The organism is Arthrobacter sp. 10N410, assembly GCF_056394945.1.
This window is the reverse complement of the sequence record NZ_JBFTIP010000009.1, coordinates 1-111,156: the sequence shown is the minus strand read 5'-3', so window position 1 is coordinate 111,156 and position 111,156 is coordinate 1. Positions and strand designations below refer to the sequence as shown.

Here is a 111,156-nt window from a genome sequence, read left to right as displayed (position 1 = left end):
GTCTGCTTACTATTCGGCGCCGCCGGGGCACGGCAAGTAGCCCCACGTCGGGGGCTCCATCGGTTGGGCGGAAAGCCGGGTCAGGCCTGCTTGGGCGCCGGGCGGCGGCGGTAAAGCCAGATGAGGCCAAGGATCGGCAGCAGCAGCGGGATGAAGCCGTAGCCGCGGCCAAACAAGGACCAAACCGTCTCGTGCGGGAAGTTGACCGCATCGAAAAGACTGAGCGCTCCGACCACCAGAACCCCGATCAGCTCGACCAGGACGGCGGTCACGGACACCTTGAACCAGGTCCGGCCGGCCTTCGCGAGGGACACGGTCGCCACGATGTAGACGACGGCGGCGAAGGCGGACAGCAGGTAGGCAAGCGGCGCCTCGGAGAACTTGGTGAGGATCTGGTACCCGGCCCGGGCGGTTGCCGAGAGCGCGAACACCGCATAGACAGCAATCAGCAGCCGGCCCGGTCCGGTGTTGCGGGTATCCTTCGACGCCGGGCGGGCGGTCCCGGCGGCGGTTTCGCTCGGCTGCCCGGCGGTGGTCCCGGCGTCGCCGCCAGTGTGCTGTGAAGCCGTCATGTTCTTCTTTGCCTCTTCCACGTCAGTACCAGATCTGGTTCATTCGGGCCGCCATCACCAGCGCGGTGACGCCGACAGCCGCCAGCACGAAATTGCTCCACCGGGTGCGTTCCAGGATGGCCCAGTACACCGCGCCGACCGGGAGCATCAGCGCTGTGACCAAGTAGCCCCAAAACTCCCAGGGCTCCCCCGCGATGTGCTCCCCCGACGCGACCCGGATAATCGAACCCACCAGATAGACCAGCAGGGACAGTTCGACGGCGGCCACCGAGAGGATTGTCGCATCGTTCGGGGCCTTCTTCAGGATGCCGGCACCGACGCAAAGGAGGGTGGAGAGCAGCCCTACCACCAGGATGATGTAGAAATACGCGTCCAAGGCTAGCCCGCCGGCTCTGCGGAGGAAGGCGCGGAGGAAGGCGTCACGGAGGCAGTCTTCCCGGCGGCCGGTTTTTCATTGTCCGGCGCGAAGACCAGCACGGGCTTGGCATAGCTTCCGGCGTCGGCCAGCAGCGCCACGAGTGAGCCGTCCGGCGCGAACGCGGCCGCGGGCTTCTCCGGCGTTGCGGCGTCCGGCGTGCCGGCAGCGGCACCCGCCGCGATCCTGCGGCCGAAGGACAGTTCCGTGGTTTCTTCCGCCGTGAGCTCCCGGTTGGGCATGAGCGCCCGGGCTGCCTGAGACATCTCCAGGACGTCCAATTCCTCGGCCAGCTGCTCCAGGGTGCGCGCCTGCTCCAGGCTGTAGGGGCCAACCTGGGTCCGGCGCAGGGCGGTGAGGTGGCCTCCAACACCGAGGGCCTCGCCGAGATCCCGGGCGAGGGCACGAATGTACGTGCCGGAGGAACACTCCACGGTCACGTCCAAGTCCAGGGCTTCGCCGTCCTGCGTGCGGCGGAGTTCGTGGATGTCGAAGCGGTAGATCGTCACAGGCCGTGCGGCGAGCTTCACATCTTCCCCGGAACGGACGCGGGCGTAGGCACGCTCACCGTTGACCTTGATGGCACTGACACTGCTGGGAACCTGCTGGATCTCGCCGGTCAGGGCGGCGACGCCGGCCCGGATGCCTTCCTCGGTGACCGCGGCGGCACTGCGGGTTGCGGTGACCTCGCCTTCGGCGTCGTCCGTGACGGTCGACTCGCCAAGGCGGATGGTGGCGGTGTAGGTCTTGGAGGTGCCCACGATGTAGGTCAGCAGGCGGGTCGCCTTGTTGATGCCGAGCACCAGCACCCCGGTTGCCATGGGGTCCAGCGTTCCGGCGTGGCCCACCTTTCGGGTACCGGCGATCCGCCGCATCCGTCCAACCACATCGTGGCTGGTCCAGCCTTGCGGCTTATCCACTATTACCAGTCCAGAAAGCACGCCTCCCAGTATATCCGCGCCGGGACGGCCCCCGGCGCGGACGCCCGGGCCTGGCAGCCGGCCACGGCTAGGATGGCAGACATGCCCGAGCTTGCAGCCCACGTCCGCGACGTTCCCGTCAACCAGATCCGCGAAATCACCGAGGCCGCCTGGCACACGCCCGGCGCGATCGTGCTGAGCATCGGCGAGCCGGGCTTTGCCCTCCCCCGGCACATCCTCGAGGCCGGGATGGCCTGCCTGGACCGTGACGAGACCAACTACACCCCCAATGCCGGCATTCCGGCGCTGCGGGAAGCCTTCGCAGCCAGATTCCGCGAGCACAATGCGACGCCGGTCGGCGCCGAACGGGTGTACGTCGTCGACGGCGCGCAGCAGGGCCTGCACTTTGCCATGACCTTGTTGCTCTCCCCCGGCGACGAAATCCTGATCCCCAATCCGGGTTACCCGACCTTTGCGATGACGGCCAGCCTGCTGCATGCCGTCCCGGTCGGATACCCGCTCTACCCGGACCACGACTTCCAGCCGCGGATCGAAGACATCGAAGCGCTGATCACGCCGCGGACCAAGGTCCTGATCCTCAATTCCCCGTCCAACCCGCTCGGGGCCGTGCTGGGCGAGGAACTCACCCGCAGCCTCCTGGAGCTGGCCCGGCGGCACGATCTCTGGATCATCTCGGACGAGTGCTACGAGGCCTTCACCTATGACGTACCGCACATCAGCCCGGCCCGCTTCGACAGCGACGTTCCCGGCGAGGCCAGGGTGTTCACCTCCCTGACCCTGTCCAAGACCTACGGGCTTACGGGGCTGCGCATCGGTGCGCTGATCTGCCCGCCGGGGATCGAGCAGCAGATGAACAACGTGATGGAGGCGATCGTTTCCTGCGTCGCGTCGCCCTCGCAGTATGCCGCGCTGGCAGCCCTGACCGGCCCGCAGGACTACGTCAGCCACGCCCACGCGCATTACCGGGCCAATCGGGACGCCGCCTCCGCCGTGCTGGAGTCCAAGGGCATCCCGTTCCTCACCGCGCAGGGCGCCTTCTACCTCTGGGCCGACGTCTCGCACGTCAGCGGCGGAGACGTTCGGGCCTGGGTGCGGCGCTTCCTCGGGGACTCCGGAGTGTCCTTCGCCCCGGGCACCGCGTTCGGCTCCATCGGCGAAGGCTGGATCCGGATTGCCCTGTGCGGCAGCCAGGCGGAGCTTGTGGAAGGCCTGGGCCGGCTCCCTGCCCGCGACCCGGCCGTCTAGTCCTACCGCCCGGGCGCGCCAGGCAGTAGCCTGACCAAACGCGGGTGCGGGCGGATTCACGGCGGGTGCGCGGCTGGCCCGGGAGGAGGACCTCATGTGGTGGCAGGACTTGTTGTGGGGCATCTGGAACGGGCTCACGGCCTGGATTGTGCTGATCGCCCACGTCTTCGGGGCCTGGCGGGAGTTCCCCTTCTACAACATGGGGCGGGCCGGCAACTGGTATGACTTCGGCTTCCTGCTGGGGATGGGCTCCCCGCTGCTGGGCGGCCTGGGCGCCCGACGGCGGCGCTGAGGCAGCGACGCCGGCCGATCCGGATCAGGGTTACCGGCTCAAAGCCGGATTTCGTCTTCCGGCAACGGCAGCGGCGCCTGCGCCGCGCTGAAGGACATCTTGACGATGAAGTGTCCCTCGGAGCAGTTCCTCGCGATGATGGCCCCCGCTTCGCCGGCCAGCTTCACCCCGAATTGAAGTTCGAGATGTTCGGGAGCGAGCTCCCTCATCACGTCGGCAGCGGCCCTGGCTGCCGGCCTCACCGCGGCAAGGGCGTCTTCAAGCCGCCGGCCGGCGTCGAGGATGCCGAGTTCGTTTCGCGCCGGCCGTTCGACGCCGAAGCTGCCTTCCTCGACCTCCACCAGCACCGTTCCCGACCCGACCTCGTAGCGCAGGATTTCAGTCATTGCTTGCTCCCTTCGGGCCGGGCTGCCAGCGCACCGTCCAGCCAACTGCGCAGGGCAGCAGCCGGCGGGGCTCCCGCCTGCCGTGCCACGACCTTGCCGTTGGCGATCACCAGCATGGTGGGAATCGCCTGCACATCGAAGCGCCGGGAAAGCTCCGGAGACTTGTCCACATCCACCTTGACGAGTTTGACCCGGCCGGCCCGTTCCTGCGCCAGTTTGTCCAGTACCGGGCTGACCATCCGGCATGGGCCGCACCACGCCGCCCAGAAGTCCACCAGGGCGGGCACCGGGGACCGCTCCGCGACGGCGGCAAAGTCTGCGTCGCCGGCCTCGACAATCCACGGCAGGTCCCGGCGGCACTTGCCGCAGCGCGGGTGCCCGGCCGCAGCGGCCGGTATGCGGTTGGTCGTGCCGCAGAGGGGGCACTTGAGCAGCGTCGTCGTCACGGCCGGTCGCCGCCGTTCCACTTGCCCGCAGTCATGCCTCCATGGGACGCTCGGGCCGGCACCGGGCATAGAGTCCAAAGTCCTCCGGAGCCCCGGCGGACACAGAACTGGCCGGGCCCGTTTCCGGGTCCGGCCAGTTCTGGCGGTGCTGGGGTTACTTGTTGCTGTCCTCGTCGACGTCGCCGTCGGCGGTGAGGTCAGTGTCCTCTTCGTCGAAGTCGTCTTCGTCGAGCTCGACGTCCTCCGGGATGTCGCTCTTGTACGGATCGGCGTCGCCGGCGTGCTTGGCGCTGGCGGCCAGGGCCGCAACCTCGGCGTCGCGCTTCTTGGCCTCACGCAGCAGTTCCTCAAGGTTCGAGGCCACCACGGGGATCTGGTCGGCCACGAATTCCAGCGTCGGCGTCAATCGGACGGTGATGTTGCGGCCGACTTCCTGGCGCAGCACACCCTTGGCCTTCTCCAGGCCCTTGGCCGCGTCGGCCTGGGCCACCTCGTCGCCGAAGACGGTGTAGTAGACGGTCGCGTGCTGCAGATCGTTGGTCACACGCGCGTCGGTTACGGTCACGCCTTCCAACCGGGGATCCTTCACCCTCCGGCCCAAAGCCTCAGCGACGACAACCTTAATCCGCTGCGCCAACTTGGCAGCCCGTGCGGGATCAGCCATTTCCACTCCTAAAAAATTTGGATGTACGACGACGCCGAAACGAATGCCGCACATTGGTGAGTTTGGTGCCACGCGCCTAAGTCAAGCCTACGACGGACTCCCGTTGGATTCTTTCCGGCGGCCTGGGAGTGGCATCGGGCCTGCCGGAGCTGGGCGGCCGACGTCGTCAGACGTTGGCCGCCCAGCGCAGGGGCGGGGCCGCCGGAAAGAATCCAACGGCCCCGCACCTGTTACTGCTGACTCGCCATCAGGCGGACCGACTTAGACGCGCGGCTTTTCGCGCATCTCGAAGGTCTCGATGATGTCACCTTCGTTGATGTCGTTGTACGAGCCAAGGCCGATACCGCACTCGAAGTCCGTGCGGACCTCGGTTGCGTCGTCCTTGAAGCGCTTGAGCGTCTCAACGGTGAGGTTGTCGCCGATGATCTTGCCGTCGCGGGTGATGCGGGCCTTCGCGTTGCGCCGGATGACACCGGAGCGGACGATCGAGCCTGCAATATTGCCGAACTTGGAAGAACGGAACACTTCGCGGACCTCGGCGGTACCAAGCTGGACCTCTTCGTACTCCGGCTTGAGCATGCCCTTGAGGGCTGCTTCGATGTCATCGATTGCTGCGTAGATGACGGAGTAGAAGCGCATGTCCACGCCTTCGCGGTCTGCCAGTTCGGCAACACGCTCGGCGGGCTTGACGTTGAAGCCGATGATGACGGCGGAGTCGACCGTTGCCAGGTTGACGTCGTTCTGCGTGATCGCACCGACACCGCGGTGGATAACGCGGAGCTGGACACCTTCGCCGACATCAATCTTGAGCAGCGCGTCTTCGAGGGCTTCAACCGCACCGGACACGTCACCCTTGAGGATGAGGTTGAGGGTGTCGATCTTGCCTTCGGCGACGGCCTGGTCGAAGTCTTCCAGGCTGATGCGCTTGCGGCGCTTGGCCAGGGCGGCGTTGCGGTCTGCGGCTTCACGCTTCTCGGCGATCTGGCGGGCGGTGCGCTCGTCAGCGGTCACGAAGAAGGTGTCACCGGCGCGCGGGACGTTGGACAGACCCAGCACCTGAACGGGGCGGGACGGGCCGGCCTCGGTCAGCGCGCTGCCGTCGTCGTCGAACATGGCGCGGACGCGGCCGTGGGCCGTGCCTGCCACGATCGTGTCGCCGACGTGCAGCGTGCCGGACTGGACCAGGACGGTAGCGACCGCACCGCGGCCCTTGTCCAGGTTGGCTTCGATCGCGATACCGCGGGCGTCCTTGTTCGGGTTGGCGCGCATGTCGAGGGCGGCGTCCGCGGTGAGCAGGACTGCCTCGAGCAGCTCGTCGATGTTGAGGTTCTGGCGGGCAGAGACCTCAACGAACATGGTGTCACCACCGTACTCTTCCGGAACCAGGCCGTACTCGGTCAGCTGGCCGCGGACCTTTTCCGGGTTGGCGCCTTCCTTGTCGATCTTGTTCACGGCCACGACGATCGGCACGTTGGCCGCCTGGGCGTGGTTGAGCGCTTCGATGGTCTGCGGCATAACGCCGTCGTCCGCTGCCACCACGAGGATGGCAATATCGGTGACCTTCGCACCACGGGCACGCATGGCGGTGAACGCCTCGTGGCCCGGAGTATCGATGAAGGTGATCTTGCGATCGGTGCCCTCGTGGTTGTGCGTGACCTGGTACGCACCGATGTGCTGCGTGATGCCGCCGTGCTCGCCCGCCATAACGTCGGACTTGCGGATGGCATCGAGCAGCCGGGTCTTACCGTGGTCAACGTGGCCCATGACGGTAACTACCGGCGGACGAGCCTCAAGCTCCTCGTCGCCTTCGGCTTCCAGCTCCGCTTCGAAGTCAATGTCGAAGCCGGAGAGCAGCTCGCGCTCCTCGTCCTCCGGCGAGACGACCTGGAGCTTGTAGCCAAGCTCCTCGCCCAGCAGGGCGAAGGTTTCCTCGTCCAGCGACTGCGTGGCCGTGGCCATTTCGCCGAGGTGGAACAGGACCGTCACCAGTGCGGCGGGGTTTGCCTCGATCTTGTCGGCGAAGTCCGTGATGGACGAGCCGCGGCGGAGCCGGACAATGGTGTTGCCGTCGCCGCGGGGTACGCTCACGCCACCCAGCGACGGGGCACTCATCTGCTCGAGTTCCTGGCGCTTGGCACGCTTCGACTTGCGCTGCTTGCCGCGGCCTGCACCGCCCTTGCCGAAGGCACCCTGGGTGCCACCGCGACCGCGGCCACCCTTGCCGAAGCCACCGCCGGCCGGAGCGCCGCCGCCGGCACCGGGAGCACCGGTTCCGGGAGCGCCACCCGGGCGGCCCGGACCACGGCCGCCGCCGCCGGGACGGCCGGCACCAGCGGGTGCGGGACGTTCGGTGCGGTTAGGCATCATGCCCGGAGTCGGACGGTTTCCGCCGGCTCCGGGACGGGCGCCGGGAGCGCCGGCCGGACGCGGAGCGCCCGGACGTGCACCGGCAGCGCCGGCCGGACGCGGTGCGCCCGGACGGGGACCACCAGCGCCGGCTGCGGGACGGGGGCCGCCGGGGCGTTCGCCCTCGGTGCGGCTTCCGCCCGGACGCGGCATGCCCTGGGAAGGAGCGAACGGGTTGTTGCCCGGACGGGAGGTGCGTTCGTTGTCGCCGCCGCGGCCGCGGGGCATGCCCTGGGACGTAGCGAACGGGTTGTTGCCGGGACGGGGTCCGCCCGGACGCGGCGCCGAGCCGCCCTGGCGTGCCGGAGCAGCCGGGGTTTCGGCCTTCGGTGCCGGACGTGCACCGGGCTTGGCGCCGGAGGACGGAGCCGCCGGGGCCTCGGCAGCCGGAGCGGCGGCGGGTGCCGCTGCTGCGGGCGCCTCGGCCGGAGCAGAGGGAGCCGACGGAGCCGGGGCTTCAGTCTTGGTTTCGGCGGCCTTCGGCGCGGCCGGAGCCGGCGCGGGCGCCGGTCGTGTCGCTGCGGGGCTGGCCTTGGGGGCGGACGCGGGCGCTTCGGACTTCGGAGCCGCAGGCGCGTCGGGGTAGGCGTTGCGGAGTTTTCGCACAACGGGGGCCTCAATGGTGGAAGAGGCGGAGCGAACGAATTCGCCCAGTTCCTGCAGTTTGGTTACTGCATCTTTGGAAGTAATACCGAGCTCTTTTGCAAGCTCATGTACGCGGACCTTGGCCACATTTCTCCTGTCTCGGTCCGCACCGAGCCAGGCACGAACCGTCTACTTCTTACTGCGGGCCTCCGCCGCGATTGCAGCTGAAAGGCCCATTGCAGAGCGCAACAAAGTTGTCATCGTTGCGCACTCATCGCTGGGAACTCATCGGGTTTCCATCAGTTTTCTGACCCGCTTTCAGGTTGGACGGTTGTTGCTGCGGCCACCGGGGTGTCCACTGCTTGCGTGCCTGCCATGATCCGGCGTTCGACGTCGGCGGTTCCGGCAGCGCCATTGAGGGCGCGTCCGAACGCTCGACGTTTGACCGCCAGTGCCAGGCACTTTTCGCTGGGGTGCAGCCATGCACCCCGGCCAGCCATCCGGCGTCGTTCATCCACCACGACAGCGGATGAACCGCTGGCGTCGGCGACGAGCCGGACTAACTCCGACCGCAGACCCTTCTTCCGGCATCCGATGCAGGTGCGCTGCGGCTGATTCCCGAGGTGTTGCACTTCTGCCACTACGAGTATCTTCCTGCCAGTACGCATCTGCCGGCCCCGGCTCCCGGTCGGAAAACCGGTCGCGTCGAAGGCACGCGGACACCGGCCGTTAGGCGCGGTCATGTCTATTCTAGCCCCTCCGGCCCCCGTCGCCCGAAATGGGGGCTACGCGGGAACCCCGGAGGGGCCACGGGTGCGGTGCCGCGGGACGGCCCCGGTCCGGTGCTATTTGTCGCGGTTCTCCGCGGCGTCGGAGACGATGTCGATCCGCCATCCGGTGAGCTTGGCGGCCAGGCGTGCATTCTGGCCTTCCTTGCCGATGGCCAGGGAGAGCTGGTAGTCCGGGACGACCACGCGGGCGGACCGGGTGGCCTCATCCGTGATGGTGACCGAATTCACCCGTGACGGCGAGAGCGCGCTGGCGATGAACGAGGCGGGATCGTCGCTGTAGTCGACGATGTCGATCTTTTCGTCGTTCAGTTCAGTCATCACGGCCCGGACACGCGAACCCATTTCGCCGATGCAGGCACCCTTGGCGTTGATGCCGGGGGTGTTGGCCTTCACCGCGATCTTGGTGCGGTGGCCGGCCTCGCGGGCCAGCGCGACGATCTCGACCGAGCGGTCCGCGATCTCCGGGACCTCCAGCTCGAACAACTTCCGGACCAGCCCGGGGTGGGACCGGGACAGCGTGATCGAGGGGCCCTTGGTACCGCGGTGCACGTCGATCACGAAAGCGCGGAGCCGGTTGCCGTGGGTGTACTTCTCGCCTGGAACCTGCTCGGGCGGCGGCAGCAGCGCCTCCACCGTTCCGAGGTTGACCTGGATCATGTGCGGGTTGTTGCCCTGCTGGATGGTGCCCGCGACGAGTTCGCCCTCGCGGCCCTTGAACTGGCCCAGCACGTTGTCGTCCTCGGCGTCGCGAAGGCGCTGCAGGATGATCTGCCGCGCTGTGCTTGCCGCGATGCGGCCGAAGCCGGCCGGGGTGTCCTCGAACTCGCCGATCGGCGCGCCGTCGTCGTCGATTTCGGTGGCCCAGATCGTCACGTGGCCGCTCTTGCGGTCCAGCTCTGCACGGGCCTTCTCGAAGGCCCCCGGGGTCTTGTGGTAGGCCACCAGCAGGGCCTGCTCGATGGTCGGAATCAGGAGATCCAGCGGGATTTCGCGCTCACGCTCCAGGAGTCTCAGTGCGCTCATGTCAATATCCATTAGGCCTCCTCGGAAGGTCCATTGTCGTTCTCCAGACCGGCCTCTTCGAGGTGGCTGAACTCTATCTCGACTTTTCCACTACGGATCCTGTCGAAAGGAAGTTTGACGGGTTCGCCCTGCTTGGGCTTCATCCCCTTTTTGACGGCCAGCTCCGGAACCAAGGTCACGCCGCCGTCGTCGACGGACTGGATGCGGCCGGTGACGTTGTCGCCCTGGATCACGTTGACCGTGACGAGCCGTCCGCGGGCGCGGTACCAGTGCCGTTCCTCGGTGAGCGGCCGCCCGACGCCGGGCGAGGAGACCTCAAGGTCGTAGGGGCGCGAGTCGGTGCTCGGATCGTTGTCCAGGATGTCCGAGAGAGTCTTCGAAATCTCGGCGATGACGTCAAGACTGACGCCGCCGGTCTCCTCCTGCGGCAGGTCCACCACCACGTGGACCACCCGGTTGGCGCCGGCAATGTGGATGGAAACGTCCTCCAGGTACAGCCGGTTTGCCAGGACTGCAGGCTCGAGGAGCGCGTACAGGCGCTCGGCCTCCAGATTGTGAGCGGGTGCGGCTTCAGCCTTCCCCGTCCCGGTCCGGTCTGTCGAAGTCGTGGCTTCTGCGTTGGTCATGATGCCGCCCGCCTCCCGCTAGATGATGTTGTGTCTACTAGCGTAGCGATATTCCCGGCGACGTGGTGCACCCACTTCCCGGCCGGCATGACAACATGGTCTGTTGTGAAAGACGACAGCAGGGAAGAACGACGGCGGCTCCGGGTTCCCCGGCACCTTCCCCGGCTGGCCCTCCTCGTCTGCCTCGCCCTCGTGGTGGTGAGCCTGGGTATCGCGTTTAGGCCCGGAAATCCGCCGAAACCACCGGAACCGCCCTTCTCGGAGCAGGCGCGGGCCGCCGCCCTGGCCGATACCCTGCAGTTGCGGACCGCCGGCGAGCAGCTCGGCGCCGCCCCCACCGGCACCGGCCGCCCCGCCGCGCCGGCTGCCGCCCGGGCCGCCCTCACGCGGACTGTGAGTTTGCTGACAACCCAGGCCCGGGCACTGCTGCGCCCAGGCCAGGCGCCGGCTGCCGCGCCGGCAACGGCGGCTACTTCTGCGGCGGCTTCTTCACCCCCCGCCGACGCCGCCAGGCTCGCCGCGGACCTCGCAAAGAGCGGACGGCAGCGGCTCAGCGATGCAGCCGCGGCCGACGGCGGGATGGCCCGGCTGCTGGCTGCTGTCGGGACCGCTCAGCTGCTTCAGTCCTCCGCCCTCGCCGCCGCGGCCGGCGCCCCCGACCCTGCTGGCTCGGTGCCCGCCCCGGGGGCGGCCGCACTGGAAGCGGCCCCCGCCGGATCCTGCTCCGCTGCGACGGCGTCGCCCTCGGCCGCGCCCGCCAGCAGCCCCGGAGCCGCAGCCGGGAACGCCGGGCTGCCGGGCGCCCTGGCAGCCCTGGTCAGCACCGAGCTGGAGACCGTTTACGGCTACCAGGTGGCCCTGACCCGCTTGAACGGTGCAGCGGCCAGGTCGGCCGCCGATCAGCTCGCGCGGCACGAAGCGCTGGTCTCCGGGGCGGAATCCCTGAGCCGGTCGCAGTGTGCCCCAATCCCTCCACGGCAACCCGGCTACGCCCTGGACCCGTCGTTCCTGGCTTCCCCGGGGCCCGGCCTGGCCGCGCTGGAGGCCGCCACGTTGCCCGCCTACGGGGACCTCGTGGCCCTCAGCGACGGCGAGACCCGGAAGTGGGCCGTCGCGGGGCTGCTGGGCGCTGCGCGCCGCGCCGCCCTCTGGGGCGCGGACCCGGGAGCGGTGCCGGGGCTGGGCGCGGATCCGGCGTCGTTCCCCTCCCTGCCCGCGGGCTGAGGCTGGCCGCGGACGTGTCCGCGTCAAGGCGTCCCGGGCCGGTTCTCCCCCGGACGACCAAGGTCCTGCTTACCTTGCTTAGCCTTCCAATACTGGCCCGCGGCGCCAGCTGATGATTTGCTGTAGGCATGGAAACCAGCGGAGCAGCAGCACTTCATGACAACGAGCCCCACCACAACGACATCGCGCACCGGCTCAACTGGCTCCGGGCCGGGGTTCTAGGCGCCAACGACGGCATCGTCTCGGTCGCTGCGGTCGTCGTCGGCGTCGCCGGTGTGACCACGGATTCGGGGCCGATCCTCATCGCCGGCTCCGCGGCGCTCGTGGGCGGCGCCATCTCCATGGCCCTGGGCGAGTACGTCTCGGTCAGTAGCCAGAAGGACAGCCAGCAGGCGCTGGTCGAGAAGGAACGCCGCGAGCTGGCCGAACAGCCCGAGGAGGAACTGGCGGAGCTGGCCGCCATCTACCAGGGCAAGGGACTCAGCCCGGAAACCGCCCGAACGGTGGCCACCGAGCTGACCGCGCACGATGCCCTGGCCGCGCACCTGTCGGCCGAGCTGCACATTGACGAGACGGACATCGTCAGTCCTTGGCACGCGGCCTTCGCCTCCGCCGTCGCCTTCCTGGTCGGCGCCATCCTGCCGATGCTGGCCATCCTGCTGCCGCCGGAAAACATCCGTGTCCCGCTGACCTTCGCGGCCGTGCTCGTGGCCCTCGCGGCGACCGGAGCCATGGGTGCCTGGATTGGCGGCGGCTCGAAGATGAAGGCAGCCGTCCGGGTGGTAATCGGCGGTGCCGCGGCACTGGCGGCGACCTTCCTGATCGGCAGCTGGCTGGGCGCCAGCGGCATCACTGCCTAGGCCAGCCACTACGCTGGAGGCGATGAGAACGCCAGCAGCCGTCCCGATCCCGCCCGGCCTCACCGGCCGCTACGGCAACAGTGCCGAGGGCCGGTCCTGGCTGGCGTCACTCCCCCGGCTGATCGGACGCTGCCTGGAACAATGGCAGCTCGAGCCTGACCTCGCCTCCGGCGTGCTGCCCTGGCACGGCCACGGCGCCGTCGTGGTCCCGGTGCGCCGCCGCCCTGATAACGGCGGGACTGGGCCCCAGCGGGCCGGCTCAGCGGCGGTCCTGAAACTTGCCTATCCGCACGAGGAAGCACTGGTCGAACGCCACGCCTTGGCGCTGTGGGGCGGCCGGGGCGCCGTCCTGGCCCTTGCATCCGACCCCGAAGCCGGCGCGCTGCTACTTGAGCGGCTCGACGCCGGGCGCTCGCTGCAGGACGTTCCCCTGGATGCCGCCGCGGACGTCTGGGGCGGCATCGTCCACCAGCTGAGCCTGCCGCCGGACGGCCGGCCGGAGTGGCGCGAGTTCGATCATGTGGCGGCCCGCGCCGAGCAATGGAGCGACGAACTCCCGGAGAGCTGGGAACGGCTGGGCCGGCCCTTCCCTCGCTGGCTGTTGGAGGCCGCCCTGGAGGTCTGCCAGACCCGCGGCGCCGTCGGCCGGCGGTCCGGCACGGACGTGCTGGTGCACACGGATCTGCACTTCCTGAACATCCTCGCCGTGCCGGGTGCCCCGGCGGCGCCCGGGGACTTCAAACCCGGGGACTTCAAGGCGATCGACCCGCAGCCCATGATCGGCGAAGCGGAGTTCGGGGTGGCCCCGCTGCTCTGGAACCGTCTGGCCGAGCTGCCGCGGTCCGGCGCCGGCGAAGCCTTGCTGCAGCGTTGCCTGGACTTCAGCTCCGCCGCCGGCCTCGACGGCGAGACCGCCCGGCAATGGGCCCTGGCCCGCGAGGTGGACAACGCCTTGTGGTACGCGGCCAAACGGAACCACGACGGCGACCTGGCCCGCTCGCTGTGGGTCGCCAGCACCCTGGCCGGGAACACCCTCGAGGGCCTGCCCGGGCCGCAGGAGCTGCCGGCGCCCGGGGATGCCATCCACCAGCCGGGCCAGCCCTAGCGGTGCCCCCGGACCGCTGCCACAGCGTCCCGCACGGCGTCGACGACGGCTGCCACGTCGTCGTCGTCCGTGCTCCAGTTGCTTACCGAAATCCGCAGGATGTCCCGGTCCTGCCAGCGTGAGCCGGACATCCAGACCCGGCCCTCGGCAATGATCCGGGCCGTCACGGCGCGCGTGCTCGCGTCGTCGCCGAAGGCCAGCGAGACCTGGGTGTAGCCGACGTCGTTGAGCACCTCGACTCCGTCCAGCCCGGCGAGTCGTTCGGCGAGCTGCGCGGCGCGCTGGGCCAGCCTGCGGACCTGCTCTGCCACCCCGGTGCGCCCGAGCGATTTCAGCGCCGCCCACACTGGGACGCCGCGGGCCCGTCGGGAGAGCTCCGGGACGGTTTCCAGCGGATCCCCCGCCCCGTCCCCGGCTTGGATCAGGTAGCTCGTGTGCACTCCCAGCGACGAGCGGAGAGCCGTGCGGTCCCGGACCACGACGATGCCGCAGTCGTAGGGGACGTTGAGGGTCTTGTGCGCGTCGGTAGCCCAGGAATCGGCCAGCCCCATGCCCGCCGTCAGGCCGGCGAGTTCGGGCACGGCGGCGGCCCAGAGCCCGAAGGCGCCATCCACGTGGACCCAGGCGCCGTGCTCCTTCGCCACCCTGACTGCCTCGGCAAACGGGTCGAAGGCTCCGGAGTGAAGGTTCCCGGCCTGCAGGCAGACGAGGGCCGGACCGGAGCCCTCGGCGAGTTGGCGTTCCAGTTCGGCCGGGATGATCCGTCCCTGCCGGTCCGACGGAACCGGGGTGGGCGTCCCGAGCCCGAGGTAGCGCAGCGCCAGGTCCACGGAGTCGTGCCGTTCCCTGCCCACCAGGCAGCGGATCCTGGGGGCGCCGAAGAGCCCGTCCCGTTCAAGGTCCCAGCCCGCGTCGGTCATCAGCCGCCAGCGGGCCGCGGCGAGCCCGGCGAAATTCGCCATGGTCGCTCCGGTGGTGAAGCCGACGTCGGACTCCGCTGGAAGTCCGAGCAGTCCGACGAGCCAGTTCCCGGCGGCTTCCTCGATCGCGGACACCGCTGGCGCGGCATAGCGCAGTACGGCGTTCTGGTCCCAGGCGCTGACCAGCCAGTCGGCCGCCAGCGCGGCCGGAAGCGTGCCGCCGATGACCCAGCCGAAGAAGCGGCCGGAGGGCATGGCCATCAGGCCGGGTTCCGCCCTGGCCGCAAGGTGCTCCACCACTTCGGCGGCGGGGGTTCCTGTCTCCGGCAGCGGGCCGCCGAACTCGGCCGCCAGTTCCGCTGCGGTGGCGCTGGGCGCCACCTTGCGGCTGGACTGGCTGTCCAGCCATTCGTGGGCGTGGCGCACGGCGGCTTCCAGGGCAGCGCGGTAAGGGTCCGGACCGTCAGGCATAGCTGCATGCTACGCCTGGCCGCGCCGGTCCGGGAGTGCTTGGAGGTGCCGGCGCCGGGGGGCCGTGGTCCTTCAGGCGAAGGCGTCCTGCCAGACGTCGGAGCCGAGCTTGAGGATCAGCGCGCCCACCACTACGAGGAAGACGATCCGGATGAACTTGCTGCCCCGGCTGACGGCGGTCCGGGCGCCGAGGTAGCCGCCGGCCATGTTCGCTGCGCCCAGGACCAGCCCGAGCCCCCACAGCAGCGAACCGTGCGGCAGGAAGAACATCAGCGCGCCGGCGTTGGTGGCCATGTTGACGATCTTGGCCTTGGCGCTGGCCTCCAGGAAGGCGTAGCCCATCGCGGAGACCAGCGCGATGATCAGGAAGGAACCGGTGCCCGGGCCGATCATGCCGTCGTAGAAGCCTATGACGGCGCCGATCAGGCAGGCCACGACATAGTGCCGGTGGCCGTCGTGCCGCAGCCTGGTCAGCTCGCCCACGTTGGGACGGAAGGCGGTGAACAGGGCGACGGCGACCAGCGCCGCCACGATGATCGGCTTGAACACGCTGGCCGGCAGGGTCGCCGCCAGCACCGCCCCGCCGAAGCTGCCGGCCAGGGCGATCACCGCCATCGGCACCGCGGTGCGCAGGTCCGGCCGCACGCGCCGGTAGAAGGTGACGGCGCTCGTGGTGGTGCCGAAGATGGAACCCATCTTGTTCGTCGCCAGTGCCTGCACCGGGCTGATCCCGGGGATCAGCAGCATGACCGGGAGCTGGATCAGCCCGCCGCCGCCCACCACCGCGTCGACCCAGCCGGCGGCGAAACCGGCCACCACCACCAGGATGAGCGTGCCGAGCTGGATCGACTCAAGTCCGGAAACCATTCCCTGCAACGCCGGGGCGGGTCAGTTGTTTCGGACGGCGTTGACCACGTAATCAACGGCCTTGTCAACGGTCACGTTCTCGGCGTTGCCACTGCGGCGGTCCTTGATCTCCACGACGCCGTCCACCAGCCCGCGCCCGACGGCGAGGATGGTGGGGACGCCCACGAGTTCGGCGTCGCCGAACTTGACGCCCGGGGACACCTTGGGGCGGTCGTCGTAGATGACCTCGAGGCCGGCGGCCTCCAGGTCGAGGGCCAGCTGCTCGGCGGCCGCGAAGATCTCCTCGCCGCGGCCCACCGCGACGACGTGGACATCGGCCGGAGCGACGGCGCGCGGCCAGACCAGTCCCTTGTCATCGTGGTTGGATTCGGCCAGGGCGGCCACCGCGCGGGTGACGCCGACGCCGTAAGAGCCCATGGTCACGACGACCTGCTTGCCGTTCTGGTCCAGGACCTTCAGGTCCAGGGCCTCGGCGTACTTGCGGCCTAGCTGGAAGATGTGTCCCATCTCGATGCCGCGGGCGGTTTCCAGCGGGCCGGAACCGTCGGGGGCTTCGTCGCCGGCGCGCACCTCGGTGCACTCGATTACGCCGTCCCAGCCGAAGTCGCGGCCGGCGACCAGGCCGAAGACATGCTTGCCGGCCTCGTTGGCGCCGGTGACCCAGGCGGTCCCGCGGACCACGCGGGGATCAACGAGGTAGAGCAGCTTCGAGGCGGCTTCGGCACCGAGCAGCGGCGAGTCCAGGGACAGGCCGGGGCCGATGTAGCCCTTGACCAGGAGGGCCTGCTTCTTGAGGTCTTCCTCGTTGGCTGCCTCGAGCGTGATCTCGCCGCCGATGGGCAGGAAGGCGCCGATGTTCGCTTCGACGCGCTTGAGGTCCACGCCGCGGTCGCCCGGCACGCCGATCACGACGAGCTGGCGTTCACCGGTGGGCAGGGTCACGGCGAGGACCACGTTCTTGAGCGTGTCCGCGGCGGTCCAGGCGCCGCCGTCGGCCTCGCTGCGGGGAGCCAGGGCGTTGGCGGCGTCGACGAGCGTTTCGATCGTCGGCGTGTCCGGGGTGTCGCGGACCTCCGCGGCCGGGGCGTTGGAAAAGTCGATGTCCGCGGGGACAACGGTGGTGACGGCTTCGACGTTGGCTGCGTAGCCGCCGGCGGAGCGCACGAAGGTGTCCTCGCCGATCTCGGTCGGGTGCAGGAATTCCTCGCTCTTGGACCCGCCCATGGCGCCGGCCGTGGCCGTGACCGGGATGACCTCCAGGCCGAGGCGTTCGAAGATCTTCAGGTAGGCGCCGCGGTGTGCGGCGTAGCTGGCGTCCAGGCCGGCGTCGTCGACGTCGAAGGAGTAGGAGTCCTTCATGATGAATTCGCGGCCGCGCAGCAGGCCGGCCCGGGGACGGGCCTCGTCGCGGTACTTGTTCTGGATCTGGTAGATGCTCAGCGGCAGGTCCTTGTACGAGGAGTACAGGTCCTTGACCAGCAGGGTGAACATTTCCTCGTGCGTGGGAGCCAGCAGGTAGTCATTGCCCTTGCGGTCCTTGAGCCGGAAGATGCCGTCGCCGTACTCGGTCCAGCGGTTCGTCGCCTCGTAGGGCTCCTTGGGCAGCAGCGCGGGGAAATGCACTTCCTGCGCGCCGATGGCGGTCATTTCCTCACGGATGATCTGCTCCACCCGGCGCAGCACACTCAGCCCCAGCGGCAGCCAGGTGTAGATGCCCGGGGCCGCGCGGCGGATGTAGCCGGCCCGGACCAGCAGCCGGTGGCTGGCCACTTCGGCGTCGGCGGGGTCTTCACGCAGGGTGCGCAGGAACAGCTTTGAGAGTCGAAGGACCACTGGGAGGTATCCGTTTCTGAGGAAGTGCGGGTGGACTGGGTAGGTACGAAAATGTCCAGAGACTAATCTACCGCCAAGCCGGGGCCCGGGTTCCCTTCCGGAAATGGAAGAGCCACGCCATGACACGGAAGCCCCTGGCCGTTTCCGGCTGGTCATCCTGTGATGGCGTGGCCCCTGCGACCCCAGTGCCGCTAAGTCCAAGGCTGCCGGGTTGACTGATGCTGCCCTGCCGGGTGGCACCCGCAGCCCATGGTTGGTTTCCCCCTGAGACCGCACGCGCCTGCACGGCGCGGCTAGCTAGAACCTATGTGATCCAAGTCGCTAAAACAAGAGTCTGCAACCAGATTTCTGTCATAAATGGCTGTCACGAACGTGTCTAGAAGAGCACGGTCGCAAAAGTTCCCACCTGGTGGAAACCCACCCGCTCATAGCTGGCGCGGGCACGGGTGTTGAAGTCGTTGACGTACAGGCTCGTGACAGGCGCCAGGGTCTGGGCGAGGACCACGACGGCGGCCATGTAGCCGGCGCTCAGGCCCAGCCCGCGGGAGGCCGGGTTCATCCAGACGCCCTGCACCTGCGTGACCTCCGGTGTCACCGCACCGAGTTCGGCCTTGAACACCACGTCGCCGTCCGGACCCAGATGGACCAGCGAGTGGCCGGCCCGGATCAGGCCCTTGACCCGGCGGCTGTAGTACTCGCGGCCGCCCAGGTAAGGCGAATAGCCCACTTCCTCCTCGAACATGGCCGCGCAGGCGGGCAGGATCCGGTCGAAGTCGGCGAGGTGGCCGAAGCCAAGCGCAGGGTTGGGCTCGACGGCCGGCGGCCCGGCGATGGTCAGGAGTGGCTGCTCGCTGCGGATTTCCTGGGCGGAATGGCCCAACTGCTCCAGCGCGGCATGGAGCGCCAGGACCGCCTCGGCGGGGCCGAAGATGGAGGCGTAGCGGCGGCCTGCGCGGTGCGCCGCGGCTGCCACCGGGCCGGCCAGCTCCGGATCCAGCTGCACCGGCACCAGGTTGGCGCCGGCCCAGCAGGCGCCGACCAGGGCGCCGCCGTCGAACACGCCGAAGATGCTGGCGCCGCCGGCGGTGGGCGACGCCGTCCCGGCGGTCTCGAGGTGGGACAGAATGAAGACGTTGGCGACGGCGTCCTGCCGGGCCAGGTCCAGCAGGGCACGGGTGTCCGCGCCCGCCAGGACCCTGACGGTGAGGCCGGCGGTGAGGCCAGTGGCGGCGCCGGTTGCGGCGCCGTCCCTACGAGACGCTAACCACGGGGCTACCCTGGACAGCATCTTCGCCATCGGACTCCCCCATCTCTTCAGCGAGACGCATGGCCTCTTCGATCAGTGTTTCAACAATCTGGTCTTCGGGAACAGTCTTGATGACTTCGCCCTTCACGAAGATCTGGCCCTTGCCGTTGCCGGAGGCGACGCCGAGGTCCGCTTCCCGGGCCTCGCCGGGACCGTTCACGACGCAGCCCATGACGGCGACGCGCAGCGGGACTTCCATGCCTTCCAGTCCGGCCGTGACCTGCTCGGCCAGCGTGTAGACGTCCACCTGGGCACGTCCGCAAGAGGGGCAGGAAACAATCTCGAGCTTGCGCGGGCGCAGGTTCAGGGACTGCAGGATCTGGTTGCCCACCTTGATTTCCTCCACCGGCGGTGCGGAAAGGGAAACCCGGATGGTGTCGCCGATCCCGCGGGAGAGCAGGGCGCCGAAGGCGGTGGCGGACTTGATGGTGCCCTGGAAGGCCGGGCCCGCCTCGGTCACGCCGAGGTGCAGCGGCCAGTCGCCCTTTTCCGCCAGCATTTCGTAGGCGGCCACCATGATCACGGGGTCGTTGTGCTTGACCGAGATCTTGAAGTCGTGGAAGCCGTGCTCTTCGAAGAGCGAGGCTTCCCAGACGGCGGATTCGACGAGGGCTTCGGGGGTGGCCTTGCCGTATTTCTTCAGGATGCCCGGCTCCAGCGACCCGGCGTTGACGCCGATCCGGATAGAGGTGCCGTGGTCCTTGGCCGCACGGGCGATTTCCTTGACCTGGTCATCGAACTTGCGGATGTTGCCCGGGTTCACGCGGACGGCCGCGCAGCCGGCCTCAATCGCGGCGAACACGTACTTCGGCTGGAAGTGGATGTCCGCGATCACCGGAATCTGCGACTTCCTGGCAATGATCGGCAGGGCCTCGGCGTCGTCCGCGGACGGGCAGGCCACCCGGACAATGTCACAGCCTGAGGCCGTGAGTTCGGCGATCTGCTGCAGGGTGGCGTTGATGTCCGTGGTCGGAGTCGTCGTCATCGACTGCACGCTGATCGGCGAGTCGGAACCGACGCCGACCGAGCCCACCTTGATCTGGCGGGTCTTCCGGCGCGGGGCAAGAACGGGGGGCGGTGCCGACGGCATTCCCAGGCTGACCGAGGTCACGTGGACTCCTCTGTGAATCGAATTCTAGGTCGATGGATCGATGGCGGGATTGGCGGTGCGGGCTAGGCCGCAGGGCCGGCCAACAGGCCGGTCAGCGGAGCCCAAGCCATCGTACGGGTGCCGGAGATAGCGCTGGCACCGGCGAAGGGGTCCTGCTTGAGCAGCTCATTCAGGGCCTCTTCGTCCGCGGCCTTGAAGATGAGCAGGGCGCCGGCGCCGTCCGAGTAGGGGCCGCTGGCCAGGATGGTGCCCTCCTGCGCAAGTGCGGCGGTCCATTCGCGGTGCGCGGGACGGGCAGCGTCCCGGGCTTCGGCGGATTCGGCATCGTAAACGTACTCAACAGCAAAAACAGTCATACAGCTACCCTATCGCCCTGCCCGCCCGGTTCCCATCCGCCCGGGCCCGTTCGCATTGTCGGGGATGTCCGACGCCGGCCCGGCTTCCGTTTGCGCCGCCTGGCGCCGTTTCCGCCGGGACGGGCGTCTCAGCCGAGGAAAAGCACCTTGGCGAGGGCCGCGACTCCGGCCGCCCACAGCAGCGAGGTGAGGGTGCCGATGATGAACCGTTCCGCGGCCACCGGCGTTTCCTTCAGCTCCGCGAAGCGTCCGAGGCCCTTGATCGCCACGACGTAGGCGATCGCGACGGGCTGGCCGGTCAGGATGGCCAGGCAGACCGCCAACCGTTCGAGCACGCCGATGATCGCGCCGCCGCGCAGGATGCGGGTGCCGGCTCCCGGAACCGCGGGCACCGGTCCGGTGCCGTCCGCAGCAGCCTCCGGGGTGGCGCCGTCCTCCGCGGGCAGGGACGGCGCCGCAGCAGGCCGGGTGATCTCGCCGTCGACCGTTCCGTCCGCGTCGGGACTGTCAGGGGTACGGGAACCGCCGGCGGCGTCGGCCCGGCTGTCCGAGCGGTCATCAATGGTCCGGGCGAGCCGGAACACCAAGGCGGTGACCGGCCAGCCGGCGAACCCGGCAATCAGCAGGGCCAGCGTGATCCAGAGGGTGTTCACCGGTCTCCTTCGCTAGGGGCTTGGCGGGCGGCGTTCTGGCCGGCGTCGTTGTCCGGCCCGGCGGTCAGGCCGTTGGCCAGGGCCAGCAGCATTTCCGCAGCAGGCCTCGCCGCCCATTCTTCCTGCCAACCGGAACGAAGCAGCGCGCGGCTCACCGATTGTTCCGTGATTCCGAGTTGCCTGGCCGCGATCTTCTGGGTCCCGTGGGCGCCGGCGAGTCCCTGCCGGACGCCGCGCAGCACGTCGACCACCTTCCACTGCGCGGCGGTGCGGTCCTGGACAAGGCGCCCGATCAGCCGCAGCACGGCCTCCGCGTTGGCGCACTCACGGGCGCCTGGCGAATCGTCCGCCGGGCCGGCGCTACTCCCCCGCCGTCGGCCGCCGGAGACGACGGCGAGCGGGACGTGGGAGGAGGCGGACTTGGCCCGTTCCACCGCGAGGCGGGCCGCGACAAAGGCCGGCCCCGAGCCTTCCCGCGGGCTCGCGGGCAGCGGGAGGTCCACGGACCCGACGCCGATGCCCACATACCAGCGCCCGCTGCGGAGCGCGTGCAGGGCAATCTCCACGACCTGGCCGGGGCGTTCCAGCACGCCCTGGACCTCGTCGCCGACGGAGCGCTCGAAGCGTGCGCCGGGGCAAAGCTGCACAAGTTCGGCCAGGAGCCCCGGGACGCGGTCGACGTCGGTGCTGCTGCCGCGCTGATCGATGGTCATCACGTACATAGCCCAACCCTAGGCGGCTGATCCTAATGTATCAACCATTTAGGACTGATTATTCAAAATCAGCCGAAATAAGCTGAGAATAGCGAAACAGTCCCCCACGGTTAACTGGTTACCGGTTGGGGCGGGCGGAGCCCGCGGCGGCCGGTGCCCGCGGTGCCCGGCCGGCAGGACGTTGCCGGCCTAGCCGAAGAGGTTGACCGGCTTGACGATGTCCGCGTAGATCAACAGCGCGCCCATGCCCATCAGCAGCGCGGCCACAACGTAGGTCACCGGCAGCAGCTTGGCGATGTCGAACGCACCGGGGTCCGGCCGGCCCAGCAGCCGGGCAATCTGGCGGCGGGCCCCCTCGTACAGCGCCCCGGCAACATGGCCGCCGTCGAGCGGCAACAGCGGGACAAGGTTGAACACGGCCAGCGCGAAGTTAAGCCCGGCGAGCAGCCCAACCAAGGCGGCCAGCCGGCTCTGCAGCGGAACCTGTTCCATGGCGGCGACCTCGCCCGCCACGCGGCCCACCCCGACGACGCTGATGGGACCGTTGGGGTCGCGGGGCTCCTCGCTGAAGGCGGCCTGCGCCACGCCGGCCACGCGGGCCGGGAGGTTCACGACGACGCCGGCGATCTGCTTGATGTTCTCGCCGGCCAGCGGCAGCACGGCCGACGCCGGCTGCTGCACGAGCGCGGTCTGGGCGCCGATGCCAAGGAAGCCGACGTCCTGGTAGCGGAGCTTGCCGTCGGCGTCCTTGGCTTGCCGGCCGTCCGCCCCGACGACCGGCCGCGAGGACAGCACCGGAGTGACAGTGGTGGCGACCGGAGCGCCGTCGCGCTCCACCGTGATGCCGACCTGCTTGCCCGCCGAAGCGCGGATCCAGCCGGTGAGCTCCTCCCAGCTGGTGACCGCCCTGCCGTCGAAGGAGGTGATGCGGTCCCCCGGCTTGAGGCCCGCGGCGGCGGCGGGAGTGGGCTTGCAGTCGGCCGAGTTCGGATCCACGGTCTCGCCGGCCTTTACCTGGCATTTGGAGACGTCGGCGATGGTGGTGGTGGACGCGGACACGCCGAAGCCCATCAGCAGCACGGCGGTCAGCGCCACGCCGATCAGCAGGTTCATCGCGGGGCCGCCGAGCATGATGATGATCTTTTTCCAGACCGGGAGCCGGTAGAAGACCCGGTTCCCGTCGTCCGGACCGATTTCCTCGTGCGCCAGGGAACGCGCGTCGGCGGCGAGGGACTGGAACATGCCGGTGCTGGAGGGCCGGACGCTGCCGTCGGCCTTGTTCGGCGGGTACATGCCGATCATGGAAACGAAGCCGCCGAGCGGGATCGCCTTGAAGCCGTACTCGGTCTCGCCCCGGCGCTTGGACCAGATGGTGGGTCCGAAGCCGATCATGTACTTCGTGACCCGCACCTTGAAGAGCTTGGCCGGGACCAGGTGCCCCACCTCGTGCAGGGCGATGGACACGGCGATGCCGATCACGACGAAGACGACGCCGAGGATAAAGAGGACAACGGGGCTCATGCTGGGCTTTGCTACTTCCTGGGCACTGGTGGGCTACTTCTTAGGCACTTCCCACGGACAAACGCTCGAGCGTCCGCGCACGTGCCCACTGTTCAGCATCCAGCACGGATTCGACCGTCAGCCCGGAGGATCCTGAATGCTCACTGAGGACGGCTTCGATGGTATCGACAATATCGGTGAATCGGATCCGTCCGGCGTGGAAGGCCGTCACGGCTTCCTCGTTGGCGGCGTTGAAGACCGCAGGGAAGGTGCTGCCCCGCCCGGCGGCGTCCTTGGCCAGGCCGACGGCGGGGAACGCCCGGGTGTCCAGCGGCTCGAAGGTCCAGCTGGTGGCCTTGCTCCAGTCGCAGGGCTGCGCGGCGCCGGCCACCCGGTCCGGCCAGCCCAGGCCCAGGGCGATGGGCAGCCGCATGTCCGGCGGCGAGGCCTGGGCGATGGTGGAACCGTCCACGAACTGGACCATCGAGTGCACCACCGACTGCGGGTGGACCACGACGTCGATCCGCTCCAGCGGGATGTCGAAGAGAAGGTGGGCCTCGATGACTTCCAGGCCCTTGTTGACCAGGCTCGCGGAGTTGGTGGTGACCATCAGGCCCATGTCCCAGGTGGGGTGCGCGAGGGCATCCCGGGGGGTGACGTCCTGCAGCTGCTCCCGCGTCATGCCGCGGAACGGGCCGCCCGAGGCCGTCAACACCAGCCGGTCCACCTCGGCGGCCGTGCCGGAACGCAGGCACTGGGCAATCGCCGAGTGCTCGGAATCGACCGGGACGATCTGGCCTTCGCGGGCGGCCGCCTTGACCAGGGCTCCGCCCACGATCAGGGATTCCTTGTTCGCCAGAGCCAGCGTGGCACCGGATTTGAGCGCAGCCAAGGTGGGGGCGAGCCCGATCGAGCCGGTGATGCCGTTGAGCACGACGTCGGCGGGGATTTCCGCAATCCGGGTGGAGGCGTCGGGGCCGGTGATGATCTCCGGACGGTAGCCGGTGACGCCGGCCGCGCGGGCGGCGTCGTCGATCAGCTGTTGAAGCGCCACCGCGTCCCCGCTGGCGATGCCGACGGCCCGGGCCCGGGTGTGCACGGCCTGCCGGGCGAGGAGGTCGGGGTTGCCGCCGCCGGCGCTGAGGGCCACGATCTCGAAGAGGTGCGGGGCGCCGTCGACGACGTCGATGGCCTGGGTGCCGATGGACCCCGTGGATCCGAGGAGGACGATTGTGCGCGGCTGCATGGCTTAAGTATCCCGCACCGCGCGAAGTGGCAGGTCACGGCAGTGTTTGCGAGGAACACTGCCGTGATCTGTCAGCTCGGCGATTACACGGACACCGGCGGCGTCACGCCGGCTTCAGCTCGTAGCGTCGTTCGGGACGGCCCGCGCCGTACTTGAGGCGGACGCCCACCCTCGCCTCGTCGTGCAGGTACTCCAGGTAGCGGCGGGCGCTGACGCGGGACGTGCCCAGCAGGTCCGCGACTTCGGCCGCCGAGAGATCCGCCTCGGCCGCCTGAAGCACGTCGACCACCCGCCGCAGGGTCTCGGCGCTGCACCCCTTGGGGAGGCGGATTTCCGTCCGCTCCCCGCGCTCGGTGCGTTCCAGCCCGAAGACGCGGTTCACGTCCGCTTGTTCGGCCACGTCCTTGGCCTGGTCCAGCCCCTGGTAGGCGTTGCGATAGTGCTCCAGCCGCTCCTGCAGGTCCGACTGCGAAAACGGCTTGATCAGGTAATGCACGATCCCGCCCCGCAGTGCCCGGCGGACGGTCTCGACCTCGCGGGCCGCGCTGATCACCAGCACGTCCAGTTCCGGCGCCGTCTCCCGCAGCCTGGCCATCAGGTCCAGCCCATTGATGTCGGGGAGGTGAATGTCGAGAAGGACCAAATCAGGCTGCAGCCGGGCGGTTTCGGCGAGCGCCTGGGCTCCGGTGTGCGCCAGGCCCACGACGGCGAAGCCGGGTGTGCGCTGAATGAATCCGGAATGGACTTTTGCCACCATGAAGTCGTCGTCGACGATGAGGACATTGATCACAGCCTGCCCACCTTTCCTTTCCCCGGCGCCCGCTTGGCCGGCGTCCTTTTCAGCCGGGCCGTAAAGACTGCCCCGCCGTCGTTAGCCACTGTGAGGCTTCCGCCGCTGCGCCGGCAGACCACGCGCGAGAGGGCCAGGCCAAAGCCCCGGCCGCCGTCGGGACCGGGTTGCTTGGTGCTGAACCCCTGGCGGAAGATCTCATCGGCCTCCGCGCCGTCAATGCCCGGGCCGGTGTCCCTCACGGTCACGACAACTTCCCCCTGGCTGTCCTCGACAAGGACCCGGACAGAGGCCTCCGTTGCCCCCGTGACGGCGTCGAGTGCGTTGTCCACGAGGTTTCCGGCGACGGTGGTCAGGTCCCGGGAAAGTTCGTCCCCCACCCGCGACAGTGACGACGCGGGGTCCAGCTGCAGCAGCACTCCGCGCTCCACGGCGAGGCTCGACTTGGCGATGAGCAAAGCGGCGAGCGCCGGGTCCTGGATGCGGCTGGTCACGTCGTCGCTGAGCCGCGTCCGGTCCACGGTGACGCCGTTGACGAACTGCACCACGGAGTCGTACTCGCCAATCTGGATCAGTCCCGAAATGACGTGCAGCTGGTTTGCGAACTCGTGGGCCTGCGCCCTGAGGGTGTCCGTGGCCGTACGCGTTGCACCAAGCTCGCGTTCCAGTGACGAGAGCTCCGTCCGGTCACGCAAGGTAGCGACGGAACCCATAACCCGGCCCTTCGAACGAATGGGCACCCGGTTCAGCACCACGAGTCGTTCCCCCACCAAAACCATCTGGTCCTGGCCCGGCTGTTCGCCGGTCATCACTTCCTTGAGCGCCGGTTCAACCGGGAGCCCGGCCAGGTCCTTGCCCACGCAGTCCGGCGGCAGGCCCAGCAGCGCCCGGGCGCTGTCGTTCGCCACGGTAATCCGTCCTCGGAGGTCCAGTGCCACCACTCCCTCCTTGAGCCCGAAAAGCATCGCCTCGCGGTTCTCCACCAGGCCGGAGATTTCGCTCGGCTCCATGCCGAGGGTCTGCCGCTTCACCCTGCGGGAGAGCAACAAGGAGCCGGCGACGCCGAGCACGCTGGCGACGCCCAGGTAAGTCAGCAGGTTGGGGATGGCGTCGCCCAGCCGTTCCCACGCGGAAGGGTAGTTCCGGCCGATCGAGGCAATGCCGATCATGGTGCCGGAATCGTCCAGGACGGGAACGTGGGCTGAGAGCAGGACGGTGCCCGTTCCTCCCACCACACCGGTCCAGGCCCGTCCCTCCATGACGCGGCTCTCCCCTAGTTGCAGCGAGCGGCCCAGCAAGGACGGGTCTGAGGAGGCCACAACCGTGCGGTCCAACTTGGCGAGCGCGACCTGCGATGACCCGGAAACCGTCCGGACGGATTCCGCGACCGACGGCAGGGCCGAGCCTTTTGCCGGCTCTGCCGCGGGAAGCAACGCCCGGACGGCGGGATTGCTGCCCAGCGCTTCGGCGGCGGACAACGCCCGGCGGCCCTCGATGCGCTCGAAGGCGGCAGCAGACTGCGCCAGCGAAATAGCGACGACGCCCACCAACACGGCCATGACAATAAGCAACTGCAGAACCAGATACTGTCCTGCCAGGGACATTCCTCTTCGTCGAGTCACGAACTGTCTTTCCTCAGGGTGCTTGCCACGCCGCGGGAGCGCGGGAACGGCGCGTCTGTGCATCACAATCCGCGGCGGTGCCGTGAACTATACCCCACCCAACGGTGCCGCTTCCGCTCCGCTGCGGGCCATGTGAAGTGCCGGAAACGTGAACGAAATGAACTTAACTTTCTCTGCGTACACAAGAGTGGCCCCCGTCACGTCGGCCCCTAACATCAAACCACCGGTCAGTCCGCTGGCCGATTATTGACTAACCAAATTTGAGAAGAGGAAACATGCGCCAAATCCGCGCATTGCGAATTGCCGCCGTCGCTGCCGGCATCGCGCTGATGGCCACCGGCTGCGGTGCCACCGGCAAGAGCTCCACCGGTACGGCCAGCTCCGGAGCCGCTGCGGGGCCCATCACGGGCCTACAGATCCTGGTGCCCAACACCCCGGGCGGAGGTTACGACACCACGGCCCGCGCCGCCGCGAAGGTCCTCGACGACGAGAAGATCGCCAGCAACACGGAGGTCTTCAACCTCGCCGGCGCCGGCGGTACGGTTGGCCTGGCCCGCGTGGTCAACGAGAAGGGCAACGGCGACCTCGCCATGCTGATGGGCCTCGGCGTCGTCGGCGCGAGCTACACCAACAAGTCCGGGTCGAAGCTTACGGACACCACTCCGCTGGCCCGACTCATCGAAGAGCCAGGCGCGATCATGGTCGCCAAGGACTCCCCGTATAAAACCATCAAGGACCTGGTGGCCGCCTGGAAGGCCAATCCCGGATCGATCAGCGTAGGCGGCGGCTCCTCCCCCGGCGGACCCGACCACCTTCTCCCCATGCAGCTGGCCGGTGCAGTCGGCATCGACGCGACTAAGGTCAACTTCGTTTCCTACGACGGCGGCGGCGATCTCCTTCCGGCCATCCTCGGCAACAAGCTCGGCTTCGCCGCCTCCGGTGCCGGTGAGTACCTGAAGCAGATCGAGTCCGGCGAAGTCCGCGTGCTGGCGACCAGCGGGGAGAAGCGCCTCGACGGCGTCGACGCCCCCACGCTCAAGGAATCCGGCATCGACCTGGTCTTCAGCAACTGGCGCGGTGTTGTTGCCCCTCCCGGCATCAGCGACGCCGACAAGGCTTCCCTGATTGCTGCCCTGGAGAAGATGCACGGCACCGCTTCGTGGAAGGAGGCCCTCAAGTCGCACAGCTGGTCCGACGCCTTCCTCACCGGTGACGAATTCAAGTCCTTCCTGACCGAGCAGGACAAGCGCGTGGCCGATGTCTTGACGAAGCTTGGACTGGCGTGACGTCTTTGACTTCCAGGCTCAAAGGCCGCTCCGAGCTGGGGGTCGCCCTCCTGCTCGGGGCGGCCGGCGGGGTGGTCCTATGGGACGCCGTCGGCCTGGTAACCCCGTACTCCAAATCGGACCCGGTCGGCCCGAAAACGGTCCCCTACATCGTGGCCGGCCTGCTGATCGTGTGCGCAGTGATGCTGGCCATCAACGTCCTGCGGGGCGGACACGGCGAGACTGAAGGCGGCGAAGACGTCGACCTGTCCCATCCGGCCGACTGGAAGACCGTGCTTCCCCTCGCGGGCGCGTTCATCGCCAACGTCCTGATCATTGATTGGGCCGGCTGGGTCATTTCCGGAACCGTTCTCTTTTGGGGCAGCGTCTGGGCCCTCGGCAGCCGGCACTACGTCCGCGACGGGCTGATCTCCGTTGCCCTGTCCCTGCTCACTTTCTATGGCTTCTACCTCGGCCTCGGAATTTCGCTACCCGCCGGGCTGCTGGAAGGGATCCTCTAAATGGACGTCTTTAGTTCCTTGATGGACGGCTTCGCCACCGCCCTGACCCCCATGAATTTCCTCTACGCCGTGATCGGCGTGGTCCTTGGCACCGCCGTCGGCGTCCTGCCGGGACTGGGCCCGGCGATGACCGTGGCGCTGCTGCTGCCCGTCACGTACGTGCTGGAGCCCACCAGCGCCTTCATCATGTTCGCCGGCATCTACTACGGCGGCATGTACGGCGGATCCACCACCTCGATCCTGCTCAACACCCCCGGTGAGTCCTCGTCCGTGGTCACGGCCATTGAAGGCAACAAGATGGCCAAGGCCGGTCGGGCCGCCCAGGCGCTGGCCACCGCGGCCATCGGTTCCTTCGTGGCCGGGACAATCGGCACCGCCCTCCTCGCGGTCTGCGCACCCATTGTGGTCAAATTCGCCGTCAGCCTCGGATCGCCGAGCTACTTCGCCATCATGGTCCTGGCGCTCCTGGCCGTCACCGCAGTGCTCGGCTCCTCCCGCCTCCGTGGCTTCGCCTCGCTGGGCCTTGGCCTGGCGATTGGGCTGGTCGGAATGGACTCGGTCACAGGGCAGGCGCGCCTCACGTTCGGCCAGCCGCTGCTCAGTGATGGGCTCGACATCGTGGTGGTGGCCGTGGCCATCTTCGCCGTGGGCGAAGCCCTGTGGGTGGCCGCCCACCTTCGCCGGACCCCGCTCCACATCATCCCGGTGGGGCAGCCCTGGATGGGCAAAGAGGACTGGAAGCGGTCCTGGAAGCCGTGGCTGCGTGGAACCGTGCTCGGCTTCCCGTTTGGTGCGCTGCCCGCCGGGGGCGCGGAAATCCCGACCTTCCTGTCCTACGTCACGGAAAAGCGGCTCACCAAGCACCCCGAGGAGTTCGGCAAGGGCGCCATCGAGGGTGTCGCCGGACCGGAAGCCGCCAACAACGCGGCGGCGGCCGGCACCCTGACCCCGATGCTGGCGCTGGGGCTGCCGACCAACGCCACCGCCGCCGTGATGCTGGCGGCCTTCACCTCGTACGGCATCCAGCCGGGGCCGCAGCTGTTCGAGAGCGAAGGACCGCTGGTGTGGGCCCTTATTGCCAGCCTCTTCATCGGAAACTTCCTGCTGTTGGTCATCAACCTGCCGCTGGCACCGCTCTGGGCAAAACTCCTGCAACTGCCGCGACCCTACCTGTACGCCGGGATCCTGTTCTTCGCCACCCTTGGCGCCTACTCCGTGAACCTGCAGGCGTTCGACCTGGTGATCCTGCTGGTGCTCGGCGCGCTCGGGTTCATGATGCGCCGGTTCGGCCTGCCGGTCCTGCCGCTCATCCTCGGAGTGATCCTGGGCCCCCGGGTCGAAGGCCAGCTGCGCAAAACACTGCAGCTCAGCGCCGGGGACCCGGCCGGTCTGTGGAGCGAGCCGATCGCCGTCGGCATCTACGTCATCGTGGCGATCATCCTGGCGTGGCCGCTGCTGCTGAAGGCCTGGCGCAGGTCGCGGCCACAGGCGGAGCCGGCGTTTGCCGGCATGCACGCCACGCCGGAGGCTGACCCTGACCGGACAGACGCCGGTGGCGCGAAGCCCCACCCCTTCGATGACCGCGATCTGGACAGCACCCGAAACACAGCAGCAGGACGACAGGAGCGACCATGAGCATCATCGTTGGCTACCTTCCCACTCCGGAGGGAACGGCGGCACTCGAAGCAGCCATCAGCCAGGCCCGCAAGGATGCGAAACTCCTGGTGGTGATCAATTCCTCACGGGGCGACGCCCTCGTGGACAAGCGCTACGCCGAGGATGAGGAGATCGTCGGGATCGAGGAACGGCTGAAGAACGAGGGCATCGAGCACCTCGTCCAGCAGCCGGTCCGTGGAAACGACGCAGCCACCGAGGTCCTGCAGGCAGCAGAACAGCACCGGGCGGACCTGATCGTCATCGGCCTTCGGCGGCGCACCCCGGTGGGGAAACTCATCATGGGGAGCACGGCCCAGCAGATCCTCCTCGAGGCAGGCTGCCCGGTGCTTGCCGTAAAGGCCGGCCACCAGCCCTGACCGGGCCCTAAGCCCGAGATGACACTTCGCGGCAATGCCTGGGTGCAGCATTGCCGCGAAGTGTCATCTCGCGAGGGCAGTTGTCAGGGGCGTCCGGCGCGGCGGAGCGTGGCTTCGGCGTGCTTGAGGATCGGACCGTCGATCATCTTGCCCTGATACTGGAACACGCCCGTTCCGGCGGCAGCGGCGGCGCGGAGCAGTTCGGTGGCCGCGGCGACGTCGGATTCAGACGGGACGTAGGCGTCCCGGACGACGGCCACCTGGTTCGGGTGGATGCAGGCCTTGGAGCCGAAGCCGGACGCGACGGCGTCGCGGGCCTCGGCTCCGAGGCCGTCGAGGTCGGGAATGTTGACGTAGACGGAGTCGATCGCTTCCTTGCCGAACGCGCGGGCGGCCAGCAGCACGGTGGAGCGGGCGTGCAACGCCACGGCGCGGTAGCCGCCGTCGTCGCTCCGGCTGGAGGTGCCGCCAAGTGAGGCGAGCAGGTCCTCGGCGCCCCACATCAGGCCCACCACGTTGGGTTCCGCGGCGATAGCGGCGGCATTCACGATGCCGGCGGCCGTCTCGCACAAGGCGATCACGCTGTAGCCCTCGAGCTCTTTGAGCTGGGCGGCGCTTTCGGCCTTGGCAAGCATCACGTGCCGGTAGGGGGTGTGCTTGAGGCAGTGCAGGTCTTTTTCAAACTCCTCCGTACCGGCCGGGTTGAGCCGGATGATTGTGCGGCTGGGATCCAGTTCGGGGACGTCCCCGGCGGAGCCGAGCTGGGCGAGAATGGCGCCGCGGGCGCGCTGCTTGTCGGCCGGCGCGACGGCGTCCTCGAGGTCCACGATGACGGCATCGGAGCGCTCGGCGGCCTTTTGGTAGCGCTCGGGTCGGTCGGCGGGGCAAAACAGCAGGGCGGGGCCCATCAGGAAGCTCATGCTTCGATTGTCCCCTTTTCGGCTGCGTCTTTCTGCCCCGGTGCCTGCTGCGCCGGTTCCTGCTGTGAGGCATGCGCCTCCCGCGTCCACATCAGGCAACTGCGGGTCGCTAGGGCCACCACGACGCCGTCCTGGTTCCGGCCGGTGTGCTGCATGGTCACGATGCCCTGGCCTGGCCGGGACGAGGAGAGCCGCTTGCCGGTGACCACGGTCTCCGTGTAGAGCGTGTCCCCGTGGTACAGCGGGTGCGGGAAGGACACGTCGGTCAGTCCCAGCTGCGCGATGATGGTTCCCTGGGTCAGTTGCGGGACGGACTGCCCCACCAGGGTGGCGAGGGTGAACATGGAGTTCATCAGCCGCTGGCCGAACGGCTGTCCGGCGCTCCAGGCGGCGTCGAGGTGCAGCGCCTGGGTGTTCATGGTCATGGTAGTGAACAGGACGTTGTCCGTCTCCGTCACGGTCCGGCCGGGCCGGTGCGCGTAGAGCACGCCCTCTTCAAGTTCGTCGAAGTAGAGGCCGCGCTGTTCAATCACCCGGCGGCCGGTTCCGGGCCCGGGCGCTGCATTCGTTGTCATACGGTGAGTTCCTGGTCTTCCTCGAAGAGTTCGGCGCCGGTGGCCGCGGCCACGTCCTCCGCGGTGACGTCGGGCGCCAGCTCGCGAAGCACCAGCCGGGACTTGCCGCCTTCGGTCACGACGTCGATCACGGCAAGGTCGGTGATGATCCGGTCGACGCAGCCCTTGCCGGTCAGCGGCAGGGTGCACCGTTCCACGATTTTCGGGTTGCCGTTGCGGTCCACGTGCTCCATCATCACGATCACCTTCTTGGCGCCGAAGACCAGGTCCATCGCCCCGCCCATGCCCTTGACCATCTTGCCGGGGATCATCCAGTTGGCGAGGTCCCCGTTCTGCGCCACTTCCATGGCGCCGAGCACCGCCACGTCGACGTGGCCGCCGCGGATCATGCCGAAGGATGCGGCCGAGTCGAAGAACGCGGCGCCCTTGTTGACGGTGACCGTTTCCTTGCCGGCATTGATCAGGTCCGGGTCCACCTGGTCCTCGGCCGGGTAGGGCCCGACGCCGAGGATCCCGTTCTCCGAGTGCAGCACCACCTCGACGCCGGCCGGAATGTAGTTGGGGATCAGCGTGGGCATCCCGATGCCGAGGTTGACGTACTGGCCGTTATGCAGCTCCTGGGCCACCCGGGCGGCCAGTTCGTTGCGCGTCCAGCCCTTGCCTTGCACACCGGCGGGGTGTTCGACGGCGGAGCGCCGGTATTCGTGCCGGACCGCTTCGGGCCTGGGCGGCGCGCCCTGCGCGTTGTTCGTCTCCACGGCTATGCTCCTGCCTTCTCGGTGGTGCTGGAGGTGGTGCGCTTTTCGATCCGTTTCTCCGCCTGCGGCGCCAGGACCACCCGCTGCACAAAGATACCGGGGACGTGGACGTGCTCCGGGTCCAGCTCCCCCGGTTCCACGAGCTCCTCGACCTCGGCGAGAGTGATCCGGCCGGCCATGGCGCAGAGCGGATTGAAGTTCATCGCGGTGGCATGGAACACCAGGTTGCCGTGCCGGTCGCCCTTCCAGGCGTGCACCAGCCCGAAGTCGGGGGTCAGTGCCTCCTCCAGCACGTAGTCGGCGCCGTGGAAGCTGCGGACTTCCTTGGCCGCGGAGGCGATCGCGACGGTCCCGTCGGCGTCGTACTTCTGCGGCAGGCCGCCGTCGGAGACCTGGGTCCCGACGCCGGCGGGCGTGTAGAAGGCCGGGATGCCGGCTCCGCCGGCCCGCAGCTTCTCGGCCAGCGTGCCCTGCGGGGTGAGGACTACTTCGAGTTCGCCGGCCAGGTATTGCCGGGCGAATTCCTTGTTCTCCCCCACGTATGAGCTGATGGTGCGGCGGATCCGGCCGTCCTTGAGCAGGATGCCGAGCCCCCAGTCGTCCACGCCGCAGTTGTTGCTCACGGTTTCCAGGTCGGTCGCGCCGCTCTCATGCAGGGCGTCGATTAGCGCCACCGGGATGCCGCACAGCCCGAAGCCGCCGACGGCGAGGGAGGCGCCGTCGGGGATGTCCGCGACGGCCTCGGCGGCGCTGGCAACAACTTTGTTGATCATCGGTGACCCTTCCGGCCGGCTACAGTCCCAGTTCGCGGGCGATCAGCATCAGCTGGACCTCCGTGGTGCCCTCGCCGACTTCGAGGATTTTGGAGTCGCGGTAGTGGCGCGCCACGGTGAATTCGTTGATGAAGCCATAGCCGCCGAACACCTGGGTGGCGTCCCGCGCGTTGTCCATGGCTGCCTCGCCTGCGACCATCTTAGCGATGGCCGCCTGTGTCTTGAACGGCTTGCCGGCGAGCATCCGGGCGGCCGCGTCGTAGTAGGCCAGGCGGGCGGTGTGGGCGCGGGCTTCCATCCGGGCGATCTTGAACGCGATGGCCTGGTACTTGCCGATGTTCTGGCCGAAGGCGCTGCGCTCCTTGGCGTATTTCACCGACTGGTCCACGCAGCCCTGGGCGGCGCCGACGGCGAGGGCGGCGATCGCGATCCGGCCCTCGTCGAGGATGGAGAGGAAGTTCGCGTAGCCGCGGCCCCGGGTGCCGAGCAGGTTTTGCTCGGGGACACGGACGTTGTCGAGGGTCAGCGGGTGGGTGTCCGAGGCGTTCCAGCCGACCTTGTTGTAGGCCTTCTCCGCCGTGAATCCGGGGGTGCCGGCGGGCACCAGGATCGTGGAGATTTCCTTCTTGATGCTTCCGTCCGGGCGTTCCTCCTGGCCGGTCACCGCGGTGACCGTGACGAGCTTGGTGATATCGGTGCCGGAGTTGGTGATGAACTCCTTGTTCCCGTTGATGACCCACTCCCCGCCCTCGAGGCGCGCGGTGGTCTTGGTACCGCCGGCGTCGGAGCCGGCCTCGGGCTCGGTTAGGCCGAAGCCTGCGAGCGCCTTGCCGGAGGCCAGCAGCGGCAGCCATTCCTGCTTCTGCGCGTCAGTGCCGAAGCGGTGGATCGGCATGGCGCCGAGCGAGACGCCGGCCTCGAGGGTGATCGCGACCGACTGGTCCACCCGGCCGAGCTGTTCCAGGGCCAGGGCGAGGGCGAAGTAGTCCCCGCCCATGCCGCCGAACTCTTCCGGGAACGGCAGGCCGAACAGGCCCATGTCCGCCATCTGCGAGACGACCTCGTAGGGGAAGCTGTGCTCTTCGTCGTGCTTGGCGGAAACCGGGGCCACCACCTGGTCGGCGAATTCGCGGACGGTGTTGCTGAGGTCCTGGTAGTCCTCGCTGAGTTCAAAATCTGGCATGGGGGTGACTCCTGTGTCTGGTGTGGCTGTGGTGTGGTGGTCGGCGTGCGGGGCTAGTCCGCCGCGCCCATGGCGATGACGGCTTCTTCGATCGTGTCTTCGGCTTTCGACGGCTGGGCGGGGACGGCGGGGTGGATGGTGGCCAGCACCTGGTCCGCCTTGACGAGGTCTCCGGTGCCGGCGCTGATGTGGACGGTGCCGTCCAGCGGCGCCACCAGCTGGTGCTCCATCTTCATGGCCTCCACCGAGAGCAGGACCTGGCCGGCTGTCACGGTCTCGCCGTTGCTGACCGAGACGGACACCACGGTGCCGGGCATCGGCGAGCGCACCGCCGGGTCGGCGGCGCCTTCCTCGCGTTCGACGGCGGCCAGCACCCGGGCGAGCCGGGCCTCGCGGCTCAGCACCTCGAGGCGGCAGGACCAGCCGTCGTTGCCGAGGAATATGTCGGTGGGCGCAGGGCTGTCCGGCCCCGGGTGGTGGGGGCCCGTGGACACCTGTGCAAGGGAAAACCGTCGGGCTTCCCCGCCGAGGGTCACCTCTGCCTGGTTGCGCCCGGCGAAACCCAACGATGCTGTGCGTTGCGGGCCGCCATTGACGCTGACCGTCGCAGTCCCCCGCCCTAGCGAGCCGGACACCTCAACGGTGGCGATTCCGCCGTCGGGCGTTCCGAGACTGATCCGGCGCGGGGCAGCTGCACCGAGCCTCCAGCCGTCACGGCGGCGCCAAGGTCCTTCCCCGGCGTCAACTGAATCGGGTTCCCGCATCGCCGCGGCGAAGACGGAGGCAGCGGCCACCTCGAAGTCGCCCGCATGCCGGAACGTGAACTCGGGCATCTTGCGTTCGATCAGGCCGGTGTCGAGGCGTCCGGCGCGGACATCGGCGTCATTGATCAGCAGCCGCAGGTACTCGACGTTGGTGTCAATGCCCAGGGCGGTGTACCCGGCGAGCGCCCGGTCCAGGGTGTCCAGGGCCTCCGCCCGGTCCCCGCCCCAGGCGATGACCTTGGAAATCATCGGGTCGTAGCTGCTGGAGATCTGGAGGCCCTCCAGCAGGGCCGAGTCGACTCGGACGCGGCCCGCTGCGGCATCCGGCTCTTCGTCCAGCAGCACGACGCGTCCGATGGATGGAAGGAAGTTCTTCTCCGGTATCTCGGCGTATACCCGGGCCTCCACCGAGTGTCCGGTCAGCACGACGTCGTCCTGGCGGAGGGTGAGTTCCTCCCCGGCGGCGATCCGCACCTGCCATTCGACCAGGTCCACGCCGGTGACCATCTCGGTGACCGGGTGTTCGACCTGCAGCCGGGTGTTCATCTCCATAAAGAAGAACTCGTCCGGGGCGTTGTCCGAGACGAGGAACTCCACGGTGCCGGCGCCGCTGTAGCTGACGCTGCGTGCGGCCTGGCAGGCGGCCTCGCCAATCCGGGCACGGATGTCCGCCCCGTCGGGCAGGGTTTCGAGCAGCGGCGAGGGTGCCTCCTCGATGACCTTCTGGTGCCGGCGCTGCAGGGAGCACTCACGCTCGCCGAGGTGGATGACGTTGCCGTGGTTGTCCGCCAGCACCTGGACCTCGATGTGGCGCGGCGTGGTGACGAGCCGTTCCAGGAACAGGGTGTCGTCGCCGAAGGCACTCGCCGCCACCCGGCGGGCGGTGGCCAGCGTGGCTTCCAGGTCCTCAGGCCGTTCGACGACGTGCATGCCCTTCCCGCCGCCGCCGGCGGAGGGCTTGATCAGCAGCGGAAATCCGACGCCGGCCGCCGCCTCGATCAGCTGCGCGTCGCTCATGCCGGGTTCGGCGATGCCCGGAACCACGGGGACGCCGTAGCCGGTGACGTGGTTCTTGGAGCGGATCTTGTCTCCCATGACGTTCAGGGATTCGACGCCGGGCCCAATGAACGTGATCCCGGCTTTTTCCAGGGCGCGGGCAAAGTCGACATTCTCGCTCAGGAAGCCGTAGCCGGGGTGCACGGCGTCGGCGCCGGTGTCCCGGCAGGCCTGGATGATGGCCTCGATCTTGAGGTAGCTCTCGGTGGCGGCCGCGGGGCCGATCCGGACGGCGACGTCCGCCTCGCGCACGTGGCGGGCGTCGGCGTCGGCGTCGGAATGGACCGCCACGGAACGGATGCCGAGGGCCCGGAGGGTGCGGATCACGCGGCAGGCGATCTCGCCGCGGTTGGCGACGAGGACGGTGCCGAAGAGCGGCTTCCGGGGTGCGGGAAGAGAAGTAGTCGACGAAAAAGTAGTCATTGCTGGCTCACATCCGGAACAGGCCGAAGGAGGTCTCCGGCAGCGGGGTGCGGGAGACGACGTCGAGCGCCAGTCCCAGGACGGTGCGGGTGTCCGCGGGGTCGATCACGCCGTCGTCCCAGAGGCGGGCGGTGGAGTAGTAGGGGCTGCCCTGGTCCTCGTACTGCTGTTTGATCGGGGCCTTGAAAGCTTCCTCGTCCGCGGCGGACCATTCCTCGCCGCGGGCCTCGTACTGGTCCCGCTTGACGGTGGCGAGCACGCTGGAGGCCTGGTTGCCGCCCATCACCGAGATCCGGGAAGCCGGCCACATCCAGAGGAAGCGCGGCGAGAAGGCGCGGCCGCACATCGAGTAGTTACCGGCGCCGAAGGACCCGCCGATCACCACCGTGAGTTTGGGAACCCGGGCGGTGGCGACGGCGGTGACCATCTTGGCGCCGTTCTTGGCGATGCCGCCCTGCTCGTAGTCCTTGCCGACCATGAAGCCGGAGAGGTTCTGCAGGAAGATCAGCGGGATGCCGCGCTGGTCGCAGAGTTCGATGAAGTGCGCGCCCTTGAGCGAGGACTCGCTGAAGAGCACGCCGTTGTTCGCCACGATGCCTACGGGGTGGCCGTGCAGCTTCGCGAAGCCGGTGACCAGGGTGGTGCCGTAGTTCTTCTTGAATTCGTGGAAGCGGCTGCCGTCCACCAGCCGGGCGATAACCTCGCGGACGTCGTACTGCGCGTTGACGTCGGTGGGCACCGCTCCGTACAGCTCGTCCGGGTCGGCAACGGGGTCGACGACGGTGTCCACGTCCCAGACGGGGGCCGCCGGCTTCGGCAGGGTGGAGACGATGTCCCGGACAATCTGCAGGGCGTGTTCATCGTTCTCGGCGAGGTGGTCGGTGACGCCGGAGATCTTGGAGTGCACCTCGCCGCCGCCAAGTTCCTCGGCCGTGACGATCTCGCCGATCGCGGCCTTCACCAGCGGCGGGCCGCCGAGGAAGATGGTGCCCTGGTTGCGGACGATCACGGTCTCGTCGCTCATCGCGGGAACGTAGGCGCCGCCGGCGGTGCAGGAGCCCATCACCGAGGCGATCTGCGGGATCTTGGCTGCGGACATCTTGGCCTGGTTGAAGAAGATCCGGCCGAAGTGCTCCTTGTCCGGGAAGACCTCGTCCTGCTTTGGCAGGAAGGCGCCGCCGGAGTCCACGAGGTAGATGCAGGGCAGCCGGTTCTCCAGCGCGATTTCCTGCGCCCGGAGGTGCTTCTTCACCGTCATCGGATAGTAGGTGCCGCCCTTGACGGTGGCGTCGTTGGAGATGACCAGGACCTGGCGGCCGTGGACCAGGCCGATCCCGGCAATCACCCCGGCGCCCGGCGAGTCGCCGTTGTACATGCCCTCGGCCGCCAGCGGGGCGATCTCCAGGAAGGGGCTGCCGTCGTCGAGCAGCCGGTCGATCCGTTCCCGCGGGAGCAGCTTGCCGCGTGCCACGTGCCGTTGCCGGGACTTCTCCGGCCCGCCCAGCGCGACGGCGGCGAGGCGGTCCTTCAGCTCCCGGGCCAGGCCGAGCTGCGCCTCGCGGTTCGCGGCATAGCCCGGGCTGCCCGCGTCCAGCTGGCTGGCGATTGTCTCCATTGACTGCTTTCCGTCCCCGGCCGTGCGGTGCCCGCCCCCGTGGGGCGTCCCGGCCATTTCGGTTAGTAACGCATAACTGAGATTTAGGTTAGTCTCTATTAACTGTGATGTCCAACACAGGATAGTCTCAACACAGGACAGTCGAGAGGGACGCCGGTGACCGAGTCCAGCCAGACAACCCAGCGAAGCCAGGCCAAGGAGAACCGCCGGAAGGCGCTGCTCACTGCGGCGGCCGCCCTCTTCGCAGCGGACGGCTTCAACCGCGTTTCCTTGGAGGACCTGGGCGCCGCTGCCGGGGTCAGCGGGCCCGCCGTGTACCGCCACTTCGCCGGCAAGCAGGCGGTCCTCGGGGCCCTGCTGCTCAGTGTCAGCCAGGACCTGCTGGAGGGCGGCCGCAGTGTGGTGGCCGGATCCGAGGGTGCCGCCGCGGCCCTCGCCGGGCTGGTCGAATTCCACGTGGACTTCGCGCTCAGCAACCCGGACGTCATCCGGGTCCAGGACCAGGACTTCAGCAACCTCGACGACGACGACGAGGCCGAGGTCCGCACCCTGCAACGCAACTACGTCGAGCTCTGGGTGGACGTCCTGGCCGGGCTGCACCCGGACACCGATCCGGCCGAGCTGCGGATGCGCGCGCACGCCACCTTCGGCCTGATCAACTCCACGCCGCATTCGGTACGCAACCACGGACGCCGGATGGCCCTCAAACGGGCCCGGCCGCTGCTGGAAAGCATGGCCCTGGCCGCCTTGACGGCGCCGGCCACACCGCGCCCGCTCGGCTGAGGGCTGGCCTCTTCTCGGCTCAACCCCGCAGCACTCCGGGGCACATCGGCGCGGACACGCCGACAACCAGGGCCAGCCGTCGAACATTGCCCTCAAAGTGCCCCCGGACGGCAAAAGGCCGGGCACCCATAGCGTGGATGCCCGGCCCCGAAGTGCCTAGACCATCGCCAGCGCCATGCCGGGATCGGCCAGGATGGCGCCCAGGTCCTGCAGGAAGCGGGAGCCCTGTTCGCCGTCGACCAGCCGGTGGTCGAAGGACAGGCTCAGCGTCATGACCTGGCGCAGCGCCACCTCGTCCTGGTACTCCCACGGCATCTTCCGCACCGCGCCGAGAGCCAGGATGGCGGCCTCGCCGGGGTTGAGGATGGGCGTGCCGGCGTCGATGCCGAAGACGCCGATGTTCGTGATGGAGATGGTCCCGCCGGAGAGGTCCGCCGGGGCCGTTTTGCCGGCCCGGGCGGTCTCAGTCAGCTCCGTAAGCGCGGTAGACAGCTGCAGCAGCGACATCTGGTCCGCGTCCTTGATGTTCGGCACGGTCAGCCCCCGCGGCGTGGCGGCCGCGATGCCGAGGTTGACGTAGTTGAACTGGACGATCTCCTGGTTGGCCTCGTCCCACCGGGCGTTGAGCGTCGGGTGGTTGCGCAGCGCGATCAGCACAGCCTTGGACACCAGCGTCAGCGGTGTCAGCTTGTAGCCCGCGAACGAGCGGCTGGCCTTGAGCCGGCCCAGCAGTTCCATGGTGGGCGTGACATCGAGGGTCAGGAACTCGGTGACGTGCGGCGCCGTGAAGGCGCTGGATACCATGGCCGCGGCGGTGAATTTCCGCACGCCCTTGATCGGGGTCCGGGTTTCCCGCTCGCCCTGTACCGGTGCCGGCGCAGCGGCCTGGCCGCCGGCGAGTTCCTGGGGCGCCACCGGAAGGTCGCCGCCGCCAACGAAGTTCCGGACGTCATCGCGGGTGATGAGCCCGCGCTCCCCCGTGCCGGTGATGGCTGCGAGGTCGACGCCGAGGTCCTTGGCCAGCTTGCGCACCGGCGGCGTGGAGCGCGGACGCTCTGCCGGAGTGGTGTCAGCGCCATGGGTGTCTGCCACCGGCGCGGGTTCGGCCACGGTCTGCACGGCTGCCACGACCGGCGCGGCAACCGGGGTTTCAGCGGGAGCTGCCACAGGAGCCGTCGGGGCTGCCGCGGCGGCGAAGCTGCGGGCGCGGCGGGCCGGACGGCCGGAGCCTTCCAGCACGGCGCCGTAGCCGACCAGGTTCGGTTCCCGCTTGGCGGGGGCTTCCCCGGAGTCACCGCCGCCGTCGTCGCCCTCGATCTCGAAGGAGACGATCGGCTTGCCGACCTCAACCACGGTGCCCGGCTGCTCATGCAGCGCCGTCACGACGCCGGCGAACGGCGAGGGCAGCTCGACGACGGCCTTGGCTGTTTCCACCTCGGCGATGATCTGGTTAAGCGTGACGGTGTCCCCGACGCCCACCTTCCACGCGACGATTTCTGATTCCGTCAGGCCTTCGCCGAGGTCCGGAAGCCGGAATTCCTTGATCATGGTGGCGGTCATCCTTCCAGCCCGCTAAGGGAGTTGGGGCGGCCCAGGGCCCGGTCGACGCCGTCGAGGATCCTGTCCAGGCCCGGCAGGTGGTGCATTTCAAGCTTTGAATACGGGTACGGGACATCGAAGCCGGTCACCCGGACGGGCGCCGCTTCGAGGTGGTAGAAGCAGCGTTCCGTGATGCTGGCGGCCACTTCGGCGCCGAGGCCGCCGGACTGGCTGGCTTCGTGCGTGATGACCAGCCGGCCGGTCTTCCGGACCGAGGCCTCCAGGGTCGCGAAGTCCAGCGGGGCCAGCGAGCGCAGGTCGATCACCTCGACGGAGACGCCTTCATCCGCGGCAGCGAGCGCGGCGTCGCGGGCGGTCTTCACGAGCGGACCGTAGGCGACCAGCGTCACGTCGGTGCCCTCGGTGACCACGCGCGCCTTCTCCATGGACAGGGCGGCGGCGAGGTCGAGCGACTCATCGACTTCGCCCTTGTCGTGGTAGCGGCGCTTGGGCTCGAAGTAGAGCACCGGATCGTCAGAGGCGATGGCCTGCTGGATCATGGTGTGGGCGTCCTGCGGGTTGGAGACGCTGACGACGCGCAGGCCCGAGGTGTGGGTGAAGTAGGCCTCGGGCGACTCGGAATGGTGTTCCGGTGAGCCGATGCCGCCGCCGAAGGGCACGCGGATGGTGATCGGCATCTTGACCGCGCCCTGGGTGCGGTAGTGCATCTTGGCAACCTGGCTGACAATCTGGTCGAACGCCGGGTAGATGAAGCCGTCGAACTGGATTTCCACCACCGGGCGGTAGCCGCGGTAGGCGAGGCCGACGGCGGTGCCGAGGATGCCGGATTCGGCGAGCGGGGTGTCCACCACGCGGTGCTTCCCGAAGTCTTTCTGCAGGCCGTCGGTGACGCGGAAGACACCGCCGAGGGTGCCGATGTCCTCGCCCATGAGGATCACCTTGGGATCGTTTTCGAGGGACTTGCGCAGGCCCGAATTAATGGCTCGGGCAAAGGTCATCTGCGTCATCAGCGTGCACCTTCTTCGGAAGCGGCCTCTGCGGGATCGCCGAAGGAAGCCAGGTAACGGGTGTAGTGGTCCTGCTGGCGCTCCAGCGAGGAGTTGGGCGTGCTGTACACGTGCTTGAAGATGTCCAGCGGCGCCGGTTCCGGCATGTTGATGGTGCCGGAGCGCAGTTCCTTGGCGACGGCGTCGGCTTTGGCGGCGACGGCGGTTTCCAGCTCTGCGGTCAGCAGGCCCTTACGGTCGAGCAGGGTCTTCAGCCTGGCGATCGGGTCCTTCGCGGCCCAGTCCTCGAGCTCGTTGGCGTCCCGGTAGCGGGTGGGGTCATCCGCCGTCGTGTGCGGTCCCATCCGGTAGGTGACGGCCTCAATGAAGGTGGGTCCCCCGCCGCGGCGGGCACGGTCGATGGCGATCCTTGTGGCGGCCATGACGGCCAGCACGTCATTGCCGTCGACACGCATGCTCGGGATGCCGAAGCCGGAGGCGCGGTCCGCGATCTGGATGTGGGATTGCAGCATAACGGGCTCGGAGATGGCCCAGTGGTTGTTCTGGCAGAAGAAGACCACGGGGGCCTGGAAGCTCGCCGCGAAGACCATGGCCTCGTTGACGTCGCCTTCGCTGGTGGCGCCGTCGCCGAAGTAGGCCACGGCCACCGAATCAGCGCCGTCGTTCTGGATCCCCATGGCGTACCCGGTGGCGTGCAGCGACTGGGCGCCGATGATGATTTGCTGCGTCGCCACGTTCACCGTGTAGGGATCCCAGCCGGCCAGGGCGTTGCCGCGCCAGGCTTTCACGATGTCCGCCGGCTGGACCCCGCGGACATAGGCGACACCGTTGTCACGGTAGCTGGGGAAGACGAAGTCGTCGTCGCGGAGCGCACGTGCCGAGCCGATCTGGGATGCTTCCTGGCCCAGCAGCGGAGGCCACAGGGCGAGCTCACCCTGGCGCTGCAAGGCGGTGGCCTCGGCGTCGATCCGGCGGATGGCCACCATGTCCTCGTAGAGCGAGGTGAGTTGTTCGTCGCTCACGTCCTGGACCCAGGAGTCGAACTCCGGATGGCTTACGCGCTCACCTCCCGGGGTGATGAGCTGGACGAGATCGCCGCCCGAGCGCCTGTTTGATTCTGCACTGTTCCCGGGGCCGCCGGCGGCAATGCCGCCCTTGCCCGCGTCGTCGGTAAACACAGTTTGTCCGCACCTTCTGACGTCGTCTGACCCTGCCCGCGGGACTCGTGATCCCTACGCGCGACGGCCACCCGGGCGCCGTTGCCCCGGATAATTGTGACCCTACTCACAACTGCCATTGGGTACAACCACCCTCGAATAAATTGAGCATTCTGCCCTGTCTGGCCCTTTGGGACCGTGCTAACCTTGCGCATTATGCAAGCTTTGGATGGCACCGACACCCGCCTACTTTCGGCCATGGCGAGGGATCCCCGGCGCACCGTGGTGGCACTGGCGCAGAAGCTGGGCTTGTCGCGCAATACGGTGCAGGCCCGGATGGCCCAGCTGGAGAAAAAGCACGTCTTCCTCTCCTTCGAACGCCGGATCAACCCGGCCGCCCTGGGCTATCCCCTGATGGCGTTCATCTCCGTCCACGTCCAGCAGCAGAAACTGGGCCAATTGGCGGTGGAACTGGCGGGCATCCCAGAAATCCTGGAAGGCTACGGCCTCACCGGTTCCGCCGACCTGCTGCTCCGGGTGGTCGCCCTCGACGCCGAGGACCTCTTCCGGATCAACGGCAAGATCCTCGCCTGCGACGGCGTGGAGCGCACCGATACCGCCCTGGCCATGGGTGAACTGATTCCCTTCCGGATCCAGCCGCTGCTGGAACGCGGCTCCGCGGAGGCCTGAGCCGTTCACCTGGCTGCCTGGCAACCGCAAGGCAAAGAGGAGCCCCCGTGCAACTGCACGGGGGCTCCTCGTCATTGGTATTGCCTGCCGGTGCCGCCTGCTTGTGGTCCGCGGCCCGGCCGGGCGTTTAGTGGTTGGTGGCCTTTTCGGCGCCCACCCCGGTCAGGGAGCGGACCTCCATTTCGGCCTGCTTGGTGGTGTCTTCGAGCTTCTTGTCCAGGACCGTGCCCAGCCAGCCCAGCAGGAAGGCGAGCGGGATGGAGACGATGCCGGGATTGCTCAACGGGAAGATCGCGAAGTTGGCCCCCGGGATCATCGACGTTTTGGCGCCGGAGACCACCGGGGAGAGCGCGATCAGGATGATGGCCGAGCCGAGCCCGCCGTACATGCTCCAGATGGCTCCCTGGGTGGTGAACCGGCGCCAGAACAGCGAGTACACGATCGTGGGCAGGTTGGCCGAGGCCGCCACCGCGAAGGCGAGTGCTACGAGGAACGCGACGTTCTGTCCGTTGGCGAAAATTCCGCCGATGATGGCGAGCAACCCGATCACGACGACCGTGCGACGGGCAACCTTGACCTCGGTATTGGCGTCGGCCTTGCCCTTGGCGATGACGCTGGCATAGATGTCATGCGCGAAGGACGCTGCCGCCGTGATCGTGAGGCCGGCGACGACGGCCAGGATCGTGGCGAACGCCACCGCGGAGATGAATCCGAGCAGCAGGGGTCCGCCCAGGTGGAAGGCCAGCAGCGGCGCTGCCGAGTTGACGCCGCCCGGCGCCCCCTTGATCGTGTCGGCACCCACCAGCGCGGCTGCGCCATAGCCCAGGACCAGCGTGAACAGGTAGAAGATACCGATCAGCCAGATGGACCACACCACGGACTTGCGGGCTTCCTTGGCGGTCGGAACCGTGTAGAAGCGCATCAGGACGTGCGGCAGGGCCGCCGTGCCGAGGACGAGCGCCAGGCCAAGGGACATGAAGTCAAGCTTGGAGGTCTCGGTCTTGCCGTACTGCAGGCCCGGGTTCAGGATGCTCGGGTTCTTCGAGGTTTCCACCGCGCCGCCGAGCAGGTCGGAGAGGTTGAAGCCGTAGATGGCCAGCACCCAGAAGGTCATGACGGCCGCGCCGGCAATGAGCAGCATGGCCTTGATGATCTGGACCCAGGTGGTGCCCTTCATGCCGCCGATCAGCACATACATGATCATCAAGGCGCCGACGACGACGATCACGAGCGCCTGGCCGCCCCAGTCGCTGATGCCCAGCAGCAGCGAGATCAGGCTGCCGGCTCCCGCCATCTGGGCCAGCAGGTAGAAGAAGCAAACGGCCAAGGTCGAGATGGCCGCGGCGATGCGGACCGGGCGCTGCTTGAGCCGGAATGAAAGGACGTCGGCCATGGTGAACTTGCCGGTGTTGCGCAGCAGTTCGGCCACCAGGAGCAACGCGACGAGCCACGCGACGAGGAAACCGATTGAGTACATGAAGCCGTCATAGCCGTTGATGGCGATGGCGCCGGTGATACCGAGGAACGAAGCCGCAGAGAGGTAGTCGCCGGCGATCGCGGTGCCGTTTTGCGGGCCCGTGAAGGAGCGGCCGGCGGCATAGTAGTCCGCCGCGGTCTTATTGTTTCGGCTCGCCCTGACGACGATGACCATGGTGATCGCGACGAACAGGGCGAAGATGCCCATGTTCAGCGCGGTGGTGTCCTTGAGATCCGCAACGTTGACCGCGGGAACCATAAACGTCATTTTGTTTCTCCGCTCACTCGGTTGCCGTGCTTGTCGAACTCGTGGCCTTCGATTCCGTGGCGGATATCGGCGGCGATCGGGTCCAGTTTCCGGTTCGAGTAGCTGACGTACCAGCCGGTGATGGCGAACGTGGAGACGAACTGCAGCAGGCCCAGGATCAGGCCGATGTTGATGTTGCCCCAGACCTTGGTGGACATGAAGCCCACCGCGTAGTCGGCCAGCAGGACGTAGGCGAAGTACCACAGCAGGAATGCGATGGCCATCGGAAAGACAAAGCTGCGGTGACGTTTACGCAGTTCCTGAAACTGCTCCGTCGATTGGACTTCCTTGAAGTCCACGAACGCCGGTGCGTCCGTTTCTTGGGCTTCGTGACCCATCGTTCCTCCTCATTGAGACTGGCGAGCCACCCCCGGTTACCCCGGGCTCCGGGAAACAGACTTCCGGCCTTGTGTGACTGCAATCACTGTGCCTCGTGATGCGTATTACATTCCAGCACCGCCGTGTTTCCCGTCGCTCAACGGTCGCGATGCTGCGCCCAACGGCGCCTTTCGGCCGTTCCGCCGGTGTTCTCCCCCGGCCTGCGGGCCGCCACGCTACGCTGGCAGCATGCCGGACTCTCCCCTCTTCACCGCCGCGGCGATCGCCGTGATCGCCTTGGCAATCGCCGTCGTCGTGGCTGTCGGGCTCAAGGTCCTGCGCTCCTTCCGCGAGCTGGGTACCGACGCGGAACGCGCCACCTACAAGACGTTGCACGCGGCGTCCCGCGCCGGCCAGTATCTGCGCACCGGACTGAACCCGGCCGGCGCAGCCAAGGCGAGCCGCCAGCTGCGCAGCCTGCTGGGCTGCGATGCCCTGGCGATCACCGACACGACCGGGGTGCTGGCCTGGGACGGTGCCGCCGAAGAGCTCAAGCCCGCCTTGATGGGCCTCGCCGCCAAGGTACTGGAAGGCGGCCACACCGCCGTGATCCCGGCAGGCGAACTGCAACTGCTCGCCAACGGCAAGGCCGCCGCGCCGCTGGCCCCCGGGACGGAACGCGCCGTCGTGATCGCCCCGATCAAGGCCAGCACCCGGGTGGTGGGCGTGGTGGCGGCCTTCGCCCCGGCGGCCGGCGCGGGGCTGGTGCGCGCCACCAGTGAGGTGGCCGACTGGGTGGCGACGCAGGTGGAACTGGCCGAGCTGGACGCGTCCCGGACGCTGCTGATGGAGGCCGAGGTCCGTGCGCTTCGGGCCCAGATCAGCCCGCACTTCATCTACAACTCGCTGAACGCGATCGCGTCCTTCATCAACACCGACCCGGTCCGCGCCCGCGAGCTGGTGGTGGAGTTCGCGGATTTCACCCGATATTCCTTCCGCCGGCACGGCGACTTCACCACGCTGGCCGAGGAACTGCGCTGCATTGACCGGTACCTGCTCCTGGAGCGCGCGCGCTTCGGCGACCGGGTGCAGGTGAGCCTGCGGATCGCCCCCGAGGTGCTCAGCACCGTCATCCCGTTCCTGAGCCTGCAGCCGCTGGTGGAGAACGCGGTCCGGCACGGGCTGGAGGCCAAGGAGGGCCCGGGCCACATCAGCATCACGGCCAACGACTCGGGCGCCTTCGCCGAGGTGACCATCGAAGACGACGGCGTCGGCATGGATCCGGAGAAACTGCGTGCCGTCCTGGCCGGGCACAGCGACGGCGAACACGTCGGCCTGCACAACGTCGATGCCCGGCTGCGGCAGGTGTACGGCGAGGACAACGGCCTGGTGATCGAGACGGCGCCGGGCGAGGGCACCCTGATCACCATGCGGGTGCCCAAGTCCCAGCCGCGGCACGACGCCTGAGCCCGTACCCGGCAGTACCCTAGAACCATGATTAACGTCCTCGTCGCCGATGACGAGCTGCCCGCTGTCGAGGAGTTGGCCTTCCTGCTGGGCCGGGACGAGCGGATCGGGGCGATCCACCGTGCTTCCTCCGGCGCCGAGGCGCTGCGCGCCCTCGAGTCCCAGGAGGTCGACGCCGTGTTCCTGGACATCCATATGCCGGCCCTCTCCGGCCTGGACATCGCCCGGGTCATCGCCCGCAGCGCCAAGCCTCCCGCCGTCGTCTTCGTCACCGCCGACGAGGACTGCGCGCTGGAGGCGTTCGAGCTGGCGGCCGTCGACTACCTGCTCAAGCCGGTCCGCGCCGAGCGGCTGGCCAGGTCGATCGGCCGCATCAGTGAGCTGATCCGTGAGGGGGCACCGGCGCCGGAGATGATCACGGTGGATCTGGGTGGAACCACCAAGATGATCCGGCGCGAGGACGTCACCTACGTCCAGGCGCAGGGCGACTACGCCAGGCTGCATACCGCGGACGCCAGCTACCTCATCCGGGTGCCGCTGGCAGACCTCGAGCAGCAGTGGGCCGATGCCGGGTTCCTGCGTATCCACCGCTCGTACCTGATCGCCCTGAACCACGTCGGCCACATGAAACTGGCCGCGGCCCGTCCCAGCGTGACCGTCGCCGGGGCCGAACTGCCGATCAGCCGCCGGCACCTGCCGCCGGTCCGGGAGAAACTCGAGGCCACCCGGATCCGGCCGCAGGCATGACCCGGGTCCGCGTCACCGCACCGCGCAGCTTCAAGGTAGGCAGCGCCGCGTCAGGCAGCATCGCCGCCGGGCGCTCGGCCGCCGACACGCGCGAGGCCGCCGAGGAATCCGACGCCGGGCAAGTATTCGTCCGCTCGCTGATCCGCTCCCAGCTCCGGCTTGGCATCGTGGTGGCCGCCGGTTTCCTGCTCATCCTGCTCGCCTTCGCGCTGATACTGGGGCTGGTGCCTGGCCTGGCCGAGCTGCGGATCGCGGGGCTGCCCTTCGACTGGGTCCTGCTGGGCGCCGGGATCTACCCGGTGATCGGGCTCAGCGCCTGGCTGTACGTCCGCACGGCCGCGCGGAACGAGTCCCGCTACCGCGACCTGGCCGGGGACAAGTGAGGCGCGGGTGAACCCGGTCGTCGGCATCGCGGCCTTCGCGGCAGTCTCGCTGGCCACCGCCGTCATTGGTTTCTACGGCCTCAGGGTCTCGCGCACCACCGGGGATTTCTACGTCGCCTCCCGCACGGTGCGGCCCTGGTGGAACGCCTCGGCGATCGGCGGCGAGTACTTGTCCGCCGCCAGTTTCCTCGGCGTCGCCGGACTCATCCTGCTTTCCGGCACCGATGCCTTGTGGTTCCCGGTCGGGTACACAGCGGGATATCTGATGCTCCTGTTGTTCGTGGCCGCCCCGCTCCGCCGGTCCGGCGCGTACACGATTCCCGATTTCACCGAGGCCCGGTTGGATTCCCGGGCGGTCCGCCGGGTCACGAGCTTCGTGGTGGTGGTGGTCGGCTGGCTTTACATCGTCCCGCAACTCCACGGCGCGGCGCTGGCCATCCGGATCACCACCGGGCTGCCGGCCTGGGTGGGGCAGGTGGCCGTAGTCGCCGTCGTGTGCGTGACGGTGGTGTCCGGCGGGATGCGCTCCATCACCTTCGTCCAGGCGTTCCAGTACTGGCTGAAGCTGACCGCGCTGGCCGTCCCTGCACTGTTCATCCTGCTGGTGCTGGCCGGCAACGGCTCCCGTGCAGTCGCCGAGGCGTCGGTGAACCCCACCGCGATGGCCCCGGCCGGCCCGTACCAGAACATCTCGCTGCTGGTGGCGCTGCTGTTCGGGACCCTGGGGCTGCCGCACGTGCTGGTGCGCTTCTACACCAACCCGGACGGCCAGTCGGCGCGCCGGACGACCTTGATTGTGCTCGGCCTGCTCTCGGTCTTCTACCTGTTCCCGACGGCGTACGGCCTGATCGGGCGGACGTTCGCCCCGGGTCTGGCCAAGAGCGGCCAGGCCGATGCCCTGGTGCTGCTGCTGCCGGGCCGGATGATCGGCGGAACGGCAGGCGACCTGCTCTCCGCGCTGGTGGTGGCGGGCGCCTTCGCCGCCTTCCTGTCCACCACCTCGGGGCTGGTGGTGTCGCTGGCGGGTGTCATCAGCCAGGACATCCTGGGCGGCAGCGTGCGCGGGTTCCGGCTCGCGGCGCTGATCTCGGCAGTGGTTCCGCTGGGGATCGCGACCATGACGGACTCCACGGCGCTGGCCGGGAGCGTGGGGCTGGTCTTTGCCTTCACGGCCTCGACCATCTGCCCCGTGCTGTTGCTGGGCATCTGGTGGCGCGGGCTGACAGACGCCGGCGCGATCGCCGGAATGCTGACCGGGGCGGTGTCCTGCGGCGGCGCCATGCTGGCCGGCGCCATGCTGGGCTCCGCCGGCACGCCGCCGTGGCTCGCGCAGCCGGCCGCGTGGACGGTCCCGGCTGCGTTCACGGTGATGGTCCTCGTCTCGCGGGCCACCCAGGGCCGGATTCCGCGGACCATCACCCGGCTGATGACCAGGCTGCACACCCCGGAACGGCCGCTCGCCACCGAACGGTGACGCGCCAGTCTGTGACGCGTCGGCCGGTGGCGCGTCAGCCGGTGGCGCGTCAGTCGATCGCGGCCATGAGTTCGACGACGCGGTCCAGGAAGGCGTCGACCTGGCTTTCCTCGTAGCCTTCGCGTCCGACGGCGGGACGGAAGACGGCGCGGCGGATGTTGTCCACGCTGAGCGGCTGGTCCTCCTCGAGGTAGCCGATCAGCTCGTGGCAAAGGTCGTCGACGTCGGTGGTGTTGTAACTGCGCACCTTGGCCTTGGCCGGGCGGCGGAAGCGCTGGCCGTCGGGGCGGTGCAGGCGGCCGCGGAGCAGGCCCGCGAGCCGGCCGATTTCACGCAGCCAGGCTTCCTCGCCGCGCTCCCCGATCAGTTCGTCGCGTTCCCGGCGGGCCAGGGCGTCCTCGAGGCGGTCCAGGGCCGCGTCCACCCCGGCGGCTGAGTAGCCGCCCTTGACCGGGTCGAAGGAGACGGCCCGGACATCGGCGCTCTTGACCGCCCGTCCCGCGGCCTGGGGTGTTTCGAACGAGACCCGCGCGCGCTGCAGGAACTGGTCCACCTGCTTGGCGTTGTAGCCGTACTGGTTCCGCTGCACGCGGTCAAAGGAGGCCGGAATCTGCCGTTGAATGTCCACTGTAACTATGTTTCCTTCGATGCCGTTCGGCTCTGGTTGCGCCAACTTCAGGCGTGTTTGCCCGGCACCATTCTAGGCACCGGGAGGAGGCGGGATGCCGCCTTAGCCGCCGGCGCCGGCGGAGAAGATCATGAATGCCACCGGGGAGGCGAAAACGATGGAGTCAAGGCGGTCCATGACTCCCCCGTGGCCGGGCAGGATGCTGCTCATGTCCTTGATGCCGAGTTCGCGTTTGACCATGGATTCGGCCAGGTCGCCGGCGGTCGCCGCGGCGACCATGCCCACGGCGAGGGCGGCGCCGAACCACCAGGGTTCGCCCAGCACGTAGACGCTGGCAAGGATGCCGACCAGGACGGCGCCCGCGATCGACCCGCCGAAGCCTTCCCAGGACTTCTTCGGACTGATCTTGGGGGCCATCGGGTGCTTGCCCAGCGAGGCGCCGACGAGGTAGCCGAAGGTGTCGTTGGAGACCACCAGCAGCAGCAGGGTGCCGATCTGCCAGGCCCCGATCGGCACCACACCGCCGGGCCAGGGTCCGATCGGGGTGACGCCGCCGGAGGCATGCAGCGGTAGCACGGCGAAGCTGATCAGGAACGGAACCCATGTCATCGTGAAGACGCCGGCGAAGATGCTGCGCGCGGACCCGGCCGCCCCCTCCAGGGAGCGCCACAGGAGCACCGCGACGCTGCTCAGCAGCAGCGCGAACAGTAGGCTTTCAGGGCCGCCGAAATAGGCTGCGAGCGGCATCGCCACGGTGCCCGTCATCGCCGGGATGATGGGCAGCCGGGTGCCGGAGGCCTCCAGCGCGCGGAACACCTCCCAGACGCCGAAAACGGCAAAGGCGGTGACGATCAGTACGAAGGCCAGGGGCAGGAACAGCAGGCCGCCGAGCACGGCGAAGAGCATGGCAAGGCCGACCGCCGTGGCGGCAGGAAGGTTTCTGCCGGCTTTGGGCGTCGGATTCTTCCGCTCTCTCCCCCGCACCCGGACGCGCGGTCCGGATGCCTGCTGTTCGTCCCCCATCAGACCTCGAGCAGCTCGGCTTCCTTGCGCTTGAGCAGCTCGTCGATGCCGTCGACGTGGGCCTTGGTCAGGGCGTCGAGTTCCTTCTCGCCGCGGGTGCCCTCGTCTTCGCCGGCTTCGCCGTCCTTAACCAGCTTGTCCAGCGTTTCCTTGGCCTTGCGGCGGATGTTGCGGATGGACACCTTGGCGTCCTCGCCCTTGGACTTGACGATCTTGACGTATTCCTTGCGGCGTTCCTTGGTCAGCTCCGGGATGGTGATCCGGATGACGTTGCCATCGTTGGAGGGGTTGGCCCCCACCTCGGAGTCGCTCAGGGCCCGCTCGATGTCCCGCAGGGCGGTCTTGTCGAACGGGGTGATGAGGATGGTGCGGGCGTCCGGGACAGCAAAGGAGGCCAGCTGCTGCAGCGGCGTCGGCGAACCGTAGTAGTCCACCAGAACCTTGTTGTACAGGCCCGGGGTGGCACGTCCGGTGCGGATCGAGGCGAAGTCTTCCTTGGCTACCTCAACCGCCTTGTCCATCTTGTCCCCGGCTTCGAGCAAGGTTTCTTCGATCACGTTCTCTCCTCAGAAATTGGTGCGCACCCCTTTGCCCGGGGAGCGGAGCTGTCCTAAAAACATCCTAGCCGCAGCTAGGGGGTGACTACGGTGCCCAGGTCCTCGCCGCGGATGGCCCGGGTGACGTTGCCTTCGCCCTCCATGCCGAACACCACCATGGTCAGGTTGTTGTCCTTGCACATGGTCATCGCCGTCTGGTCCATGACCCGGATATCGCGGCGCAGGGCCTCGTCGTAGCTGAGCCGGTGCAGTTTCTCGGCTGAGGGGTCCTTCTTCGGATCGGCGGTGTAGACGCCGTCGACCCCGCTCTTGGCCATCAGGACGACGTCGGCGTGCACCTCCATGGCGCGCTGCGCGGCGACGGTGTCGGTGGAGAAGTACGGCAGCCCGGCGCCGGCGCCGAAGATGACGACGCGGCCCTTCTCCATGTGGCGGATGGCGCGGCGCGGAATGTACGCCTCGGCAACCTGGCCCATGGTGATGGCACTTTGCACGCGGGTCTCCACGCCGGCCTGCTCCAGGAAGTCCTGGAGGGCGAGGCAGTTCATCACGGTGCCGAGCATGCCCATGTAGTCGGCGCGGGAGCGGTCCATGCCGCTCTGCGAGAGTTCGGCGCCGCGGAAGAAGTTTCCGCCGCCGACGACGATTGCGACCTCGACGTCGGGAACGGCGGCCGCGATCTGCTTCGCGACTCCGCGGACCGTGTCCGGGTCAACGCCCAGTTTGCCGCCGCCGAAGACCTCGCCGGACAGCTTCAGGAGCACGCGGCGCCTGGTCTTCTTTGGCTGGGCTGAATTGTTGACGGTATCCATGGTGCCTTCCCGTTGGTGAGCTCTGAAAAAGGTTATCGTGCCGGGGGCCAAAGGCTGCATTCCGCCCCGGGCCAGCGTGAGCGGGTGCATGCAAAAGGGGCGGCCACCGCAGTGACCACCCCCTCAGCGTGACTTACTTAGGAACCGACGCGGAAGCGCGTGAAAGCGGTTGCCTTGACGCCGGCCTCTTCGAGGACCTGCGCGACGGACTTCTTGGCATCCTTGGCGAATGCCTGGTCAACGAGGACCTCGCCCTTGTAGAAGCCGGTAACGCGGCCTTCCACAATCTTGGTCATGGCAGCCTCGGGCTTGCCCTCGGCCTTGGCGGTTTCCTCGGCGATGCGGCGCTCGGACTCGACCAGCTCGGACGGAACGTCCTCGCGGGTCAGGTAGTTCGGGGCCATCGCGGCGATGTGCACGGCGACGTCGTGGGCGGCGGTGGCAGCAGCTTCGCCTTCGCCGTCAACGGCGAACAGCACGCCGACCTGGGCCGGGAGGTCCTTGGAGGTCTTGTGCAGGTACGCGTCGACCGTGGGGGCCTCGATACGGGCAATGCGGCGGACGACAACCTTCTCGCCCAGGATGGCGCCTTCTTCGACGACGACCTCGGAGAGCGGCTTGCCGTCGACGTCGGTGGCCAGCAGGGTGTCGAGGTCGGCAGCGCCGGACTCAACAGCAACAGCGAGCACCTTGTCGGCGAGCTGGATGAACTTGTCAGCCTTGGCGACGAAGTCGGTCTCGCAGTTGACCTCGATCATCACGCCGACGCCGCCGTCGACCTTGGCAGCAACCAGGCCTTCCGCGGTGGAGCGGCCTTCGCGCTTGGTGGCGCCCTTGAGGCCCTTGATGCGGATGATTTCGATGGCCTTCTCGGCGTCACCGTTGGCTTCGTCAAGAGCCTTCTTGACATCCATCATGCCGGCGCCGGTGCGCTCGCGCAGAGCCTTGATATCAGCGGCAGTGTAGTTCGCCATGTGAACCCCTCTGTCTAGAAATTTTGTGTGGTGTACGGACTGACAGGACGGCTGCTCACCGAGTGAGCGGCCATCCTGTCAGTACCCCTTGCGCAGCAGGCAGCTGCCTGCAGCGGTCGGGGAGATCCAGATTTACTTGTCTGACTACTTGGCTTCGTCGGCGGCCGGAGCAGCTTCGGCAGCGTCAGCGGCCGGGGCAGCTTCGGCGGCGGGAGCCTCCGGGGCAGCCTCTGCGGCTTCCGGAGCAGCAGCTTCAGCGGCGGCCGGAGCGGCAGCCTCTTCGGCCTTGCTGCCTTCGAGGAGCTCGCGCTCCCACTCGGCCAGCGGCTCTTCCGGAGCTTCCGTGGTGCCGGTGGCGCGCTGGTTGCGGGCGATCAGGCCCTCAGCAACGGCGTCGGCAACAACGCGGGTCAGCAGGTTTACGGAGCGGATGGCGTCGTCGTTGCCCGGGATCGGGAAGTCGACTTCGTCCGGATCGCAGTTGGTGTCCAGGATGGCCACAACCGGGATGTTCAGCTTCTTGGCCTCGTCAACGGCGAGGTGTTCCTTCTTGGTGTCGACAACCCAGAGGAGCGAAGGCGCCTTGGTCAGGTTGCGGATACCACCGAGGTTGGTCTCCAGCTTGGTCAGCTCGCGGCGAAGGAGCAGCAGTTCCTTCTTCGTGTAAGCGGAACCGGCGACGTCGTCGAAGTCGATCTCTTCGAGTTCCTTCATGCGCTGGATGCGCTTGGAAACCGTCTGGAAGTTGGTCAGCATACCGCCGAGCCAACGCTGGTTCACGTACGGCTGGCCGACGCGGGTTGCCTGCTCGGCGATGGCTTCCTGTGCCTGCTTCTTGGTACCGACGAAGAGGACGGTGCCGCCGTGTGCAACGGTGGCCTTCACGAACTCGTAGGCACGGTCGATGTAGGACAGCGACTGCTGCAGGTCAATGATGTAGATGCCGTTGCGCTCCGTGAAGATGAAACGCTTCATCTTCGGGTTCCAACGACGGGTCTGGTGTCCAAAGTGGACGCCGCTGTCAAGCAGCTGGCGCATAGTTACGACGGGCATGCCGACGCTCCTTCCGGCAGGTCATTCATGAGAAAGCCCTGGGCTCTCTTACCCTGCCAATAGTTGACGGTTATTTAGCAACACCCAGGCGGGTGTTCCTCCTGGCATCCACCGCACCCCTCATCCGGACCCTGGGGCCGGACCGTAAGAGGCGCAGTCCTCCGCACCCGGAAGCCGGGCTTCGGACAGGGAGGGCTGGATACGCGTAGTCAGCCACTGCTCCCGCACTCCTGAATGAGATGTGCTGCCGCTCCAAATGACTGGAACAAAAACGGATCCAGCCAAAGTGAACAAGGCATGAGGGCACAGCAAACTGCTCCACCAAGTGTACTACAGCAGACCTGCCCGAATGGACCGTCTCGGGGTGCCCGCGGAGGGGGCTCCGAGTGTGGCTCCGGCGGGAAATCCACATAGCCTTCGAGGGGACTTTCCGGGCCCGGGCCGGCCGCCGCAGGCTGGCAGCATGAAGGCTTCTCTCTTATTCGCAGCATTGCTGCTAGTCCCGGCCCCGGCAACAGGACAGCCGGCTTCCCCGCCCGGGAGCTGGAGCTGGCCGCTCTCCCCCAGGCCCGCGGTGCTGCGCGTCTTCGACCCGCCGGACCGGCCCTGGCTCAGCGGCCACCGCGGCGTGGACCTGCAGACTGCGTACGACGGCGCTCCGGTGACCTCGCCGGCGGCGGGCACGGTCGCCTTTGTGGGCTTTGTGGTGGACCGGCCGGTGGTCACCATCGACCACGGCAACGGCCTGCGGAGCAGTTTCGAACCCGTCGAAAGCACGCTGCGGCCCGGCGACGCCGTCGCGGAGGGGTCGGTGCTGGGACGGGCGCTGCCCGGCCACTGCGGCGGGACGCCCTGCATCCACTGGGGCGTGCGGCGCGGCGACGATTACCTCAATCCGCTGGCCTTCGTGATGGACCTGCGGCCCTCCATCCTGCTGCCGCCCGTGAATCCCGGTTAGGGACAGGGCGGCTCCGGATGAAGGGCCGCAAGGGTGCTGCGCGGGACGGCCGGCGTGCACGGCCGGCCGCGGACCGATTAGACGATGGCCGAGATCCCCGTGATTGCCCGGCCGGTGACGAGAGTGTTGATCTCGTGGGTGCCCTCGTAGGAGTAGATCGCTTCGGCGTCGGAGAAGATCTTGGCCATCTCGTAGTCCGTGACGATGCCGTTGCCGCCGAGGAGGCTGCGGCCGATGGCGACACTTTCGCGCATCCGCGCCGTGGTGAACGCCTTGGCCAGGGCCGACTGCTCGTCCTTGGCCTCGCCGGCGTCCTCAAGCTGGGACAGGCGGACCATCATGCCCATCGAGCTGACGACGTTGCCGAGAATCTGCACGAGCTGGTGCTGGACCAGCTGGAAGGAGGCGATCGGGCGGCCGAACTGGCTGCGCTCGACGGCGTAGCGGCGGGCGACGTCGAACGCGGCGAGCTGCTGGCCGACGGCCTGCCACGCGACGGACAGGCGGGTAACCTTCAGGACCTTGTTGGTGTCCCGGAAGCTGTTGGCGTTGGCCAGCTTGAAGAAGTCCGGCACCACGACATTCTCGAGGGTGATGCCGGCGTTCTGGACGGTGCGCAGCGAGATCTTGTTCTCGATCTTGGTGGCAGTGTATCCCTCGGTCTTAGTGTCCACGAGGAAGCCCTTTACCTGGTTGTCGGCGAGGTCGCGGGCATAGATGACCACCCAGTCGGAGAAGGTGGCGTTGCCGATCCAGCGCTTGGCTCCGTTGAGGATCCAGCTGTCACCCTCGCGCCGGGCGGTGGTGCGCGTGCCACCGGCGACGTCGGAGCCGCCCAGCGGCTCGGTCAGGCCGAAGGCGCCGATTTTCTTCAGGGAGTAGATGTCCGGCAGCCAGGCGTCCTGCTGCTCCTGCGAGGCGAGCGCCTCGATCGAGCCGGTGAAGAGCCCGTCGTGCACGCCCAAGAAGGTGGCGATCGAGGTGTCCGCACGGGTCGCCTCGGCATGCAGGATCCCGGCGAAGAGGTTCGAGTAGCCCTGGCGCTTGACCGGGCTGACCAGGTCGATCTCGGCCAGCTTCGGGATCAGGTCCATCGGGAACTCGCCGCGGTTCCAGCAGTCCACGGCGATCGGCTTCACCTCACGAGCCAGGAACTCGCGCACCTCCGCCAGCCGGTCCTTCTCCTTGCCGCTGAGCAGCTGTTCGAAAGCGAAGAAGTCGCCATCGGCGTAGGGGAGGTTGTTGATGTCGATTGCAGCTTTGGACATGTTGTTCCTTCACTTGTGATCGGCAGCGATCAAAAGGGCGCGGGCTTCGCGCCGCGGATATGTTACTCGTGAGTAACATATCCCAGCTTTCGGCCGGGTGGCAAGTGACGGGGCACACGGCTGGCTGGCCATGGATCCTCCCGGCAGGAGGCGAGGGGTGCGCCCGGATACCGGGTCGCAGCGGGATGGCTGCCGGATGGCAGGGGGTCGCCGGGCCGGCCGCTGCGCGGGGCCGCTGGGCGCGGTCGCTGCGCGGGGCCGCTGGGCGCGGTCGCTGGACCGGCCCCTGGGCCGGGAGACAAAAAGGGCCGCAGCTGACGAAGGACGTCCGCTCCGGCCCCGGGGACACGGCGTGTCCAGGGAACTGTTGATGATGTAGGGCTACTCGGACTTGAACCGAGGACCTTAGGATTATGAGTCCCGCGCTCTAACCAGCTGAGCTATAGCCCCGTGGGCCGGAACGGTCACGCCCTGACGGGCCCGACCATTCCGGGCAAAAACACTCTAGCAATAGTAGTCGCCCCGGCTCGGGCAACGACCGCCTACGGCGATCCGGGCCGCTTAGACGACCAGGTCGTCGTAGCTGGCGCCACGGTAGATGTCCTCGAAGGTTTGCAGGGTGCGTTCGATGCTGTGGCTTTCCACCATGCTTCGGCTCGCCTTGCCCATGGCCGCACGCTCGTCCGCCGGCAACGACAGCACGCGTTCGATCTTGGCCGCCAGGTCGTTGCTGTCATTCGGCGTGAACAGGTAGCCGTTCTCGCCGTCGTGGACCAGGTGAGGCAGGGCCATGGCGTCGGCCAGCACCACCGGGGTGGACGCGGACATCGCCTCCAGGGTGACGAGGGACTGCAGCTCGGCGGTGCCGGGCATGCAGAACAGGTCCGCGCTCAGGTAGGCCCGGCGCAGTTCCTCGTCGCTGGCCAGGCCAAGGAACTTCACACGGTCTTGCAGGCCCAGCCGTTCCACCCGTGCCTCGAGTGCGGGCCGGACCTCGCCGCCGCCGACGACCTCCAGGTGGACGTCGAGCGCCGCCGGCGTCTTGGCTACGGCGTCGATCAGCACGTCGATGTGCTTTTCTTCGGCGAGGCGGCCGACGAACAGCACGGTGGGGCTGGCGTGCGGCGTTGATTCCTCGCCCGGCTTCAGTTCGTAGGCTGCGGCATCGATGCCGTTGGACAGGGGCAGGACCTTGCGCAGGAAGGCGTGCTGGTGCATGGCCTTGGCGGCGAGCGGCGTCGGCGTCGTGACGACGTCGGCCTGGCCCATGACCTTGCCCATGTCGCGCCACGACACGCGGCCGACGATGTCCTTGAACCACTGCGGGAAGGGCAGGAACGGGTTGAGGTTTTCGGGCATGAAGTGGTTGGTCGCGACGATCCTGATGCCGCGCTTGACCGCCTCGTAGAGGACGTGTTCGCCGATCATGTAATGGCTTTGGATGTGCACGACGTCCGGCTGGATCCGGTCGAACAGCAGGCCTATTTCCTTCTTGATCTCCCACGGGAAGGTGATCCGGAAGTACTCGTGGGTCGGCACCGAGTGCGAGCGGAGCCGGTGCACGGTGGCCTCGTCGCGGAACTCGCTGAAGCTCTTGCCCTTGCTGGGCCGGCACGCCAGGACATGGACGTCATGCCCGCGGCCGGTCATACCCTTGGCCAAGCGGTAGCCGAACTGTGCGGCACCGTTGACATCCGGCGGGTAGGTGTCAGCGGCAATCAGGATGGTCAGCTTTTTGTCGGCTTGGTCATTCTCGGGCATGGTCACGGGGATAGCTCCTGGTGGTCACGGTGCGGTCAGCGGGGCTGTGGTGGCCGGCTGGCCATCGGCACAGGCGGCGGGCCTGCGCCAGAAGTCTGTGGCGCCGCCCTAGGACAGCCGTCCCGCGGCTTTCCGCGCGTCCTTCTTGCGCTTGGTGACCTCGGGGTGGTGCCTTGAAAGGGCGATCACTCCCACGATAGCAAGGAGTGCGGCCGCGCCCATGGCAATCGCCGTCACGGCGTGGACGTCGGGCCGCAACTCCCCCAGGATCACGATGCCGATCGCGATGCCGATAATCGGGTCGATGACGGTCAGTCCGGCGATCACGAGGTCGGGCGGACCTCCGGAGTAGGCGCTCTGCACAAACCATGAGCCCAGCCCGCCGGCGGCAAGGATGGCGACCAGCGTGTACCACTGGACGTTGAGCAGGAACTGCCCGTTCGGGTCGACCAGGTGCTTGCCGATAATGCGGGTCAGGACCGCCACGAAGCCGAACAGGACGCCGGCGCCGAGGATGTACACGAAGGCGCTCATCCGGTGCTTGAAGAGCAGCGCCAGTGTTCCAAAGAGGCTTACGGCCAGGGCCAGCAGCAGCACGATGGTCAGCTCGTCCGAGCCGCTGACGTGGTGGTTTTCCTGGGTGACGTTCACAGCGAGCACCACGAACAGGGCCGAACCGGTGACGCACGAACTGATGGCCACGACGGTGGCCCGGTTCATGCTCAGCCCTTGGTCTTTGGCATTGATGATGGTGGTGATGACGAGGGCGATCGCTCCGATCGGCTGGACCACGGTCAGTGGCGCGGAGACCAGGGCGACGGCATTCATCGCCGTCCCGACGCAGAGCAGCATGAGCCCCAGGACCCAGCGCGGGTTGCGGATCAGGCGGAGCAGTCCGTGGGAACTGAGCGCCAGCCCTCCGGTGTCTGCCTTGACCGCACTCCCCTGCCGCTGGGCGCCGAAGGCCAGGAAGAAGGCGCCAAGTACCGCCAGCACAACCGCAAGCCAGACCATCAGCGGAGGCCGCCGTCGTCGATGTCGCCCTCGCTGGCGTGCTGACCGCGGGCGTTGCCGGCTTTGAGGTCCCGGCCCTTGCGGATGATGGCCCAGAAGTAGTTGTAGGCCGCGATCCAGTGCCCCACGAGGCCCAGCCCCAGGAAGATCCAGGCAGCCACAAAGTAGGCGTCGGTCCCGGGGACGGGCAGCTTGGAGAGCACCAGCAGGGGGGTGCCGACCAGCAGCAGGGCGGTGCGGATCTTGCCGGTCCGGCTCACGGGCAGGTCCGGGTGGCTGTGGAAGTAGAACAGCGAGATGGAGAGCAGCACAAGGTCCGGGACGAGCAGCGCGGTCAGGTACCACCACTCGACGACGCCGGCGATCACGAGGGTGACGGCCACCGCGATGAGCGAGAGCCGGTCCGCGATGGGATCCATGATGCGGCCCAGCTTGGACATCTGGTTGAAACGGCGGGCAATGTAGCCGTCCACCCAGTCGGTGCTGCCCATGACCGCCAGCACCAGGGCGGCGGCGCCGTATTCCTGCTTGGCCAGGACCAGCCAGATGAAGAGCGGGACGCCGAGGAACCGGACCACGGTCAGCAGGTTGGGAACGGTGAAGACCAGGTCGTGATGGATCTGGGGCTGCCCGGGGCGTGTGCCAGCGCCGATGAACTTCATCCGTTCCCCCTTTCCACAGCCGGCAACGATTTAGTGTCGGAGTTCAGGGCGAAGCCTAGCCCTTGAGGAGTCGGCGCAGCAGGAACACGAGCGCCGTTGTGGAAGCTGCAAGGGCGGCCAGCGGTTTCCAGCGCTTGCCGAGTTCGGCCGCGGTTCCAGACCTGTTGGCCGTGGCACCGGGGGTAGCGGCCCTTTCGCCCGAGGCCTTGGCCTGGCTGCGGAACCCGGCGATCTTGTCGTCCACGAGCTCCCTGCCCTCCTCCAGCTTGTGCTGGGTGGCGGTGAGGAGGGCCTGGGCCTGGGTCTTGACGTCGAGTTCCTGGCCGAGCTCGTCGCGCACGCCGGTGAGGTGCCGGCGGCGCGTCTCGAGCCGGCGGCGCAGCTCGTCCTCGGTCGGGGCGGGGCCCAGATCGGGCTGTTCTGCGGCCTTCTTGGCTTCCTTTTCGGCCTTAGCCTTTGCGGCAGCCTCTTCCTTGGCGGCTTTGGCTGCCTTGGCCTGCGGGGAGTTGGGGTCAAGGACGGCGGGGTCGAAGGAAGAGCCTTCCTTCGCAATGCCGAGGTCGTATTTGAGGCCGCGGATGGTCTCCTCGGGGAGCAGCGGCATGGCCTTCTTGAACCGGCCGTAGCCGATCAGGCCCACGATCAGGGCAATTACCAGGAAGGCGGCGCAGACCAGCAGGGCCGCGAGCCAGGCCGGCATGACGGTGGCCAGGCCCATGATGGCCGCCACGATGAGCCCGATCACGAGGAAGGCGACAAAGACGAGGGCGACGCCGAAGAAAGCTGCAGCGACCCCGAGCTGGATGCCCTTGCGCTTGAGTTCGGCCTTCGCGAAGGCAATCTCGTCATTGAGTTGCCGGGGTGCCAGCTTGAAGATCAGTTTCAGGGTCTTGGGCAGCGCGAAAAGGCGCAGCCCCCCGTTTGTCCTGCCGGTGTGCCGTCCGCTCATCGGTTCCGCCTAACTGGTTCCATCTGTGATTCCGCTTCCGCTGGATTGCCGGGTCTGCGCGGCTTCGCGCACTCCCAGGTGTCAAAACTACCATTCAGGGTCCGGCCGGCGTCCCGCGCGCGCCCGTCGGGACGGGCGTGGCGGGCTGGGCCGCCGTGCGGCGGCTTACGACGGCGCCCGGCGAGCACCGCGTCGGCGTCGTCGGGCTGCCTGGTGCGGACGACGACGGGCTGCGCCGGGTAAGCGCGACGGGCTGCGCCGGGCAGGCGCCGCGGTCGACGCCGGGCGGGCCTAGGATTGACCTCTGTGCATACACACAGCAATCCCGGGGACTCCCTGACCCGCCGTCGGAAGCTCCTCTACATCCTGATGCTCGGCGCCTTGACGGCCCTTGGGCCGTTCACGGTGGACCTCTACCTGCCGGCATTTCCTGCCCTGGAGGCGAGCCTCGGTGTCACCGAGGCCGCAGTGCAGCTGACCCTGACCGGCACGACGGTAGGTTTCGCCCTGGGCCAGCTGGTGGTGGGGCCGCTGAGCGACAAGTTCGGACGACGTCTTCCCCTGATCCTGGCCACCGCGGTGCACATCGGAGCCTCGCTCGGGGCCGCCCTTTCCACCGACATCGGCACGCTGGGCCTCTTCCGCGTGCTCATGGGCATCGGTGCCGCCGGCGGAGGCGTGGTGGCGATGGCGATGGTGCGGGACCTTTTCAGCGGCTACGCGATGGTCCGGATGTTCTCCCGGATGGCGCTCGTCAACGGCTTGGCCCCGATCCTGGCACCGGTCATCGGATCGCAACTGCTGCTGCTGATGCCGTGGCCGGGCATCTTCTTCTTCCTTGCCGGCTACGGCAGCTGCGTGATAATCGCGGCCGTGTTCGTGGTGCGCGAGACCTTGCCGCGCGAGCTGCGCGGCACCACAGGCCTGACGGTCCGCCAGCGCTACGGCGTCCTTTTCGCCGACCGGATCTTCGTTGGCCTGCTGCTGCTGGGCGGCATGAACTTTGGCGGTCTCTTCACATATCTCTCGGCCTCGCCGTTCCTGTTCCAGGACGTGTACGGCTTCTCCCCGCAGCAGTATGGCCTGCTGTTCGGCATCAACTCGCTGGGGATCGTCGCTGGGGTCCAGACCAGCTCCCGGCTCATCAAGCGCGTCCCGCCGCAGTGGATCCTCGCCTGCTCGACGGCGTGGATGTTCCTCATGGCGGTGCTGATCGTGGTCTTCGACCAGCTGGGCTTTGGCCTGTGGGGCGTCATGGTGCCGCTCTGGTTCTACATCCTGGGCGCCGGATTCACCTTCCCCTGCGTCCAGGTGCTGGCCCTGGCCAAGCACGGCGCCCAGGCCGGAACCGCAGCCTCCCTGCTCGGTGCTGCGACCTTCCTGATGGCCGGCATCATCTCCCCCGTGGTCGGCTGGCTGGGCCTCGGCTCGGCGACGCCGATGGGTGCCGTCCAGGCCGGCTGCATCCTCCTGGCGGCCGCGTCCCTCTGGCTCGTGGTCCGGCCGCGGACCGTGCCTTCCATCCACTAGCACCGGCCGCCCTTTGGGGGACATGCCCCACGCACGGCACGCGCAGTGGGCATGCCCCCTGCGGAGACGACAGGGTGGACATGCCCAGTCCCCGCGACCAAGAGTGGACATAACAGGCATATGTCCATGCTTCGAGGCGCACAAGGGACATGTCCGATGGCAGGCACGGGCACCGCACATGCTCCCAGGGTGGACATGCCCGGTCCCCGCGACCAAGAGTGGACATAACAGGCATATGTCCATGCTTCGAGGCGCAGAAGGGGCATGTCCGGTGTTGGACGGCACGTAGGGGCATGCCCAGCAGCGGAGACTGGGCTGGGCTGGGCTGGGCTGGGCTGGGCTGGGGCCATGCTGCCCTGTTCGCGGCCTGCGGCTGGCGATAAAGTTGTTGTGTGCCTGACTGGCAGGACCCTCCTCCCCTACCGGCCACGTGGCAGCGGTGCGACGACGGTATTCTGCCTCTGTGGTGGGAGCGGCTGTGCTCGCAGACCAGCCCCCAGTCGGCGGCCCTCTATGCGGCCGGGCTGTTCACTGAGGACCGGCGCCGGCCGATCGCGCAGTGGTACAACCCAGCCTACGACTCAGCCCTGCTGGTGGCCCCCGAGACCTCGCCCGAATGGCCGGTGCAGCGCTTCGGCATCTTCTACGCGCCCCCGCGTGGCGGCTTCACCCGCGTCCATTCGTCGGCCCACGAGTGGCACCCGCGGGAGCCGCGGCAGTCCCCCACGGAGGATGAAGCCTTCCAAGCCGCCGTGGCCGAGGCGGAGCGCTTCCTGCAGGTAGAGATGTTCTTCGTCTGAGGGCTCGTACGCCGAAACCCGGAGTCTTACCGACGGCCCCGCGCCCGCCCCGGTGACCTGAACCACAGAAAGCCAGGGCAGCGTATCGAGCCAAGAAAAAAGGCCCCGCAGCCGGTTATTCACCGGCCGCGGGACCTGTCTGCTCCTCCTGCTGGACTTGAACCAGCAACCCTTCGATTAACAGTCGAATGCTCTGCCAATTGAGCTAAGGAGGAATGAAGCAGGTATGACATTAGCAAAGGTTTTACCGCTAGGGAAATCGGCGGCGCAGGATCCGGAACCCGCGCACTCCGCCACAATCGAATACCCCCACCGGGTATACAAAAAGTCCCCGTCCCGGTGACCCGGAACGGGGACTGTGCGCTCCTCCTGCTGGACTTGAACCAGCAACCCTTCGATTAACAGTCGAATGCTCTGCCAATTGAGCTAAGGAGGAATGAAGCGGATATAAGCCTAGCAAACACCGTGCCGGGAAGCGAAATTGGCCGCCCAGCGGGGCAATCAGGAGTCCATGCGGAGCGAGCGCCGCTGCATCTCAAGTTCCATGAGTTCCCGATTCAGCCGCTGGAATGCTTCCGGGTCCGCCGTGGCGTCGAGACGCTGCAGCTGGCCCATCTTGTCGGCCTTGACCCGGGTGATTTGCAGCTCGAACAGCCGCGCCAGAATGTCGCGGCAGTAGCGTTGGACGGCTTCGGCGGTGCTGGCTGGCAGCGGCACGACGGCGAGTTCGGACACGAGCGGCCGGAGCGGCTCAGGGACCTCCCGCAGCAGCTGCTCGACCCACCGCGCAGGGTCACCGATGGAACCCGGACCGGAGGCACGGATCGCTTCGTGGATCGCGAGGTAGGCCGGCGTGGAGAACCGCGCCTCGGAGAAACGCTGCCATGTCGCCCCCTCAAGGGTCGAAGGATGCTGGAGTACCACCTCGAGCGCCTGGCGCTCCATCGCGGCCACCGGATCGCGCGGGTCGGGCCGGTTGAAGGCCGGCAGCGTGGCCGACGGCGGCAGGGGCGCCACGCCCGGGGCGGCACCGGGGGCCGTTCCGGCCGGGCGCGTCGGGTTCTGGCCATGGCCCTGGCCATATCCCTGTCCGGCGCCTCCGGACGTTCCCTGGGCGTTACGTTTGATCGCGGCGCCAACGGCACGGCTGACTTCCTCGACCGGCATGCCCAGCCACCCCGCCAGTTCGCGGGCGTAGGCGGGCCGGATGCCGGCATCACGGATTTGGGCGACCACTGGAGCCGATTCTCGCAGGGCCGCGATCCGTCCCTCGACGGTGTCCAGGTTGTGCCGCCTCAGGCTGGCGCGGATTGCGAATTCGAACAGCGGCCGGCGGGTGCCGATCAGGTCCCGGACGGCGGAGTCGCCCTTGGCCTGTCGCAGCTCGCAGGGGTCGGATCCGCCGGGTTCCACTGCGACGTAGGTCTGCGCCACGAAGCGCTGGTCCTCTTCGAAGGCGCGCAGCGCCGCCTTTTGGCCTGCGGCGTCGCCGTCGAAGGTGAAGATGACTTCTCCCCCGCTGCCGTCGTCGGAGAGCAGCCGGCGGGCAATCTTGATGTGCTCGGTGCCGAACGCCGTGCCGCAGGTGGCCACCGCCGTCGTGATCCCGGCCAGGTGGCAGGCCATCACGTCGGTGTAACCCTCCACCACCACCAGTTGGCGGTCCTTGGCGATGTTCCGTTTGGCGAGGTCGATCCCGTAGAGGACCTGCGACTTCTTGTAGAGCGCGGTCTCGGGGGTGTTGAGGTACTTGGGGCCCTGGTCGTCCTCGTAAAGCTTGCGGGCGCCGAAGCCGATGGTGTCGCCGGCGATGTCGCGGATCGGCCAGATCAGCCTGCCGCGGAAACGGTCGTAGATCCCCCGGCCGCCCTCGGAAAACATGCCGGTGAGTTTGAGTTCCGCGTCGGTGTAGCCGCGGCCGCGGAGGTGCTTGAGCAGCGAGTCCCAGCCCTGCGGGGCGTAGCCGACGCCGAACTGTTCCGCCGCGGCGCGGTCGAAGCCGCGGCCGTAGAGGAAGTTCCGGCCCTCGGTGGCGCCCGGGGTCAGCAGCTGCGCGCGGAAGAATTCGTCGGCGATCTTGTGCGCGTCGAGGAGGCGCTGGCGGCGGCCGATTTCCTCGCGGTTGGGGCCGGACCCGCCGTCCTCGTAGCGCAGTTCGTAGCCGATCCGGGCAGCGAGCTTCTCCACGGCCTCATGAAAGGTGGTGTGGTCAAGTTTCTGCACGAAGGAGATGACGTCGCCGTCCTCGCCGCAGCCGAAGCAGTGATAGCGGCCCACCTGGGGGCGCACGGTGAACGAGGGCGAGCGCTCATCATGGAAGGGACACAGGCCCTTGAAGGACCCCAGCCCGGCACCCTTGAGGGTCACATAGCCGTCGACAACTTCCTTGATGTCGGTGCGCTGGCGTACCTCGTCGATGTCTTCACGTTTTATCAGGCCGGCCACGGTGCCATCCTAGTACCCGGGTACGACGCCGGTCGGCGGCGTATGGCGCCTGTCACCCGCACCGTCACCACAGCGACGGCAGGCTGCCGACGTGCCGTTCGTACATGGCCAGCGCGGAGCCGTCGGTCAGTGAGGCGACCTGGTCGATGACAACGCGCAGCCGGGCGCCGTCGTCCTCCGCGGCGCGCCAGTCGGCGGCGAACATCGGCTCCAGGTGGCGGTCGCCGCTGGCGCTAAGCGCGGTCACGAGCGCGTGCAGGACCTCGCGCTGGCGTTCGTAGATGGGCTGCCGGTGTTCGGTGGTCATCACGAACGTGGTGGCCAGGCCCTTCATCACGGCGATCTCCATCACGGTCTCGTCCGGGACGATGAGTTCGGCGTTGTAGCGGGTGAGATTTTCCGGGCCGTAGACGGTGCGGGTGGTCTCGAGCGCGCTTTGGCAGAACCGGCCGATCAGCTGGCTGGTCATGTCTTTGAGCGCAGCCATGGACTTGCGGCTGCCGTCGGCCTCGCGGACCCAGACACTCGTGGCCTCCAGCCGGGCCAGGGCGGCGTCGATGGCGGCTGGATCGTTGTGCGGCAGGTACCACTGCTTCGCGTAGCCCACCACCCGGGCGCGGTGGTCGGGATTGTCCATCCAGCGAAGCTGGAAGTGCCCGGCGACGATCGCGTCCTCGACGTCGTGCACCGAGTAGGAGATGTCGTCCGCGAGGTCCATGACCTGGGCCTCCAAGCAGGAGCGCCGCTCGGGTGCCCCCTCGCGGATCCAGTCGAAGATCGGCAGGTCGTCCTCGTAGGCGCCGAACTTGCTGGTCCGCTGGCCGTGGATCACCGGCGCGTTCTCGGCCGACCACGGGTATTTCGCGGCGGCGTCGAGGCTGGCGCGGGTCAGGTTAAGGCCGGCGGGGCGGCCGTCCGGGGCCAGCACCTTGGGCTCCAGCCGGGTCAGCAGGCGCAGCGTCTGGGCGTTGCCTTCGAAGCCGCCGATCGCGTGCGCGACCTCGTTCAGGGCCGACTCGCCGTTGTGGCCGAACGGCGGGTGGCCGAGGTCGTGGCTGAGGCAGGCGGTGTCGACGACGTCGGGGTCGCAGCCCAGGGCGCGGCCGAGTTCACGGCCTACCTGCGCCACCTCGAGGCTGTGGGTCAGCCGGGTGCGGACGAAGTCGTCCGTGTCCGGCGCGACCACCTGGGTCTTGGCCCCGAGCCGGCGCAGCGCCGAGGAGTGCAGGACGCGGGCGCGGTCGCGTTCGAAGTCGGAGCGGTAGGTGCTCTTGGGCGGCTCCTCGACCCAGCGGGCGCAGTCGCGGTCCACGTAGCCGTCCAGCACGGGCGCGCTCGTCCTGGTTTCAGCCACCGGAGACATCCAGTTCGGCGAAGGAGATGTCGCGGGTCTGTTCGGAGTCCAGGCTGCGGTTGAGCAGCCAGTCCTTGGGCAGGGCGGGCTTCTTGGGTGAACCGGCGCGGCCGCGCGGGCCCTCGGCGTCGGCGCCCGGGTACGGCGAATCAAGGTCCAGTTCGTCGAGGGTGCCGCGGAGCACCTCGAGGCTTGTCACGAGCGCCAGCCGGTTCCGCAGCTCGCTGCCCACCACGTACCCCTTGAGGTACCAGGCCATGTGTTTGCGGATCTCGCGCAGCGCCTTGCCCTCGTCGCCGAAGGTCTCAACCATGAGTTCGGCGTGCCGGTAGATGCTTTCCGCCACCTGGCGGAGTGCCGGGGTGTGGCGGACGTCGCTGCCCTCGAAGGCAGCCATGAGGTCGCCGAACAACCATGGCCGGCCCTGGCAGCCGCGGCCCACCACGACGCCGTCCACGCCGGTCTCGCGGACCATCCGCACCGCGTCTTCGGCGGACCAGATGTCGCCGTTGCCGAGGACCGGGATGTCCGGGAGCGCCTCGCGCAGCCGTGCGATGGCGGACCAGTCGGCCTTGCCGGAGTAGAACTGGGCGGCGGTGCGGCCGTGCAGGGCGACGGCGGCGACGCCGGAGTCGCGGGCAATGCGGCCGGCGTCGAGATACGTGAGGTGGTCATCGTCGATGCCCTTGCGCATCTTGATGGTCAGCGGGATGTTGCCCCTGGACGCTTCCTTCACCGCGGTCTGGACGATCGAGGTGAAGAGATCCGTTTTCCAGGGCAGCGCCGAGCCGCCGCCGCGCCGGGTCACCTTGGGCACCGGGCAACCGAAGTTGAGGTCGATGTGGTCCGCGCGGTTCTCCTCGACCAGCATCCGGACGGCCTGGCCGACGGTCACAGGGTCCACGCCGTAAAGCTGGACGGAGCGGACTTTCTCGTCCTCGTCGTGCGAAATGATGCGCAGCGATTCGGGCGTGCGCTCCACCAGGGCACGGGAAGTCACCATCTCCGCCACGTACAGGCCGCCGCCGTATTCACGGCAGAGCCTGCGGAAGGCGGAGTTGGTGATGCCCGCCATCGGAGCCAGGATCACGGGAGTGTCCACCGTGAGGGGACCCAGCTTCAGGGGCGGCAGTTCCAGCTTGGGGGCGGGAGGCGTTGCTACAACAGTCACCCGTCCATTGTCTCAAAGCCGGGCAAATCGGCGGCATCCAGGCCGGCTATGTGGAAATCGCGGCGTGTACCGGGCGGCGCGCAGCGGCCCGGTCAGCCGGGCACGGCGGCGCGTCGGCCGCGGCGGCCCGCCGGCGCCGGTTCCGAGCCCCCGTCGTCGGGCGATCCCCCGTCGGACGAGTCCCCATCAGCAGAGCCCCCATCAGCAGAGCCCCCACCGGACGGGCCGGCCTCGACCGGGCCCCCGGCGGGAGCGGTGGCGGGCCGGCCGCCGTCGTCCGCCGCGCTCCCGCCCTTCAGCCCGGTGGCCTTCACGACGAGCACCGCGATCAGCGTGGTCACGGGGATGGCCAGGACCAGGCCGATGGAGCCGACGAGCGTGCGGATCACTTCCTCGGAGAGTTCGGCGCTGGTGAGGGCGTCGCCCAGCGGGCGCTCGTAGAGCATCACGATGATCAGGATCGGCAGGGCCGCCCCGGCGTAGGCGAAGGCGATGGTGTAGACGGTGGAGGCGATGTGGTCCCGGCCGATCCGCATGGCCGCGGCGAACAGCTTCCGCGCGGACGTCCCGGGAGCGAGTTCCCAGAGCTCCCAGACCGCGGAGGACTGGGTGATTGTCACGTCGTTGAGCACACCGAGTCCGGAAATGATGAGCCCGCACAGGATGATCCCCGAGATCGAGATGTGGTCCGAAACGTTGGCGAGTGTGGCGGCGTCATGGTTGCCCACCCCTGCAAGGTTCGCCGCGTCGGTGGCCCAGGCCGCGAGCGCGGCGGTGATGCCCAGGCCGAACATCGTCCCCAGCAGCGCCGTCGAGGTCCGGGCGGTAAAGCCGTGCGCGAAGTAGAGCACGCCGATCATGATCACCGTGGATCCGACCAGGGCCAGCAGCAGCGGCGGTTTGCCTTCCACCAGGCCGGGAAGCATAAACGAGACCAGCACGGCGTAGGCGCCAACAAGGCCGATGAGGGCGCGCAGCCCGCGCCAGCGCGCCACTGCGATCACGACCACGGCGTAGAGCACGGCGAGCAGGATGATGGGCAGCGTCCGGACAAAGTCGACGAACACGTAGGCGGGCGCGCCTCCCGCGGCGGCGCCCTGGGCCTTGGAGAGGTTGAGGTAGCGGATGTTGTCGCCGACCTTGACGCCGTGGGACTTGGCGACGTCGGGGTTGATCACCACCTTGACCGGGTTGCCGCCCTTGTCCGGGTCCGTGTAGGCGAAGGTGCACTGCGAGCCCTGTCCGGGCCCGGCAGCGGCCGGGGCGCCCGGCTGGGCGGTGCCGTCCATGCAGCCTGCGACGACGACGCGCTGGATTTTTCCGGTGTCGAAGCTGACGCCTGGCGCGGCCGCATAGGGACTTGAGAGTTTAAGGCCTTCCTTGCTGCCCGAGGGCCACAGCAACACCATGGCCACGATGGTCAGCAGGGTCAGCGGAACCAGGACGGCGGCCAGGATCCAGTTGGCTTTCTTCCGCGCGGCGAGCGCCCGGGGAGTCTGGTCGAGGTGCCCCGGGGTCGTGTGTGAATGTCCGGCGCCCATCAGCAGTTCAACCTCATGCCGAAAACTTTACGGGGTCGGAACCGCCGGCCGGTGCCAGTGCCCTGCCGCCGGGCAGGATCCAAAGTGCCCTGCCCCCGCGCAACGCCCATCCCCCGGCAACCCGGCCGCGAATGACCTATGGGAATGAGCGTGCAAACCGGCGCGGAAACGCTCACGGGAACGCCGGCGCGCAACTTATTGTTGGTAATTGCAGGGACCAAACGAGGTGGAGGACACTAGCGTGGCCAGACGCATGACAGACGACCGGGAGCACCAGGCAGCCGGGGCAGGCCCGGCGGCCCGCGCCGAGCTCAGCATCGCGGACGCCGCCGGGCAGACGCGCGGCGTCGCCCTGGTGCTGCACGGCGGCCGCGCGGACAGCTTCGAGGCGGTCCGCGCCCGGCACCTCAGCCCGGCCAGGATGCTGCCCTTCGCCCAGGCGCTCCGGAACGAGGGCGCCCCGCACGGCCTGGCCGTCTGGACGCTCCGGAACCGGTACCGGGGCTGGAACGGGCCGGACATGTCCCCGGTCCAGGATGCCCGCTGGGCCCTTGCCCAGATCAGCCGCGAACATCCCGGCGTGCCCGTATACCTGCTGGGCCACTCGATGGGCGGCCTCACCGCGCTCTGCGTCGCGGACCACCCGCAGGTGGAAGCCGTCGTCGCGCTGGCCCCGTGGCTGGACCGGTCCACGCCGGTGGAACCCGTCGCCGGGCGCCGTGTCCTGATCGTGCACGGCAGCGAGGACCGCTGGACGAGTCCCAAGAACTCGCTGGCCTATGCCCGGCGCGCCGAGGGTGTGGCGGCGTCGATCGACTACGTCTCGCTCAAGGGCGCCGGCCACTTCATGTTCCGCCGGGTCCGGCTCTGGAACTCACTCGCCAACGGCTTCATCCTTGATGCCTTCGGCAACAGCGCCGGCACTGAACTCCCTGGCACGGACGCACTCCGCCAGGTCCTCCCCACCGCGGCCAGCCTCCCGGTGGTGCTGTGATGCCGGCCTTCCCGCTGGAAGCGTTCCTGGCCAGTCTGCCCTGGGTGGCGCTGGGACTGTTGGCGCTGCTGGCCGTGACATTTGCCGTCGCCGTGCGCCAGAGCCGCCACTCGGTCATCGACACTGTCTGGGGCCTCGGCTTTGTGGTGGCAGCCGCGGTCTCCTGGGCGCTGTCTGCAGGCCACGGCGACGACGGCCGCCGCCTCTTGCTGCTGGCCCTCGTTGCGGTCTGGGGCATCCGGCTGGCCGTCCACATCGGCATCCGGGCCCGCGGCGGCCATGAGGATCCGCGCTACGTGGACATGCTCTCCTCCGCCCCCGGCTCCCGCAACACGTACGCCCTGCGCCGCGTGTACCTGCCGCAGGGCATCGTGATGTTCTTCGTCTCGCTCACCATCCAGGTGGGCATGTTCAGCACCGGCACCCTGGGTTGGCTGGCGCTGCTGGGCGTCCTTTTGTGGATTGTCGGTTTCGTCTTCGAGACTGTCGGGGACTGGCAGCTGGCTCAGTTCAAGGCGGATCCGGCCAAGCGCGGCACCGTCCTGGACACCGGTCTCTGGCGCTATACCCGGCACCCGAACTACTTCGGCGACGCCGCCGTCTGGGCCGGCCTATTCCTCGTCGCCGCGGACTCCTGGCCCGGCGTGCTGACCATCCTCTCCCCCGCGCTGATGATCTGGACGCTGGCCGGCAAGACCGGGAAGCCCCTGACCGAGAAGGCCATGTCCGCCCGGCCCGGCTACAAGGAATACGTCGAATCGACCTCCGGCTTCCTGCCCTGGCCGCCGCGCCGGCCGGCGGAGCGCTGAGATGCGCGGTTCGACGTGAGCTGGCGGCCGGCGCCCAGCGACCGCTTCTACCGCGTCATCGTCCGGACCGGCCAGGCGCTGCGCTGGCTGTTCCGGATCCGGGTCCTCGTCACCGGACGGGAAAACCTGCCTCCGGCGCTCCTGGACAACGCACGCGACAGCGCCCCGCAAGGCGGCTCGCGGCACCCCACCCCGGGGACGGGCGCGGTCGTCGCGATCACCCATTTCGGCTACCTCGATTTTGCCTTCGCCGAGCTGCTGCTGTGGGGGCACAACAGGGCCCAGATGCGCTTCCTGATCACCCAGGGCGCGGCCGACCACTGGTTCGCCGGGCCGGCCGTCAGCGCCGCCGGGCACGTCGTCGTCGGCTATGACACCGGAGCGCACGCCTACGACGCCGCCGTGCAGAAGCTCCGCGAGGGCGAATACATCGCGATCCTGCCCGAGGCCGGGGTGAGCCGCAGCTTCCAGGTCCGCGAGTGCAAGACCGGCGCGGTGCGGATGGCCGCCGAGGCCGGGGTGCCCATCATCCCGGTCTCAGTCTGGGGCGCGCACCGGATCATGACCCGGCACCACGGCTTCTCCCCGCTCCGCGCCTGGCGGGCACCCGTGCGTGTGCACGTGGGCGAACCCCTCACCCCGGCCCCGGGGCTGGACGTCCCGGCGACCACCGAGGCGCTGCGCGAAGTCCTCCAGCGCGGGATCGACGCCGGCATCGCGGACTTCCCTCTGAAGCCGGCACCCGGCGCCTGGTGGATGCCGGCCGCGCTCGGCGGCGGGGCCCCCACCGAGGAGGAGCGCCAGCGGCTGGACGAGGCTGAGGGGCCGCGGCGCGCGCGCAGCCGGCGCCGATAAGCCCGGTTCACCCCCGCGACTTGACTAAACTCCATCGGGTAAAAAAACGCACTCAATGGAGAGGTACCCCTCTGTGGCAAACACAGTCCTGACGAAAAGCCGAATCGGCGAAGAACGCGGTCTCGCCCGAATAGCCCAACGGATGGCCGCGTGGACCGAGAAGTGGTTCCCGGACGCCTACATCTTCGCCCTGGCCGGCGTGATCATCATTGCCCTGGCCGCACTGGCCATTGGCGCCTCACCCCAGTCCATCGCGGATTCCTTCGGCAACGGTTTCTGGGACCTGACCGCCTTCACCCTGCAGATGGCCATGGTGGTCCTCACCGGCTACGTCGTGGCGACCTCCCCGCCGGTGGCGAAGCTGATCAACCGACTGGCCCTCGTCCCGGCCACTGCCCGCACCGCCGTGAGCTTCGTTGCCCTGATGTCGATGTCCGTCTCCTTCCTCAACTGGGGTCTGAGCCTGATATTCGGCGGTCTGCTGGCCCGGGCCATTGCCCGCCGCAAGGACCTCACCGTGGATTACCGGGCCCTGGGCGCGGCCGCTTTCATGGGCCTCGGCGCCGTCTGGGCGCTCGGCCTGTCTTCTTCCGCCGCGCAGCTGCAGGCCACGGCGGCCTCCTTGCCGCCGGCCCTGCTGAAGATCACCGGCATCCTGGACTTCGGCACCACGATCTTCACCTGGCAGTCGCTGCTGACCCTGGCCATCCTGATGGCGCTCACCACGGTGATCGCGCACTTCTCGGCTCCGCAGGGCGGCGCGATCCGCACCGCCGAAGACCTCGGCGTCGACCTCAACGACGAACCGAGCGAGCCGGCGCCGCGGTCCCGTCCGGGCGAGTGGCTCGAATATAGCAAGATCCTGCCCGTCCTGGCCGGCATCCTGACCCTCGGCTGGCTGGTCTCGCAGTTCCTGACCAAGCCGTTCCTGAGCGTGGTCAGCAGCCTCAACGGCTACCTGCTGGTCTTCCTGATCCTGGGCCTGGTGTTGCACGGCACGCCGCGCAACTTCCTGCAGGCCGTCACCAAGGCCGTCCCGGCGACCGCCGGCATCCTCGTGCAATTCCCGCTCTACGCGGCGATGGCGGCGATCCTGACCAAGGCCACCGGCCACGGCGGGATGTCCATCTCGGCGCACCTCGCCGGGTTCTTCTCGGAGATCGGCAGCGGCGGCGGGTTCGCCGTCGTCATTGCGCTGTACACGGCTGTGCTGGGCCTGCTGGTCCCCTCCGGCGGCGGCAAGTGGCTGGTCGAGGCGCCCTACGTGATGCAGTCCGCCACCGATGTGCAGATGAACCTCGGCTGGACCGTGCAGATCTACAACATCGCCGAGGCGCTGCCAAACCTGGTCAACCCGTTCTTCATGCTGCCTTTGCTCGCCGTGCTGAGGCTGCGCGCCCGGGACCTGGTCGGCTTCACCTTCCTGCAGTTCGTCTTCCACCTGCCGGTGGTGTTGCTGCTGGTCTGGCTGCTCGGGATGACCTTCCAGTTTGTTCCCCCGGTCCTCCCCTAGCCGCCCCTTAGACCGAACTGACCCGCAGTTGTTGTCGCATGAAAACGACAACAACTGCGGGTCAGTTGCGTGTTGAAGGCCTAGGCGGGGTCGGAGACGATCAGGGTGTCCGCGCCGGCCTGCCGGGCCTTGCCGCTGTCCAGCAGCGGCTCGACGACGGCGCGCAGGGCCGTCATCGAATCGTCCAGTTCCAGCAGCACCGGGTACTGGTACGCGATCAGCGCCAGCAGGTCCCGCACCGCGGCGCGGGCATCGTCGTCGGACAGCTCCGGATCATGGCCCAGGAACACGTCGGAGGGTTCGCCGGCCTTCGCCGCGTGACCCTCTTCGGGACCGCCCATTTCCGGGCCGCCCTGTGCGTAGCTGACCGCGAATGCCTGCAGCCGGCCCTTCTTGCTGGCCGGCACGCCCGCGCCGAAGGCACTTGCTTTGGGCGCGCGCAACACAATCGCGCCGTGCGCCCCGCTGAGGTCGTCCAGGAAGAGCCGCTGCACGGTGGCGATGCTGAGCTCGCCGGGGCTGTCCCAGTGGTGCACGGCGGTGTAGTACCGGCCCACGACGTCGCTCAGCTCCACCGAGCCGGTGGCCAGGTCCTCCACCTGCTCGGAGGCCGCGGCCTCCGAGCCGTCGCCGAAGACCGGGAGCTTCAGGGAGCCGGGCTCCACGACCACCAGGCGCGAACGCTGGATCGGGGCGAGACCGGCTGCCTCGGCGAAGGCGGCGCCGGGCGTGCCCGGCTCCACCTTGGTCCGCAGCCGGGAGATGCCCGACGGCGACCGTTCGGCCTCGTGCCGGAGCATGCCCAGCAGCGTGGACCCGATACCGCTCCGGCGGTGGTCCCGGGCTACCTCGACGTACACCCAGAGGCGTTCCGGGTGCAGCGAGGCCTCGTGCACCACGCCGGCCGCGACGGGGATGGCGACGCCGTCGACGACGTCCTCGGCCACAATGCAGCGGCGCCACGGGGCGTTGCCCGAGGGCGCCAGGGTGCCGCGGAACTGCCGGGCCTGGTCCGTCTCGGGCCCGCCCCACACTTCCAGCAGCGCGAGGTCGTCGCCCTCACGCCATTCACGGTATTGGATCGCCATGCTCAGGCGCCGATCAGCCGTGCGGCCAGGTAGCCCTCCACCTTGTCCAGGGAGACTCGTTCCTGGCTCATGGTGTCGCGTTCACGGATGGTGACGGCCTGGTCCTCGAGCGTGTCGAAGTCCACCGTGATGCAGAACGGCGTGCCGATCTCATCCTGCCGGCGGTAGCGGCGGCCGATCGCGCCGGCGTCGTCGAACTCGATGTTCCAGTTCTTGCGCAGCTGCGCTGCGAGGTCCTTGGCCTTCGGGGACAGGTCCTCGTTGCGGCTCAGCGGGAGCACCGCCGCCTTCACCGGGGCCAGTCGCGGATCGAGCTTGAGCACGGTCCGGACGTCGACGCCGCCCTTGGCGTTGGGTGCCTCGTCCTCGGTGTACGCGTCGATCATGAACGCCATGAAGGAGCGCGTGAGGCCCGCGGCGGGTTCGATCACGTACGGGGTGTAGCGCTCGTTCGTGGCCTGGTTGAAGTAGCTCAGGTCCTGGCCGGAGGCCTTCGAGTGCGTGGAGAGATCGAAGTCGGTGCGGTTGGCGATGCCCTCGAGCTCGCCCCATTCGGAGCCGTGGAAGCCGAAGCGGTATTCGATGTCCGTGGTGCCCTTGGAGTAGTGGCTGAGCTTCTCCAGGGGGTGCTCGAAGAAGCGCAGGTTCTCCTCGCGGATGCCCAGGCCGGTGTACCAGTCCATGCGCTCCTTCATCCAGTACTGGTGCCACTGCTCGTCGGTGCCGGGCTCGACGAAGAATTCCATCTCCATCTGCTCGAACTCGCGGGTGCGGAAGATGAAGTTGCCCGGCGTGATCTCGTTACGGAAGGACTTGCCGATCTGGCCGATGCCGAACGGCGGCTTCTTGCGCGAGGTGGTGAGCACGTTGTTGAAGTTCACGAAGATGCCCTGCGCGGTCTCGGGGCGCAGGTAGTGCAGGCCCTCTTCGCTGGCCACCGGGCCGAGGTAGGTCTTGAGCAGGCCGGAGAATTCCTGGGGCTCGGTCCATTCGCCGCGGGTGCCGCAGTTGGCGCAGGCGATGTCCTTGAGGCCGTTCTCGGCGGGGCGGCCCTTCTTTTCCTCGTACTCTTCCTCGAGGTGGTCCGCGCGGTAGCGCTTGTGGCAGGAGAGGCACTCCACCAGCGGGTCGGAAAAGACCTCGACGTGGCCGGAGGCTTCCCAGACTTGGCGGGGCAGGATCACCGAGGAGTCCAGGCCGACGACGTCCTCGCGGCCGCGGACCACGGACTGCCACCACTGGCGCTTGATGTTTTCCTTCAGCTCGGCACCGAGGGGACCGTAATCCCAGGCAGAACGGGAGCCACCGTAGATTTCACCGGCCTGGAAGACGAAACCCCGTCGCTTGGCGAGGGAAATGATCTGGTCGAGTACGGATTTTGCTGCCATGGGAACTCCAATTTCTACAGGGCCGCTGGGTGCGGTCCGTGCTGTCAGCCCCGGGTCACCGGCTGGTTGCCGGGCGGGGTGTTGCGAACGGTGTGATGCAAACTCCTAGCCTACCCGCGCTGCTACCTCTTGAGGGCGCCGCGGGACCAGGGCAGGCTGGCCAGGATAATGGCGGCCAGCGTCAGCAGCGTGCCGAGCACGGTGGGCAGCGCGACGACGGTGCCGGGCGCGGGCAGCACCAGGTCGAGGCCGAGCGAGCCCAGCAACTGTCCCGCGATCATGCCCAGCCCGGTGACCAGGACGCCAAGGCCGCGGACCAGGAAGGCGGCGACGCCAATGAAAATGCAGCCCATCGGCCCGCCGAGGTAGTACCACCATTCGCCGGGGAGGGCGTTGCCGGGCCCGGCGACCGCCAGTTTGATCAGCCAGGCAAGCCACAGCACGATGCTGCCGGCGACGAAGTTCACCAGGGTGGCGGTGATGGGCGTGCGGTAGTGCACGGTGGCCGTGCCGTTCATGGCCTGCTGGAAACTCATCAGGAACCCGGCCAGCACCGGCAGCAGCACCGGAACCAGCAGCTGCAGCGGGCCGGCCTCCGTCCCCGAGGGAGCGCCTGCGCCGCCCGCCGCGCTGCCGTCGAAGCGCGGCGAGACGGCCCAGGCGACAGCGGCGACGGTGAGTATGCTGCCGAGCACGCGGATGCCGGTGACGGGTTTCTTGCCCGCCGGGCCGATCCCTATCCGGTCCACCAGCAGGCCGCTCAGGGTCTGCCCGGTGACGGCGGCGACCGTAAACAGGGCGACGCCGAGCAGCCCGACCGTGAAGGACTGGGCGAAGACGAAAAACGCGCCGATGCCGCCGGCGAGCGCGTAGTAGCGCGGAAAACGGCGTTCCCGCAGCGCCGGCAGGACGTTGGCCAATCCGGCGCGTCCCTTCGGCAGGGCCAGGGAGACGACGATCATCAGCGCCAGGCCGACACTGAAACTGACCACCGCGGCGGCGAGTCCGTCGGCCAGGACGGTGCCCAGGGCGCCGTTGATCCGGCCCTGGACGGGGACGAAAAGGCCGGCCGAAACGGCGAGGAGCAATCCGACGGGCAGTGGAAGCCGCGGTGCGTGGGTCATTGGTGCCACCTTTGGTCAGGCATTATTGCTTGTATGAGCAACCCGGAAATTGAAGACATTCCCATCCGCGACGACATGATCCGGCTGGGCCAGCTGCTGAAGCTGGCCAACCTGGTCGAGGACGGGGTGGAGGCTGCCGAGCTGATCAAGAACGGCCTGGTCAAGGTCAACGGCGAGATCGACGACCGCCGCGGACGCCAGCTCCACCACGGCGACACCGTCACCGTGAACGGGCAGACCGTCCGGATCGTCACACCTAACGGAGTTTAACCCGCCGTCGGGGACTACTTGTTGAGGACCTCGTGGGTGAGGAACTCGCCGACGTGGCCGATCTCCTGCTGGTTGATGCCGTGCCACATGCCGGTGTAGAGCACCTTGGTGAGCTTCACGTGCTTGCGCACCCAGCCCATGGTGAACTCAATCTTGTCCGGGGTGATCACGGGGTCCTGCTGGTCGCGGCCCCAGAACATCGGCAAGGTTCCGTCCAGTTCCGCGTCGCGGAAGCTGGGGTCCCCGGCGGCGTCGACGGCAAAGCCGGAGAGCCCGACGACGGCGGCATAGCCGTCCGGGCGCTGCCGCAGCAGGGTCGTGGCCATGGCCATGCCCATCGAGAACCCGAGCAGGGTCACCGAAGGGTGGCTGTCCCTCACCGAGTCGATCCAGTCCTGCGCGTAGGCGGCGGCGTGCTTGACGGCGTCGAGCGAATAGTCGATGGACGCCGTGAGCGGGAACCAGGTGAAGCCGGGACCGGAGACCAGCGGGGCGCGGAGCGAGGCCACCACGAATTCCTCCGGCAGCAGGTCCGCCAGGCTGAGCAGGTCCTGCTCGTTGGCGCCGTAGCCGTGCAACAGCACCAGCAGGGGCCTGCCGGCGCGGTCCTCCTCGGGCCGGGACCACAGAACAACGGGGGCAGGAAAGGCAGCGGGATAGGCAGCGGCTTCAGTCATGGCTCCATTCTTACAGTTACCTATGAGTAACAAGCTACGCTGGCGCCGCTTTGTGGGAAGGGGGCAGGATATGAAGGTGAGTGAAACAGAAGCAACGGAGAACTTCCCGGACCGGACCGTCAACCACCCTTGGACCCGCTACGTGGCGATGGGCGACTCCTTCACCGAAGGGATCGGAGATCCCGAACCGGCGAGCCCGGGCGGGCACCGCGGCTGGGCGGACCGGGTGGCCGAGGAATTGAGCCGCGGCCACGAGGATTTTGCCTATGCCAACCTCGCCGTGCGGGGCCGGCTCCTGCAGCAGATCGTGGACCAGCAGCTGGCCCATTGCCTGTCGCTGAAGCCGGACCTGGTGACCCTGTCCGCGGGCGGGAACGACCTGATCCGGCCCGGCGGGGACCCGGATGTCCTCGCCGAACGGCTTGACTCCGTGGTGCAGATCCTGAGCTTGGGCGGCGCCACCGTGGTCCTGTTCAACGGCCCGGACACGGGCTCGTCGGTGCTGGGCCGGATCCGCAGCAAGGTGGCGATCTACAACGAGAACCTGCGCACCGTGGCGGCCCGGCACGACGCCGTCATTGCCGACATGTGGTCGCTGCGTCAGCTCAACGACCCGCAGATGTGGGACGCGGACCGGCTGCACTTCTCGCCGCTGGGCCACCACACGATCGCGGCCATGGTGCTGGATTCGCTGAACGTCCAGCACACGCTGGAGCCGCTTTCCCCGAAGCCGCTGCCGCAACGCAGCTGGCGAGAGGCCCGCACCGGGGACCTGATCTGGGCCCGCGAGCACTTCGTCCCGTGGGTGGTCCGCCGGCTCCGGCACCGCTCCTCCGGCGACGGCATCACGGCCAAGCGCCCGCTGGCCGGACCGGTGTTCGGCCCCGGGGTCCCGCTCGGCTCGGGCGAGGGGCCGCCCGGCGCCGAGGATGCCCTGCGGTCCTGAACTCCGGGTGCCCGGGGTGCCGGGCGGCCCGGCACCCCGGGCACGGGGTGCGCGTTAAGCTGGAAAGACACCTTTTGAGAGGCGCGGTACCGTGAGTATTTTCTTTTGGATCATCATCTTGACCTTCGTGGTCCCGGCGGCCATTCGTATGTACCGCAAATCGGTCCGCGGACGCGGCCAGGACCAGGGCATGCCCGGCGGCTTCCCGGGCCAGTTCCCAGGTCAGTTCCCTGGCCAATATCCGGGCCAGCAGAGCAACCAGCCGCGGGACGGCTTCACCCAGCGCGACTACTACGGCGGATTCGGCCAGCTGGGTGCGCCGCAGCCCCCGGCCAACCAGCCGCCGGCGAACCAGCAGTACCCGGTCCCCTACGAGGACAGCCCGGAGTACCTGAACAACCCGCCGCAGCCCGCGTCGCCGCAGCAGTGGCAGCCCCAGGCGCCGGCGCCTGGCGCCCCGGAGGTGCCGCCGGTGCCGTCGGGGCCGCAGGGCTACCGCGCGCGCAAGCTCGCCGAGCTGGACCAGAAATACAGCAACGGCGAGCTCGCCATGGAGGACTACATGGCCCAGCGCGCGGAGATCATGAAAGGCTGACCCCCGGAACCTACAAGCAACGCGGGGTCACTTACGGCCCATAATCCACTCGTGGATAGGCCGTAAGTGACCCCGCGTTGCTGTTGTCCGGGAGGGCTGCGCCTAGTCGACCTGCGGGAAACCGAGGTCGATCACCGAGGTGGACGGATCCGGCCAGCGCGTCGTGACGACCTTGCCGCGGGTGTAGAAGCGGATGCTCTCCGGGCCGTACATGTGGGTGTCGCCGAAGAGCGAGTTCTTCCAGCCGCCGAAGGAGAAGGTCCCTACCGGCACCGGGATCGGCACGTTGACGCCCACCATGCCGGCCTCGACGTCGAACTCAAACTGCCGGGCGGCGCCGCCGTCGCGGGTGAAGATCGCCACGCCGTTGCCGAATTCATTGTCATTGACGAGTTTGACGGCGTCGGCGTAGCTCTCGACGCGCACCACCGAGAGGACGGGGCCGAAGATCTCGTCGTCGTAGACCTTCATGCCGGGCTTGACGTGGTCGATCAGGCTCACGCCGATGAAGAAGCCGTTGGAGTCGAATTCCTGCTCCCGGCCGTCGACCACCACGGCGGCGCCCTCGTCTGCGGCGCCGGCCACGTAGGAGGCCACCTTGTCGCGGTGCTCGGCGGTGATCAGCGGACCCATCTGGGAGGCCGGATCCGTGCCGGGGCCGATCTTGAGAGTTGCCATCCGGGTCTTGATCGCGTCCACGAGTTCGTCCGCGATGTTCCCGACGGCGACCAGGACGCTGACGGCCATGCAGCGCTCCCCCGCGGAGCCGTAGGCTGCGGAGACGGCGGCGTCGGCGGCCATGTCCAGGTCCGCGTCCGGAAGCACCACCATGTGGTTCTTGGCCCCGCCGAGGGCCTGGACGCGCTTGCCGTGGTCCGCGGCGCGCTTGTAGATGGACTGGGCGATCGGCGTCGAGCCCACAAAGCTGACAGCCTTGACGTCCGGGTGCTCGAGCAGCACGTCGACGGCTTCCTTGTCACCGTGCACGACGTTCAGGACGCCCGCGGGCAGGCCGGCCTCGGCGAAGACCTGGGCGATGAAGAGGGCGGAGGACGGGTCCTTTTCGCTCGGCTTGAGCAGCACGGTGTTGCCGCAGGCCAGGGCGCTGCCGATCATCCAGAGCGGCACCATGGCCGGGAAGTTGAACGGCGTTATGCAGGCGACGACGCCGACCGGCTGCCGGACGGAGTGGACGTCGACGCCGCCGGACACCTGCTCGGAGCGTTCGCCCTTGAGGGCGTGGGACAGGCCGGTGGCGAACTCGATGTTCTCCAGGCCGCGGGTGATCTCGCCCTCCGCGTCGGAGAGGACCTTGCCGTGTTCGCTGGTCAGCAGGGCGGCCAGTTCGGGGCGGCGCTGCATAAGCAGCTCGCGGACCTTGAAGAAGATGGTGGTGCGCTTGGCCAGGCTCGTGGCCCGCCAGCCGGGCAGGGCGGCACGGGCGGCGGCGATGGCTTCCTCGACCCGCGCGGCGGAGGCGAGCGCCACTTCCTTTTCCTGTTCGCCGGTGGCGGGGTTGAAGACGGGGCCGTAGCGCTCGGCGTCGGACACCAGGGCGCCGTTGATGAAGTGCGGAATGCGTTCCATGGGGAGGATCTCTTTCTAAAAGGTTTGGGGGCTACTTGGCGGACTCGAACGAGCCGTCGACCAGTTTGACGATGGCGGAGCAGTCCGTGCCGGACTGGCCGCCGTCGATGAGCCGCTGGAAGAGCTGCTGGACGTGCTCGCCGATCTCCAGCGGCGTGCCGGTGTCGCGGGCGGCGCTGATGGCCAGGCCGATGTCCTTGTTGGCGAGCTCGGCAGTGAACGTCGGCGCGAAGTCGTTGTTCGAGGCGGCGGTGGGCACGACGCCGGCCACCGGGTACCAGGTGCGCAGCGCCCAGCTGTCGCCGGAGGAAACGGAGGCGATGTCCCAGAAGACCTGCTTGTCCAGGCCCAGGCGGTCCGCAAGCACCGCACCTTCTGCCGTGGAGGCGAGGTTGATGAAGAGCATCAGGTTGTTGCAGATTTTGGCGGCCTGGCCGGTGGTGGCGCCGCCGGTGGGGATGATGTTGGCGGCCATCGGGCGGATGTAATCGGTGGCGTCGGCGACGGCGCCGGCTTCGCCGCCGATCATGAAGGTCAGCGTGGCGGCCTTGGCGCCGCTCATCCCGCCGGAAACGGGCGCGTCGACGAAGCGGAAGCCTGCCTCCGCGGCGGCGTCGTGCAGGGCCTGGGCCGAGGCGATGTCAATCGTGGAGGAGTCCACCAGCAGGGTCCTGGTGTCGGCGTGGGCCAGGACGCCGTCCTCGCCCAGGTAGACGGCCCGGGCGTGCTCGCCCTTGGGGAGCATCGTGAAGACGACGTCGGCGCCTTCCACGGCCTCGGCGATGCTGCCGGCAGGCTTGACTCCCCCGGCCTCGGCAGCCGCGAGGGCCTCCGGGTTGAGGTCGAATCCGCGGACCTCGTTTCCGGCCTTGGCCAGGTTCACCGACATGAACCCGCCCATGTTTCCCAGTCCGATCCAGGCGACAACTGCCATGGCATAAGCTCCTTTGCTTTGCATTGTGTCCGGCGCATTTGCCGGTTGTTCCGTGTCCACCATCACACCCTGTTACAGTGCAATCAAGGGGAAAAAGTGAAGATGCCATGTGCATCAATGCACATCGACGAAAGGCCAATGGTGGACTTAAAGCGGCTCCCCAGCCCGGACGACCTGCTGATCCTGCTGACCGTGGCCCGGCTGGGCCGGTTCAACGCCGTCGCGGAGACCCTGGGCACCACGCACACCACCATCTCGCGCCGGATCCTCGCCCTGGACAAACAGCTCGGCGGCCGGACACTCGAGCGCAGCCCGCACGGCTGGGAACTCACCGAACTTGGATCACTGGCCGTGGCAGCGGCGGAAGCCATTGAGGGAACACTCGGAGCACTGTCCGGCCGGATCGCCCGGACAGAGGACGTGCTCTCCGGCCTGGTCCGGATCAGCACCCCGGACGGATTCGGCGCGGAATTCGTCGCCCCGGCCCTGGTCCGTTTGCAGCAGGAACATCCGTTGCTGAACGTGGAGATGCTCAGCGCCACCCGCAAGGTAAGCCAGAACCGCTCCGGGGTGGACCTGGAAGTGGTGGTCGGCAACCTGGAGGTCAGCAACGCGCAGACCATCTTCCTGTCCAACTACTTCCTGCGGCTGTACGCCAGCCCGGAGTACGCCCGCGAGCACGGGCTCCCGGTGACGCTCGACGACGTCCGGCAGCACGGATTCGTCTCCTACGTCGAGTCGGCCCTGCAGGTCGCCGAGCTCGGCCACCGCTCCACCCAGCTGCCGATGCCGCGCTCCAGCTTCCAGGCCACCAGCATCTTCGCCCAGCTGGAGGCCGTCCGCCGCGCCGCCGGGATCGGGCTGCTGCCGAATTTCCTCGTCGTCGGCAAACCGGGGCTCGTACCGGTCCTGCCGGACGACTTCCAGCGGCAGCTGCCGATCTGGGCAGTTGCGAGATCGGAATCGCTGCGTTCGGCGCCGGTGCAGGCCGTCGTGGCGGCCGTCCGGGCCGAGATCGCCGAACGCCAGGATGTGCTTGCCGGCTGAGCCCGGCGCGCTGCGGAGGCCGCCACAAGATCCCCGGATGACAGCAGCCCCCGTCCCCGCAGCGCGGGAACGGGGGCTGCCTGTTCGTTGGGTTGTGCAGCTGCGTGCTGGTTACCGCTTACCGGCGGCCAGCAGATCGGCGGTGCCCTGGGCGTCGGCGGCGTCGACGTCGTGCAGGGAGATGCCACGGGTTTCCTTGAGGAAGAACACCGCGACGGCCGTGACGGCGCAGGCGATGAGCAGGTAGATGGCCACCGGGACGGAGGACTTGTACTGGCTCAGCAGCGCGACGGCGATGATCGGGGCGAGCGAACCGGCCACGATCGAGGTCACCTGGTAGCCGAGCGAGACGCCGGAGTAGCGCATCCGGGTCGGGAACATCTCGGCCATGATGGCCGGCTGGCCGGCGTACATCAGGGCGTGGAACAGCAGTCCGATGATGACAGCGGCAAGGATCATGAAATCGTTGCCGGTATCCATCATCGGGAAGGCGAAGAAGCCCCAGGTGGCGCCCAGGACGGCACCGGCCATGTAGACGGGCTTGCGGCCGAAGCGGTCCGAGAGACGGCCGACCACCGGCACCGCGGAGAAGTGGATGAAGTGCGCCACGAGCAGGAGCAGCAGGATCCGGGCGGTGTCGGCGTGGACAACGGTCTTGAGGTAGGTGATCGAGAAGGTGACCACCAGGTAGTAGAGGATGTTCTCCGCGAAGCGCAGGCCCATGGCGGTGAAGACGCCGCGGGGGTAGCGGCGGAAGACCTCGGCGACGCCGTAGCCCTTGTTCTCCGTGACAACTTCCTTTTGTGCCTCGAGGAAGATCGGGGCGTCGCTGACCTTGGTGCGGATGTAGTAGCCGACGACGACGATCACGGCGGAGAGCCAGAACGCGACGCGCCAGCCCCAGCCAAGGAAGTCCGCGGAAGACAGCACGGAGGACAGGATGAACAGCACGGCAGTGGCGAGCAGGTTGCCCAGCGGGACGGCGGACTGCGGCCAGCTGGCCCAGAAGCCGCGGGACTTGCTGGGGCTGTGCTCGGCGACGAGGAGGACGGCGCCGCCCCATTCACCGCCGACGGCGAAGCCCTGGGCGAAGCGCAGGAAGACCAGCAGGGCCGGGGCCCAGTAGCCGATCTGCGCGAAGCCCGGGAGGCAGCCCATCAGGAAGGTCGATACGCCGACCAGGATGATGCTCAGCTGCAGCAGCTTCTTGCGGCCGAACTTGTCGCCGAAGTGGCCAAAGACGATGCCGCCGATCGGGCGGGCCACGAAGCCAACCGCATAGGTCAGGAACGCGGCGAGGATGCCGTCCAGTTCCGTTCCGGAATTGGGGAAAAACATCTTGCCAAAAACCAGGGTGGCGGCGGAGGCGTAGAGGAAGAACTCGTACCACTCCACTACCGTGCCGGCCATGGAGGCCGTTACTACCTTCTTCAGGCCGGACGTCTTGACGTCGGGCTCCTCTGCGCGCCTTGCGGCGGCGTTTTCCGTGCTCATGCGAACTCCTTCGGTGTCGTCGTCGACACCCTGTGGACCATTAGGTTGACTACGTGTGTGTGAGTTGGAACACACGGCGTCATTCTCCACGAGTATGGACTTCGATCGAGGCAAGCTCAACGACTAATCGCGCAGAGTGCGTCTGCAAAAATGCACACACGGCGGTGCCGGCTAGGCGAAGAAGTTGCCCCGGAGCTGCTCGCTGAGCTGGCCGATTTCGGTCAGGAAGCCGTCGTGGCCGATCGGGGCCTCGATGACGTGCACGGGGACCTCCCCCGGCAGGGCGTCGGCGAGCTCTCGGGATTGGGCGGGAAAGTACAGCCGGTCCGAGTCCACGGCCGCCACGAAGAACTCCGCGGTGGCCAGGGAGACGGCCTGCTCCAGGCTTCCCCGGCCGCGGCTCACGTCGTGGCTCATGAGCGCCTCGGTGATGGCGATGTAGCTGTTGGCGTCGAAGCGTCGCACCAGCTTGTTGCCCTGGTGGTCCAGGTAGCTCTCCACCTGGTAGCGCCCGCGGCCGGCCAGCGACCCGGCCTCCAGCGGGGCCTCGGCCGCCTGGGCGTTGCGTCCGAAGCGCCCGTCCAGCTCGGCTGCGGAACGGTAGGTGATGTGCGCGATCCGGCGCGCGAGGGCCAGTCCGGCGTGCGGTTCCGGGCCGCCGTAGTAGTCGCCGCCGTTGAAGTTGGGGTCCTGGCGGATTGCCAGGGTCTGGGCCTGGGCGAAGGCGATCTGTTCGGCGGTGCTGCTGGCGCCGACCGAAATCACGGCGCAGCGCTGCACCCGCGCCGGGTAGGTCACCGCCCACTCCAGCGCGCGCGCTCCCCCGAGCGAGCCGCCGAGCACGGCATACCAGCTGCTGATCCCCAGCGCGTCGGCGAGCCGGGCTTCCGCCGCGGTGCTGTCCCGGAGGGTGACCAGCGGGAAGCGCGAGCCCCAGGGCCGGCCGTCCGGGGCCGGCGTGGAGGGCCCGGTGGAGCCGTAGCAGCCGCCGAGGATGTTGATGGAGACCACGAAGTACTTGTCCGTGTCCACCGGGGCGCCGGGGCCTGCCAGTTCCTCCCACCAGCCCGGTTCCTCGCCGGCGCCGCGGGTCACGTGGGTGTCGCCGGTCAGGGCGTGCTCGATCAGCACCGCATTGGAGGCATCGGCGTTCAGCGTCCCCCAGGTCTCGTAGGCGAGGGTGACCTCAGGCAGGGTGGCACCGGATTCAAGGGCCAGGGAACCGATCGGGAGGTACTGCACCGTCCCGTCGGAACCAGCGCCGTCGGAACCAGCGCCGTCGGGAACAGTGGAGGGTTTGCTTTCGGGTACACCCGTGCGGGTGACGGCAATCGTCATGTGAGGACCTAACTTCGCGCTTGCCCGCCGTCAGCTGACCGGCAGGCCAGGTCTTCACCCGGGGCACCCCGCCGCAAATGGAGGGTTGCCGGCCAGCAAGCCGGGGCTGTCACTGGCACTCATGACCTGCGTCGATTCTACGAAACACGGCCGCGCAAGCGCGAAGATTGTGACGGCTGTGTGACAGCCGGACCCGTCAACACCGCAGTTTCCCCACCTTTGACAGACGCGCCCGGCGGGTCGCCCCGAAGTGTCGGCGATTCCCGGGGCCATCCCCGCAAAGGTGGGGAAAGTCGGCGTGCTGCGTGACCTCAGGCGTTCTTGGCCGCCCGGAAGCCGGCATCGAGGTCCGCGATGATGTCGTCGATGTGCTCGAGGCCCACCGAGAGCCGGACCAGGCCGGGATTGACGCCGGCGACCGCCTGCTGCTCCGGCGAGAGCTGGCTGTGCGTGGTCGACGCCGGGTGGATGACCAGCGAGCGCACGTCACCGATGTTCGCCACATGGGAGTGCAGTTCGAGGGCGTCGACGAAGCGTTTGCCGGCCTCCGCTCCCCCTGCGAGGTTGAACGCGACGACGGCGCCGGTCCCCTTCGGGCCGTACTTCCGGCCGCGCTCGTACCAGGGGCTGGACGGCAGCCCGGCGTAGGCGACGGATTCGACGTCGTCCCTGGCTTCCAGCCATTCGGCCACCCGCAGGGCGTTGGCGACGTGCCGTTCCACCCGCAGGCTCAGCGTCTCGATCCCCTGGGCGATGAGGAAGGCGTTGAACGGCGAGACGGCCGAACCGAGGTCGCGCAGCAGCTGGACCCGGGCCTTGAGGATGAAGGACAGGTTCGCTCCCAGCGCCCCGTCCGCCCCGAGGTCGCGGGCATAGACCAGGCCGTTGTACGTGGGATCCGGGGTGTTGAAGCCGGGGAAGCGCTCCGGGTCCTTGCCGAAGTCAAAGTTGCCGGAGTCGACGATCACGCCGGCAATCGCGGCACCGTGTCCGCCGAGATACTTGGTGGCCGAATGCACCACGATGTCGGCGCCCCACTCGATCGGGCGGATCAGGTAGGGGGTGGAGAGGGTGTTGTCCACGATCAGCGGCACCCCGGCCCGGTGGGCGACGTCTGCGACGCCTTCGATGTCCAGCACGTCCTGGCGGGGGTTGGAGACCACCTCGCCGAAGAACAGCTTGGTGTTCGGCTGCACGGCATCGCGCCACTGCTCAAGGTTGTCCGGGTCCTCCACGAACGTCACGGAGATACCGAACTTCTTCAGCGTGTGGGCCAGCAGGTTGTAGGTCCCGCCATAGAGGCTGGGGCTGGCGACGACGTGGTCTCCTGCCTCGGCGATGTTGAGGATCGCGAAGGTTTCGGCGGCCTGGCCGGAACTGAGCAGGAGCGCCCCAAGGCCGCCCTCCAGGCTCGCGACCCGCTGTTCCACCGCGTCCTGGGTGGGGTTGCCGATCCGGGTGTAGATGGGGGCGAGCTCGGCGAGCGCGAACCGGTTGGCGGCGCTCTCTGCACTGGGGAAGACGAACGACGTCGTCTGGTAGATCGGCAGCGACCGCGCGCCGGTGGCGGAGTCCGGCTCCTGGCCGGCGTGGATCTGGCGGGTTTCAAAGGACCAGGCGTTGGACATCGGAGAGCTCCCTAATGACTGGGCACAGGCCGCCCCTGGCCTCTGGGGCCGGAACGGCTCTGGCGCCGCGCTTGCCTGCCGGCGGACGCCGGCGGGCCAGGTCTTCACCCGGGGCACCCCACCGCGCAAGGAGGGTTGCCGGCCAGCAAGCCGGGGCTCGATGCTGGCGCTCATGACCTGGCTTCAGTCTACGAACGCGCCATTACGCCTGGATAGCTTTGTGACGAAAATGAAGAACGGCCCCACCGCCGCCCGGCGCACGCCCGGGAGCCGGAAAGTGCCGTGGTTCTGGCCGGGCAAATCCGCGCGGTGAGCTCCGGAAAATGACATCCCATCACGGTAAGGGCAGCCTAAGCTGAGAGCTCCATCACAAAGTGCCAAGATGAGGGCATGCGCATGGATCACGTCTCTTACGCCTGTGAACAAGATGGCCTGGCTGCCACCACCGAACGTATTGCGACCGCCCTCGGGGTCGAAGCCGTCAAGGGCGGAATACACCCCCGGTTCGGGACCCGCAACATGATTATCCCGCTTGCCGGGCACAAGTACCTCGAGGTCGTGGAGGTCCTGGACCACCCGGCCTCCGACAAGGCGCCGTTCGGGCAGGCAGTCCGCGCCCGCTCGGCCGCCGGCGGTGGCTGGATGGGCTGGTGCGTCGAGGTTGACGACCTGGCACCGTTTGAGGAGCGGCTGGGCCGCTCCGCCGTCAACGGCAACCGCAAGTTCCCCGACGGCCGCGAACTGGTCTGGAAGCAGATCGGCATCCTGGGCCTGATCGCGGATCCGCAGGTCCCCTACATGTTGAAGTGGGAAGGCGACCCCGCCCTGCACCCGTCCAACGCCTATGAGAGCAATGTGAAGATGTCTGCCCTCACGATCGCGGGCTCGGCCGAGCGGGTCACCGAGTGGCTGGGTGAACCGGTCGAGAAGCCGCTGGAGGACGTGGACGTGAACTGGCTGGCCCCTCACGGGACGCCGGGAATCCTGTCCGTCACCTTCGAAACCGATTCCGGAGCCGTCACGATCTGACGCTTCCTGCCCGAAAAACTTCGGCCGCCAGCAGCGGGTGCCAATGATGCCACCCACCGCTGGCGGCCGAAACACTTTAACCCGTTGCCGTCGGCGGGCCCTTGGGGCGACGCGGGTGTGTGGGCTCAGCCCAGGCCGATTGACTTGCCGAAGAGGCTGAATCCGACGAAGGCCACGATGTCCAGCAGCGCATGCGCAATCACCAGCGGCATCACCCGGCGCGTCTTCGTGTAGATCAGCGCGAAGATGACGCCCATGATGGCGTTGCCGATGAAGGGCCCGAAGCCCTGGTAGAGGTGGTAGCTGCCGCGCAGCATCGAACTGGCGAAGATCGCCAGCGGCATGCCCCAGCCGAACTTGCCGAGCCGGTCCAGCAGGTAGCCCACCACGATCACCTCCTCCACGATCCCGTGCCGGATCGCGGAGAGGATGAGGACCGGCACCGTCCACCAGTAGGAGTCCAGTGCGCTGGGGATGATCGCCGTCGTGATCCCCAGCGCCCGGCCGGCCGCGTAGAGCCCGAGCGACGGTATGCCGATCAGGGCGGCGAGGCCGAGGCCCTGGAGCAGGTCCTTGCCGGGACGGGCGAAGTCGAAGCCCAGCTTCCGGAACGCCGAGGTGCCCGTGCCGGCGGCCATGCCGGCGGGCCGGAGTTCGGTCAGGAAATAGATCACCAGCACCACCGGGACCAGGGCGAAGATGATGTCCAGCAACTGGTACGTGAGGTCGAAATACTCCCGGCTGCTTTGCGAGCGGTTCAGCGTGGAGGTGCCCTGCGCCAGCGGCGCCCGGGTCATCTTGTCCAGCAGCTGCACTACCGAGTACACCGCCGACTGCCCGAGGGACAGGCCCAGGACAATCCAGACTTCTAGCCGCAGCCGACGGCGGGAGGGAACCAACATGGTTCTATCTTGCCTGCCGTTGCCGGGAGTTGACTGCACGTGCCTATGCTTGGGCTGTGAGTGCGCCCGGGAAAATCATCATGATCCGGCATGGCCAGTCCGCCGCCAACGCCGACACCTCGATCTACAACCGGGTGCCCGATTACCGGATCCCGCTGACCCCGCTCGGCGTCGAGCAGGCCGCGGCCGCGGGCGAGCAGCTGCGGCGGGAGCTGGACGGGCAAAGGGTGTGCGTCTACGTCTCCCCCTACCTGCGGGCCTACCAGACCCTCGAGGCGCTCCAGCTGGGCTCCCTGATCGAACGCGTGATCGAAGAGCCGCGGCTGCGCGAACAGGACTGGGCGAATTTCCAGATCGCCGGGGACATCGAGGACCAGAAGGAGCTCCGCAACGCCTACGGCCACTTCTTCTACCGGTTCCGGGAAGGCGAATCGGGCTCCGACGTCTACGACCGGATCTCCTCGTTCATGGAGACCCTCTACCGGCACTGGTCCAAGCCGAACTATGCGCCGAACGCCTTGTTCGTGACGCACGGGCTGACCATGCGGCTGTTCTGCATGCGCTGGTTCCACTGGTCGGTGGAGTACTTCGAGTCGCTGAACAACCCGGACAATGCCGAAATCCGGACCCTGCTGCGCACCCGGCAGGGCAAGTACGAGCTGGACAAGCCGTTCAGCCAGTGGGAGGACCGCCGGGTGGACGAGACCGTGCTGGACGCCCCGCCTATGTTCTTCTAAGGGATGTTCTTCCAGACGCTGTCCGGGGCGGGCCTCAGGGCGATGACCTGGTGGAACTTCCCGCTCGCGCCGGTCTGATCCGGTGCTTCCTCCGCCCGGACCAGTTCCACGTTCGCCAGGCCCTGGGCGGCCAGGAACCCGGACAGCTTCGCCGCCACGTCCTGCCACACCGCGTCCGCCGCGGCGCCCGGCTCCAGCTGGAGCCGCACCCGCAGCGCCGCCGGACCGGACTGGACCAGCTGGCAGCGGTGGACGCCCGGCGCGTCGTCGATGGGGGCTGTGATGGCGAGGGGCAGGACACTCACCGTGCCGCCGCGGCCGTTGTCCAGGTGCAGGACGTCATCGTGCCGGCCGGCCACCCGGATGGCGGGCAGCGGGTTGCCGCACTCACAAGGGCCGGGCTTGGCGACGACGGAGTCACCGAGGTCGTAGCGGATCAGCGGCTGGACCCGGTTGGCGAGATTGGTCAGCAGCACCGTGTGGGACGGCTCCCCCGGGGGCGTGGGACCGTAGTCCTCCTCGACCGGTTCCAGGATGACCCAGTCACTGTTGACGTGCAGCCAGCCGCGGGGGCAGTCCAGGGCGATCGGGGTGAACTCGGAGGCAGCGTAGACATTGTGCACCGCGCCGCCCAGCGCCGCGGCCAGGCGCTCCCGGTCCCCGACGGATTCGCCGCTGGACTCCACAATCACGGGCCGGATGTGCAGCCGGCCCGCGTCCTGTTCCTCGGCCAGCAGTTCGAGGGCGCTGGGGTAGGCCACCAGCAGGGCCGGGTCGAAAGCGTTAAGCGCCTGCACCAGCGTCTCCAGCGGTTGCTGCACGGAGAACATGCGGTAGGCCCGTCGGCGGCCCCGGCTGCGGCGCCGTTCGGACTCGAGCCAGACGGCCCCGGCGAAGTGGCCGCCGGTGCCCAGCACCGCGGCGGCACGGATTCCCCGCCGCAGCATCGCGAGCAGCCGGCGGGCGTCGAGGGCGGTCCCGACGATCCGAACGCCCTGGGCCCGGTAGCAGGCGACGGCGGCCTGGTCGTGCACGAATAATCCGGGGTGGCCCGTGGTTCCGGAGCTGGTGCAGGCGAAATAGCGGCCGCGGTAGCGAGTGCCGACCAGGGACGGGTCGGCGACGAAGCCCTCGAGGTCCGCCCGGGTGATGGCCGGATCGGTCACCCAGTCGTCGAAGCGTGCCATCAGCTGCGACTTCGTGACCGGCGGCAGGTCCCGGAGCGGGATGTCCTCGGCCGGGAGGCCGCGGTAGAGCTCCCGGTAGAACGGGGAGCTCGTGCGGGCATGGGCCACGAGGGCGGCCAGCCGGGCGTCCCGGCGCCGGGCCAGGGCCGGCACTCCGCCGCGCTTGGCCCGCACCAGGTCGATCATGGTGGCGAGTTCCCTGGCGAAGCCGGTCATGGCGTTCCTCCTTGGCCTCCGGTGCGCGCCGGTCAGCGGGCGCGGACCCCGGCGCGCCAGACGGCGTGGGTGAGCGGCATGCCTGGCCGGTATGCCAGATGGGTGGCGGACGGGGCGTTGAGCAGGTGCAGATCCGCCCGGTTGCCCACGGCGATGGAGCCGACCGCCCGCTCGCCGTCGACGTCGTTCCCGGACTCCCGGCCCAGCGCCAGCGCACCGCCGTACGTCGCCGCCCGGACGGCTTCGTGCACGCTGAGCCGCATCTGCAGCACGGCGGTGGTGACGCAGAACGCCATCGAGCTCGTATAAGAGGTGCCGGGGTTGCAGTTGGAGGCGAGCGCTAGCTGGACGCCGGCGTCAAGCAGTTCCCGGGCCGGAGCCAGCGGCTGCCGGGTGGACAGGTCGCAGGCCGGCAGGCAGGTCGCGACGGTGCCGCGCTCGCCCGCGCCGGCCGCTGCCTCCCAGCCGGACCAGCTGTCGGCGAGGGCGTGGACGTCCTCGCGGGAGAGGTAGTTGACGTGGTCCACGCTCGCGGCGCCGAACTCCACTGCCAGCCGCACCCCGGGACCCTCGCCCAGCTGGTTGCCGTGCACGCGCAGGCCCAGTCCGGCGTCCCGGCAGGCCTGGAGCACCCGGCGGGACTGGTCCTCGTTAAACGCGCCGCGTTCGCAAAACACGTCGGCCCAGCGGACGTAGGGCCGGACCGCGGCGAGCATTGGTCCGCAGACCAGCTCCGTGTACTCCTCCGCGTCGAGGCCTTCGGGTACCAGGTGCGCGCCGAGGTAGGTGACCTCGTCCGCGACGGTGGAGGCGATCCTCGCGCTGCGGGCCTCGTTCTCCACGTCCAGGCCGTAGCCGGTCTTGGTCTCCAGGTAGGTGGTCCCCTGGGCGACGGCTTCCGCCACCCGGCCCAGCGCGAGCCGGGTGAGGTCGAAGTCGCCCGTGGCCCGGGTGGCTCCGGTGGTGACGGCGATGCCTCCGGCGCTGTAGCTCTCCCCCGCCATCCGTGCCTCGAATTCCGCGGTCCGGTCGCCGGCGAAGATCAGGTGCGTGTGTGAATCCACCCAGCCCGGCAGGAGCGCGCGGCCGGCGGCGTCGACGGCGTCGTCCGCCGCCGGGGCGTCCGCGGCGGCACCCAGCCAGGCGATGCGTTCGCCCTCGATCACGATGGCCGCATCCTTCAGGACCCGGTGGTCCGCGTCCTGGGTCATCAGTTCGGCGATGTTGGTGATGAGGGTGCTCATGGGTCCATTCTTCAGCCCCGGATAGACATCCGGGTCGCTGCCAGTGCCGCGGCTGTCCGGGATGCCGGACTGTCGGCCGGGAGCGGCTGTGCCGAACCCTGGCCGGCGAGGATCAGCTCCGCGGCCAGCTCCGCGATGCCGGAGGAGGTCTGGAAGCCGTAGCCGCCCTGCCCGGCGAGCCAGAAGAAGCCGGTGGCCTCGGCGTCGAATCCCACCACGGGGATACCGTCGGAGGCCTCGGTCCGCAGCCCGGTCCACGCCCGGCTGACGCTACCGATCCCCATCGTGGTCACCGTGTTGAGCCGCTCGATCAGCGCCTCGATGTCGCCCGGATACGGCTGGGCGTCCTCGGGGCCGCTGGGCACAGTTTCCGACGGCGAGATCAGCACCTGCCGCCGTCCGTCCGGGCGGAAGTAGAAACTGCCGGCCGACGCCACCATCGGGCAGCCCTGCGGGAGGGGGTGCTCGACGTCGACAATCGCCGCGGTGCGGCGGTAGGGCTGGAGTCCGAGCTTCTCGACGCCGCTGAGCACCGCGAATTCGTCCGCCCAGGCGCCGGCGGCGTTGACCACGACCGCGGCTTCGAAACCTTCCTGCCCGGCGCCGAGCTCCCAGCCGGAACCGAGGCGCTGCGCCGAGTGGACCCGTGCGCCGGTGATGATGTCCACGCCGCCCTCGACGGCCCGCTCGCGGTGGTCCTCCAGCAGCAGGGACGCGTTGCAGGCAAACGAACCGGAGTCCAGGCCGGCGGCCGCGAAGGAGTCCGGTTTGAGCGCGGGGCAGATTTCCAGGGCCTCGGCGTGGCTGATCCGGTGCATAAAGCCGCTTGCCTGCTGCCGGACGGCGTCCTCGTCACCGATCAGCATGAAGCGGCGCGGTGAGAGCACGGGTTCGGGCCGGGTACCCTCCTTGGTGCCGATGAGCTCCAGCGTGCGCATGGTGAGCTCTTGGACCACGGGCGGCCCGTAGCTGGGGATCAGCTGCCGGGCCGAGCGCGCGGAGGTGTGGTAGCCCAGCGATTGCTCGGCTTCGACCAGGGCCACGCTGCATTTGCCGGCGAGGGCGGAGGCCAGGGACAGGCCGGCAATGCCGCCGCCCACGATCACGACATCGTATTTAGCTGACATGCCTCCATCCTTGCACCCGGCGGGAGGTCGCGTCAGTACTTTCAGGCCACCGTCTCGCGGCTGCGGACGAACGCCTGGACGCAGCTCTCGACGTCGTCCGCGCTGTGCGCGGCGGAGAGCTGGACCCTGATGCGGGCGGCGCCCTTCGGCACGACCGGGTAGCTGAAGGCGGTGACGAAGACGCCGTTGGCGAGCATTGCGTCCGCGACCTTCGCCGCCATCACTGCGTCGCCGAACATGACCGGGACGATCGCGTGTTCGCCGTCGAGCAGCTCGAAGCCTTCCTCGCCCATCCGGCGGCGGAAGAGTTCCGCGTTGGCGAAGAGCTTGCTGCGCAGTTCGCCGGAGTTCTCCACCAGGTCCAGGGCCTTCAGCGTGGCGGCGACGATGGCCGGTGCCAGCGAGTTGGAGAACAGGTAGGGGCGTGCCTTCTGGCGGAGCATGGCGATGACTTCGCGCCGGCCAGAGACGTAGCCGCCGGAGGCTCCGCCAAGGGCCTTGCCGAAGGTGCCGGTGTAGATGTCCACCCGGTCCGAGACCCCGGCGTGCTCCGGGGTGCCGGCGCCGGTGGCGCCCATGAAGCCGACGGCGTGCGAGTCGTCCACCATGACCATGGCGTCATACTTTTCGGCGAGGTCGCAGATCGCCTCGAGCGGGGCGAGGAAGCCGTCCATCGAGAAGACGCCGTCGGTGACGATGATCTTGCGGCGGGCCGGGTTCTCCTGAGTGGTGGCCTCGATCAGCCGGGACTCGAGGTCCGCCATGTCCTGGTTGGCGTAGCGGAAGCGCTGGGCCTTGCACAGCCGGATCCCGTCGATGATCGAGGCGTGGTTCAGCGCGTCGGAGATGACGGCGTCTTCCGGGCCGAAGAGCGACTCGAAGACGCCGCCGTTGGCGTCGAAGCAGCTCGAGAACAGGATGGTGTCCTCGGTGCCGAGGAACTTCGACACCCGTGCCTCGAGGGCCAGGTGCAGGTCCTGGGTGCCGCAGATGAAGCGCACGCTGGCCATGCCGAAGCCGCGTTCGTCCATGGCCTCCTTGGCGGCTGCGATGATCTCGGGGTGGTCCGCGAGGCCGAGGTAGTTGTTGGCGCAGAAGTTCAGCACCTCCGAGCTGCCCTGGCCGAGCTGGCCCGCCTTGATGTGGCTGGCCTGCGGGGAATCGATGTGCCGTTCGGTCTTGAACAGGCCGGCACCGCGGATCTCGTCGAGTTCGTGCTGCAGCTGGTCCTTGATGGCTGAATACATGGGGTGCGCTCCTGTGCAGGGGTGAATTTTTGTACGGTACCGGAAACGGGCGGGGGCTAGAAGACGGTCCAGTCGAGGACGACTTTGCCGCCGACGCCGGCGCGGGCGATCTCGAAGCCCTTCTCCCAGTCCGAGGCGGGCAGCGTATCGGTGACCACGGCGGAAATGTTCGCGTGCAGCACCGGGTTGGAGGACAGCATGGCGCTCATGGCATACCAGGTCTCGAACATCTCTCGGCCGTAGATGCCTTTCATGGTCAGCATGTGCGTGACCACTTTGCCCCAGTCGATGTCGATGGACTGGCTGGGCAGCCCCAGCATCGCGATCCGGCCGCCGTGGTTCATGTTGTCGATCATCTCAGGCAGCGCCGTGGGGTGCCCGGACATTTCCATGCCGATGTCGAAGCCTTCCCGCATGCCCAGTTCGCGCTGGCCGTCCTTGACCCGCATCCGGGAGACGTCGATCGCGAGGTCGACGCCGAGCCGGCGGGCCAGTTCCAGGCGCGGGGCGGAGACGTCGGTGATGGCGATCTTGCGTGCCCCGGCGTGGCGGGCGACGGCGATCGCCATCAGGCCGATGGGTCCGGCGCCGGTGATGAGCACGTCCTCGCCCACCAGCGGGAAGCTGAGCGCGGTGTGCACGGCGTTGCCGAACGGGTCGAAGATGGCGCCGAGCTCCGGGGTCACGGACGGATCGTGGTGGACCCAGACGTTGGTTTCCGGGATGACGACGTACTCTGCGAACGCTCCGTCGCGCTGGACGCCGACGCTGACGGTGTTGATGCACATCTGCTTGCGGCCGGCGCGGCAGTTGCGGCAGATGCCGCAGACGATGTGGCCCTCGCCGGAAACCCGGTCGCCGACCTTGACGTCCATGACGTCCTCGCCGATCTCCACGACTTCACCGTAGAACTCGTGGCCGGCGATCAGCGGCGCGTTGATGATGCCCTGCGCCCAGGCGTCCCACGACTGGATGTGCAGGTCGGTGCCGCAGATTCCGGTGGTCATGACGCGGATCTTGACGTCCCCGGCCCCGGTCTCCGGCTCCGGGCGGTCGACCAGTTCGAATCCCGCGTGGGCGCCGGACTTGTAGAGAGCCTTCATGGGCCTGCCTAACTGTGCTGGCCGCTCCGGGACGGGAGCGGTGGTGTGGGACAACTCACCTCATTAGACCCGGCGGAAAGCATTAGCACAACCGGATTTTTCTCAATCGACGATTTAGCGCTGGCTTAGCTCTAGGATGGTGGCCATGGAAATTCACCAGCTCGAAATGCTCCGCGAACTCGGCGCCCTGGGCAGCGTCAAGGCCGTCGCGGAAACGCTTCTGGTCACGCCCTCGGCGGTGTCCCAGCAGTTGGCCGCCCTGCAGAAGTCGGTGGACGTGCCGCTGACCCGGAAGGAGGGCCGGAACCTGGTCCTCACCGAGGCCGGCCAGGTGCTCGCAGACGCCGGGGCCGCCGTCGTGAGCGCGATGGCGGACGCCAGGACGGCGATCGGCGCGTACCACGGCTCGCCGGTGGCGCCGGTGTCCCTGAGCGGGTTCCACAGCGCCGGCCAGGCCTTGTTCGCGCCGCTGGCCCGGCTGCTGGCCGGACCCGGGCAGCCGAGGATCCAGCTCTCCGACGAGGACGTGGCCCAGCAGGACTTCCCGGCGCTGACCGCCCGGTATGACCTGGTCCTCGCGCACCGGATGGACCACAGCCCGCGGTGGCCCCAGGAGCGGGTGGCGGTGATCCCGCTCGCGCACGAGCCGCTGGACGTGGCGCTGCCGGCCGGGCACCGGCTCGCCGGGCAGCGGGCGGTGACGGCCGACGACGTCGTTGGCGAACCCTGGGTGACGAGCCACACCGGCTACTCCCCCGCCGACGTGCTCTCCGCCGTCGCGGCCGTATCCAGCCGCGAGCTGAACATCGTGCACCGGATCAATGACTACTCCACGGTGGCGGCGCTGGTGGCGACCGGGAGCGTGATCGGGCTGCTGCCCCGGCACACCGCGCGCCCTGTGCTCAACCCGGAGATCGTGCTCAGGCCGCTGGAGGGGATCAGCACCCGGCGCCGGATCGACATCCTGGCCCGGCCGGAGAACCTTAAACGCAAATCGGTCATGATGGTCTGCGAAGCGCTGCAGACCATCATGACCGATCTAGTGGGCGGCTAGGGCCTAGCCTTCGACGCCGAGGCGCTGCAGGATCAGCTCCTTGACGCGGCCGGCGTCGGCCTGCCCGCGGGTGGCTTTCATGACGCCGCCGACGATCGCGCCGATCGCCTGGAGCTTGCCGGCGCGGATCTTGTCCGCGACTCCGGGCTGCGCGGCGAGGACCGCGTCGATGGCTTCGAGCAGCGGGCCGTCGTCGGAGACCACGGCGAGGCCGCGCTTCTCGACGATTTCCGCCGGGGTGCCCTCGCCGGCGAGGACGCCGTCCAGGACCTCGGAGGCCATCTTGTTGTTGATCTTGCCGTCCTCGACCATCTGGTTCAGTTCCACGATGGTGGCCGGGGCGACGCCGAGCTGGCCGGGGTCGACGTCGGCGTTCTTGGCGCGTCCGACGATCTCGCCCATCCACCACTTGCGGGCCACGGTGGCGGTGGCGCCGGCGGCGATGGTTTCCTCGATCTCGTCCATCACGCCGGCGTTGACGACGTCGCGGAACTCCAGGTCGGAGTAGCCCCAGTCGGCCTGCAGGCGCTTGCGGCGGGCGGCCGGCGGCTCCGGCAGCGTGGCCCGGAGCTCCTCGACCCACTCGCGCGACGCGACGATCGGCACCAGGTCCGGTTCCGGGAAGTAGCGGTAGTCGTCGGCGTCGGACTTGGGCCGGCCCGAGGTGGTGGAGCGGGTGTCCTCGTGCCAGTGCCGGGTCTCCTGGATGACCGGCTGGCCGGACTCCAGCACGGCGGCGTGCCGCTGGATCTCGTACCGGACGGCGTGTTCGACGGCGCGCAGGGAGTTGACGTTCTTGGTCTCGGAACGGATGCCGAAGCGTTCGCGGCCGTGCGGGCGGAGTGAGACGTTCGCGTCGCAGCGGACGTTGCCGCGTTCCATCTTGGCGTCCGAGACGCCGAGGTTCTTGACGATTTCCCGGACCGCGGCGACGTAGGCCTTGGCCAGCTCGGGCGCGCGGCTGCCGGCGCCCTCGATCGGCTTGGTGACGATCTCGACCAGCGGCACGCCGGAGCGGTTGTAGTCCACGAGCGAGTAGTCCGCGCCCTGGATGCGGCCGGCGGCGCCGCCCATGTGGGTGAGCTTGCCGGCGTCCTCCTCCATGTGGGCGCGTTCGATCTCGACCCGGAACACGGTGCCGTCGGAGAGTTCGATGTCCAGGTAGCCGTCGTACGCGATCGGCTCGTCGTACTGGGAGGTCTGGAAGTTCTTCGGGGTGTCCGGGTAGAAGTAGTTTTTCCGGGCGAAGCGGCAGGTCTCGGCGATCTTGCAGTTCAGCGCCAGGCCGATCTTGATCGAGGATTCGATCGCGGTCTTGTTCACCACGGGCAGCACGCCGGGCATGCCAAGGTCCACCTCGTTGACGTTGGTGTTCGGTTCGTCGCCGAAGACGTTCGGGGCGGAGGAGAACATCTTGGTCTTGGTGTTGAGCTCGACGTGGACCTCGAAGCCCAGGACGGGGTCGTACTTCTCCATCGCCTCTTCGAAGCTGAGGGTTGCGTCAGTCATTAGTGTGAACCTCCGTGGCTCGAAGCGGCAGCGTCAGAAAGGGCGGAGCCCGTCAGGGAAGGGGCCTTGTCCAGCAGCGGGCCGCCCCACTGCGCCTCAAGCAGCGACTCGAGCACGGCGCCGACACGGTAGAGCCGGGCATCCTGGCGCGCCGGGGCGAGCAGCTGGACGCCCACCGGCAGTCCGTCCTCGTCGGCGAGGCCGCCGGGCAGGGAAAGCCCTGGGACGCCGGCCATGTTGGCCGGGATCGTGGCGACGTCGTTGAGGTACATCGCGAGCGGGTCGTTGAGCTTCTCGCCGAGCTTGAAGGCCGTGGTCGGCGCCGTCGGGGAGATCAGCACGTCGGCCTGGGCAAACGCGGCGTCGAAGTCGCGCTGGATCAGGGTGCGCACCTTCTGGGCCGAGCCGTAGTAGGCGTCGTAGTAGCCGGCGCTGAGGGCGTAGGTGCCCAGGATGATGCGGCGCTTGACCTCGTCGCCGAAGCCGGCAGCGCGGGTGGCTCCCATGACGCGTTCGATCGTCAGCGGGCCCTCTGCGGGCAGCGCCCGCAGGCCGAACCGGACGCCGTCGAACTTGGCCAGGTTGGAGGAGGCCTCGGAGGGCATGATCAGGTAGTAGGCGCCCAGCGCGTACTTGAAGTTGGGGCAGGAGACCTCGACGATCTCGGCGCCGGCGCCCTTGAGCAGCTCCAGCGCCTCGTTGAAGCGGTTTTCGACGCCGGCCTGGTAACCCTCGCCGTGGAGTTCCTTGATGATGCCGATCTTCATGCCCTCGACGTTGCCGGTCCGGGCCGCGGCCACGAGGTCCTCGAGCGGGTCCGGCAGTGAGGTGGAGTCGCGCGGGTCGTGGCCGCCGATCACCTGGTGCAGCAGGGCCGAGTCCAGCACGGTGCGGGAGACCGGGCCGATCTGGTCCAGCGAGGAGGCCATCGCGATGGCGCCGTAGCGGGAGACGCCGCCGTAGGTGGGCTTCACGCCGACGGTGCCGGTGACGGCGCCGGGCTGGCGGATGGACCCGCCGGTGTCCGTGCCGAGCGCGAGCGGGGCTTCGAAGGCCGCGACGGCGGCAGCGGAACCGCCGCCGGAGCCGCCCGGGATGCGCTCCAGGTCCCAGGGGTTGTGGGTGGGGCCGAACGCGGAGTGCTCGGTGGAGGAGCCCATGGCGAACTCGTCCAGGTTGGTCTTGCCCAGGATCGGCATCCTGGCGGCGCGAAGGCGCTCCACCACGGTTGCGTCGTAGGGGCTGTGCCAGCCTTCGAGGATCTTGGAGCCGGCGGTGGTGGGCTGGCCGATGGTGACGATCAGGTCCTTGACCGCGATCGGGACGCCGGCGAGCACGTGCAGCTCTTCGGCAGCGGCGCCGCCGGCGGCGCGGATCGCGTCCACCTCGGCGGCGACGGCGAGGGCTTCCTCGGCGTTGACGTGCAGGAAGGCGTGGACCTGGCCGTCGACGGCGGCGATCCGGTCCAGGTGCGCCTGGGTGACCTCGACGGCGGTGACCTCGCGCGCAGCGAGCTTCTCGGCGAGCGCGGCCGCGGAGAGGCGGAACAGCTCGGGGGTGGTTTCAGTCATGGTCTTAGTCCTCATCCAGGATTGCCGGGACCTTGAAGCGGCCCTCATACGCGTCGGGGGCTCCGGAAAGTGCCTGCTCGGCCGTGAAGGTGTGGCCCACAACGTCCTCGCGGAACACGTTGGTCAGCGGGATCGGGTGGGATGTGGCCGGGACGTCATCACCGGCGGCTTCACTGACGGACTTAACCGAATCGACGATGACGGCGAGTTCGCCGGCCATCCTGTCCAGCTCTTCAGCACTCATCTCGATGTGCGCGAGACGCGCGAGATGCGCGACGTCGTCGCGGTTGATCGCAGCCATGGATCTCCCCTGCAAGTTCGGATTATTTTCCGTCCCAGTCTACGTGGGTTGAACTGCTGTTACCGTCGGACGCCGAGATGACAGTTCACGGCAATGTTTTGTGCAAACACTGCCGCGAACTGTCATCTCGTGCGGTTTGTCAGCCGACGCCGATGGCTCCGGTGAGCACCCCTACTCCCAGCATGACCAGGGAGATCACGGCGGTGCGCCAGAGGACCTTCTTGTGGTGGTCGCCCAGGTCCACCTTGGCCAGGGAGACCAGGAGCAGGATGGCCGGCACCAGCGGGCTCTGCAGGTGGAAGGGCTGGCCGGTGATCGAGGCGCGGGCCATGTCCGCGGCGCCGACGCCGTAGTGGGCGGCCGTTTCGCTCAAGACCGGCAGGACGCCGAAGTAGAAGGCGTCGTTGCTCATGAAGAACGTCATCGGGATGCTCAGGACGCCGGTGATGACGGCCATGAACGGGCCCATGTCGGCCGGGATGATCGCCACGAGCCATTCGGACATGGCTTTGACCATGCCGGTGCCGTTGAGGACACCGGTGAGGACCGCGGCGGCCATGACCATGCTGACGACGGCGACGATCGAGGGTGCGTGCGCGATCAGCTGGGCGCTCTGGTCCTTGACCTTGGGGAAGTTGACCAGCAGGGCGACGGCGGCGCCCACCATGAAGACGAACGGCAGCGGAATGATGTTGGCGACGAGTGTCACCATCACGGCGACCGTCAGACCCAGGTTGAACCAGAAGAGCTGGGGACGCAGGGTCTTGCGGTTGGGATCCAGCGCGGTGTCCGCCATGGCGGAGTCGCGCTCGTCGACGAGGTCTTCGGTGCGCTCCAGCACGGCGACGGCGGACCCGCCGCCGGCGGCGGGGGCTCCCCCGGCGGGGCCGGTGACCTTGCGTCCGGAGCCGAAGCGGCCGGTGCCGCCGGCTGCACCGGCGCCGGCTCCGCCGTCGAACTGACCGTCCTCGGCCCAGATCTCCGGGGCCACGGTACGCAGCCGGTTGCGTTCCTGCAGGCCCAGCAGCCAGGCGAAGACAAACACGATGACGAGGCCGGCGACCAGCGAGGGGATCATCGGGACGAAGACGTCGGAGACGCTGATCTTCAGCGCGGAGGCGGCGCGGGCGGTCGGTCCGCCCCAGGGCAGGATGTTCATGGTGCCGTTGGCCAGGCCGGCCACGCAGGTGAGGACCACGGGGCTCATCTTCAGCCGCAGGTAGACCGGGAGCATGGCGGCGGTGGTGAGGATGAAGGTGGTGGAGCCGTCGCCGTCGAGCGAGACCGCCGCGGCGAGGATCGCGGTGCCCAGGACCACCTTGGCCGGGTCGTTGCCGAGCTTGCGCAGGATGAACCGGACCAGCGGGTCAAAGAGCCCGACGTCGATCATCAGGCCGAAGTAGATGATGGCGAACATCAGCAGCGCGGCCGTGGACGTCATCGACTTCATCGAGTCGAGCACCATGGGGCCGATGCCCAGGCCGGCGCCGGCGAACAGTCCAAAAACGGTGGGGACGATGATGAGCGCCAGTACCGGCGTCAGCTTCTTCGTCATGATCAGCACCATGAAGACCGCAATCATGGCGAATCCAAGTAATACCAGCACGGCCGGCTCCTTCTTCTGTGTTCCGCACCACTCCGCTGTGATGCGCACTACAGACGTTAGGGTGGCGTGCGTCACGGGAGTGCCTTTGCCTCAATTGATTGGCATACTGCTTGTTGGACGCATTTTGCGCATTTTGCTCACAGCTGTTGAAGTCACCGGATCATCGAAGGAGGGCCGCCGTGGGAGCCCTCAAAGGCCGCACTCCCTTGCGGTTCACGACCCAGACCCTGCTGCTCCAGCTCGGGGTTGTGGCCCTCGTGGTGCTGCTCAGCAGCGCCGTGCACGCCTGGCTGACGTACGAGCGGCTGGGCCGCGAGGCGGAGAACCAGGCACTGACCCTGGCCCGCACGGTGGCGTCGGACCCGGCGGTCCGGGCCGAGGTGCAGCAGATCAGCGCACGGCCCGGCACTCCCCCGCCCGCGGAGCTGCTTGCCGGCCCGCTGATGGCCGCCGCGGAGGGCGCCCGGGCGCGCACCGGCGCACTGTTCGTCGTCGTCACCGACGAGACCGGACTGCGGCTGGCGCATCCCGACGCCGACCGGCTGGGCCAACGGGTCAGTACCGATCCCTCCGAGGCGCTCTCCGGCAAGGAGGTCACCACCCGGAACACCGGCACCCTGGGCCCCTCGGCCGGCGCCAAGGTCCCGGTCTTCGCGCCGGGCTCGTCCGCCGTGGTGGGCGAGGTCAGCGTGGGCTACTCCACCGAGACCATCGGCCAGAGCCTCGCCCGCGACATCGTCCCGATCGCACTGACGGCGGCCGGCGCGCTGCTGGCCGGCGTCCTCGTCTCGTTCCTGCTGCGGCACCGGCTCCGCCGGCTGACCCTGGGGCTGGAACCGGAGGAAATCAGCACCCTGGTCCACGACCAGGTGGCGGTCCTGCAGGGCGTGGACGACGGCGTGATCGGCGTGTCCGCCGACGGCCGGATCAGCGTCTTCAACGCCGCGGCCCGGCGGATGCTGGCCCAGCCGGACCTGGCCGGAACCAGCTGGGCGGCGGCGCCGGTGCCCGTACCGCTCAAGGCCCTGACCAGGCCGGACGCCGCCGAGGGCGACGCCGTGGAGTTCCTGGCCGGCGGCCGCGTGCTGGTGGCGAGCGCCCGCAAGGCCCTGCACGGCCGGGAGGACCTGGGCTGGGTGGTCATGCTCCGGGACCGGACCGAGCTCCAGCAGCTCACCCGCCAGCTCGATGCCGTTGGGACCATGTCCACCGCCCTGCGCGCCCAACGCCACGAGTTCGCCAACCAGCTGCACACGATCGCCGGCTTCATGAGCATCGGGCAGCACCAGCAAGCGCGCGACTACCTGGCCCGGCTGGCGGCCACCGGGCCGTTGAAGTTCCCGGTGGAACAGGCCGAGCTGCTGCAGGACCCCTACCTGCAGGCGTTCCTGGGCGCCAAGGGTGTGGAAGCCGACGAGCGCGGCGTCAGCCTGCGGCTCGGCCCCGAAACCCTGGTCCGCGGCCACGTCATCGAGCCGCAGGAGGTCACCACCGTGCTGGGCAACCTGATCGACAACGCCGTGAACGCCGCGGTCGCCGGCGCCGCGGCCGACCGCTGGGTGGAAGTCGAGGTGCTGGACGCACCCGGCGACGGCGGGGCCGCCGGCACCCTGCACATCATCGTGGGCGACTCCGGCGACGGCCTGCCCGGCGGCGGCGACGGTTTCACGGCTGCCGGCGGCGGCGGTGCCGACGGCGGTGCGGAAGACGTTTTTGCCGAGGGTTTCACCACCTCGGGGCAACCCGCCCGGGCCGGTGCCGGGCAGGGCCTGGGGCTGGCCCTGGCCCGGCAGCTGGCCCGGCGCCGCGGCGGTGACGTGACGGTGCTGGAGCGGGGTGCGCCCGGCGGGCCGGGAGCCGTGTTCATGGCGACCCTCCCCGGGACCATCGCCGACTCGACCGAAGGAGACAACGATGTCTGAAGATTTCCGGGTGCTGATTGTGGACGACGACTTCCACGTCGCCAAGCTCCACGCGGCCTATGTGGATTCCGTGGCGGGCTTCCTGGCGCTGGCGCCCGCCGGGTCGGCGTCGCAGGCCCTGCAGTCCATCCACAGCCTCCGCCCGGACCTGGTGCTGCTGGACGTGTACCTGCCGGACGCCTCCGGGCTGGACCTGCTGCACCAGCTGGATGTGGACACCATGATCCTCAGCGCCGCCTCGGATGCGGCGTCAATCCGGGTCGCCTTCCGGCGCGGTGCCCTGGGCTACCTGCTCAAGCCGTTCACGGCCGAGTCGCTCTCCCAGCAATTGCGCTCCTACGCGCGCTACCGCCGCATCCTGGCCCAGCCGGGGAACCTCACGCAGGAGACGGTGGAACGGGCCAAGCGCGCCCTCATCCCGGGCGACGTCACGGCCTCCGCGCGGCCGCGGTCCGCCACGGAGGCGGCGGTGCTGGAATCGCTGGAACCCGGGGAACAGTATTCGGCGGCGGAAGTGGCCGCCCGCGTGGGCGTCTCCCGGGCCACCGCGCAGCGTTACCTCTCCTCGCTGGCGGACGACGGAGCCGTCGACATCCAGCTGCGCTACGGCACGACGGGCCGCCCGGAGCACCGCTACGGGGTGCCCGCGCTCCCCGGCCGCTAGGAACTCCCTCGACCGGCCGCTCAGCCGGTGATGCTGCGTCCCCTGCGGAAGGCGTTGCGGCGGGCGTGTTCGTGCACGCGGCCCAGGGCTTCGATCTGCGCCTGCCCCTCGGCGGTGAGATCGGCAAATCTGGACGGATCGAGACCCAGTTCCGGCGCCAGTTCCTCCAGCGTCTGCCAGCCGCCGATCTTGGCCAGGACGGCGGCGCGCATCAGTTCGGATTCCAGCACCAGGGTCATGGGCGAACGGCTCAGCAGCCGGCCGTTGAGCTTGAGCCGGCCCGCATGTTCCGCGAGCCATGCCGCAGCCTGGCGGTGCGGGCGGGTGCGGACGCTCAGCTCGCGGAGCAGGCTGCGGAGCAGCTCGCGCTCGCGGCGGATCTCCGCGGCCACGGTGGCGAGCTCGGTGTGGACCGGGGTATCCGTGAAGTCCTTGACCATCCGTTCGATCCGGCCCAGTCCGGCGGTGGCGCCGGTCAGGTGGTCGGACAGATAGAGGCCGAGCAACTTCTCGTCGATGGTGTCGGGGATGTGCGGTGCCATGGATCCTCCAGCCGTACTCGTGCTGTTTTTCCAGCGTGGGTTTGGGGTGGTGTGCTGGCTGCAACCCTACCCTGAGCGGTCCGAAGCTAGGGGCTGGTTCTAGAGGTCGAGGCGGTAGACGAGCAGTTTGATGTCCGTGCCCGGGACGAACCAGTCGCGCTCGGGGACACGCTGGAAGCCGGTCTTCCGGTACAGGCCGTGGGCGCTTTCCCAGGTCAGGCCGGTGGTGAGGGCGACGCCGGTGATGCCCGGCAGGGACCTGGCGTGCTCGATGATGGCCTGCACCATGGCTTTGCCGGCGCCGCTGCGCTGCACCGCGGGGTCCACCACGAGCATCCGGAACTCCAGCTCGTCCGTCCGGGCGATGTCTGCGTAGGGCTCCCCCGCGACGGCGAGGGTCACCGAACCGACAATCCGGCCGGCGCGCTCCGCCACCCAGATGGTCGCGTTCCCGTGCCGCTGGGCAACCCGCTGGATTTCCTGCATGTACGGGTGGTCCGCGTCCTCAAAGTGGCCCGCGGCCAGGTAGGCGTCCCGGGTGATGCGGGCGACGGCGTCGTAATCGGCCGGGACGGCGGGGCGAATGAGGATCTGCGAATGCACCTGTCTATGGTACGGGCGCCCGCGCCGGGCCAGGGACCAACGGGCGGTTTCCGTGACTGAACTATCAGGCGCCGGGCCGGCTGCGCCAGCCCGGACGTGCCGTCAGAGCGGGAACTTGCCGGAGAGCTCGAGGGGCCCCGCGCAGGTCCATGCCGCGAGCCGCTCGTCGTCGGAGGGCCCGCCGTCGAGCACGCTGGTCAGCCGGGGACGGCGCACCCAGCAGCCGGCCTCCTCGGCGATCAGGGCGCCGGCGGCGAAGTCGTGTTCGTTGAGTCCGCGTTCGCCGTAGGCATCGTGCGTGCCGTCCGCCACCAGGCAGAGATCCAGCGCCGCGGATCCCAGCCGGCGGACGTCCGCGAAGCCGTCCATAAGGCCGCCCAGCGCGGAAGCCTGTTCGGCCCGGACGCCCCTGTCGTAGCTGAAGCCCGTCGCCAGGATCTGGCCGGTCCGGCCCGGCACCGGTCCGTAGAGCTGCGAGCGCTGCCCGCTCTCCTCGAGCCAGGCGCCGTGGCCGCGGGAGGCATAGTAGACGCGCCCCAGCGCGGGCGCGTGGACGACGCCGGCCAGCCAGGCGCCGTCCGGGCCGGCCACTGCCACCGAGGTTCCGTAGTAGACGATGTTGCGGATGAAGTTGGTGGTGCCGTCGAGCGGGTCGATCGACCAGCGGAAACCGCTGGAGTTCGCGGGCAGCACGGTGCCGCCCTCCTCGCCGGTGATCGCGTCCTCCGGCCGGGCCCGGGTGATGACCTCGCGGACGGCGGCCTCGGACGCGAGGTCGAAGGAGGTCACCCAGTCCCCCGAATCACCCTTGTTGCTCACGCCCAGCGCGGCGGCACTCCGGCCGGCCAGCACCGCGGCGCCCGCGGCAGCCGCCTCCAGCGCCAGTTCCAGGAACGCGGCCGGCGCGGGAAATTCTTCCGGGCCGGAGCTCACTCGCCCGCCTCCTGGTGGTCTTCGCCGTCACTCCCGGCGCCGGCGTCGTCGCCGAGCCCGGCCGGGCCGTTAGCGAGCAGCGCGCGGAAGCCGTCCTCATCCAGGACCGGCAGGCCCAGCTGTTCCGCCTTGTCCAGCTTGGTGCCCGCGTTCTCACCGGCCACCACGTAGCTGGTGTTCTTGGAGACCGATCCGGCAGCCTTGCCGCCGCGGACCAAAATCGCTTCCTTGGCCTCGTCCCGGCTGAAGCCCTCCAGGCTGCCGGTGACCACAACGGTCAGGCCCTCCAGGGTGCGCGGGGTCGACTCGTCGCGCTCGTCCTCCATCCGGACTCCGTCGGCGGCCCAGGTGTCCACGATTTCACGGTGCCAGTCTTCGGCGAACCATTCCTTGAGCGCGACGGCGATCACCGGCCCCACGCCGTCGACGTTGGCCAGTTCCTCCTCGGAGGCCTGGCGGATGGCATCCATGGTTCCGAAGGCGGTGGCCAGTGCACGCGACGCCCGCGGTCCCACGTGGCGGATGGACAGCGCCACCAGGACGCGCCAGAGCGGCTGGGTCTTGGCCTTTTCGAGTTCGTTGAAGAGCTTCTCGGTGGTGGCGGTCGGCTTGGACGGGACCTTGGCCGTGCCCTTGGTGTAGAAGTACGGCACCAGCTCGAACTCGCCGGTCGCCACGCCCTTGGAGCGCTTTTCGCGGCGGATCCGGACCCCGGCAAGGTCCTCGGGCGTGAGCCGGAACAGGTTCGCCTCCGTGGTGAGCGGTGCGACGTCGGGCTCGGCCGGCTGGGTCAGGGCGATCGCCGCTTCCCAACCGAGGGCCTCGATGTCGAAGGCGCCGCGGCCGGCCAGGTGGAAGACGCGTTCGCGCAGCTGCGCCGGGCAGGACCGGGCATTGGGGCAGCGGATGTCGACGTCGCCTTCCTTGGCCGGTGCGAGCGGTGTGCCGCAGGCGGGGCATTCGGTGGGCATGACGAAGTCGCGCACCGGCGGGTCCTGGGCGTCGCGGAGGGCCAGCACGGGCCCGACGATTTCCGGGATGACGTCCCCGGCCTTGCGCAGCACCACGATGTCGCCGATCTTGACGCCCTTGGCCTTGACGACCTCCTGGTTGTGCAGGGTGGCCATTTCCACCGTGGAGCCGGCCACCTTGACCGGCACCATCACGCCGTAGGGGGTGACGCGGCCGGTGCGGCCCACGTTGACGGCGATATCGAGCAGCTTGGTGTTGACCTCTTCCGGCGGGTACTTGTAGGCTACGGCCCAGCGAGGGACCCGGGAGGTGTAGCCGAGGGCGCGCTGGGTGGCGAAGTCGTCCACCTTGACCACGATGCCGTCGATCTCATGGCTGAGGCTGTGCCGTTTGTCTCCGTAGCGCCGGATGAAGTCCAGCACTTCCGTCAGGCCGGGCAGCACCTCGAAGTACGGGCTGGTGGGCAGCCCCCAGTCGGCGAGTTGGCGGTAGGTGTCCGACTGGCTGACGGTTTCGAGGCCCTCGCGGGCGCCGATGCCGTGCACGTACATCTTGAGCGGCCGCTTGGCGGTCTCCGCCGGGTCCTTCTGCCGCAGCGAGCCGGCGGCGGCGTTGCGCGGGTTGGCCAGCGGCGCCTTGCCGGCCTCGATCAGCGCCTCGTTGAATTCCGCGAACGCCTTGGACGGGATGAAGACCTCGCCGCGGATCTCCATCTCGGCCGGGAAGTTCCCGCCCTTGAGCTGCTGCGGGATTTCCTTGATGGTCAGGACGTTGTGGGTGATGTCTTCCCCGGTGAAGCCGTCGCCGCGGGTGGCCGCGCGGACGAGCACGCCGTCGCGGTAGAGCAGGTTCACGGCCAGGCCGTCGATCTTGAGTTCGGTGAGCCACGACGGCGGGTTGCCGCCGTTACCGAGCTTGGCGACGCCGGCCTCGGCCTTGGCGATCCAGGCCTCCAGCTCTTCGAGCGAGAACACGTCCTCGAGGCTGTACATCCGGGTCAGGTGTTCGACGGCGGCGAAGGCGGCGGAGACTTCGCCGCCCACCTCCTGGGTGGGCGAATCGTTGGCGACCAGTTCGGGGTGCATGGCCTCGATGGTCTCCAGCCGCCGGAAGAGCTCGTCGAACTCGGCGTCGGAGATGATCGGGGCGTCCTCCTGGTAGTACGCAAAGCGGTGCTTGCGGACCTCCTCGACCAGTTCTTCATACTCGGCGCGGATGGCCTCCGAGGGGACCAGTTCCCCGGCCGGGCTGAGGGTTTCGGTATCTGCTGCTGTCTTCCCTGTGCTCACAGACCTATCCTGCCCTAGATCCCGGACATTGTCCGGTCAGGAGCGGGTCCGGGCGGCGCAGCCTGCCGGTGCCCGGCGGCTTTGGGCGGGCCGCTTTAAACGATCAGCCCGGACGCGGTTGCGTCCGGGCTGATCTGGAGAGGATTCCGGCTAGCGCGAGGAGGCGCTTTCCTGCTCGGTGGCGTTGCGGTTGGCCTGCTGGCTGGCCTGCTGCAGCGCCTGGGACACCCGGGTGAGCGCGGCAACGTGCTCGCCGTTCCACTCGTTGCGGAACTTCTCCGCGTCCGGGCCCAGCCACTGGGTACCGGCCAGGACCTTGGTCAGCATCGACCTCTGGTTGTCGATCTCCTGAGAACCGGCCTGCAGCTTCGTCCCAAGAGTCTTGAG

The 111,156-nt window shown here is 68.5% G+C and carries 104 protein-coding genes, 3 tRNA genes and 2 riboswitches; of the genes, 31 read left to right on the top strand and 76 right to left on the bottom strand.

All coding sequences use genetic code 11. From position 1 onward, the window contains the following. Positions 1-80: 80 nt before the first annotated feature. From AC1DB8_RS15890 to truB, 3 genes are read right to left on the bottom strand one after another with little or no spacing between them, the layout of a single operon-like run. Positions 81-572, bottom strand: coding sequence for a hypothetical protein (locus AC1DB8_RS15890; protein ID WP_441419366.1), 492 nt, complete (start codon positions 570-572; stop codon positions 81-83). A 22-nt stretch (positions 573-594) separates the two neighbouring features. Further along, a complete protein-coding gene (locus AC1DB8_RS15885; RefSeq protein WP_476893560.1) occupies positions 595-948 on the bottom strand; it encodes a hypothetical protein in 354 nt (117 codons plus the stop codon). A gap of 2 nt (positions 949-950) precedes the next feature. After that, the gene (truB, locus tag AC1DB8_RS15880; RefSeq protein ID WP_476893559.1) at positions 951-1,928 is read right to left on the bottom strand and encodes a tRNA pseudouridine(55) synthase TruB; all 978 of its coding nucleotides are present in this window, start codon (positions 1,926-1,928) and stop codon (positions 951-953) included. A gap of 81 nt (positions 1,929-2,009) precedes the next feature. On the opposite strand from truB, the gene AC1DB8_RS15875 reads away from it, so the two are divergent. Both AC1DB8_RS15875 and AC1DB8_RS15870 read left to right on the top strand, forming a co-directional pair. Then, on the top strand, positions 2,010-3,173 hold the full coding sequence (locus tag AC1DB8_RS15875) for a pyridoxal phosphate-dependent aminotransferase (protein WP_476893558.1): 1,164 nt from the start codon (positions 2,010-2,012) through the stop codon (positions 3,171-3,173). Positions 3,174-3,267: 94 nt separating this feature from the next. Further along, positions 3,268-3,465 carry a hypothetical protein gene (locus tag AC1DB8_RS15870; protein ID WP_175323187.1) on the top strand — a complete coding sequence of 66 codons (198 nt, stop codon included), beginning with the start codon at positions 3,268-3,270 and terminating at the stop codon, positions 3,463-3,465. Positions 3,466-3,503: 38 nt separating this feature from the next. On the opposite strand, the gene AC1DB8_RS15865 is transcribed toward AC1DB8_RS15870, so the two are convergent. The 7 genes from AC1DB8_RS15865 to AC1DB8_RS15835 all read right to left on the bottom strand — a co-directional run bounded on the left by AC1DB8_RS15865 (position 3,504) and on the right by AC1DB8_RS15835 (position 10,392). After that, positions 3,504-3,851 carry a CU044_2847 family protein gene (locus AC1DB8_RS15865; protein ID WP_441419362.1) on the bottom strand — a complete coding sequence of 116 codons (348 nt, stop codon included), beginning with the start codon at positions 3,849-3,851 and terminating at the stop codon, positions 3,504-3,506. After that, entirely contained in the window at positions 3,848-4,297 is a 450-nt protein-coding gene (gene trxA / locus AC1DB8_RS15860) for a thioredoxin (protein ID WP_476893557.1), read from the bottom strand. The genes AC1DB8_RS15865 and trxA overlap by 4 nt, the downstream gene beginning before the upstream one ends. Positions 4,298-4,451: 154 nt before the next feature. Then, positions 4,452-4,961 carry a 30S ribosome-binding factor RbfA gene (gene rbfA / locus AC1DB8_RS15855; protein ID WP_476893556.1) on the bottom strand — a complete coding sequence of 170 codons (510 nt, stop codon included), beginning with the start codon at positions 4,959-4,961 and terminating at the stop codon, positions 4,452-4,454. A gap of 261 nt (positions 4,962-5,222) precedes the next feature. Next, positions 5,223-8,099: a translation initiation factor IF-2 gene (gene infB, locus AC1DB8_RS15850; protein WP_441419359.1), complete on the bottom strand. Its 2,877-nt coding sequence runs from the start codon at positions 8,097-8,099 to the stop codon at positions 5,223-5,225. 152 nt (positions 8,100-8,251) lie between these two features. After that, a complete protein-coding gene (locus AC1DB8_RS15845) occupies positions 8,252-8,593 on the bottom strand; it encodes a YlxR family protein (protein ID WP_441419358.1) in 342 nt (113 codons plus the stop codon). A gap of 204 nt (positions 8,594-8,797) precedes the next feature. Beyond that, positions 8,798-9,778: a transcription termination factor NusA gene (gene nusA / locus AC1DB8_RS15840; protein WP_175323181.1), complete on the bottom strand. Its 981-nt coding sequence runs from the start codon at positions 9,776-9,778 to the stop codon at positions 8,798-8,800. Then, on the bottom strand, positions 9,778-10,392 hold the full coding sequence (locus tag AC1DB8_RS15835; protein WP_441419357.1) for a ribosome maturation factor RimP: 615 nt from the start codon (positions 10,390-10,392) through the stop codon (positions 9,778-9,780). Before AC1DB8_RS15835 ends, nusA begins: the two co-directional genes overlap by 1 nt. 105 nt (positions 10,393-10,497) lie before the next feature. Here AC1DB8_RS15835 and AC1DB8_RS15830 point away from each other — a divergent pair, with 105 nt between their 5' ends. The 3 genes from AC1DB8_RS15830 (at position 10,498) to AC1DB8_RS15820 (ending at position 13,581) form a co-directional block, all read left to right on the top strand. Beyond that, positions 10,498-11,616 (top strand): ferritin-like domain-containing protein, encoded by a 1,119-nt coding sequence (locus AC1DB8_RS15830; protein ID WP_476893555.1) that lies wholly within the window; start codon positions 10,498-10,500, stop codon positions 11,614-11,616. A gap of 128 nt (positions 11,617-11,744) precedes the next feature. After that, on the top strand, positions 11,745-12,476 hold the full coding sequence (locus AC1DB8_RS15825; RefSeq protein WP_441419355.1) for a VIT1/CCC1 transporter family protein: 732 nt from the start codon (positions 11,745-11,747) through the stop codon (positions 12,474-12,476). 22 nt (positions 12,477-12,498) lie between these two features. Beyond that, a complete protein-coding gene (locus AC1DB8_RS15820) occupies positions 12,499-13,581 on the top strand; it encodes an aminoglycoside phosphotransferase family protein (protein WP_476893554.1) in 1,083 nt (360 codons plus the stop codon). On the opposite strand, the gene AC1DB8_RS15815 is transcribed toward AC1DB8_RS15820, so the two are convergent. The 12 genes from AC1DB8_RS15815 to AC1DB8_RS15760 form a co-directional block, all read right to left on the bottom strand. Next, complete coding sequence (locus AC1DB8_RS15815; protein WP_476893553.1) at positions 13,578-14,972, bottom strand: pyridoxal phosphate-dependent decarboxylase family protein; 1,395 nt, start codon at positions 14,970-14,972, stop codon at positions 13,578-13,580. The two genes, AC1DB8_RS15820 and AC1DB8_RS15815, sit on opposite strands and share 4 nt — an antisense overlap. Before the next feature lie 72 nt (positions 14,973-15,044). Further along, positions 15,045-15,839, bottom strand: a complete 795-nt coding sequence (locus AC1DB8_RS15810; protein WP_441419352.1) for a sulfite exporter TauE/SafE family protein — start codon at positions 15,837-15,839, stop codon at positions 15,045-15,047. A gap of 21 nt (positions 15,840-15,860) precedes the next feature. After that, positions 15,861-17,672: a proline--tRNA ligase gene (locus tag AC1DB8_RS15805; protein WP_476893552.1), complete on the bottom strand. Its 1,812-nt coding sequence runs from the start codon at positions 17,670-17,672 to the stop codon at positions 15,861-15,863. 376 nt (positions 17,673-18,048) lie between these two features. Continuing rightward, a complete protein-coding gene (locus AC1DB8_RS15800; protein ID WP_476893551.1) occupies positions 18,049-18,960 on the bottom strand; it encodes a GNAT family N-acetyltransferase in 912 nt (303 codons plus the stop codon). Then, on the bottom strand, positions 18,923-20,089 hold the full coding sequence (ispG, locus tag AC1DB8_RS15795; RefSeq protein WP_138769799.1) for a flavodoxin-dependent (E)-4-hydroxy-3-methylbut-2-enyl-diphosphate synthase: 1,167 nt from the start codon (positions 20,087-20,089) through the stop codon (positions 18,923-18,925). The genes AC1DB8_RS15800 and ispG overlap by 38 nt, the downstream gene beginning before the upstream one ends. 62 nt (positions 20,090-20,151) lie before the next feature. Then, positions 20,152-20,445: a YciI family protein gene (locus AC1DB8_RS15790; RefSeq protein ID WP_441419349.1), complete on the bottom strand. Its 294-nt coding sequence runs from the start codon at positions 20,443-20,445 to the stop codon at positions 20,152-20,154. Positions 20,446-20,573: 128 nt separating this feature from the next. Then, complete coding sequence (locus AC1DB8_RS15785; protein ID WP_476893550.1) at positions 20,574-21,098, bottom strand: hypothetical protein; 525 nt, start codon at positions 21,096-21,098, stop codon at positions 20,574-20,576. Next, positions 21,095-21,820: a MarR family transcriptional regulator gene (locus AC1DB8_RS15780; RefSeq protein ID WP_476893549.1), complete on the bottom strand. Its 726-nt coding sequence runs from the start codon at positions 21,818-21,820 to the stop codon at positions 21,095-21,097. Before AC1DB8_RS15780 ends, AC1DB8_RS15785 begins: the two co-directional genes overlap by 4 nt. A 180-nt stretch (positions 21,821-22,000) precedes the next feature. Beyond that, a complete protein-coding gene (locus tag AC1DB8_RS15775; RefSeq protein WP_476893548.1) occupies positions 22,001-23,332 on the bottom strand; it encodes a M50 family metallopeptidase in 1,332 nt (443 codons plus the stop codon). A gap of 40 nt (positions 23,333-23,372) precedes the next feature. Further along, a complete protein-coding gene (gene dxr, locus AC1DB8_RS15770; protein ID WP_476893547.1) occupies positions 23,373-24,557 on the bottom strand; it encodes a 1-deoxy-D-xylulose-5-phosphate reductoisomerase in 1,185 nt (394 codons plus the stop codon). A 103-nt stretch (positions 24,558-24,660) separates the two neighbouring features. Beyond that, positions 24,661-25,347 (bottom strand): response regulator, encoded by a 687-nt coding sequence (locus AC1DB8_RS15765; protein WP_476893546.1) that lies wholly within the window; start codon positions 25,345-25,347, stop codon positions 24,661-24,663. After that, positions 25,344-26,951, bottom strand: coding sequence for a sensor histidine kinase (locus AC1DB8_RS15760; RefSeq protein WP_476893545.1), 1,608 nt, complete (start codon positions 26,949-26,951; stop codon positions 25,344-25,346). The genes AC1DB8_RS15765 and AC1DB8_RS15760 overlap by 4 nt, the downstream gene beginning before the upstream one ends. Positions 26,952-27,244: 293 nt before the next feature. Here AC1DB8_RS15760 and AC1DB8_RS15755 point away from each other — a divergent pair, with 293 nt between their 5' ends. Genes AC1DB8_RS15755 through AC1DB8_RS15740 form a run of 4 tightly spaced genes read left to right on the top strand, consistent with a single transcriptional unit; the run spans position 27,245 to position 30,788 of the window. Further along, a complete protein-coding gene (locus tag AC1DB8_RS15755) occupies positions 27,245-28,255 on the top strand; it encodes a Bug family tripartite tricarboxylate transporter substrate binding protein (protein WP_476893544.1) in 1,011 nt (336 codons plus the stop codon). Continuing rightward, complete coding sequence (locus AC1DB8_RS15750) at positions 28,252-28,755, top strand: tripartite tricarboxylate transporter TctB family protein (RefSeq protein ID WP_441419341.1); 504 nt, start codon at positions 28,252-28,254, stop codon at positions 28,753-28,755. Before AC1DB8_RS15755 ends, AC1DB8_RS15750 begins: the two co-directional genes overlap by 4 nt. Then, positions 28,756-30,390 (top strand): tripartite tricarboxylate transporter permease, encoded by a 1,635-nt coding sequence (locus AC1DB8_RS15745; RefSeq protein ID WP_476893543.1) that lies wholly within the window; start codon positions 28,756-28,758, stop codon positions 30,388-30,390. Continuing rightward, positions 30,387-30,788: a universal stress protein gene (locus tag AC1DB8_RS15740; RefSeq protein ID WP_476893542.1), complete on the top strand. Its 402-nt coding sequence runs from the start codon at positions 30,387-30,389 to the stop codon at positions 30,786-30,788. Before AC1DB8_RS15745 ends, AC1DB8_RS15740 begins: the two co-directional genes overlap by 4 nt. 83 nt (positions 30,789-30,871) lie before the next feature. Here AC1DB8_RS15740 and AC1DB8_RS15735 read toward each other — a convergent pair whose 3' ends face one another. The 7 genes from AC1DB8_RS15735 to AC1DB8_RS15705 are packed head-to-tail and all read right to left on the bottom strand — an operon-like array spanning position 30,872 to position 38,855. Then, positions 30,872-31,708, bottom strand: a complete 837-nt coding sequence (locus tag AC1DB8_RS15735) for an HpcH/HpaI aldolase/citrate lyase family protein (protein ID WP_476893541.1) — start codon at positions 31,706-31,708, stop codon at positions 30,872-30,874. Then, the gene (locus AC1DB8_RS15730; protein WP_476893540.1) at positions 31,705-32,283 is read right to left on the bottom strand and encodes a MaoC family dehydratase; all 579 of its coding nucleotides are present in this window, start codon (positions 32,281-32,283) and stop codon (positions 31,705-31,707) included. The genes AC1DB8_RS15735 and AC1DB8_RS15730 overlap by 4 nt, the downstream gene beginning before the upstream one ends. Next, entirely contained in the window at positions 32,280-33,041 is a 762-nt protein-coding gene (locus AC1DB8_RS15725; protein WP_476893539.1) for a CoA transferase subunit B, read from the bottom strand. The genes AC1DB8_RS15730 and AC1DB8_RS15725 overlap by 4 nt, the downstream gene beginning before the upstream one ends. A gap of 2 nt (positions 33,042-33,043) precedes the next feature. Next, positions 33,044-33,814 (bottom strand): CoA transferase subunit A, encoded by a 771-nt coding sequence (locus AC1DB8_RS15720; protein WP_476893538.1) that lies wholly within the window; start codon positions 33,812-33,814, stop codon positions 33,044-33,046. Positions 33,815-33,833: 19 nt separating this feature from the next. After that, the gene (locus AC1DB8_RS15715; RefSeq protein WP_476893537.1) at positions 33,834-34,997 is read right to left on the bottom strand and encodes an acyl-CoA dehydrogenase family protein; all 1,164 of its coding nucleotides are present in this window, start codon (positions 34,995-34,997) and stop codon (positions 33,834-33,836) included. Between the two features lie 53 nt (positions 34,998-35,050). Further along, positions 35,051-37,240, bottom strand: a complete 2,190-nt coding sequence (locus AC1DB8_RS15710; RefSeq protein WP_476893536.1) for an acetyl/propionyl/methylcrotonyl-CoA carboxylase subunit alpha — start codon at positions 37,238-37,240, stop codon at positions 35,051-35,053. Between the two features lie 7 nt (positions 37,241-37,247). Continuing rightward, a complete protein-coding gene (locus tag AC1DB8_RS15705) occupies positions 37,248-38,855 on the bottom strand; it encodes a carboxyl transferase domain-containing protein (protein ID WP_476893535.1) in 1,608 nt (535 codons plus the stop codon). 156 nt (positions 38,856-39,011) lie between these two features. On the opposite strand from AC1DB8_RS15705, the gene AC1DB8_RS15700 reads away from it, so the two are divergent. After that, positions 39,012-39,638 carry an SACE_7040 family transcriptional regulator gene (locus AC1DB8_RS15700; protein WP_441419331.1) on the top strand — a complete coding sequence of 209 codons (627 nt, stop codon included), beginning with the start codon at positions 39,012-39,014 and terminating at the stop codon, positions 39,636-39,638. 156 nt (positions 39,639-39,794) lie between these two features. Here the strand turns inward: AC1DB8_RS15700 and AC1DB8_RS15695 are convergent, their stop codons facing one another. Genes AC1DB8_RS15695 through pdhA form a run of 3 tightly spaced genes read right to left on the bottom strand, consistent with a single transcriptional unit; the run spans position 39,795 to position 43,383 of the window. Next, positions 39,795-41,198, bottom strand: coding sequence for a dihydrolipoamide acetyltransferase family protein (locus tag AC1DB8_RS15695; protein ID WP_476893534.1), 1,404 nt, complete (start codon positions 41,196-41,198; stop codon positions 39,795-39,797). Continuing rightward, positions 41,195-42,205, bottom strand: a complete 1,011-nt coding sequence (locus AC1DB8_RS15690) for an alpha-ketoacid dehydrogenase subunit beta (RefSeq protein WP_441419329.1) — start codon at positions 42,203-42,205, stop codon at positions 41,195-41,197. The genes AC1DB8_RS15695 and AC1DB8_RS15690 overlap by 4 nt, the downstream gene beginning before the upstream one ends. Continuing rightward, complete coding sequence (gene pdhA, locus AC1DB8_RS15685; RefSeq protein ID WP_441419328.1) at positions 42,205-43,383, bottom strand: pyruvate dehydrogenase (acetyl-transferring) E1 component subunit alpha; 1,179 nt, start codon at positions 43,381-43,383, stop codon at positions 42,205-42,207. Before pdhA ends, AC1DB8_RS15690 begins: the two co-directional genes overlap by 1 nt. A 195-nt stretch (positions 43,384-43,578) precedes the next feature. On the opposite strand from pdhA, the gene AC1DB8_RS15680 reads away from it, so the two are divergent. Beyond that, positions 43,579-44,052, top strand: coding sequence for an Lrp/AsnC family transcriptional regulator (locus AC1DB8_RS15680; RefSeq protein WP_441419327.1), 474 nt, complete (start codon positions 43,579-43,581; stop codon positions 44,050-44,052). 127 nt (positions 44,053-44,179) lie between these two features. Here AC1DB8_RS15680 and AC1DB8_RS15675 read toward each other — a convergent pair whose 3' ends face one another. Together AC1DB8_RS15675 and AC1DB8_RS15670 are read right to left on the bottom strand one after the other, a co-directional pair. After that, positions 44,180-45,796 carry a solute symporter family protein gene (locus AC1DB8_RS15675; RefSeq protein ID WP_441419326.1) on the bottom strand — a complete coding sequence of 539 codons (1,617 nt, stop codon included), beginning with the start codon at positions 45,794-45,796 and terminating at the stop codon, positions 44,180-44,182. Beyond that, a complete protein-coding gene (locus AC1DB8_RS15670) occupies positions 45,793-46,173 on the bottom strand; it encodes a DUF485 domain-containing protein (RefSeq protein ID WP_441419325.1) in 381 nt (126 codons plus the stop codon). Before AC1DB8_RS15670 ends, AC1DB8_RS15675 begins: the two co-directional genes overlap by 4 nt. A 229-nt stretch (positions 46,174-46,402) precedes the next feature. On the opposite strand from AC1DB8_RS15670, the gene AC1DB8_RS15665 reads away from it, so the two are divergent. From AC1DB8_RS15665 to AC1DB8_RS15650, 4 genes are read left to right on the top strand one after another with little or no spacing between them, the layout of a single operon-like run. Continuing rightward, positions 46,403-47,620, top strand: a complete 1,218-nt coding sequence (locus AC1DB8_RS15665; RefSeq protein ID WP_441419324.1) for a sensor histidine kinase — start codon at positions 46,403-46,405, stop codon at positions 47,618-47,620. Between the two features lie 27 nt (positions 47,621-47,647). Further along, entirely contained in the window at positions 47,648-48,367 is a 720-nt protein-coding gene (locus AC1DB8_RS15660) for a LytR/AlgR family response regulator transcription factor (protein WP_175323149.1), read from the top strand. Continuing rightward, positions 48,364-48,750, top strand: coding sequence for a hypothetical protein (locus AC1DB8_RS15655; protein ID WP_441419323.1), 387 nt, complete (start codon positions 48,364-48,366; stop codon positions 48,748-48,750). The genes AC1DB8_RS15660 and AC1DB8_RS15655 overlap by 4 nt, the downstream gene beginning before the upstream one ends. A gap of 7 nt (positions 48,751-48,757) precedes the next feature. Then, entirely contained in the window at positions 48,758-50,224 is a 1,467-nt protein-coding gene (locus tag AC1DB8_RS15650) for a sodium/solute symporter (protein WP_476893533.1), read from the top strand. Positions 50,225-50,273: 49 nt separating this feature from the next. Here AC1DB8_RS15650 and AC1DB8_RS15645 read toward each other — a convergent pair whose 3' ends face one another. The 6 genes from AC1DB8_RS15645 to rpsB form a co-directional block, all read right to left on the bottom strand. Then, on the bottom strand, positions 50,274-50,852 hold the full coding sequence (locus AC1DB8_RS15645; protein ID WP_441419321.1) for a DivIVA domain-containing protein: 579 nt from the start codon (positions 50,850-50,852) through the stop codon (positions 50,274-50,276). Positions 50,853-50,954: 102 nt separating this feature from the next. Continuing rightward, positions 50,955-51,875: a phosphatidate cytidylyltransferase gene (locus AC1DB8_RS15640; protein ID WP_476893532.1), complete on the bottom strand. Its 921-nt coding sequence runs from the start codon at positions 51,873-51,875 to the stop codon at positions 50,955-50,957. Then, positions 51,875-52,432 carry a ribosome recycling factor gene (gene frr / locus AC1DB8_RS15635; RefSeq protein WP_138769830.1) on the bottom strand — a complete coding sequence of 186 codons (558 nt, stop codon included), beginning with the start codon at positions 52,430-52,432 and terminating at the stop codon, positions 51,875-51,877. Before frr ends, AC1DB8_RS15640 begins: the two co-directional genes overlap by 1 nt. 74 nt (positions 52,433-52,506) lie before the next feature. Beyond that, positions 52,507-53,244 (bottom strand): UMP kinase, encoded by a 738-nt coding sequence (gene pyrH / locus AC1DB8_RS15630; protein WP_146335261.1) that lies wholly within the window; start codon positions 53,242-53,244, stop codon positions 52,507-52,509. 137 nt (positions 53,245-53,381) lie between these two features. Then, positions 53,382-54,218, bottom strand: coding sequence for a translation elongation factor Ts (tsf, locus tag AC1DB8_RS15625; RefSeq protein WP_441419319.1), 837 nt, complete (start codon positions 54,216-54,218; stop codon positions 53,382-53,384). Positions 54,219-54,362: 144 nt separating this feature from the next. Continuing rightward, on the bottom strand, positions 54,363-55,271 hold the full coding sequence (gene rpsB / locus AC1DB8_RS15620) for a 30S ribosomal protein S2 (RefSeq protein WP_476893531.1): 909 nt from the start codon (positions 55,269-55,271) through the stop codon (positions 54,363-54,365). A gap of 463 nt (positions 55,272-55,734) precedes the next feature. Between rpsB and AC1DB8_RS15615 the strand changes: the two genes are divergently transcribed. Continuing rightward, entirely contained in the window at positions 55,735-56,229 is a 495-nt protein-coding gene (locus tag AC1DB8_RS15615) for a murein hydrolase activator EnvC family protein (protein ID WP_476893530.1), read from the top strand. 77 nt (positions 56,230-56,306) lie between these two features. On the opposite strand, the gene AC1DB8_RS15610 is transcribed toward AC1DB8_RS15615, so the two are convergent. From AC1DB8_RS15610 to AC1DB8_RS15585, 6 genes are all read right to left on the bottom strand, one after another. Then, positions 56,307-57,497, bottom strand: a complete 1,191-nt coding sequence (locus AC1DB8_RS15610; protein WP_476893529.1) for an acyl-CoA dehydrogenase family protein — start codon at positions 57,495-57,497, stop codon at positions 56,307-56,309. 376 nt (positions 57,498-57,873) lie between these two features. Beyond that, positions 57,874-57,947: transfer RNA gene (locus AC1DB8_RS15605), tRNA-Ile, on the bottom strand. Positions 57,948-58,058: 111 nt separating this feature from the next. Then, positions 58,059-59,258, bottom strand: a complete 1,200-nt coding sequence (locus tag AC1DB8_RS15600) for a glycosyltransferase (RefSeq protein ID WP_476893563.1) — start codon at positions 59,256-59,258, stop codon at positions 58,059-58,061. Positions 59,259-59,366: 108 nt separating this feature from the next. Continuing rightward, a complete protein-coding gene (locus AC1DB8_RS15595) occupies positions 59,367-60,272 on the bottom strand; it encodes a DMT family transporter (RefSeq protein ID WP_476893528.1) in 906 nt (301 codons plus the stop codon). After that, complete coding sequence (locus AC1DB8_RS15590; RefSeq protein WP_441419314.1) at positions 60,272-60,934, bottom strand: CDP-alcohol phosphatidyltransferase family protein; 663 nt, start codon at positions 60,932-60,934, stop codon at positions 60,272-60,274. Before AC1DB8_RS15590 ends, AC1DB8_RS15595 begins: the two co-directional genes overlap by 1 nt. 55 nt (positions 60,935-60,989) lie before the next feature. Continuing rightward, a complete protein-coding gene (locus AC1DB8_RS15585) occupies positions 60,990-61,883 on the bottom strand; it encodes a phage holin family protein (protein ID WP_476893527.1) in 894 nt (297 codons plus the stop codon). A gap of 369 nt (positions 61,884-62,252) precedes the next feature. On the opposite strand from AC1DB8_RS15585, the gene AC1DB8_RS15580 reads away from it, so the two are divergent. Then, positions 62,253-63,413, top strand: a complete 1,161-nt coding sequence (locus AC1DB8_RS15580; protein ID WP_441419369.1) for a multidrug effflux MFS transporter — start codon at positions 62,253-62,255, stop codon at positions 63,411-63,413. 392 nt (positions 63,414-63,805) lie between these two features. Further along, a complete protein-coding gene (locus AC1DB8_RS15575) occupies positions 63,806-64,213 on the top strand; it encodes a hypothetical protein (protein ID WP_476893526.1) in 408 nt (135 codons plus the stop codon). A gap of 142 nt (positions 64,214-64,355) precedes the next feature. On the opposite strand, the gene AC1DB8_RS15570 is transcribed toward AC1DB8_RS15575, so the two are convergent. From AC1DB8_RS15570 to AC1DB8_RS15545, 6 genes are all read right to left on the bottom strand, one after another. Beyond that, a tRNA-Asn gene (locus AC1DB8_RS15570) sits at positions 64,356-64,428 on the bottom strand. 148 nt (positions 64,429-64,576) lie between these two features. Beyond that, a tRNA-Asn gene (locus AC1DB8_RS15565) sits at positions 64,577-64,649 on the bottom strand. 65 nt (positions 64,650-64,714) lie between these two features. After that, entirely contained in the window at positions 64,715-66,658 is a 1,944-nt protein-coding gene (dnaG, locus tag AC1DB8_RS15560; RefSeq protein WP_476893525.1) for a DNA primase, read from the bottom strand. 64 nt (positions 66,659-66,722) lie between these two features. Further along, on the bottom strand, positions 66,723-68,021 hold the full coding sequence (locus AC1DB8_RS15555) for a deoxyguanosinetriphosphate triphosphohydrolase (protein ID WP_476893524.1): 1,299 nt from the start codon (positions 68,019-68,021) through the stop codon (positions 66,723-66,725). Beyond that, a complete protein-coding gene (dusB, locus tag AC1DB8_RS15550; protein ID WP_441419309.1) occupies positions 68,005-69,183 on the bottom strand; it encodes a tRNA dihydrouridine synthase DusB in 1,179 nt (392 codons plus the stop codon). The genes AC1DB8_RS15555 and dusB overlap by 17 nt, the downstream gene beginning before the upstream one ends. A gap of 92 nt (positions 69,184-69,275) precedes the next feature. Beyond that, complete coding sequence (locus tag AC1DB8_RS15545; RefSeq protein WP_476893523.1) at positions 69,276-70,724, bottom strand: YibE/F family protein; 1,449 nt, start codon at positions 70,722-70,724, stop codon at positions 69,276-69,278. A gap of 253 nt (positions 70,725-70,977) precedes the next feature. Here AC1DB8_RS15545 and AC1DB8_RS15540 point away from each other — a divergent pair, with 253 nt between their 5' ends. The 4 genes from AC1DB8_RS15540 (at position 70,978) to AC1DB8_RS15525 (ending at position 74,895) form a co-directional block, all read left to right on the top strand. Continuing rightward, positions 70,978-71,718 (top strand): alpha/beta hydrolase, encoded by a 741-nt coding sequence (locus AC1DB8_RS15540; RefSeq protein WP_441419528.1) that lies wholly within the window; start codon positions 70,978-70,980, stop codon positions 71,716-71,718. Next, positions 71,718-72,527: a DUF1295 domain-containing protein gene (locus AC1DB8_RS15535; RefSeq protein ID WP_476893522.1), complete on the top strand. Its 810-nt coding sequence runs from the start codon at positions 71,718-71,720 to the stop codon at positions 72,525-72,527. Before AC1DB8_RS15540 ends, AC1DB8_RS15535 begins: the two co-directional genes overlap by 1 nt. A 15-nt stretch (positions 72,528-72,542) precedes the next feature. Beyond that, entirely contained in the window at positions 72,543-73,382 is an 840-nt protein-coding gene (locus AC1DB8_RS15530; protein WP_476893521.1) for a lysophospholipid acyltransferase family protein, read from the top strand. A gap of 73 nt (positions 73,383-73,455) precedes the next feature. Then, positions 73,456-74,895, top strand: a complete 1,440-nt coding sequence (locus AC1DB8_RS15525; RefSeq protein WP_476893520.1) for a short-chain fatty acid transporter — start codon at positions 73,456-73,458, stop codon at positions 74,893-74,895. An 80-nt stretch (positions 74,896-74,975) separates the two neighbouring features. Here AC1DB8_RS15525 and AC1DB8_RS15520 read toward each other — a convergent pair whose 3' ends face one another. From AC1DB8_RS15520 to AC1DB8_RS15510, 3 genes are all read right to left on the bottom strand, one after another. Next, a complete protein-coding gene (locus AC1DB8_RS15520) occupies positions 74,976-75,983 on the bottom strand; it encodes a GNAT family N-acetyltransferase (RefSeq protein ID WP_476893519.1) in 1,008 nt (335 codons plus the stop codon). Positions 75,984-75,985: 2 nt separating this feature from the next. Beyond that, positions 75,986-77,371 (bottom strand): glycine--tRNA ligase, encoded by a 1,386-nt coding sequence (locus AC1DB8_RS15515; protein WP_441419523.1) that lies wholly within the window; start codon positions 77,369-77,371, stop codon positions 75,986-75,988. A gap of 122 nt (positions 77,372-77,493) precedes the next feature. Further along, positions 77,494-78,495, bottom strand: coding sequence for a DMT family transporter (locus tag AC1DB8_RS15510; protein WP_476893518.1), 1,002 nt, complete (start codon positions 78,493-78,495; stop codon positions 77,494-77,496). Between the two features lie 33 nt (positions 78,496-78,528). On the opposite strand from AC1DB8_RS15510, the gene AC1DB8_RS15505 reads away from it, so the two are divergent. Beyond that, positions 78,529-78,765, top strand: coding sequence for an RNA-binding S4 domain-containing protein (locus tag AC1DB8_RS15505; RefSeq protein ID WP_441419521.1), 237 nt, complete (start codon positions 78,529-78,531; stop codon positions 78,763-78,765). Positions 78,766-78,779: 14 nt separating this feature from the next. On the opposite strand, the gene AC1DB8_RS15500 is transcribed toward AC1DB8_RS15505, so the two are convergent. Then, complete coding sequence (locus AC1DB8_RS15500; RefSeq protein WP_476893517.1) at positions 78,780-79,442, bottom strand: alpha/beta hydrolase; 663 nt, start codon at positions 79,440-79,442, stop codon at positions 78,780-78,782. Between the two features lie 70 nt (positions 79,443-79,512). On the opposite strand from AC1DB8_RS15500, the gene AC1DB8_RS15495 reads away from it, so the two are divergent. Further along, complete coding sequence (locus AC1DB8_RS15495; RefSeq protein ID WP_441419519.1) at positions 79,513-80,388, top strand: SGNH/GDSL hydrolase family protein; 876 nt, start codon at positions 79,513-79,515, stop codon at positions 80,386-80,388. Between the two features lie 91 nt (positions 80,389-80,479). Then, positions 80,480-80,983, top strand: a complete 504-nt coding sequence (locus AC1DB8_RS15490; protein WP_476893516.1) for a hypothetical protein — start codon at positions 80,480-80,482, stop codon at positions 80,981-80,983. A gap of 102 nt (positions 80,984-81,085) precedes the next feature. Here the strand turns inward: AC1DB8_RS15490 and AC1DB8_RS15485 are convergent, their stop codons facing one another. Both AC1DB8_RS15485 and mmsB read right to left on the bottom strand, forming a co-directional pair. Beyond that, positions 81,086-82,570: a CoA-acylating methylmalonate-semialdehyde dehydrogenase gene (locus tag AC1DB8_RS15485; RefSeq protein WP_476893515.1), complete on the bottom strand. Its 1,485-nt coding sequence runs from the start codon at positions 82,568-82,570 to the stop codon at positions 81,086-81,088. 31 nt (positions 82,571-82,601) lie between these two features. Then, positions 82,602-83,504: a 3-hydroxyisobutyrate dehydrogenase gene (gene mmsB, locus AC1DB8_RS15480; protein WP_476893514.1), complete on the bottom strand. Its 903-nt coding sequence runs from the start codon at positions 83,502-83,504 to the stop codon at positions 82,602-82,604. 138 nt (positions 83,505-83,642) lie between these two features. Here mmsB and AC1DB8_RS15475 point away from each other — a divergent pair, with 138 nt between their 5' ends. Beyond that, positions 83,643-84,551 (top strand): LysR family transcriptional regulator, encoded by a 909-nt coding sequence (locus tag AC1DB8_RS15475; RefSeq protein WP_476893513.1) that lies wholly within the window; start codon positions 83,643-83,645, stop codon positions 84,549-84,551. A 111-nt stretch (positions 84,552-84,662) separates the two neighbouring features. On the opposite strand, the gene AC1DB8_RS15470 is transcribed toward AC1DB8_RS15475, so the two are convergent. The 3 genes from AC1DB8_RS15470 to AC1DB8_RS15460 form a co-directional block, all read right to left on the bottom strand. Next, complete coding sequence (locus AC1DB8_RS15470) at positions 84,663-86,045, bottom strand: MFS transporter (RefSeq protein WP_441419516.1); 1,383 nt, start codon at positions 86,043-86,045, stop codon at positions 84,663-84,665. Positions 86,046-86,216: 171 nt separating this feature from the next. After that, complete coding sequence (gene metX, locus AC1DB8_RS15465) at positions 86,217-87,383, bottom strand: homoserine O-acetyltransferase MetX (RefSeq protein WP_476893512.1); 1,167 nt, start codon at positions 87,381-87,383, stop codon at positions 86,217-86,219. Between the two features lie 11 nt (positions 87,384-87,394). Continuing rightward, positions 87,395-87,510: riboswitch (SAM riboswitch) on the bottom strand. A gap of 184 nt (positions 87,511-87,694) precedes the next feature. Continuing rightward, on the bottom strand, positions 87,695-89,011 hold the full coding sequence (locus AC1DB8_RS15460; RefSeq protein WP_175323105.1) for a bifunctional o-acetylhomoserine/o-acetylserine sulfhydrylase: 1,317 nt from the start codon (positions 89,009-89,011) through the stop codon (positions 87,695-87,697). Positions 89,012-89,073: 62 nt separating this feature from the next. Then, positions 89,074-89,189: riboswitch (SAM riboswitch) on the bottom strand. A 212-nt stretch (positions 89,190-89,401) separates the two neighbouring features. Here AC1DB8_RS15460 and AC1DB8_RS15455 point away from each other — a divergent pair. Continuing rightward, on the top strand, positions 89,402-90,040 hold the full coding sequence (locus AC1DB8_RS15455) for a VOC family protein (protein ID WP_441419514.1): 639 nt from the start codon (positions 89,402-89,404) through the stop codon (positions 90,038-90,040). A gap of 125 nt (positions 90,041-90,165) precedes the next feature. Here AC1DB8_RS15455 and AC1DB8_RS15450 read toward each other — a convergent pair whose 3' ends face one another. Continuing rightward, positions 90,166-90,942 carry a CPBP family intramembrane glutamic endopeptidase gene (locus AC1DB8_RS15450; protein WP_476893511.1) on the bottom strand — a complete coding sequence of 259 codons (777 nt, stop codon included), beginning with the start codon at positions 90,940-90,942 and terminating at the stop codon, positions 90,166-90,168. An 80-nt stretch (positions 90,943-91,022) separates the two neighbouring features. On the opposite strand from AC1DB8_RS15450, the gene AC1DB8_RS15445 reads away from it, so the two are divergent. Continuing rightward, positions 91,023-91,679, top strand: coding sequence for a histidine phosphatase family protein (locus AC1DB8_RS15445; protein ID WP_476893562.1), 657 nt, complete (start codon positions 91,023-91,025; stop codon positions 91,677-91,679). Here AC1DB8_RS15445 and AC1DB8_RS15440 read toward each other — a convergent pair. From AC1DB8_RS15440 to tdh, 5 genes are read right to left on the bottom strand one after another with little or no spacing between them, the layout of a single operon-like run. Beyond that, entirely contained in the window at positions 91,676-93,082 is a 1,407-nt protein-coding gene (locus AC1DB8_RS15440; protein ID WP_476893510.1) for a phenylacetate--CoA ligase family protein, read from the bottom strand. The two genes, AC1DB8_RS15445 and AC1DB8_RS15440, sit on opposite strands and share 4 nt — an antisense overlap. Before the next feature lie 32 nt (positions 93,083-93,114). Then, positions 93,115-94,326, bottom strand: coding sequence for an imidazolonepropionase (hutI, locus tag AC1DB8_RS15435; RefSeq protein WP_441419511.1), 1,212 nt, complete (start codon positions 94,324-94,326; stop codon positions 93,115-93,117). 11 nt (positions 94,327-94,337) lie between these two features. After that, positions 94,338-95,453, bottom strand: a complete 1,116-nt coding sequence (locus AC1DB8_RS15430) for an NAD(P)/FAD-dependent oxidoreductase (protein WP_441419510.1) — start codon at positions 95,451-95,453, stop codon at positions 94,338-94,340. Between the two features lie 41 nt (positions 95,454-95,494). Continuing rightward, on the bottom strand, positions 95,495-96,700 hold the full coding sequence (locus tag AC1DB8_RS15425; RefSeq protein ID WP_476893509.1) for a glycine C-acetyltransferase: 1,206 nt from the start codon (positions 96,698-96,700) through the stop codon (positions 95,495-95,497). A 56-nt stretch (positions 96,701-96,756) separates the two neighbouring features. Further along, complete coding sequence (gene tdh / locus AC1DB8_RS15420; protein ID WP_476893508.1) at positions 96,757-97,803, bottom strand: L-threonine 3-dehydrogenase; 1,047 nt, start codon at positions 97,801-97,803, stop codon at positions 96,757-96,759. 145 nt (positions 97,804-97,948) lie between these two features. Here tdh and AC1DB8_RS15415 point away from each other — a divergent pair, with 145 nt between their 5' ends. Further along, on the top strand, positions 97,949-98,857 hold the full coding sequence (locus AC1DB8_RS15415) for a LysR family transcriptional regulator (RefSeq protein WP_441419507.1): 909 nt from the start codon (positions 97,949-97,951) through the stop codon (positions 98,855-98,857). 3 nt (positions 98,858-98,860) lie between these two features. Here the strand turns inward: AC1DB8_RS15415 and gatB are convergent, their stop codons facing one another. From gatB to AC1DB8_RS15395, 4 genes are all read right to left on the bottom strand, one after another. Continuing rightward, complete coding sequence (gatB, locus tag AC1DB8_RS15410) at positions 98,861-100,366, bottom strand: Asp-tRNA(Asn)/Glu-tRNA(Gln) amidotransferase subunit GatB (RefSeq protein WP_441419506.1); 1,506 nt, start codon at positions 100,364-100,366, stop codon at positions 98,861-98,863. Further along, entirely contained in the window at positions 100,366-101,937 is a 1,572-nt protein-coding gene (gatA, locus tag AC1DB8_RS15405; RefSeq protein ID WP_476893507.1) for an Asp-tRNA(Asn)/Glu-tRNA(Gln) amidotransferase subunit GatA, read from the bottom strand. The genes gatB and gatA overlap by 1 nt, the downstream gene beginning before the upstream one ends. A gap of 4 nt (positions 101,938-101,941) precedes the next feature. After that, positions 101,942-102,238 carry an Asp-tRNA(Asn)/Glu-tRNA(Gln) amidotransferase subunit GatC gene (gene gatC / locus AC1DB8_RS15400; protein WP_175323093.1) on the bottom strand — a complete coding sequence of 99 codons (297 nt, stop codon included), beginning with the start codon at positions 102,236-102,238 and terminating at the stop codon, positions 101,942-101,944. 139 nt (positions 102,239-102,377) lie between these two features. After that, positions 102,378-103,844, bottom strand: a complete 1,467-nt coding sequence (locus tag AC1DB8_RS15395) for a CitMHS family transporter (protein ID WP_476893506.1) — start codon at positions 103,842-103,844, stop codon at positions 102,378-102,380. Between the two features lie 179 nt (positions 103,845-104,023). On the opposite strand from AC1DB8_RS15395, the gene AC1DB8_RS15390 reads away from it, so the two are divergent. Together AC1DB8_RS15390 and AC1DB8_RS15385 are read left to right on the top strand one after the other, a co-directional pair. Next, a complete protein-coding gene (locus AC1DB8_RS15390) occupies positions 104,024-105,766 on the top strand; it encodes a sensor histidine kinase (RefSeq protein ID WP_441419503.1) in 1,743 nt (580 codons plus the stop codon). Then, positions 105,759-106,430, top strand: a complete 672-nt coding sequence (locus AC1DB8_RS15385; protein ID WP_441419502.1) for a response regulator — start codon at positions 105,759-105,761, stop codon at positions 106,428-106,430. Before AC1DB8_RS15390 ends, AC1DB8_RS15385 begins: the two co-directional genes overlap by 8 nt. Positions 106,431-106,450: 20 nt before the next feature. Here the strand turns inward: AC1DB8_RS15385 and AC1DB8_RS15380 are convergent, their stop codons facing one another. The 5 genes from AC1DB8_RS15380 to AC1DB8_RS15360 all read right to left on the bottom strand — a co-directional run. Beyond that, complete coding sequence (locus AC1DB8_RS15380) at positions 106,451-106,972, bottom strand: hypothetical protein (RefSeq protein WP_441419501.1); 522 nt, start codon at positions 106,970-106,972, stop codon at positions 106,451-106,453. Positions 106,973-107,071: 99 nt separating this feature from the next. Then, on the bottom strand, positions 107,072-107,575 hold the full coding sequence (locus AC1DB8_RS15375; protein WP_441419500.1) for a GNAT family N-acetyltransferase: 504 nt from the start codon (positions 107,573-107,575) through the stop codon (positions 107,072-107,074). 102 nt (positions 107,576-107,677) lie between these two features. Continuing rightward, complete coding sequence (locus tag AC1DB8_RS15370; protein ID WP_441419499.1) at positions 107,678-108,508, bottom strand: inositol monophosphatase family protein; 831 nt, start codon at positions 108,506-108,508, stop codon at positions 107,678-107,680. After that, positions 108,505-110,769 (bottom strand): NAD-dependent DNA ligase LigA, encoded by a 2,265-nt coding sequence (ligA, locus tag AC1DB8_RS15365; protein ID WP_476893505.1) that lies wholly within the window; start codon positions 110,767-110,769, stop codon positions 108,505-108,507. Before ligA ends, AC1DB8_RS15370 begins: the two co-directional genes overlap by 4 nt. A gap of 150 nt (positions 110,770-110,919) precedes the next feature. Next, on the bottom strand, positions 110,920-111,156 hold a 237-nt coding region (locus AC1DB8_RS15360; RefSeq protein WP_476893498.1), incomplete at its 5' end, for a hypothetical protein.

What these genes read in the sequence shown, in the direction of transcription:
- AC1DB8_RS15890 (WP_441419366.1), bottom strand. Translation starts at nt 572, where the DNA reads ATGACGGCTTCACAGCACACTGGCGGCGACGCCGGGACCACCGCCGGG.
- AC1DB8_RS15875 (WP_476893558.1), top strand. Translation starts at nt 2,010, where the DNA reads ATGCCCGAGCTTGCAGCCCACGTCCGCGACGTTCCCGTCAACCAGATC.
- AC1DB8_RS15870 (WP_175323187.1), top strand. Translation starts at nt 3,268, where the DNA reads ATGTGGTGGCAGGACTTGTTGTGGGGCATCTGGAACGGGCTCACGGCC.
- AC1DB8_RS15865 (WP_441419362.1), bottom strand. Translation starts at nt 3,851, where the DNA reads ATGACTGAAATCCTGCGCTACGAGGTCGGGTCGGGAACGGTGCTGGTG.
- rbfA (WP_476893556.1), bottom strand. Translation starts at nt 4,961, where the DNA reads ATGGCTGATCCCGCACGGGCTGCCAAGTTGGCGCAGCGGATTAAGGTT.
- nusA (WP_175323181.1), bottom strand. Translation starts at nt 9,778, where the DNA reads ATGGATATTGACATGAGCGCACTGAGACTCCTGGAGCGTGAGCGCGAA.
- AC1DB8_RS15835 (WP_441419357.1), bottom strand. Translation starts at nt 10,392, where the DNA reads ATGACCAACGCAGAAGCCACGACTTCGACAGACCGGACCGGGACGGGG.
- AC1DB8_RS15825 (WP_441419355.1), top strand. Translation starts at nt 11,745, where the DNA reads ATGGAAACCAGCGGAGCAGCAGCACTTCATGACAACGAGCCCCACCAC.
- AC1DB8_RS15820 (WP_476893554.1), top strand. Translation starts at nt 12,499, where the DNA reads ATGAGAACGCCAGCAGCCGTCCCGATCCCGCCCGGCCTCACCGGCCGC.
- AC1DB8_RS15815 (WP_476893553.1), bottom strand. Translation starts at nt 14,972, where the DNA reads ATGCCTGACGGTCCGGACCCTTACCGCGCTGCCCTGGAAGCCGCCGTG.
- AC1DB8_RS15810 (WP_441419352.1), bottom strand. Translation starts at nt 15,839, where the DNA reads ATGGTTTCCGGACTTGAGTCGATCCAGCTCGGCACGCTCATCCTGGTG.
- AC1DB8_RS15800 (WP_476893551.1), bottom strand. Translation starts at nt 18,960, where the DNA reads ATGCTGTCCAGGGTAGCCCCGTGGTTAGCGTCTCGTAGGGACGGCGCC.
- AC1DB8_RS15790 (WP_441419349.1), bottom strand. Translation starts at nt 20,445, where the DNA reads ATGACTGTTTTTGCTGTTGAGTACGTTTACGATGCCGAATCCGCCGAA.
- AC1DB8_RS15780 (WP_476893549.1), bottom strand. Translation starts at nt 21,820, where the DNA reads ATGTACGTGATGACCATCGATCAGCGCGGCAGCAGCACCGACGTCGAC.
- AC1DB8_RS15775 (WP_476893548.1), bottom strand. Translation starts at nt 23,332, where the DNA reads ATGAGCCCCGTTGTCCTCTTTATCCTCGGCGTCGTCTTCGTCGTGATC.
- dxr (WP_476893547.1), bottom strand. Translation starts at nt 24,557, where the DNA reads ATGCAGCCGCGCACAATCGTCCTCCTCGGATCCACGGGGTCCATCGGC.
- AC1DB8_RS15760 (WP_476893545.1), bottom strand. Translation starts at nt 26,951, where the DNA reads ATGTCCCTGGCAGGACAGTATCTGGTTCTGCAGTTGCTTATTGTCATG.
- AC1DB8_RS15755 (WP_476893544.1), top strand. Translation starts at nt 27,245, where the DNA reads ATGCGCCAAATCCGCGCATTGCGAATTGCCGCCGTCGCTGCCGGCATC.
- AC1DB8_RS15745 (WP_476893543.1), top strand. Translation starts at nt 28,756, where the DNA reads ATGGACGTCTTTAGTTCCTTGATGGACGGCTTCGCCACCGCCCTGACC.
- AC1DB8_RS15740 (WP_476893542.1), top strand. Translation starts at nt 30,387, where the DNA reads ATGAGCATCATCGTTGGCTACCTTCCCACTCCGGAGGGAACGGCGGCA.
- AC1DB8_RS15735 (WP_476893541.1), bottom strand. Translation starts at nt 31,708, where the DNA reads ATGAGCTTCCTGATGGGCCCCGCCCTGCTGTTTTGCCCCGCCGACCGA.
- AC1DB8_RS15730 (WP_476893540.1), bottom strand. Translation starts at nt 32,283, where the DNA reads ATGACAACGAATGCAGCGCCCGGGCCCGGAACCGGCCGCCGGGTGATT.
- AC1DB8_RS15720 (WP_476893538.1), bottom strand. Translation starts at nt 33,814, where the DNA reads ATGATCAACAAAGTTGTTGCCAGCGCCGCCGAGGCCGTCGCGGACATC.
- AC1DB8_RS15715 (WP_476893537.1), bottom strand. Translation starts at nt 34,997, where the DNA reads ATGCCAGATTTTGAACTCAGCGAGGACTACCAGGACCTCAGCAACACC.
- AC1DB8_RS15710 (WP_476893536.1), bottom strand. Translation starts at nt 37,240, where the DNA reads ATGACTACTTTTTCGTCGACTACTTCTCTTCCCGCACCCCGGAAGCCG.
- AC1DB8_RS15705 (WP_476893535.1), bottom strand. Translation starts at nt 38,855, where the DNA reads ATGGAGACAATCGCCAGCCAGCTGGACGCGGGCAGCCCGGGCTATGCC.
- AC1DB8_RS15695 (WP_476893534.1), bottom strand. Translation starts at nt 41,198, where the DNA reads ATGACCGCCACCATGATCAAGGAATTCCGGCTTCCGGACCTCGGCGAA.
- AC1DB8_RS15690 (WP_441419329.1), bottom strand. Translation starts at nt 42,205, where the DNA reads ATGACGCAGATGACCTTTGCCCGAGCCATTAATTCGGGCCTGCGCAAG.
- AC1DB8_RS15680 (WP_441419327.1), top strand. Translation starts at nt 43,579, where the DNA reads ATGCAAGCTTTGGATGGCACCGACACCCGCCTACTTTCGGCCATGGCG.
- AC1DB8_RS15675 (WP_441419326.1), bottom strand. Translation starts at nt 45,796, where the DNA reads ATGACGTTTATGGTTCCCGCGGTCAACGTTGCGGATCTCAAGGACACC.
- AC1DB8_RS15670 (WP_441419325.1), bottom strand. Translation starts at nt 46,173, where the DNA reads ATGGGTCACGAAGCCCAAGAAACGGACGCACCGGCGTTCGTGGACTTC.
- AC1DB8_RS15665 (WP_441419324.1), top strand. Translation starts at nt 46,403, where the DNA reads ATGCCGGACTCTCCCCTCTTCACCGCCGCGGCGATCGCCGTGATCGCC.
- AC1DB8_RS15660 (WP_175323149.1), top strand. Translation starts at nt 47,648, where the DNA reads ATGATTAACGTCCTCGTCGCCGATGACGAGCTGCCCGCTGTCGAGGAG.
- AC1DB8_RS15655 (WP_441419323.1), top strand. Translation starts at nt 48,364, where the DNA reads ATGACCCGGGTCCGCGTCACCGCACCGCGCAGCTTCAAGGTAGGCAGC.
- AC1DB8_RS15640 (WP_476893532.1), bottom strand. Translation starts at nt 51,875, where the DNA reads ATGGGGGACGAACAGCAGGCATCCGGACCGCGCGTCCGGGTGCGGGGG.
- pyrH (WP_146335261.1), bottom strand. Translation starts at nt 53,244, where the DNA reads ATGGATACCGTCAACAATTCAGCCCAGCCAAAGAAGACCAGGCGCCGC.
- tsf (WP_441419319.1), bottom strand. Translation starts at nt 54,218, where the DNA reads ATGGCGAACTACACTGCCGCTGATATCAAGGCTCTGCGCGAGCGCACC.
- rpsB (WP_476893531.1), bottom strand. Translation starts at nt 55,271, where the DNA reads ATGCCCGTCGTAACTATGCGCCAGCTGCTTGACAGCGGCGTCCACTTT.
- AC1DB8_RS15615 (WP_476893530.1), top strand. Translation starts at nt 55,735, where the DNA reads ATGAAGGCTTCTCTCTTATTCGCAGCATTGCTGCTAGTCCCGGCCCCG.
- AC1DB8_RS15610 (WP_476893529.1), bottom strand. Translation starts at nt 57,497, where the DNA reads ATGTCCAAAGCTGCAATCGACATCAACAACCTCCCCTACGCCGATGGC.
- AC1DB8_RS15600 (WP_476893563.1), bottom strand. Translation starts at nt 59,258, where the DNA reads ATGCCCGAGAATGACCAAGCCGACAAAAAGCTGACCATCCTGATTGCC.
- AC1DB8_RS15595 (WP_476893528.1), bottom strand. Translation starts at nt 60,272, where the DNA reads ATGGTCTGGCTTGCGGTTGTGCTGGCGGTACTTGGCGCCTTCTTCCTG.
- AC1DB8_RS15590 (WP_441419314.1), bottom strand. Translation starts at nt 60,934, where the DNA reads ATGAAGTTCATCGGCGCTGGCACACGCCCCGGGCAGCCCCAGATCCAT.
- AC1DB8_RS15585 (WP_476893527.1), bottom strand. Translation starts at nt 61,883, where the DNA reads ATGAGCGGACGGCACACCGGCAGGACAAACGGGGGGCTGCGCCTTTTC.
- AC1DB8_RS15580 (WP_441419369.1), top strand. Translation starts at nt 62,253, where the DNA reads ATGCTCGGCGCCTTGACGGCCCTTGGGCCGTTCACGGTGGACCTCTAC.
- AC1DB8_RS15555 (WP_476893524.1), bottom strand. Translation starts at nt 68,021, where the DNA reads ATGTCTCCGGTGGCTGAAACCAGGACGAGCGCGCCCGTGCTGGACGGC.
- AC1DB8_RS15545 (WP_476893523.1), bottom strand. Translation starts at nt 70,724, where the DNA reads ATGGGCGCCGGACATTCACACACGACCCCGGGGCACCTCGACCAGACT.
- AC1DB8_RS15540 (WP_441419528.1), top strand. Translation starts at nt 70,978, where the DNA reads ATGACAGACGACCGGGAGCACCAGGCAGCCGGGGCAGGCCCGGCGGCC.
- AC1DB8_RS15535 (WP_476893522.1), top strand. Translation starts at nt 71,718, where the DNA reads ATGCCGGCCTTCCCGCTGGAAGCGTTCCTGGCCAGTCTGCCCTGGGTG.
- AC1DB8_RS15520 (WP_476893519.1), bottom strand. Translation starts at nt 75,983, where the DNA reads ATGGCGATCCAATACCGTGAATGGCGTGAGGGCGACGACCTCGCGCTG.
- AC1DB8_RS15515 (WP_441419523.1), bottom strand. Translation starts at nt 77,371, where the DNA reads ATGGCAGCAAAATCCGTACTCGACCAGATCATTTCCCTCGCCAAGCGA.
- AC1DB8_RS15510 (WP_476893518.1), bottom strand. Translation starts at nt 78,495, where the DNA reads ATGACCCACGCACCGCGGCTTCCACTGCCCGTCGGATTGCTCCTCGCC.
- AC1DB8_RS15505 (WP_441419521.1), top strand. Translation starts at nt 78,529, where the DNA reads ATGAGCAACCCGGAAATTGAAGACATTCCCATCCGCGACGACATGATC.
- AC1DB8_RS15500 (WP_476893517.1), bottom strand. Translation starts at nt 79,442, where the DNA reads ATGACTGAAGCCGCTGCCTATCCCGCTGCCTTTCCTGCCCCCGTTGTT.
- AC1DB8_RS15495 (WP_441419519.1), top strand. Translation starts at nt 79,513, where the DNA reads ATGAAGGTGAGTGAAACAGAAGCAACGGAGAACTTCCCGGACCGGACC.
- AC1DB8_RS15485 (WP_476893515.1), bottom strand. Translation starts at nt 82,570, where the DNA reads ATGGAACGCATTCCGCACTTCATCAACGGCGCCCTGGTGTCCGACGCC.
- mmsB (WP_476893514.1), bottom strand. Translation starts at nt 83,504, where the DNA reads ATGGCAGTTGTCGCCTGGATCGGACTGGGAAACATGGGCGGGTTCATG.
- AC1DB8_RS15475 (WP_476893513.1), top strand. Translation starts at nt 83,643, where the DNA reads ATGGTGGACTTAAAGCGGCTCCCCAGCCCGGACGACCTGCTGATCCTG.
- AC1DB8_RS15470 (WP_441419516.1), bottom strand. Translation starts at nt 86,045, where the DNA reads ATGAGCACGGAAAACGCCGCCGCAAGGCGCGCAGAGGAGCCCGACGTC.
- metX (WP_476893512.1), bottom strand. Translation starts at nt 87,383, where the DNA reads ATGACGATTGCCGTCACCCGCACGGGTGTACCCGAAAGCAAACCCTCC.
- AC1DB8_RS15460 (WP_175323105.1), bottom strand. Translation starts at nt 89,011, where the DNA reads ATGTCCAACGCCTGGTCCTTTGAAACCCGCCAGATCCACGCCGGCCAG.
- AC1DB8_RS15455 (WP_441419514.1), top strand. Translation starts at nt 89,402, where the DNA reads ATGCGCATGGATCACGTCTCTTACGCCTGTGAACAAGATGGCCTGGCT.
- AC1DB8_RS15450 (WP_476893511.1), bottom strand. Translation starts at nt 90,942, where the DNA reads ATGTTGGTTCCCTCCCGCCGTCGGCTGCGGCTAGAAGTCTGGATTGTC.
- AC1DB8_RS15445 (WP_476893562.1), top strand. Translation starts at nt 91,023, where the DNA reads ATGATCCGGCATGGCCAGTCCGCCGCCAACGCCGACACCTCGATCTAC.
- AC1DB8_RS15440 (WP_476893510.1), bottom strand. Translation starts at nt 93,082, where the DNA reads ATGACCGGCTTCGCCAGGGAACTCGCCACCATGATCGACCTGGTGCGG.
- hutI (WP_441419511.1), bottom strand. Translation starts at nt 94,326, where the DNA reads ATGAGCACCCTCATCACCAACATCGCCGAACTGATGACCCAGGACGCG.
- AC1DB8_RS15430 (WP_441419510.1), bottom strand. Translation starts at nt 95,453, where the DNA reads ATGTCAGCTAAATACGATGTCGTGATCGTGGGCGGCGGCATTGCCGGC.
- AC1DB8_RS15425 (WP_476893509.1), bottom strand. Translation starts at nt 96,700, where the DNA reads ATGTATTCAGCCATCAAGGACCAGCTGCAGCACGAACTCGACGAGATC.
- tdh (WP_476893508.1), bottom strand. Translation starts at nt 97,803, where the DNA reads ATGAAGGCTCTCTACAAGTCCGGCGCCCACGCGGGATTCGAACTGGTC.
- AC1DB8_RS15415 (WP_441419507.1), top strand. Translation starts at nt 97,949, where the DNA reads ATGGAAATTCACCAGCTCGAAATGCTCCGCGAACTCGGCGCCCTGGGC.
- gatB (WP_441419506.1), bottom strand. Translation starts at nt 100,366, where the DNA reads ATGACTGACGCAACCCTCAGCTTCGAAGAGGCGATGGAGAAGTACGAC.
- gatA (WP_476893507.1), bottom strand. Translation starts at nt 101,937, where the DNA reads ATGACTGAAACCACCCCCGAGCTGTTCCGCCTCTCCGCGGCCGCGCTC.
- gatC (WP_175323093.1), bottom strand. Translation starts at nt 102,238, where the DNA reads ATGGCTGCGATCAACCGCGACGACGTCGCGCATCTCGCGCGTCTCGCG.
- AC1DB8_RS15385 (WP_441419502.1), top strand. Translation starts at nt 105,759, where the DNA reads ATGTCTGAAGATTTCCGGGTGCTGATTGTGGACGACGACTTCCACGTC.
- AC1DB8_RS15380 (WP_441419501.1), bottom strand. Translation starts at nt 106,972, where the DNA reads ATGGCACCGCACATCCCCGACACCATCGACGAGAAGTTGCTCGGCCTC.